Origin of the sequence: Xanthomonas sp. LMG 12461 (assembly GCF_009192935.1) — a bacterium.
Classification (GTDB): Bacteria; Pseudomonadota; Gammaproteobacteria; order Xanthomonadales; family Xanthomonadaceae; genus Xanthomonas_A; species Xanthomonas_A sontii.
In genome coordinates this window covers 1-107314 of the sequence record NZ_NQYT01000043.1, presented here as the reverse complement: position 1 = coordinate 107314, position 107314 = coordinate 1, and the positions used below count along the sequence as shown (strand labels likewise).

General features: G+C 66.8%; 124 protein-coding genes and 4 tRNA genes (1 of these 128 cut by a window edge). 57 read left to right on the top strand and 71 right to left on the bottom strand.

Annotated elements, in window-relative coordinates; all coding sequences use genetic code 11:
• Both CEK68_RS12305 and CEK68_RS12300 read right to left on the bottom strand, forming a co-directional pair.
• Nucleotides 1–1572, bottom strand: partial view of an FMN-binding glutamate synthase family protein gene (locus CEK68_RS12305; protein ID WP_152239543.1) — the 5' portion only. It extends 51 nt beyond the left edge of the window; only the first 1572 of its 1623 coding nucleotides appear in the window; the start codon lies at nucleotides 1570–1572; its stop codon lies beyond the left edge, outside the window.
• 150 nt (nucleotides 1573–1722) lie between these two features.
• Nucleotides 1723–3012, bottom strand: a complete 1290-nt coding sequence (locus CEK68_RS12300; protein ID WP_148828395.1) for a nucleotide sugar dehydrogenase — start codon at nucleotides 3010–3012, stop codon at nucleotides 1723–1725.
• A 364-nt stretch (nucleotides 3013–3376) separates the two neighbouring features.
• Here CEK68_RS12300 and CEK68_RS12295 point away from each other — a divergent pair, with 364 nt between their 5' ends.
• Nucleotides 3377–3700, top strand: a complete 324-nt coding sequence (locus tag CEK68_RS12295; RefSeq protein WP_017911090.1) for a hypothetical protein — start codon at nucleotides 3377–3379, stop codon at nucleotides 3698–3700.
• A gap of 15 nt (nucleotides 3701–3715) precedes the next feature.
• On the top strand, nucleotides 3716–3892 hold the full coding sequence (locus CEK68_RS21015; RefSeq protein ID WP_010341034.1) for a hypothetical protein: 177 nt from the start codon (nucleotides 3716–3718) through the stop codon (nucleotides 3890–3892).
• A gap of 77 nt (nucleotides 3893–3969) precedes the next feature.
• On the opposite strand, the gene CEK68_RS12290 is transcribed toward CEK68_RS21015, so the two are convergent.
• Nucleotides 3970–4950 (bottom strand): LacI family DNA-binding transcriptional regulator, encoded by a 981-nt coding sequence (locus CEK68_RS12290; RefSeq protein WP_017912608.1) that lies wholly within the window; start codon nucleotides 4948–4950, stop codon nucleotides 3970–3972.
• A 161-nt stretch (nucleotides 4951–5111) separates the two neighbouring features.
• Between CEK68_RS12290 and ptsP the strand changes: the two genes are divergently transcribed.
• The 16 genes from ptsP to CEK68_RS12210 all read left to right on the top strand — a co-directional run bounded on the left by ptsP (nucleotide 5112) and on the right by CEK68_RS12210 (nucleotide 22939).
• Nucleotides 5112–7622: a phosphoenolpyruvate--protein phosphotransferase gene (ptsP, locus tag CEK68_RS12285; protein ID WP_152239542.1), complete on the top strand. Its 2511-nt coding sequence runs from the start codon at nucleotides 5112–5114 to the stop codon at nucleotides 7620–7622.
• Nucleotides 7619–8572, top strand: coding sequence for a 1-phosphofructokinase (gene pfkB / locus CEK68_RS12280; protein ID WP_152239541.1), 954 nt, complete (start codon nucleotides 7619–7621; stop codon nucleotides 8570–8572). The genes ptsP and pfkB overlap by 4 nt, the downstream gene beginning before the upstream one ends.
• Nucleotides 8573–8627: 55 nt before the next feature.
• Nucleotides 8628–10352, top strand: a complete 1725-nt coding sequence (locus CEK68_RS12275; protein WP_152239540.1) for a fructose-specific PTS transporter subunit EIIC — start codon at nucleotides 8628–8630, stop codon at nucleotides 10350–10352.
• 92 nt (nucleotides 10353–10444) lie between these two features.
• The gene (locus tag CEK68_RS12270) at nucleotides 10445–11713 is read left to right on the top strand and encodes a carbohydrate porin (protein WP_152239539.1); all 1269 of its coding nucleotides are present in this window, start codon (nucleotides 10445–10447) and stop codon (nucleotides 11711–11713) included.
• A gap of 594 nt (nucleotides 11714–12307) precedes the next feature.
• Entirely contained in the window at nucleotides 12308–13015 is a 708-nt protein-coding gene (locus tag CEK68_RS12265; protein WP_017912289.1) for a response regulator transcription factor, read from the top strand.
• Nucleotides 13012–14436, top strand: a complete 1425-nt coding sequence (locus CEK68_RS12260; RefSeq protein ID WP_152181110.1) for a sensor histidine kinase — start codon at nucleotides 13012–13014, stop codon at nucleotides 14434–14436. Before CEK68_RS12265 ends, CEK68_RS12260 begins: the two co-directional genes overlap by 4 nt.
• A complete protein-coding gene (locus CEK68_RS12255) occupies nucleotides 14433–15863 on the top strand; it encodes an efflux transporter outer membrane subunit (protein ID WP_152181109.1) in 1431 nt (476 codons plus the stop codon). Before CEK68_RS12260 ends, CEK68_RS12255 begins: the two co-directional genes overlap by 4 nt.
• Nucleotides 15863–16996 carry an ABC transporter permease gene (locus CEK68_RS12250; RefSeq protein WP_017910964.1) on the top strand — a complete coding sequence of 378 codons (1134 nt, stop codon included), beginning with the start codon at nucleotides 15863–15865 and terminating at the stop codon, nucleotides 16994–16996. Before CEK68_RS12255 ends, CEK68_RS12250 begins: the two co-directional genes overlap by 1 nt.
• Nucleotides 16993–17757, top strand: a complete 765-nt coding sequence (locus tag CEK68_RS12245; RefSeq protein ID WP_017912707.1) for an ABC transporter ATP-binding protein — start codon at nucleotides 16993–16995, stop codon at nucleotides 17755–17757. Before CEK68_RS12250 ends, CEK68_RS12245 begins: the two co-directional genes overlap by 4 nt.
• Nucleotides 17754–18653: an HlyD family efflux transporter periplasmic adaptor subunit gene (locus tag CEK68_RS12240; protein ID WP_148828404.1), complete on the top strand. Its 900-nt coding sequence runs from the start codon at nucleotides 17754–17756 to the stop codon at nucleotides 18651–18653. The genes CEK68_RS12245 and CEK68_RS12240 overlap by 4 nt, the downstream gene beginning before the upstream one ends.
• Before the next feature lie 92 nt (nucleotides 18654–18745).
• The gene (locus CEK68_RS12235) at nucleotides 18746–19573 is read left to right on the top strand and encodes an alpha/beta fold hydrolase (protein WP_017910935.1); all 828 of its coding nucleotides are present in this window, start codon (nucleotides 18746–18748) and stop codon (nucleotides 19571–19573) included.
• A complete protein-coding gene (locus tag CEK68_RS12230; RefSeq protein WP_017914162.1) occupies nucleotides 19573–19935 on the top strand; it encodes an EamA family transporter in 363 nt (120 codons plus the stop codon). Before CEK68_RS12235 ends, CEK68_RS12230 begins: the two co-directional genes overlap by 1 nt.
• A complete protein-coding gene (locus CEK68_RS12225) occupies nucleotides 19932–20330 on the top strand; it encodes a DMT family transporter (RefSeq protein ID WP_010342594.1) in 399 nt (132 codons plus the stop codon). Before CEK68_RS12230 ends, CEK68_RS12225 begins: the two co-directional genes overlap by 4 nt.
• Nucleotides 20320–21567 (top strand): DegT/DnrJ/EryC1/StrS family aminotransferase, encoded by a 1248-nt coding sequence (locus tag CEK68_RS12220; RefSeq protein ID WP_152239538.1) that lies wholly within the window; start codon nucleotides 20320–20322, stop codon nucleotides 21565–21567. Before CEK68_RS12225 ends, CEK68_RS12220 begins: the two co-directional genes overlap by 11 nt.
• Before the next feature lie 92 nt (nucleotides 21568–21659).
• A complete protein-coding gene (locus CEK68_RS12215) occupies nucleotides 21660–22424 on the top strand; it encodes a hypothetical protein (RefSeq protein WP_226977865.1) in 765 nt (254 codons plus the stop codon).
• A gap of 23 nt (nucleotides 22425–22447) precedes the next feature.
• On the top strand, nucleotides 22448–22939 hold the full coding sequence (locus CEK68_RS12210) for a hypothetical protein (protein WP_152239537.1): 492 nt from the start codon (nucleotides 22448–22450) through the stop codon (nucleotides 22937–22939).
• Between the two features lie 183 nt (nucleotides 22940–23122).
• Here CEK68_RS12210 and CEK68_RS12205 read toward each other — a convergent pair whose 3' ends face one another.
• Together CEK68_RS12205 and CEK68_RS12200 are read right to left on the bottom strand one after the other, a co-directional pair.
• The gene (locus CEK68_RS12205) at nucleotides 23123–24004 is read right to left on the bottom strand and encodes an arginase family protein (protein ID WP_152239536.1); all 882 of its coding nucleotides are present in this window, start codon (nucleotides 24002–24004) and stop codon (nucleotides 23123–23125) included.
• A gap of 1 nt (nucleotide 24005) precedes the next feature.
• On the bottom strand, nucleotides 24006–25073 hold the full coding sequence (locus CEK68_RS12200; RefSeq protein WP_152239535.1) for a GNAT family N-acetyltransferase: 1068 nt from the start codon (nucleotides 25071–25073) through the stop codon (nucleotides 24006–24008).
• A gap of 112 nt (nucleotides 25074–25185) precedes the next feature.
• Here CEK68_RS12200 and CEK68_RS12195 point away from each other — a divergent pair, with 112 nt between their 5' ends.
• Both CEK68_RS12195 and CEK68_RS12190 read left to right on the top strand, forming a co-directional pair.
• Nucleotides 25186–25461 carry an acyl carrier protein gene (locus CEK68_RS12195; RefSeq protein WP_010342598.1) on the top strand — a complete coding sequence of 92 codons (276 nt, stop codon included), beginning with the start codon at nucleotides 25186–25188 and terminating at the stop codon, nucleotides 25459–25461.
• Between the two features lie 6 nt (nucleotides 25462–25467).
• A complete protein-coding gene (locus CEK68_RS12190; RefSeq protein ID WP_152239534.1) occupies nucleotides 25468–26706 on the top strand; it encodes a beta-ketoacyl-[acyl-carrier-protein] synthase family protein in 1239 nt (412 codons plus the stop codon).
• A gap of 65 nt (nucleotides 26707–26771) precedes the next feature.
• Here the strand turns inward: CEK68_RS12190 and CEK68_RS12185 are convergent, their stop codons facing one another.
• From CEK68_RS12185 to CEK68_RS12175, 3 genes are all read right to left on the bottom strand, one after another.
• On the bottom strand, nucleotides 26772–28127 hold the full coding sequence (locus CEK68_RS12185; RefSeq protein WP_198526533.1) for an aminotransferase class III-fold pyridoxal phosphate-dependent enzyme: 1356 nt from the start codon (nucleotides 28125–28127) through the stop codon (nucleotides 26772–26774).
• A gap of 122 nt (nucleotides 28128–28249) precedes the next feature.
• A complete protein-coding gene (locus CEK68_RS12180; RefSeq protein WP_026143941.1) occupies nucleotides 28250–28942 on the bottom strand; it encodes an MtnX-like HAD-IB family phosphatase in 693 nt (230 codons plus the stop codon).
• A gap of 207 nt (nucleotides 28943–29149) precedes the next feature.
• Nucleotides 29150–29815 carry an NAD(P)H-dependent oxidoreductase gene (locus CEK68_RS12175; RefSeq protein WP_152239533.1) on the bottom strand — a complete coding sequence of 222 codons (666 nt, stop codon included), beginning with the start codon at nucleotides 29813–29815 and terminating at the stop codon, nucleotides 29150–29152.
• Between the two features lie 118 nt (nucleotides 29816–29933).
• Between CEK68_RS12175 and CEK68_RS12170 the strand changes: the two genes are divergently transcribed.
• Complete coding sequence (locus tag CEK68_RS12170) at nucleotides 29934–30809, top strand: LysR substrate-binding domain-containing protein (RefSeq protein WP_017908298.1); 876 nt, start codon at nucleotides 29934–29936, stop codon at nucleotides 30807–30809.
• 754 nt (nucleotides 30810–31563) lie between these two features.
• On the opposite strand, the gene CEK68_RS12165 is transcribed toward CEK68_RS12170, so the two are convergent.
• From CEK68_RS12165 to CEK68_RS12060, 22 genes are all read right to left on the bottom strand, one after another.
• Nucleotides 31564–32331, bottom strand: a complete 768-nt coding sequence (locus CEK68_RS12165; RefSeq protein ID WP_152239532.1) for a hypothetical protein — start codon at nucleotides 32329–32331, stop codon at nucleotides 31564–31566.
• Nucleotides 32331–33008, bottom strand: a complete 678-nt coding sequence (locus CEK68_RS12160) for a hypothetical protein (RefSeq protein WP_152239531.1) — start codon at nucleotides 33006–33008, stop codon at nucleotides 32331–32333. Before CEK68_RS12160 ends, CEK68_RS12165 begins: the two co-directional genes overlap by 1 nt.
• Before the next feature lie 2 nt (nucleotides 33009–33010).
• Nucleotides 33011–33757, bottom strand: a complete 747-nt coding sequence (locus tag CEK68_RS12155; RefSeq protein WP_193314190.1) for a hypothetical protein — start codon at nucleotides 33755–33757, stop codon at nucleotides 33011–33013.
• 247 nt (nucleotides 33758–34004) lie between these two features.
• Complete coding sequence (locus tag CEK68_RS12150) at nucleotides 34005–35771, bottom strand: hypothetical protein (RefSeq protein ID WP_152239529.1); 1767 nt, start codon at nucleotides 35769–35771, stop codon at nucleotides 34005–34007.
• Entirely contained in the window at nucleotides 35761–37236 is a 1476-nt protein-coding gene (locus tag CEK68_RS12145; RefSeq protein ID WP_152239528.1) for a hypothetical protein, read from the bottom strand. Before CEK68_RS12145 ends, CEK68_RS12150 begins: the two co-directional genes overlap by 11 nt.
• Nucleotides 37229–37906 carry a hypothetical protein gene (locus tag CEK68_RS12140; RefSeq protein ID WP_152239527.1) on the bottom strand — a complete coding sequence of 226 codons (678 nt, stop codon included), beginning with the start codon at nucleotides 37904–37906 and terminating at the stop codon, nucleotides 37229–37231. Before CEK68_RS12140 ends, CEK68_RS12145 begins: the two co-directional genes overlap by 8 nt.
• Complete coding sequence (locus CEK68_RS12135; RefSeq protein WP_152239526.1) at nucleotides 37888–38367, bottom strand: hypothetical protein; 480 nt, start codon at nucleotides 38365–38367, stop codon at nucleotides 37888–37890. Before CEK68_RS12135 ends, CEK68_RS12140 begins: the two co-directional genes overlap by 19 nt.
• Nucleotides 38368–40155, bottom strand: coding sequence for a glycoside hydrolase TIM-barrel-like domain-containing protein (locus CEK68_RS12130; protein WP_152239525.1), 1788 nt, complete (start codon nucleotides 40153–40155; stop codon nucleotides 38368–38370).
• Nucleotides 40152–41792: a packaged DNA stabilization protein gene (locus tag CEK68_RS12125; RefSeq protein ID WP_152239524.1), complete on the bottom strand. Its 1641-nt coding sequence runs from the start codon at nucleotides 41790–41792 to the stop codon at nucleotides 40152–40154. The genes CEK68_RS12130 and CEK68_RS12125 overlap by 4 nt, the downstream gene beginning before the upstream one ends.
• Nucleotides 41792–42145: a hypothetical protein gene (locus CEK68_RS12120; protein ID WP_152239523.1), complete on the bottom strand. Its 354-nt coding sequence runs from the start codon at nucleotides 42143–42145 to the stop codon at nucleotides 41792–41794. The genes CEK68_RS12125 and CEK68_RS12120 overlap by 1 nt, the downstream gene beginning before the upstream one ends.
• 48 nt (nucleotides 42146–42193) lie before the next feature.
• Nucleotides 42194–43279, bottom strand: coding sequence for a DUF4043 family protein (locus tag CEK68_RS12115; RefSeq protein WP_152239522.1), 1086 nt, complete (start codon nucleotides 43277–43279; stop codon nucleotides 42194–42196).
• 12 nt (nucleotides 43280–43291) lie between these two features.
• Nucleotides 43292–44044 carry a hypothetical protein gene (locus CEK68_RS12110; protein WP_152239521.1) on the bottom strand — a complete coding sequence of 251 codons (753 nt, stop codon included), beginning with the start codon at nucleotides 44042–44044 and terminating at the stop codon, nucleotides 43292–43294.
• 60 nt (nucleotides 44045–44104) lie between these two features.
• Nucleotides 44105–46009, bottom strand: a complete 1905-nt coding sequence (locus tag CEK68_RS12105; protein ID WP_152239520.1) for a hypothetical protein — start codon at nucleotides 46007–46009, stop codon at nucleotides 44105–44107.
• Nucleotides 46009–47304, bottom strand: coding sequence for a phage terminase large subunit (locus CEK68_RS12100; RefSeq protein WP_152239519.1), 1296 nt, complete (start codon nucleotides 47302–47304; stop codon nucleotides 46009–46011). Before CEK68_RS12100 ends, CEK68_RS12105 begins: the two co-directional genes overlap by 1 nt.
• Nucleotides 47301–47693 (bottom strand): hypothetical protein, encoded by a 393-nt coding sequence (locus tag CEK68_RS12095; RefSeq protein WP_152239518.1) that lies wholly within the window; start codon nucleotides 47691–47693, stop codon nucleotides 47301–47303. Before CEK68_RS12095 ends, CEK68_RS12100 begins: the two co-directional genes overlap by 4 nt.
• On the bottom strand, nucleotides 47693–47989 hold the full coding sequence (locus CEK68_RS12090; protein WP_152239517.1) for a hypothetical protein: 297 nt from the start codon (nucleotides 47987–47989) through the stop codon (nucleotides 47693–47695). Before CEK68_RS12090 ends, CEK68_RS12095 begins: the two co-directional genes overlap by 1 nt.
• On the bottom strand, nucleotides 47989–48225 hold the full coding sequence (locus tag CEK68_RS12085) for a hypothetical protein (RefSeq protein WP_152239516.1): 237 nt from the start codon (nucleotides 48223–48225) through the stop codon (nucleotides 47989–47991). The genes CEK68_RS12090 and CEK68_RS12085 overlap by 1 nt, the downstream gene beginning before the upstream one ends.
• On the bottom strand, nucleotides 48222–48764 hold the full coding sequence (locus CEK68_RS12080; protein ID WP_152239515.1) for a hypothetical protein: 543 nt from the start codon (nucleotides 48762–48764) through the stop codon (nucleotides 48222–48224). The genes CEK68_RS12085 and CEK68_RS12080 overlap by 4 nt, the downstream gene beginning before the upstream one ends.
• Nucleotides 48765–48769: 5 nt before the next feature.
• Nucleotides 48770–49030, bottom strand: a complete 261-nt coding sequence (locus CEK68_RS12075) for a hypothetical protein (RefSeq protein ID WP_152239514.1) — start codon at nucleotides 49028–49030, stop codon at nucleotides 48770–48772.
• Nucleotides 49027–49344 carry a hypothetical protein gene (locus tag CEK68_RS12070; protein WP_193314189.1) on the bottom strand — a complete coding sequence of 106 codons (318 nt, stop codon included), beginning with the start codon at nucleotides 49342–49344 and terminating at the stop codon, nucleotides 49027–49029. The genes CEK68_RS12075 and CEK68_RS12070 overlap by 4 nt, the downstream gene beginning before the upstream one ends.
• Complete coding sequence (locus CEK68_RS12065; RefSeq protein WP_152239513.1) at nucleotides 49344–49628, bottom strand: hypothetical protein; 285 nt, start codon at nucleotides 49626–49628, stop codon at nucleotides 49344–49346. The genes CEK68_RS12070 and CEK68_RS12065 overlap by 1 nt, the downstream gene beginning before the upstream one ends.
• Nucleotides 49628–50068, bottom strand: coding sequence for a lysozyme (locus CEK68_RS12060; protein ID WP_152239512.1), 441 nt, complete (start codon nucleotides 50066–50068; stop codon nucleotides 49628–49630). Before CEK68_RS12060 ends, CEK68_RS12065 begins: the two co-directional genes overlap by 1 nt.
• A 557-nt stretch (nucleotides 50069–50625) precedes the next feature.
• Here CEK68_RS12060 and CEK68_RS12055 point away from each other — a divergent pair.
• Together CEK68_RS12055 and CEK68_RS21250 are read left to right on the top strand one after the other, a co-directional pair.
• Nucleotides 50626–50973: a hypothetical protein gene (locus CEK68_RS12055; RefSeq protein ID WP_152239511.1), complete on the top strand. Its 348-nt coding sequence runs from the start codon at nucleotides 50626–50628 to the stop codon at nucleotides 50971–50973.
• 3 nt (nucleotides 50974–50976) lie between these two features.
• The gene (locus CEK68_RS21250; protein ID WP_226977864.1) at nucleotides 50977–51564 is read left to right on the top strand and encodes a hypothetical protein; all 588 of its coding nucleotides are present in this window, start codon (nucleotides 50977–50979) and stop codon (nucleotides 51562–51564) included.
• Here CEK68_RS21250 and CEK68_RS12045 read toward each other — a convergent pair.
• The 16 genes from CEK68_RS12045 to CEK68_RS11990 all read right to left on the bottom strand — a co-directional run bounded on the left by CEK68_RS12045 (nucleotide 51561) and on the right by CEK68_RS11990 (nucleotide 58601).
• Nucleotides 51561–51881, bottom strand: coding sequence for a hypothetical protein (locus tag CEK68_RS12045; RefSeq protein ID WP_226977863.1), 321 nt, complete (start codon nucleotides 51879–51881; stop codon nucleotides 51561–51563). The two genes, CEK68_RS21250 and CEK68_RS12045, sit on opposite strands and share 4 nt — an antisense overlap.
• Nucleotides 51882–51991: 110 nt before the next feature.
• Nucleotides 51992–52399 (bottom strand): hypothetical protein, encoded by a 408-nt coding sequence (locus tag CEK68_RS12040; protein ID WP_193314188.1) that lies wholly within the window; start codon nucleotides 52397–52399, stop codon nucleotides 51992–51994.
• Between the two features lie 192 nt (nucleotides 52400–52591).
• Nucleotides 52592–52876, bottom strand: coding sequence for a hypothetical protein (locus CEK68_RS12035; RefSeq protein WP_152239508.1), 285 nt, complete (start codon nucleotides 52874–52876; stop codon nucleotides 52592–52594).
• Complete coding sequence (locus CEK68_RS21010) at nucleotides 52876–53103, bottom strand: hypothetical protein (RefSeq protein WP_193314187.1); 228 nt, start codon at nucleotides 53101–53103, stop codon at nucleotides 52876–52878. Before CEK68_RS21010 ends, CEK68_RS12035 begins: the two co-directional genes overlap by 1 nt.
• Nucleotides 53100–53282: a hypothetical protein gene (locus tag CEK68_RS12030; protein ID WP_152239507.1), complete on the bottom strand. Its 183-nt coding sequence runs from the start codon at nucleotides 53280–53282 to the stop codon at nucleotides 53100–53102. The genes CEK68_RS21010 and CEK68_RS12030 overlap by 4 nt, the downstream gene beginning before the upstream one ends.
• Nucleotides 53279–53722 carry a recombination protein NinB gene (locus tag CEK68_RS12025; protein WP_226977862.1) on the bottom strand — a complete coding sequence of 148 codons (444 nt, stop codon included), beginning with the start codon at nucleotides 53720–53722 and terminating at the stop codon, nucleotides 53279–53281. The genes CEK68_RS12030 and CEK68_RS12025 overlap by 4 nt, the downstream gene beginning before the upstream one ends.
• Nucleotides 53719–53931, bottom strand: coding sequence for a hypothetical protein (locus CEK68_RS21005; protein ID WP_193314186.1), 213 nt, complete (start codon nucleotides 53929–53931; stop codon nucleotides 53719–53721). The genes CEK68_RS12025 and CEK68_RS21005 overlap by 4 nt, the downstream gene beginning before the upstream one ends.
• Nucleotides 53928–54140 carry a hypothetical protein gene (locus CEK68_RS12020; RefSeq protein WP_152239506.1) on the bottom strand — a complete coding sequence of 71 codons (213 nt, stop codon included), beginning with the start codon at nucleotides 54138–54140 and terminating at the stop codon, nucleotides 53928–53930. Before CEK68_RS12020 ends, CEK68_RS21005 begins: the two co-directional genes overlap by 4 nt.
• Nucleotides 54133–54513 (bottom strand): hypothetical protein, encoded by a 381-nt coding sequence (locus CEK68_RS12015; protein ID WP_152239505.1) that lies wholly within the window; start codon nucleotides 54511–54513, stop codon nucleotides 54133–54135. The genes CEK68_RS12020 and CEK68_RS12015 overlap by 8 nt, the downstream gene beginning before the upstream one ends.
• Before the next feature lie 2 nt (nucleotides 54514–54515).
• Nucleotides 54516–54698 carry a hypothetical protein gene (locus CEK68_RS12010; RefSeq protein WP_152239504.1) on the bottom strand — a complete coding sequence of 61 codons (183 nt, stop codon included), beginning with the start codon at nucleotides 54696–54698 and terminating at the stop codon, nucleotides 54516–54518.
• On the bottom strand, nucleotides 54698–56158 hold the full coding sequence (locus CEK68_RS12005; protein ID WP_226977861.1) for a replicative DNA helicase: 1461 nt from the start codon (nucleotides 56156–56158) through the stop codon (nucleotides 54698–54700). Before CEK68_RS12005 ends, CEK68_RS12010 begins: the two co-directional genes overlap by 1 nt.
• A gap of 202 nt (nucleotides 56159–56360) precedes the next feature.
• Complete coding sequence (locus CEK68_RS12000) at nucleotides 56361–57218, bottom strand: hypothetical protein (RefSeq protein ID WP_152239503.1); 858 nt, start codon at nucleotides 57216–57218, stop codon at nucleotides 56361–56363.
• A 1-nt stretch (nucleotide 57219) separates the two neighbouring features.
• Nucleotides 57220–57396: a hypothetical protein gene (locus tag CEK68_RS21000; protein WP_193314185.1), complete on the bottom strand. Its 177-nt coding sequence runs from the start codon at nucleotides 57394–57396 to the stop codon at nucleotides 57220–57222.
• A 2-nt stretch (nucleotides 57397–57398) separates the two neighbouring features.
• Nucleotides 57399–57521, bottom strand: coding sequence for a hypothetical protein (locus CEK68_RS21400; RefSeq protein WP_255424777.1), 123 nt, complete (start codon nucleotides 57519–57521; stop codon nucleotides 57399–57401).
• Nucleotides 57522–58042: 521 nt separating this feature from the next.
• On the bottom strand, nucleotides 58043–58228 hold the full coding sequence (locus CEK68_RS11995) for a hypothetical protein (RefSeq protein ID WP_152239502.1): 186 nt from the start codon (nucleotides 58226–58228) through the stop codon (nucleotides 58043–58045).
• A 34-nt stretch (nucleotides 58229–58262) separates the two neighbouring features.
• On the bottom strand, nucleotides 58263–58601 hold the full coding sequence (locus CEK68_RS11990; protein ID WP_152239501.1) for a hypothetical protein: 339 nt from the start codon (nucleotides 58599–58601) through the stop codon (nucleotides 58263–58265).
• Between the two features lie 327 nt (nucleotides 58602–58928).
• On the opposite strand from CEK68_RS11990, the gene CEK68_RS11980 reads away from it, so the two are divergent.
• Nucleotides 58929–59615: an XRE family transcriptional regulator gene (locus tag CEK68_RS11980; protein ID WP_193314183.1), complete on the top strand. Its 687-nt coding sequence runs from the start codon at nucleotides 58929–58931 to the stop codon at nucleotides 59613–59615.
• Between the two features lie 270 nt (nucleotides 59616–59885).
• On the opposite strand, the gene CEK68_RS20995 is transcribed toward CEK68_RS11980, so the two are convergent.
• Nucleotides 59886–60191, bottom strand: a complete 306-nt coding sequence (locus CEK68_RS20995; protein WP_193314182.1) for a hypothetical protein — start codon at nucleotides 60189–60191, stop codon at nucleotides 59886–59888.
• A gap of 188 nt (nucleotides 60192–60379) precedes the next feature.
• Here CEK68_RS20995 and CEK68_RS11965 point away from each other — a divergent pair, with 188 nt between their 5' ends.
• The 20 genes from CEK68_RS11965 (at nucleotide 60380) to CEK68_RS21430 (ending at nucleotide 69735) form a co-directional block, all read left to right on the top strand.
• Complete coding sequence (locus CEK68_RS11965) at nucleotides 60380–60757, top strand: hypothetical protein (RefSeq protein ID WP_193314181.1); 378 nt, start codon at nucleotides 60380–60382, stop codon at nucleotides 60755–60757.
• A gap of 193 nt (nucleotides 60758–60950) precedes the next feature.
• Nucleotides 60951–61196, top strand: coding sequence for a hypothetical protein (locus CEK68_RS11960; protein WP_152239497.1), 246 nt, complete (start codon nucleotides 60951–60953; stop codon nucleotides 61194–61196).
• Nucleotides 61193–61423, top strand: coding sequence for a hypothetical protein (locus CEK68_RS11955; RefSeq protein ID WP_152239496.1), 231 nt, complete (start codon nucleotides 61193–61195; stop codon nucleotides 61421–61423). Before CEK68_RS11960 ends, CEK68_RS11955 begins: the two co-directional genes overlap by 4 nt.
• The gene (locus CEK68_RS11950; protein WP_152239495.1) at nucleotides 61420–61740 is read left to right on the top strand and encodes a hypothetical protein; all 321 of its coding nucleotides are present in this window, start codon (nucleotides 61420–61422) and stop codon (nucleotides 61738–61740) included. Before CEK68_RS11955 ends, CEK68_RS11950 begins: the two co-directional genes overlap by 4 nt.
• The gene (locus tag CEK68_RS11945) at nucleotides 61737–61943 is read left to right on the top strand and encodes a hypothetical protein (RefSeq protein ID WP_152239494.1); all 207 of its coding nucleotides are present in this window, start codon (nucleotides 61737–61739) and stop codon (nucleotides 61941–61943) included. The genes CEK68_RS11950 and CEK68_RS11945 overlap by 4 nt, the downstream gene beginning before the upstream one ends.
• Nucleotides 61940–62302 carry a hypothetical protein gene (locus CEK68_RS11940; protein WP_152239493.1) on the top strand — a complete coding sequence of 121 codons (363 nt, stop codon included), beginning with the start codon at nucleotides 61940–61942 and terminating at the stop codon, nucleotides 62300–62302. Before CEK68_RS11945 ends, CEK68_RS11940 begins: the two co-directional genes overlap by 4 nt.
• A complete protein-coding gene (locus tag CEK68_RS11935) occupies nucleotides 62299–62598 on the top strand; it encodes a hypothetical protein (protein WP_152239492.1) in 300 nt (99 codons plus the stop codon). The genes CEK68_RS11940 and CEK68_RS11935 overlap by 4 nt, the downstream gene beginning before the upstream one ends.
• Before the next feature lie 121 nt (nucleotides 62599–62719).
• A complete protein-coding gene (locus tag CEK68_RS11930; protein WP_152239491.1) occupies nucleotides 62720–62989 on the top strand; it encodes a hypothetical protein in 270 nt (89 codons plus the stop codon).
• Complete coding sequence (locus tag CEK68_RS11925) at nucleotides 62982–63167, top strand: hypothetical protein (protein ID WP_152239490.1); 186 nt, start codon at nucleotides 62982–62984, stop codon at nucleotides 63165–63167. Before CEK68_RS11930 ends, CEK68_RS11925 begins: the two co-directional genes overlap by 8 nt.
• On the top strand, nucleotides 63160–63462 hold the full coding sequence (locus CEK68_RS11920) for a hypothetical protein (protein ID WP_152239489.1): 303 nt from the start codon (nucleotides 63160–63162) through the stop codon (nucleotides 63460–63462). The genes CEK68_RS11925 and CEK68_RS11920 overlap by 8 nt, the downstream gene beginning before the upstream one ends.
• Nucleotides 63459–63719, top strand: a complete 261-nt coding sequence (locus CEK68_RS11915) for a hypothetical protein (RefSeq protein ID WP_193314180.1) — start codon at nucleotides 63459–63461, stop codon at nucleotides 63717–63719. The genes CEK68_RS11920 and CEK68_RS11915 overlap by 4 nt, the downstream gene beginning before the upstream one ends.
• A 178-nt stretch (nucleotides 63720–63897) precedes the next feature.
• Nucleotides 63898–64026 carry a hypothetical protein gene (locus CEK68_RS21395; protein ID WP_255424775.1) on the top strand — a complete coding sequence of 43 codons (129 nt, stop codon included), beginning with the start codon at nucleotides 63898–63900 and terminating at the stop codon, nucleotides 64024–64026.
• Complete coding sequence (locus tag CEK68_RS11910; protein ID WP_152239488.1) at nucleotides 64023–64220, top strand: hypothetical protein; 198 nt, start codon at nucleotides 64023–64025, stop codon at nucleotides 64218–64220. The genes CEK68_RS21395 and CEK68_RS11910 overlap by 4 nt, the downstream gene beginning before the upstream one ends.
• Before the next feature lie 580 nt (nucleotides 64221–64800).
• A complete protein-coding gene (locus CEK68_RS11905; RefSeq protein ID WP_226977860.1) occupies nucleotides 64801–65514 on the top strand; it encodes an ERF family protein in 714 nt (237 codons plus the stop codon).
• The gene (locus CEK68_RS11900; RefSeq protein WP_193314179.1) at nucleotides 65511–66140 is read left to right on the top strand and encodes a lambda exonuclease family protein; all 630 of its coding nucleotides are present in this window, start codon (nucleotides 65511–65513) and stop codon (nucleotides 66138–66140) included. Before CEK68_RS11905 ends, CEK68_RS11900 begins: the two co-directional genes overlap by 4 nt.
• The gene (locus tag CEK68_RS11895) at nucleotides 66137–66433 is read left to right on the top strand and encodes a hypothetical protein (RefSeq protein WP_152239485.1); all 297 of its coding nucleotides are present in this window, start codon (nucleotides 66137–66139) and stop codon (nucleotides 66431–66433) included. The genes CEK68_RS11900 and CEK68_RS11895 overlap by 4 nt, the downstream gene beginning before the upstream one ends.
• Before the next feature lie 428 nt (nucleotides 66434–66861).
• A complete protein-coding gene (locus tag CEK68_RS11885; RefSeq protein ID WP_152239483.1) occupies nucleotides 66862–67749 on the top strand; it encodes a hypothetical protein in 888 nt (295 codons plus the stop codon).
• Nucleotides 67746–68093 (top strand): hypothetical protein, encoded by a 348-nt coding sequence (locus CEK68_RS11880; protein WP_152239482.1) that lies wholly within the window; start codon nucleotides 67746–67748, stop codon nucleotides 68091–68093. The genes CEK68_RS11885 and CEK68_RS11880 overlap by 4 nt, the downstream gene beginning before the upstream one ends.
• Nucleotides 68094–68190: 97 nt before the next feature.
• Nucleotides 68191–68631 (top strand): HD domain-containing protein, encoded by a 441-nt coding sequence (locus tag CEK68_RS11875; protein WP_152239481.1) that lies wholly within the window; start codon nucleotides 68191–68193, stop codon nucleotides 68629–68631.
• A gap of 174 nt (nucleotides 68632–68805) precedes the next feature.
• Complete coding sequence (locus CEK68_RS21430; protein WP_152239480.1) at nucleotides 68806–69735, top strand: site-specific integrase; 930 nt, start codon at nucleotides 68806–68808, stop codon at nucleotides 69733–69735.
• Between the two features lie 70 nt (nucleotides 69736–69805).
• On the opposite strand, the gene CEK68_RS11865 is transcribed toward CEK68_RS21430, so the two are convergent.
• The 3 genes from CEK68_RS11865 to CEK68_RS11855 form a co-directional block, all read right to left on the bottom strand.
• A tRNA-Leu gene (locus CEK68_RS11865) sits at nucleotides 69806–69892 on the bottom strand.
• Between the two features lie 187 nt (nucleotides 69893–70079).
• The gene (gene hemN, locus CEK68_RS11860; RefSeq protein ID WP_193314178.1) at nucleotides 70080–71486 is read right to left on the bottom strand and encodes an oxygen-independent coproporphyrinogen III oxidase; all 1407 of its coding nucleotides are present in this window, start codon (nucleotides 71484–71486) and stop codon (nucleotides 70080–70082) included.
• Between the two features lie 44 nt (nucleotides 71487–71530).
• Entirely contained in the window at nucleotides 71531–72061 is a 531-nt protein-coding gene (locus CEK68_RS11855; RefSeq protein WP_152239479.1) for a group III truncated hemoglobin, read from the bottom strand.
• Between the two features lie 142 nt (nucleotides 72062–72203).
• On the opposite strand from CEK68_RS11855, the gene CEK68_RS11850 reads away from it, so the two are divergent.
• The 3 genes from CEK68_RS11850 (at nucleotide 72204) to CEK68_RS11840 (ending at nucleotide 73853) form a co-directional block, all read left to right on the top strand.
• Nucleotides 72204–72509 (top strand): hypothetical protein, encoded by a 306-nt coding sequence (locus tag CEK68_RS11850; RefSeq protein WP_051067605.1) that lies wholly within the window; start codon nucleotides 72204–72206, stop codon nucleotides 72507–72509.
• Nucleotides 72510–72610: 101 nt separating this feature from the next.
• Nucleotides 72611–73642, top strand: a complete 1032-nt coding sequence (locus CEK68_RS11845; RefSeq protein ID WP_152239478.1) for a 4Fe-4S dicluster domain-containing protein — start codon at nucleotides 72611–72613, stop codon at nucleotides 73640–73642.
• Between the two features lie 135 nt (nucleotides 73643–73777).
• Nucleotides 73778–73853 (top strand) — tRNA-Gly (locus CEK68_RS11840).
• A 145-nt stretch (nucleotides 73854–73998) separates the two neighbouring features.
• Here the strand turns inward: CEK68_RS11840 and CEK68_RS11835 are convergent.
• Nucleotides 73999–74445, bottom strand: coding sequence for a DUF4087 domain-containing protein (locus CEK68_RS11835; RefSeq protein ID WP_226977859.1), 447 nt, complete (start codon nucleotides 74443–74445; stop codon nucleotides 73999–74001).
• Between the two features lie 63 nt (nucleotides 74446–74508).
• On the opposite strand from CEK68_RS11835, the gene CEK68_RS20990 reads away from it, so the two are divergent.
• From CEK68_RS20990 to CEK68_RS11820, 4 genes are all read left to right on the top strand, one after another.
• Nucleotides 74509–74652, top strand: coding sequence for a hypothetical protein (locus CEK68_RS20990; RefSeq protein WP_153750824.1), 144 nt, complete (start codon nucleotides 74509–74511; stop codon nucleotides 74650–74652).
• Nucleotides 74653–74803: 151 nt separating this feature from the next.
• A complete protein-coding gene (locus CEK68_RS11830) occupies nucleotides 74804–76474 on the top strand; it encodes a hypothetical protein (protein WP_152239477.1) in 1671 nt (556 codons plus the stop codon).
• 98 nt (nucleotides 76475–76572) lie between these two features.
• A complete protein-coding gene (locus tag CEK68_RS11825) occupies nucleotides 76573–77769 on the top strand; it encodes a DUF3142 domain-containing protein (RefSeq protein WP_152239476.1) in 1197 nt (398 codons plus the stop codon).
• Entirely contained in the window at nucleotides 77756–79969 is a 2214-nt protein-coding gene (locus CEK68_RS11820; protein WP_226977858.1) for a hypothetical protein, read from the top strand. Before CEK68_RS11825 ends, CEK68_RS11820 begins: the two co-directional genes overlap by 14 nt.
• Nucleotides 79970–80391: 422 nt before the next feature.
• Here CEK68_RS11820 and CEK68_RS11815 read toward each other — a convergent pair whose 3' ends face one another.
• Both CEK68_RS11815 and CEK68_RS11810 read right to left on the bottom strand, forming a co-directional pair.
• Entirely contained in the window at nucleotides 80392–80625 is a 234-nt protein-coding gene (locus CEK68_RS11815; RefSeq protein ID WP_223875496.1) for a hypothetical protein, read from the bottom strand.
• Between the two features lie 9 nt (nucleotides 80626–80634).
• Nucleotides 80635–81138, bottom strand: a complete 504-nt coding sequence (locus CEK68_RS11810; protein WP_150408927.1) for an STY0301 family protein — start codon at nucleotides 81136–81138, stop codon at nucleotides 80635–80637.
• Between the two features lie 227 nt (nucleotides 81139–81365).
• Between CEK68_RS11810 and CEK68_RS11805 the strand changes: the two genes are divergently transcribed.
• Together CEK68_RS11805 and CEK68_RS11800 are read left to right on the top strand one after the other, a co-directional pair.
• On the top strand, nucleotides 81366–81761 hold the full coding sequence (locus CEK68_RS11805; protein ID WP_150408926.1) for a DUF2628 domain-containing protein: 396 nt from the start codon (nucleotides 81366–81368) through the stop codon (nucleotides 81759–81761).
• A gap of 159 nt (nucleotides 81762–81920) precedes the next feature.
• Nucleotides 81921–84083: a TonB-dependent siderophore receptor gene (locus tag CEK68_RS11800; RefSeq protein WP_152239475.1), complete on the top strand. Its 2163-nt coding sequence runs from the start codon at nucleotides 81921–81923 to the stop codon at nucleotides 84081–84083.
• A gap of 97 nt (nucleotides 84084–84180) precedes the next feature.
• On the opposite strand, the gene CEK68_RS11795 is transcribed toward CEK68_RS11800, so the two are convergent.
• Nucleotides 84181–85365 (bottom strand): hypothetical protein, encoded by a 1185-nt coding sequence (locus tag CEK68_RS11795; RefSeq protein ID WP_150408925.1) that lies wholly within the window; start codon nucleotides 85363–85365, stop codon nucleotides 84181–84183.
• Nucleotides 85366–85753: 388 nt separating this feature from the next.
• Here CEK68_RS11795 and CEK68_RS11790 point away from each other — a divergent pair.
• From CEK68_RS11790 to CEK68_RS11775, 4 genes are all read left to right on the top strand, one after another.
• Nucleotides 85754–85827, top strand: a tRNA-Cys gene (locus tag CEK68_RS11790).
• Nucleotides 85828–86019: 192 nt separating this feature from the next.
• Entirely contained in the window at nucleotides 86020–87309 is a 1290-nt protein-coding gene (locus tag CEK68_RS11785) for a divalent metal cation transporter (protein WP_051064800.1), read from the top strand.
• Between the two features lie 147 nt (nucleotides 87310–87456).
• Nucleotides 87457–88041, top strand: coding sequence for an SOS response-associated peptidase family protein (locus CEK68_RS11780; RefSeq protein ID WP_017917329.1), 585 nt, complete (start codon nucleotides 87457–87459; stop codon nucleotides 88039–88041).
• A gap of 224 nt (nucleotides 88042–88265) precedes the next feature.
• Nucleotides 88266–89597 carry a sigma-54 dependent transcriptional regulator gene (locus CEK68_RS11775; protein ID WP_052250950.1) on the top strand — a complete coding sequence of 444 codons (1332 nt, stop codon included), beginning with the start codon at nucleotides 88266–88268 and terminating at the stop codon, nucleotides 89595–89597.
• 77 nt (nucleotides 89598–89674) lie between these two features.
• Here CEK68_RS11775 and CEK68_RS11770 read toward each other — a convergent pair whose 3' ends face one another.
• The 17 genes from CEK68_RS11770 to kdsB all read right to left on the bottom strand — a co-directional run bounded on the left by CEK68_RS11770 (nucleotide 89675) and on the right by kdsB (nucleotide 107275).
• On the bottom strand, nucleotides 89675–90454 hold the full coding sequence (locus CEK68_RS11770) for a TIGR04290 family methyltransferase (RefSeq protein ID WP_017912651.1): 780 nt from the start codon (nucleotides 90452–90454) through the stop codon (nucleotides 89675–89677).
• 31 nt (nucleotides 90455–90485) lie between these two features.
• On the bottom strand, nucleotides 90486–90758 hold the full coding sequence (locus CEK68_RS11765; RefSeq protein ID WP_152239474.1) for a hypothetical protein: 273 nt from the start codon (nucleotides 90756–90758) through the stop codon (nucleotides 90486–90488).
• Nucleotides 90745–91860, bottom strand: coding sequence for a glycosyltransferase (locus CEK68_RS11760; RefSeq protein WP_152239473.1), 1116 nt, complete (start codon nucleotides 91858–91860; stop codon nucleotides 90745–90747). Before CEK68_RS11760 ends, CEK68_RS11765 begins: the two co-directional genes overlap by 14 nt.
• On the bottom strand, nucleotides 91860–92951 hold the full coding sequence (locus CEK68_RS11755) for a glycosyltransferase (protein ID WP_193314177.1): 1092 nt from the start codon (nucleotides 92949–92951) through the stop codon (nucleotides 91860–91862). Before CEK68_RS11755 ends, CEK68_RS11760 begins: the two co-directional genes overlap by 1 nt.
• Nucleotides 92944–94068: a glycosyltransferase gene (locus CEK68_RS11750; protein ID WP_152239472.1), complete on the bottom strand. Its 1125-nt coding sequence runs from the start codon at nucleotides 94066–94068 to the stop codon at nucleotides 92944–92946. The genes CEK68_RS11755 and CEK68_RS11750 overlap by 8 nt, the downstream gene beginning before the upstream one ends.
• On the bottom strand, nucleotides 94065–95228 hold the full coding sequence (locus CEK68_RS11745) for a glycosyltransferase family 4 protein (RefSeq protein ID WP_152239471.1): 1164 nt from the start codon (nucleotides 95226–95228) through the stop codon (nucleotides 94065–94067). The genes CEK68_RS11750 and CEK68_RS11745 overlap by 4 nt, the downstream gene beginning before the upstream one ends.
• Nucleotides 95218–96231 (bottom strand): Gfo/Idh/MocA family oxidoreductase, encoded by a 1014-nt coding sequence (locus tag CEK68_RS11740; protein ID WP_152239470.1) that lies wholly within the window; start codon nucleotides 96229–96231, stop codon nucleotides 95218–95220. Before CEK68_RS11740 ends, CEK68_RS11745 begins: the two co-directional genes overlap by 11 nt.
• Nucleotides 96228–97190: a zinc-binding dehydrogenase gene (locus tag CEK68_RS11735; protein ID WP_017917319.1), complete on the bottom strand. Its 963-nt coding sequence runs from the start codon at nucleotides 97188–97190 to the stop codon at nucleotides 96228–96230. Before CEK68_RS11735 ends, CEK68_RS11740 begins: the two co-directional genes overlap by 4 nt.
• On the bottom strand, nucleotides 97187–99307 hold the full coding sequence (locus CEK68_RS11730) for an NAD-dependent epimerase/dehydratase family protein (RefSeq protein WP_152239469.1): 2121 nt from the start codon (nucleotides 99305–99307) through the stop codon (nucleotides 97187–97189). Before CEK68_RS11730 ends, CEK68_RS11735 begins: the two co-directional genes overlap by 4 nt.
• Nucleotides 99304–100461, bottom strand: coding sequence for an NAD-dependent epimerase/dehydratase family protein (locus tag CEK68_RS11725; protein WP_226977857.1), 1158 nt, complete (start codon nucleotides 100459–100461; stop codon nucleotides 99304–99306). The genes CEK68_RS11730 and CEK68_RS11725 overlap by 4 nt, the downstream gene beginning before the upstream one ends.
• The gene (locus CEK68_RS11720) at nucleotides 100448–101455 is read right to left on the bottom strand and encodes a UDP-glucuronic acid decarboxylase family protein (protein ID WP_226977856.1); all 1008 of its coding nucleotides are present in this window, start codon (nucleotides 101453–101455) and stop codon (nucleotides 100448–100450) included. The genes CEK68_RS11725 and CEK68_RS11720 overlap by 14 nt, the downstream gene beginning before the upstream one ends.
• 524 nt (nucleotides 101456–101979) lie before the next feature.
• Nucleotides 101980–102055: transfer RNA gene (locus tag CEK68_RS11715), tRNA-Gly, on the bottom strand.
• A 36-nt stretch (nucleotides 102056–102091) separates the two neighbouring features.
• Nucleotides 102092–102727, bottom strand: a complete 636-nt coding sequence (pgsA, locus tag CEK68_RS11710; RefSeq protein ID WP_017912639.1) for a CDP-diacylglycerol--glycerol-3-phosphate 3-phosphatidyltransferase — start codon at nucleotides 102725–102727, stop codon at nucleotides 102092–102094.
• Nucleotides 102728–102736: 9 nt separating this feature from the next.
• Nucleotides 102737–104596 carry an excinuclease ABC subunit UvrC gene (gene uvrC, locus CEK68_RS11705; RefSeq protein WP_152239467.1) on the bottom strand — a complete coding sequence of 620 codons (1860 nt, stop codon included), beginning with the start codon at nucleotides 104594–104596 and terminating at the stop codon, nucleotides 102737–102739.
• A complete protein-coding gene (locus CEK68_RS11700) occupies nucleotides 104593–106014 on the bottom strand; it encodes a hypothetical protein (RefSeq protein ID WP_152239466.1) in 1422 nt (473 codons plus the stop codon). Before CEK68_RS11700 ends, uvrC begins: the two co-directional genes overlap by 4 nt.
• The gene (locus CEK68_RS11695; RefSeq protein WP_152239465.1) at nucleotides 106011–106499 is read right to left on the bottom strand and encodes a low molecular weight protein-tyrosine-phosphatase; all 489 of its coding nucleotides are present in this window, start codon (nucleotides 106497–106499) and stop codon (nucleotides 106011–106013) included. The genes CEK68_RS11700 and CEK68_RS11695 overlap by 4 nt, the downstream gene beginning before the upstream one ends.
• The gene (kdsB, locus tag CEK68_RS11690) at nucleotides 106496–107275 is read right to left on the bottom strand and encodes a 3-deoxy-manno-octulosonate cytidylyltransferase (protein ID WP_152239464.1); all 780 of its coding nucleotides are present in this window, start codon (nucleotides 107273–107275) and stop codon (nucleotides 106496–106498) included. The genes CEK68_RS11695 and kdsB overlap by 4 nt, the downstream gene beginning before the upstream one ends.
• Nucleotides 107276–107314: the final 39 nt, after the last annotated feature.

Here is a 107314-nt window from a genome sequence, read left to right as displayed (position 1 = left end):
CGAATCGCTGCGCGCGTCGCCCCAGTAATCGTGGAAGACCGCATGGTCGGGCACGGTGCGCAGCAGTTCGCCCGGCTCCAGGTAGCGGTACAGCGAGGCCAGCGAGCGGATCTCCACCTGCGAGATGCGGCGCAGGATGTGCTCGGGCCCCAGTTGCGAAGGATGCGTCAGCCCGGCGGCACTGAGCAGTTCGCGCAGGGCCTTGAGCGTGTTGGCGTGGTAGTGCGCGACCCGGGTGGCCTTGTCGGTGGGGTCCAGGTGCTGCCAGCGGCGCCGGTCCTGGGTGGCGATGCCGGTCGGGCAGCGGTCGCTGTGGCAGCTCAGCGACTGGATGCAGCCCAGCGCGAACATGAAGCCGCGCCCGGCATTGCACCAGTCCGCGCCCAGCGCCAGGGTGCGCGCGATGTCGAAGGCGCTGGTGATCTTGCCGGCAGCGCCGAGCTTGATGCGCTCGCGGATGTCCAGCCCGACCAGGGTGTTGTGCACCAGCAGCAGGGCCTCGTGCATCGGCACGCCGACGTGGTCGATGAACTCCGCCGGCGCCGCGCCGGTGCCGCCCTCGGCGCCGTCGACGACGATGAAATCCGGGTACAGGCCGCTTTCCTGCATCGCCTTGGCGATGGCGAACCACTCCCAGGGGTGGCCGATGGCCAGCTTGAAACCGGTGGGCTTGCCGCCGGACAGTTCGCGCAGCCGCGCCACGAACTGCAGCAGCTCCAGCGGCGTGGAGAACGCCGAATGCCGCGACGGCGACACGCAGTCGCGGCCCATGGCGACGCCGCGGGTGGCGGCGATCTCGGCACTGACCTTGGCCGCCGGCAGCACGCCGCCGTGGCCCGGCTTGGCGCCCTGCGAGAGCTTGATCTCGATCATCTTGACCTGCTCCAGCGTGGCGTTGGCGACGAAGCGCTGCGGGTCGAAGCGCCCCTCCTCGTCGCGGCAGCCGAAGTAGCCCGAGCCGATTTCCCACACCAGGTCGCCGCCGCACTCGCGGTGGTAGGGCGAGATCGAGCCCTCGCCGGTGTCGTGGTAGAAGCCGCCCTGGCGCGCGCCGGCGTTGAGCGCGCGGATGGCGTTGGCCGACAGCGCGCCGAAGCTCATCGCCGAGATGTTGAACACGCTGGCTGCGTACGGCTGCGCGCAGCCGGCGCCGATGGTGACGCGGAAGTCGTGGTCGGCGATCTCGCTGGTGGCCAGCGAATGGTTGATCCATTCGTAGTCCGGCGCGTAGGTGCTGCGCTGGGTGCCGAACGGCACCACGTCCATCACGTTCTTGGCGCGCTGGTAGACCAGGGCGCGCTGCTGCCGCGAGAACGGCGCCTCCTCGATGTCGCTCTGCAGGAAGTACTGGCGCATCTCCGGGCCGACCGATTCCAGGCCGTAGCGGAAATGCGCCAGGATCGGATAATTGCGGCGCAGGGTGCTGCGGGTCTGCAGCAGGTCCACGGTGCCCAGCACCGCCAGCACCGCGAAGACGGCCACGCCCCAGCCCCACAGCGGCCAGATCGCGCACAGGGCGATGGACAGCGCCAGCAGCACGCAGCTGGCGATATAGGCTAGGTAGCGGTGCATCGCGGTCCTCGCAGGCGTCGGAAGCCGGCGAGTGTAGAGGGTGTCGCGGTCATGGCGTTGCAACCGCCATCGGGGCCGCTTGGCGCAGGTACAGCCAGCGCATGCCAATGCACCGGTGACACCAGACGGTACGCGCGCCCGAGAACTGCGCTACAGCCGGTCGTCCACCGCCGCGCGCGGCCACACCGACTTGACGTCGTAGACCACCAGATCGGGTGTGCCGAGCGCGCGGATCTGCGCCGCGTCCAGGTCGCGGTAGGCCGCGTGCGCCACCGCCAGCACCACCGCGTCGTAGCGGCCGGGCACCGGTTCTGGCAGCAGCTCGACGCCGTGCGCCTGCGCCGCCTGCGGATCGGCCCAGGGATCGCAGGCGTCGACGCGGGCGCCGGCCGCGGCCAGCGCCTGCACCAGCTCCAGCGCGCGGCTGTTGCGCAGGTCCGGGCAGTTCTCCTTGAAGGTGACGCCGAGCACCAGCACGGACGCATCGGCCATCGCCACGCCCTTGCCGGCCAGCAGTGCCTGCACCCGCGCGGCGACATGCGCGCCGACCCGGTTGTTGACCTGGCGCGCGGTGTGGATCAGGTCCGGGTGGTAGCCCACGCTCTCGGACTTGTGCAGTAGGTAGTACGGATCCACGCCGATGCAGTGGCCGCCGACCAGGCCGGGCCGGAACGGCAGGAAGTTCCACTTGGTGCCGGCCGCGTCCAGCACGTCCTGGGTATCGATGCCGAGGCGGTCGAAGATGAGGGCGAGTTCGTTGACCAGGGCGATGTTGACGTCGCGCTGGATGTTCTCGACCACCTTGGCCGCCTCGGCCACGCGGATCGACGGCGCGCGCCAGGTGCCGGCGGCGATGATGCCGGCATATAGCGCGTCCACCGCATCGGCGGCGGCCGGGTTCGAGCCGGAGGTGATCTTGCGGATGTCGGCCAGGCGCCGCTGGCGGTCGCCGGGATTGACCCGCTCCGGGCTGTAGCCGCAATGGAAGTCGACGTCGCAGCGCAATCCCGAGCCCTGCTCCAGCAGCGGCACGCAGACTTCCTCGGTGGTGCCCGGGTAGACGGTGGACTCGTAGATCACCAGGTCGCCGCGCTTGAGCACGCCGGCCAGCAACTCGCTGGCCTGGCGCAGCGGCTGCAGGTCGGGCTGCTCGTGCGCGTCGATCGGGGTCGGCACGGTGACGATGTACACGTTGCGGTCGCGCAGCGCCGCCGCGTCGTCGCTGTAGCGCAGGTGCACGCCGGCGCGCAGTTCCTCGGCCTCCAGTTCCAGGGTCTGATCGTGCCCGTCGCGCAGTTGCGCCACGCGCTGCGCATCGATGTCGTAGCCGAGCGTGTCGTGGCGGGCGCCGAACGCCACCGCCAGCGGCAGGCCCACATAACCGAGGCCGATCACGGCGATGCGCGGCGGCGCGGAATCGAGCACGGAAGCAACGGGCATGCCAGTCCTTTGCGGGCACCGGCAGCGGCGGCCGTCGGCGCGTGAGGGGGAAACGGGGTGCCCGCGGACGCGGACCTCGTGCATGGTAAGCCGCTGCAGCGGCGCGGACCAAGTCGATCCGCGGAACGCCGGGGCTGCGCTTGCGTGTCGCGCCTTCACGCGCATCGCGGGCCGCCTTCACAACGCCGTGTGTGAAAGGCGACGTCCAACATCACGCTTTGTGGCCGTGTGAGCGTGCGTCTTGTCATGCACACCACATGAGCACCACCTCACCTTTACGCACCGCGGCCTAGGGTGATGGAGCGGTGGCTGCCAGGGGGGCACCCTCCGCCTCCCTCTTTCCTCTCACTCAAGGAGAACTCGCGTGAGTCACGCTCCGAGCCTGCTCGTGGATGTCGAAGCCGAATTGGCGCATTGGAAGGCGCTGCACGCGGCGGGCAAACTGGGGTCGCAGTCGTTCAGCGAACATGCGCGCCTGATCAAGATGGCCTGCGATGTGTTCCTGCAGTTGCCGCGCGAATCCAACGACGTGCGATTGCAGCGCCTGCGTCAGCGCTACGACGCCGAACACCCCTGGCCGCGCATCGCCTGGAGCGATGCCGAAACCCTGGTCGTCGCCTGCTGGGCACGCCTCGACGGCTCCGAGCAGCACGACCGCCATCCGGATCCGGCGCCCACCCCCGCCTGATCCAGGAGGTTCGTCATGTCCCCGCCCGCCAACCGCGACAACGCCCACGATTCCCAGCAACGCAGCCACACGCCGGACAAGATCCACAACGACGACGCGCAGTGGAAGGATCGCGACCAACCCGATAGCGACCCCAAGCGCGACCACGCCGATCCCGAACACGACTATCCGCGGCCGGACGGCAGCGAGTAAGGACGCCAAGAATCCCGCTGCGGCACACCACGGTCGCCGCAGCGGCACCCCTCCCCAACCGCACCGAACGCCGACGGTCAGCGCAGGCTCGACCCGCGCACGATGCAGCGGCCACTGAGCACCACCTTGCGGGTCGGCTGCGTCGGCGCGTTCATCCGCTCCAGCAGCAGCGACATCGCGGTGCGTCCCATCTCTTCCACCGGCTGTTCGATCACGGTGATGCCGGGTTCGACCAGATCGGTCCAGCTCTCGTTGTCGAACCCGGCCAGCGCCAGATCCTGCGGAATGCGCAGGCCGGCCGCGCGCGCGGCCTTCAGCGCGCCCATCAGCAGCAGGCTGTTGCTGGCCACCAGCGCGTCCGGTCGCGGCGTCTGCGCCAGCCAGGCCTGGACCTCGGCGATCGCCGCCTCCGCGCTCGGTGCCACCTCGCGGTAGTCCGGCGTCAGCCCGTGCCCGCGCATCGCCTCCAGATAGCCGTCGCGACGCTCGGCGGCAGTGCTGCTGGTCTTGCCGAACAGGCCGCCGATGCGGCGCACGCCGCGGCCGACCAGATGATCGACCAGCGCCGCCATCGCCGCGGCGTTGTCCAGCACCACGCTGTCGTGCGTACCGCTCTTGCCGGCGCGGTCCAGCAGCACCACCGGATGATCGAAGGTCAACTTGCCCAGTTGGCTCTGGGTGGTGCGGGTGGGGGCGAAGATCAGCCCGCTGACCCGCTCTTCCTGCATCAGTTGCAGATACAGCGCCTCGCGCTGCGGATCCTCGTCGGTATTGCACAGGATCACGCGCATGCCGGCGCGGTAGGCCACGTCCTCGACTGCGCGAATGGCCGCGGTGAAGAACGGATTGCGGATGTCGGCGACGATCAGGCCGACCACCCCGGAGTGCTGCGAGCGGAGCCGCCGCGCCATCAGGTTGGGACGGTAGCCGGTCTCGCGCACCGCCGCTTCCACCCGTGCCCGCACCTCCTCGCTGACCGGGCCGTGGCCCAGTGCCCGCGACACCGTCGAGGTCGAGACGCCGGCGACGCGCGCCACGTCGTGGATGCTGACGCTCACTGGCAACGTTCCCGCTTCTTTTCCATGTCGACCCCCTGTCGTGTGGCGACACCGGATAGTAGCACCAGGCTTTTACGAAAGAATTGTGCACTGCACATTGACGATTCACTGGGAACGTTCCCACACTGCGCCCACTCGCCGCCCACCCTCAAGGATTCCGCGTGTCCCAGACGCCCGCCTCCCCCCTGGTTTCCAGCGACCTGGTCCGGGTCGATGTCCAGGCCCGCGACAAGGCCGACGCAATCGCCCAGGCGGCGCAGTTGCTGGTCGCCGCCGGCTGCGTGCCGCCGGCCTACGAGGCCAGCATGCTGCGCCGCGAAGCGCTGGCCAACACCTTCCTGGGGCATGGCGTGGCGATCCCGCACTGCACCGGCGAGGACCGCCACCTGGTGCGCCGCGACGGCATCGCGGTGCTGCAGCTGCGCGACGGCGTGGAGTGGAACCCGGGCCAGACCACGCACCTGGTGGTCGCCATCGCCGCCCAGTCCGACACCCACATCACCGTGCTGCGGCGCCTGACCCGGCTGATCCAGGATCCGCCCAAGCTGGAGGCGCTGTTCGCCAGCGACGACCCGCAGGCGATCGTCGCCGCCCTGAGCGAGGATGCGGCCGCCACCGCGCCCGCCGCCCCGGCCAGCGACCTGGCCGAGCGCTTCGACTGGACCGTGCGCTACCCCACCGGGCTGCACGCGCGCCCGGCCACGCGCTGGGTGGAAACCGCGCGCGGCTTCGCCGCCCGCATCCAGGTGCGCGCCGGCGACCAGGTCGGCGACGCCAAGAACCTGGTGTCGCTGCTGCAACTGGGCCTGCACGCCGGCGACACCGTGACCATTTCGGCCGAAGGCCAGGACGCCGCCGCGGCGCTGGCACGGCTGCGCAGCGTGATCGACGGCCTGACCGCGCAGGAGCAGGCCGACGCCGACGCCGCCGCGCAACGTCGCGCCGCGCCGGTCGCCGGCTGGACCCCGCCGCAGGCGCAGCCGGCCATCGTCGGCATCGGCGCCAGCCCCGGCCTGGCGATCGGCGTGGTGCACAAGCTGGCCGGCCACGACGTGGCGGTGGCGGACACGCCGGTGCCGCTGAGCGACGGCGGCGCCCTGCTGCACGACGCCCTGCAGCGCACCCGCACGCAACTGCAGGCCATCGAAGAGGACACCCGGCGCCGCCTCGGCGCCGGCGATGCGGCGATCTTCCGCGCCCAGGCCGAACTGCTCAACGACACCGACCTGATCACCCTGGCCTGCCAACTGATGGTCGAGGGCCACGGTGTCGCCTGGTCCTGGCAGCAGTCGGTCGAACGCCTGGCCAACAAGCTCTCGGCGCTGGGCAATGCGGTACTGGCCGGACGCGCCAGCGACCTGCGCGACGTCGGCCGCCGGGTGCTGGCGCACCTGGATCCGAGCCTGGCCGGCGGCAGCCTGGCGCAATTGCCGGCCGCGCCGTGCATCCTGCTCGCCCACGACCTGTCGCCGTCGGACACCGCCAACCTCGACACCGCGCGCGTGCTCGGCCTGGCCACCGCCGTGGGCGGACCGACCTCGCACACCGCGATCCTCTCGCGCACCCTCGGCCTGCCGGCGCTGGTCGCTGGCGGCGCCGACCTGCTGGACCTGGAGGACGGCGCCACCGTCATCGTCGACGGCAGCAGCGGCCGCCTGTATCTGGCGCCGTCGGAGGCCGACCTGGCCTCGGCCCGCGCCTACATCGAGGAACAGCAGCAACTGCGCGCGCGCGAGGCCGAGCAGCGCAACCAGCCGGCACAGACCGAGGACGGCCATCGCCTGGAGATCGGCGCCAACGTCAACCTGCCCGAGCAGGTCGCCGCGGCACTGGCGCAGGGCGCCGAGAGCGTGGGCCTGATGCGCACCGAATTCCTGTTCCTGGAGCGCGGCAGCACGCCCAGCGAGGACGAGCAGTACGCCACCTACACGGCGATGGCGCAGGCGCTGGACGGCCGCGCGCTGATCGTGCGCGCCCTGGACATCGGCGGCGACAAGCAGGTCGCGCACCTGAACCTGCCGCGCGAGGACAACCCGTTCCTGGGCGTGCGCGGCGCGCGCCTGCTGCTGCGCCGCGCCGACCTGCTGCAACCGCAGCTGCGCGCGCTGTACCGCGCGGCCAAGGACGGCGCGCGCCTGGCGATCATGTTCCCGATGATCACCTCGGCGGCGGAACTGCTGACGCTTCGCGCCGAATGCGAGCGCCTGCGCGCGGAGCTGCAGGCGCCGGAGGTGCCACTGGGCATCATGATCGAAGTGCCGGCCGCGGCGATCCAGGCCGATGCGCTGGCGAAACACGCGGACTTCTTCTCGATCGGCACCAACGACCTGACCCAGTACACCCTGGCCATCGACCGCCAGAACCCGGACCTGGCCGCCGAGGCCGACAGCCTGCACCCGGCGGTGCTGCGCCTGATCCGCACCACCGTCGAGGGCGCCGCGCGCCACGGGCGTTGGGTCGGCGTGTGCGGCGGCCTGGCCGGCGATGCGTTCGGCGCGGCCCTGCTGGCCGGCCTGGGCGTGCACGAGCTGTCGATGACGCCCAACGACATCCCCGCGGTGAAGGCACGCCTGCGCGGCAGCCGCCTGGACGCGCTGCAGGCGCTGGCGCAGCGCGCGCTGGACTGCGAAAGCGCGGCCGAGGTGCGCGCGCTCGACGGAGCCGGCGCATGAGCGTCGATGCCGTCACCGTCACCCTGAATCCGGCGATCGACCTGACCGTGGCGATCGACCGGCTGCAACCGGGCCAGGTGCACCGTGCGCGCAGCGCCCATGCCATCGCCGGCGGCAAGGGCATCAACGTCGCCGCCTGCCTGGCCGATGCCGGCCTGCGCTGCGCCGCGCTCGGCGTGCTCGGCGCCGGCAATGCGCCGGTATTCGAAACCCTGTTCGCCGAACGCGGCATCGACGACCGTTGCCTGCGCGTGCCCGGCGACACCCGCAGCAATCTCAAGCTGGTCGCCGCCGACAGCGGCGCCACCACCGATATCAACCTGCCCGGCCTGGCCCTGGACCAGGCCCAGCTCGATACCGTCGGCGCGCGCCTGACCGAGCTGCTGCGCCCCGGCCTGCCGGTGGTGCTCTGCGGCAGCCTGCCGGCCGGCCTGGCCGAGGACACCTGGCGGCACCTGCAGGCGCAGGCCGCCGCCGCCGGTGCGCGGGTGCTACTGGACACCAGCGGTGCGCCGCTGCACGCCGCCCTGGATGCGCCGCGCGCGCAACTGCCGTTCGCGATCAAGCCCAACCGCCACGAGCTGGAGGAATGGGCCGGCGCACCGCTGGCGAGCACGGCCGAGCTGCTCGGCGCCGCGCGCGCGCTGCTGGCGCGCGGCATCGGCCTGGTCGTGGTGTCGCTGGGCAGCGATGGCGCGCTGTTCGTGCGCGGCGAGCAGGCGCTGCTGGCGCAGCCGCCGCAGCTGACCGGCGGCAGCAGCGTCGGCGCCGGCGACGCGATGGTCGCCGGCCTGGTCGCGGCCTTGCGTGCCGACGCCGACCTGGCCACCTGCGCGCGCCAGGCCACCGCCTTCGCCGTGGCCACCCTGGGCAGCGGCGTCGCCCGCCGGCTGCCGCGCGAGCGCCTGGCCGACCTGGCCACCGCGGTCCGCGTGGAGACCCTGGCATGACTTCCGCCGCGTCGCTGCCGTGCGCCGCGTCCTCTTGCGCTCATCGGGAGCCCGCATGAATCCGATCCTCGTGGTGATCGCCGCCGGCGATCGCAGTACCGAAGCCGTCCTCGCCGCCGAAGCGCTGCGCCATGCCGCCACGCTGCGGGACGCGACGCTGCAGGCCGAGGTGCGCACGCCGCAGGGCGTGATCGCGCCGCTGGACCTGGCCGCCGCCCCCGCCGCCGCGCCGCTGCTGCTGGTCGGCGACGGCGACGTCGATGCCGCCCGCTTCGCCGGCCGCAGCGTGCAGCGCAGCAGCCTGGACGCGGTGCTGGCCGATGCCGGCGCGGTGCTGGCGCCGCTGCTGACCGCGGCCACCGACACCGCCGGCGCGGCCGCTGTCGGCGGCACCGAGGGCGCCGGCAAGCGCATCGTCGCCATCACCTCCTGCCCCACCGGCATCGCCCACACCTTCATGGCCGCCGAGGGCCTGCAGCAGGCGGCCAAGGCGCTGGGCCACCAGATCCGGGTGGAAACCCAGGGCTCGGTCGGCGCGCAGGACGCGCTCAGCGCCGAGGAGATCGCCGCCGCGGACCTGGTGCTGATCGCCGCCGACCGCGAGGTCGATCTGGGCCGCTTCGGCGGCAAGCGCCTGTTCAAGAGCGGCACCAAGCCGGCGATCAACGATGGCCCGGCACTGATCCGCAAGGCCCTGGCCGAGGCCAGCGTGCACGCCGCCGGCACCGGCGGCAGCGCCCCGGCCAAGGCCCAGGGCGGCCGCTCCGCCGGCCCGTACAAGCACCTGATGACCGGCGTGTCGTTCATGCTGCCCTTCGTCACCGCCGGCGGCCTGCTGATCGCGCTGGCGTTCGCGCTCGGCGGCATCTACGCCTTCGACGACGCGCACAAGGGCACGCTGGCCTGGTCGCTGTTCCAGATCGGCGCCAAGGCCGGCTTCACCCTGATGGTGCCCGCCCTGGCCGGCTACATCGCCTACTCCATCGCCGACCGCCCCGGCATCGCCCCCGGCATGATCGGCGGCATGGTCGCGGCCAACCTCGGCGCCGGCTTCATCGGCGGCATCCTGGCCGGCTTCATCGCCGGCTACGGCGTGGCCGCGCTGAACCGGGCGATCAAGCTGCCGCGCACGCTCGAGGGCCTGAAGCCGGTGCTGATCCTGCCGGTGCTGGGCACCCTGCTGGTCGGCCTGGCCATGCTCTACGTGGTCGGCCAGCCGGTGGCCGAACTGCTGGCCTGGCTCACCGAATGGCTGCGCGGCATGCAGGGCAGCAGTGCGGTGCTGCTGGGCCTGCTGCTGGGCGCGATGATGGCCTTCGACATGGGCGGGCCGGTCAACAAGGCCGCCTATGCCTTCTCCACCGGCCTGATCGCCAGCCAGGTGTACACGCCGATGGCCGCGGCGATGGTCGCCGGCATGACCCCGCCGCTGGGCATCGCCCTGGCCACCTGGGTGTTCCGCAGCCGCTTCACCCAGGACGAGCGCGGCAGCAGCGCCGCCACCGGCGTGCTCGGCCTGGCCTTCGTCACCGAAGGCGCGATCCCGTACGCCGCACGCGATCCGCTGCGCACCATCCCCGCGCTGATGCTCGGCTCGGCGCTGGCCGGCGCCATCTCGATGGCCGCCGGCGCCGAGCTGAAGGTGCCGCACGGCGGTGTGTTCGTGCTGCCGATCCCCAACGCGGTCAGCCACCTGGGCATGTACCTGGTGGCGCTGCTCGCCGGCACCGTGGTCACCGCGGTGGCGCTGCGGGTGCTGAAGAAGCCGGTTCTCGCCTGATCCCGTCCATGCGCCGGCGCGTCGCCACGCGATGCCCCTCCCCCCGTCGCCGCTGGCGGCGCGCCGGCCTTTCCCTGCTGAGGAGTTCCGCCATGTCCCGTCCCCTCGTCTCGTCCCTGCCCCTGGCCACCCTGGCGCTGGCGCTCGCCGCACCGCTGGCCCATGCCCAGGACGCCAGCGACGCCTTCAAGCTCAAGCTCGCCTACACCGGCGAAGGCGCGGTGTCGCTGGACGGCGGCAAGCATGAGGGCAGCGCCTACGCCGGGCAGCTGATGTTCGGCACCGACGTTGACCTGCAACGGCTGATGGGCTGGAACGGCGCCACGCTGAAGGTCTACGGCATCAATCGCCATGGCACCAACCTGGCCAACGGCAATATCGGCAACAGCACCTCGGTGCAGGAAATCTACGGCGGCCAGGGCACGCGCCTGGCCAACTTCACCATCGACCAGAAGCTGTTCAACGACCGCCTGGAACTGGAGGCCGGCCGCAGCGTGGCCAACATCCACTTCCTGGGCTCGGAGCTGTGCGGCTACTTCCAGGGCAACTCGGCCTGCGGCAACCCGACCTTCGTGTTCCGCACCAGCAACTTCACCTACTGGCCGGTGTCCAGCTGGGCCGCGCACGCCAAGGCCTGGGTGACCCCGAACGTGTATGTCCACGTCGGCGCCTACGAGGTCAACCCGACCCAGGCCGAACGCGGCCAGCACGGCCTGAACTGGAGCACCAACGACCGCACCGGGGTGATCGTGCCGTATGCGATCGGCTACAGCACCCAGGCCAGCGGCGCGCGCCTGCCGACGATGTACGAGCTCGGCGGCTGGCAGGACAATTCGGACTACCGCGATCCGCTCAACGACCGCAACGGCAATCCGGCGCGGCTGAGCGGGCTGGACTACGCCACCCGCAACGGCCGCTCCGGCGCGTTCTTCCGCTTCGAACAGCAGGTCACCCGCCCCGATCCGGACAGCAATCGCGGGCTGGTGCTGTTCGGCTCGGTGCTCAAGGGCACCTCCGGGCAGTTGATCGAAGACCATTTCCTGGAGTTGGGCCTGGTCCAGCGCGGCACCTTCGCCAGCCGCCCGCAGGACAACATCGCCTTCGTCGTCACCCAGCAGCACTACAGCGACGACGCCCTGGAAGACCTGCGCCTGGCCCGCGCCGCGGCCGGCGGCAGCGGCACCCCGCACCGGTCCCAGACCATGATGGAGCTGAGCTACGGCATCCAGGTGACCCCGCAACTGCGCATCGCCCCGAACCTGCACTACATCGTGCACCCGGACCAGTTCAACGAGCCGGCCCGTACCCGCGACCTGCCCAATGCCTTGGTGGCCGGGTTGCGGCTGGACTGGGCGCTCTGAGGGGCCGGGATTCGGGAGTCGGGATTGGGGATTCGCAAAGGCGGGCGGACTGCGGCCTGAAAGTTTGCGTGCAGACGCGGCGCGCGGTCTGACGCTGACAGCATCAGTGCAGACCGACCCATCCGCGCAGATGCCGACATGATTCACTCTCGATAGCGGCACGTTGAACGCACGAGGCCCCGGCATGCCGGGGCCTCGTGCGTTTTCTTCCCTTCGATTCCGATCGCAGTGGCGCTGCGCCGATCCGTCGGCGCCTGCGGGAGCGAAACGTGGCCGGCGAATCGAGATCCGTTCGATTCCGTGCGAGCCGTCTCCCTGGCGCGGGAGCGGTGACGTTGCCGACCCGTTCATGATGCCGCGGACCCGGGGGCGTGAGGATCGGCGGATGCCGCGGCCGGCTATAGGGTTTTTCCTACCCGGCGGGGTCAGGACCGGCGAGCGCGCAGCGATGTCATGGATGATAATGGTCATCACCGCATCGCAGAATCTGGATACACACTCCATCGAAGCTACATCGACGTATGTGAACGTAGTGACTTCGCCGCCGCCGATTACGACGGTTTTCCCACATCCCCGTTGCAAGCATTTCGCATCATGCGCATCCTGGTCGCCGAAGACGATACGTCCATTGCCGTTGCATTGCGCGACTCGCTCGCCGAGTGCGGCCACGTAGTGGACCATGTCGGCGACGGTGCCGCCGCCGAGCGCGCGCTCGGTAGCGAAAGCTATCAACTGCTGGTACTGGACCTGGGCCTGCCGCGCCGCGACGGTCTACAGGTACTGCAGCGCCTGCGCGCGCGCCGCGACGAGATCCCGGTGCTGGTGGTGACGGCGCGCGATGCCGTGGAAGACCGCATCCACGCGCTCGACCAGGGCGCCGACGACTACCTGATCAAGCCCTTCGAACTGTCCGAGTTCCTCGCCCGCACCCGCGCGCTCCTGCGTCGCAGCAGCAGCGGCGGCGTGCCGGAACTGGTGCTGGGGCAACTGCGCATCAACCTGGCCGGGCGCCGGGTGTGGCTGCAGGACCAGCCGCTGGACCTGACCGCGCGCGAGTTCGCGCTGCTGGAGACCCTGCTGCTGCGCAGCGGTCGCGTGGTCAGCCGCAGCCAGCTGACCGAAGCGCTGTGCGACTGGCAGCACGAAATCACCGACAACGGCCTGGACATCTCCATGCACCGCCTGCGGCGCAAACTGCACGGCGCCGGCGTCGGCATCCGGACCATCCGCGGCCTGGGCTATCTGCTGGAGGAGTCGCGCGCCGCCTCACCGGCCGCCGACCACGCACAGCTGCCGCAGTGAGCGCGACCGCGGCCGCGCAGTCGCCGGCATACCGCCACCCCAGCCTGCGCCAGCGACTGCTGGCGTTCCTGCTGATTCCGACCATGCTGCTGATGCTGGTGGTGTCGGCGCTGTTCTACCTGCTGATGCTCAAGTACACCAATCACGTCCACGACATGGACCTGAAGGAGGACACGCAGGGCCTGGCCAATGCGGTCAACGACCCCGGCGAGCGCATGCCGCTGACCCTGCAGGCGCGGCAACTGCTGGAGTACAGCAGCGACGGCCGGGTGTTCTTCAAGCTCGACAGCCGCCGCCACGGGGTGATCAGCGGCAGCACCCAGCCGATTCCGGCGCATCCGGATCCGGCCGAAGTCGGCCGGGTGATGCTGTACGACGACCGCATGGACAACGGCGTGCCGGTGCGTGTGGCCAGCCTGTTGCTGCCCTCGGCGCTGGAACCGGGCGACTGGCTCACCGTGTCGGTGGCCGAGACCCTGGACGACCGTCACCGCCGCGCCCGCGAGATCCTGGTATTGATGCTGCCGACCGAACTGCTGCTCACCTGCTCGCTGCTGGTGCTGGTCTGGCATGGCGTGCGGGTCGGCCTGCGCATGCTGGAGCCGGCGGTGCGGCGGCTCGACGACAGCCAGCGCGACCTCAGCCCGGTGTCCGGTCCCGACATCCCGGTGGAGATCGTGCCGCTGACCCAGGCCATCGACGGCCTGCTCGGCCGCCTCAAGCACATGATGGCGCTGCAGGAACGCTTCCTCGCCGACGCCGCGCACCAACTGCGCACGCCGCTGGCCGGGCTGAGCATGCACGTGCAGCGCGCCCAGGCCAGCCAGCGCCCGGAAGACACCGCGCAGGCGCTGCAGCACATCCGCCAGCTGACCGACCGCGCCACCCGCACCTCCACCCAGCTGCTGGCGCTGACCCGCACCCAGGCCCCGCGCGAGAGCATCCGCCCGCTGCTGCCGCTGGATCTGGCGCAATGGCTGCCGCAGGCGCTGGCCGAGCGCATCCCCGACGCCCTGCACGCCGGCGTGGACCTGGGCTACGACGGCGGCGACGACGACGCGGCTGCGGCCTGGGTCGCCGCCGACGCCTATGCGCTGCGCGAACTGCTCGACAACCTGCTGGACAACGCGTTCCGCCACGCCGCCGGCCGTGTGGTCACGGTCAGCCTGCGGCGCGATCCGCTGTCCGTGCGCCTGGCCGTGGACGACGCCGGCAGCGGCATCGACGAGGCCCTGCTGCCGCGCCTGGGCGAGCGCTTCTTCCGCGCCCCGGACGCGCCCGAAGGCGGCACCGGCCTGGGCCTGGCGATCGTCGCCAACATCGCCGCCCGCCACCACGCCACGCTGCGCTACCGGCGCTCGGCGCTGGGGGGCCTGCGTGCGGAGCTGGACCTGCCGGCCGGCGCGGAGCCGCAGGCATGAGCCGGAGCCGGATCCGCCCGGCCAGCGTGCTGGCGCTGGCCGCCGCACTGGCCCTGGCCGGCTGCGCCAGCACGCCGTTGCCGGACCTGCCGCAACAATCGCTGCCCGCGCGATGGAGCAGCCCGACGCCGCAGGCCGCGGTCCCGCGCCCACCCGGCACGGCCTGGTGGCAGGACTTCCACGATCCGCAGCTCGACGCGCTGGTCGCGCAGGCGCTGCGCGACGACCTCAACGTCGGCCAGGCACTGGCCAAGCTGCGCGCGGCGCGGCGCCTGGATACCGTGGCCGGCGCATCGCAACGCCCGCAGCTGCGTGCGCGCACCCTCGACCCGATCGACCCCGACGCCAGCGCCTCGTTCCTGGTGGTCGGGCTCGACTCGGAATGGGAGTTGCCGCTGTTCGGCCGCGGCGAGGCGACCCGGCGCATGGCCCGCGGCGATCTGGACAATGCCCAGGCCGACCTGGCGCAGGTACGCGCGGCGACCATCGCCGAGGTGACCCGCAACTGGATCGACCTGCGCCACGCGCAGCAGGCCGAGCGGCTGCAGCAGGATGTCGTCGCCGCCCGCCAGCGCCAGGCGACCCTGCAGGCGACGCTGGTCGACCTGCATCTGGCCACGCCGGCTTCCGCGGCGCAGGCGCAGGCCGCCGCACTGCAGGCGCAAACCGCCCTGGACGAGCCGCGCGATGCCGCCGCCGCAGCCGCGCGGCGCCTGGCGGTGCTGCTGGGCCGCGACACGCCCGACCCGGCATGGAGCACGGCCGCGGCCAGCGCCGCGCCGACGGCGTTGCAGATCGCCGCGGTCGACAGCGTCCCGGCCGACCTGCTGCGCCGGCGCCCGGACATCGCCACGCGCGAAGCCGAGGTGCTGAGCGCGGCCGGCGCGCTGGATCTGGCCCGCGCCGATCAGTACGGCAGCATCGGCCTGGGCGGTTCGATCCGCTGGTCGACCACCCTGCTGAGCCATCGCCGCACCGCCACCCACGGTATCGCCTCGTTCGGCCCGGTGATCGACATTCCGCTGTTCGACTGGGGCATCCGCCATGCCAAGGCCAAGGCGCGCGGCGACCTGCTGGAAGCGGCCACCCTGGCCTACCGCCAGACCGTGCTGGAGGCAGTCAACGAGGTCGAGGACGCGCTGACCGCACTGGAACAGCAGCGGCGCAACGTCGAGACCCAGCAGCAGGTGCTGCAGGCACAGCAGCAGGCCAGCGAGGTCGCGCAGCAGCGCCGGCGGCTGGGCCTGGGCAGCGACCTGGACGTGGCCACGCAGCAGGCCGCGCGCGACCAGGCCGCCCTGGAACTGCTGGAAGCGCAGCGCCAGCGCGACCTGGCCTACGTCGCCCTGCACACCGCACTGGGCAGCGCCACTGCGCCGATCCCCGGCACAGGCGCCGTCAGCAACCACGAAGGCGCGCAACCCTGATGGTCGCGCTGGCCCGCCAGACCCTGCGCTACGAGTGGCGCCGCTTCCTGCCGGTGGTGGTGTCGGTGGGCTTCGCCAGCCTGTTGCTGCTGCTGCAGACCGCGCTGGTGCTGGGCATCTTCGGCAGCGCCAGCGTCTATGTGTCCGGCTCCGATGCCGACCTGTGGCTGGGCTATCCCGGCACGCAGAGCGTGGACCAGGGCCGCGCCATCGATCCGGACGCGGCCGCGCCGCTGTACCTGGACCCGCGGGTGGCGCAGGTCGAGCCGTTCATCTGGTTCGACGGCGACTGGCGCGGCCCCGGCGACACCGGCGCGGTGTCGGTCTACATCTCCGGCATCGACACCCGCGACGGCGGGCTGATGTTCTCCCGTCTGCTCAGCCCCGCCCTGCGCGCGGCGCTGCGCGAACCGGACACCGTGGTGGTGGACCGCGCGGAACTGGACAAGCTCGGCGTCGGCGTCGGCAGCAGCGCGCGCATCAATGGTCATCGCGTGCGGGTGATCGGGGTCGGCCGCGGCCTGCGCGCGCTCGGCGGGGTCAACGTGCTCGCCTCGCTGGACACCGCGCGCGCGCTCAACAGCGACACTGCGCATCCGGACTGGCCGACCTACATGGTGGCCAGGCTGCGCCCCGGCGCCGACCCGCAGGCGGTGGCGCAGGCGATCGACAGCGCGGTCACGCGGCCGCGCGTGGAAGCCTGGAGCGCCGACGATTTCGCCCGCCGCAGCATCCTGTTCTGGATGTTCGACACCGGCGCCGGCTCCGGCGTGCTGTTCCTCGGCGGCATCGTGCTGCTGGTCGGCGTGGCCATCACCAGCCAGACCCTGCTCGGCACCGTGCTCGGCGCCGCGCGCGAGTACGCCACGCTCAACGCGCTGGGCGTGAGCATGCGCAACCTGCGCTGGGTGGTGCTGGAACAGGCCGCCTGGGTCGGTGCGCTGGGCCTGATCGGTGCCAGTGCGCTGGGCGCGGCGCTGGTCGCGCTGGCCCGTGCGCACGACGTGCCGGTGGCGTTCAACGCCAGCGGCTGGGGCCTGTGCGTGTGTGCGGTGATGCTGCTGACCGTGGTCTCGGCCCTGGCCGCGCTGCGCGGGCTGCGCCGCGCCGATCCGGCGTTGCTGCTGCGATGAGCCGCATCGTCGCCCCCGCCGCGCTGCATCCGGCCGCCGCCACCCTCAGCGGCAGCGGACTGTGCAAGAGCTTCGTCTCCGGCAGCCTGCGCACGCCGGTGCTGCGCGACGTGGAACTGCAGGTGTGGCCGGGCGAGCTGACCCTGATCTCCGGCCCGTCGGGCTGCGGCAAGAGCACCCTGCTGTCGATCCTCAGCGGCCTGCAGCGCGCCGACGCCGGCCAGGTGCTGGCGCTGGGCGAGGAACTGGGTGCGCTCGGCGCCACCGCGCTGGAGCAGTTCCGCCTGCGCCACACCGGCTTCATCTTCCAAGGCTTCAACCTGTTCCCGGCGCTGTGCGCGCTGGACCAGGTGCGGCTGCCACTGCAGTACATGGGCCTGGCCCCGGCCGAAGTGCGCAGCCGTGCAGAGGAGGCGCTGGCCGAGGTCGGCATCGCCCACCGCCAGCACCTGCGCCCGGCCGAGCTGTCCGGCGGCGAGAAGCAGCGCGTGGCGATCGCCCGCGCGCTGGCCAAGCACCCGGCACTGCTGTTCGCCGACGAACCCACCAGCGCGCTGGACGCCGGCAACGGCCAGATCGTGATCGACCTGCTGCACCGCATCGCGCGCCGCCACAACACCATGGTGCTGTGCGTGAGCCACGACCCGCGCCTGATCCGCCATGCCGACCGCGTGCTGTCGATGGAGGACGGCCGCATCCTCGACGACCGCCGCGTCAACGCGCCGCCCTCGCCCCTGCCCTCACGGAATCCCGCACCATGAAAGCGTTCGCCGCCGCGCCCCTGCTGAGCCTGCTGCTGGCCGCATGCGCGCCCTCGGACCGCACGCCGGCCCCGGCGCCGGCCGCCACCCCGGCCTACCTGGCGGTGGCGCGCGGCCGCATCGATGTGGAAGGCGGCGTGCTCAAGCTCGGCCTGCCGGTCGCCGCGACCCTGCGCGAGGTGCCGGTGCACGAGGGCGACGCGGTGCAGAAAGGCGCCGTGCTGGTCGCCGGCGACGACCGCGCCGCCGCGGTCGAGCTGGACATCGCCCGTACCCGCGCGCAGGCCGCGGCGACCCACCTGAAACAACTGCAGCAGCGCCTGCAAAGCGCCCAGCAAAAGCAGCGGCGGCTGGCCGAGGCTGCGCGCCTGGGCGCCGGCGACGGGCAGACCGCCGACGATGCCAGCGACGCGGTACAGAGCCTGGCCGACGCGCTGGACACCGCACGCAGCGACGCGGCCCTGGCCGACGCGCAGGTGCGGGCGGCAGAGTTGCAGCGCGCGCAGTACCGGCTGCAGGCGCCGGTCGCCGGCCGCGTCCTGCAGCTGTCGGCCGCGGTCGGCGCGCGCAGCGAGGCCAACGCGCCGCTGCTGACCCTGCTGCCGGACGCGCCGCGCCTGGTCCGCGCCGAATTGAACGAAAGCTATGCCGGCAGCGTCACCCCGGGCATGGCCGCCGAGGTCATCAGCGACGACGGCCGCCAGACCGTGCTCGGCCAGGCGGTGGTGCGTTGGCTGGCGCCGGCCTACGGCCCGACCCAGTTGCACGACGACGCCACGCCCGCCGGCAACGACCGCAGCGTGGCCTGCGTGCTGGCCTTCACCCAGCCCTCGACCCTGCGCCTGGGCCAGCGCGTGCTGGTGCGCTTCCGCAACCCGGCCGCAGCCAAGCATTGAGCTTGCACGCCGCCGCGGCGGCGAAAGGCTGCTGAAACGCGCAGCGGCGACCCTGCACGGATTGCCGAGACTGCGCAGCCGCGCCCATTCACATGATCCAATCTGCCGAGTTCCACTTCGAAGGCGGCCGCAATGGCGTGCTGCTGATCCACGGCCTGACCGGCACGCCCAGCGAAATGCGTCTGCTCGGCAAGAGCCTGAACCGCGAAGGCTTCAGCGTCCATGGCGTGCAGCTGGCCGGCCACTGCGGCGACGAGGACGATCTGCTCGCCACCAACTGGCGCGACTGGTACGCCAGCGTCGAGGCGGCGGCCGCGCGCATGCGCCCACAGGTCGACCGGCTGTTCGTGGCCGGGCTGTCGATGGGCGCGGTGCTGGCGCTGCGCCTGGCGCAGGAGCGTCCGCAGTGGGTGGACGGCGTCGGCGTGCTCGGCGCCACCTTCCGCTACGACGGCTGGAACATCCCCAAGCGCGCGCGGCTGGCGTTCCTGCTGCCCTGGTTCAAGCGCCTGGGCATCGGCAAGCGCCGCATGTTCCTGGAAGAGCCGCCGTACGGCCTGCGCGACGAGCGCATCCGCGCCCAAATCAGCAGCGCGATGCTCGGCGGCGACAGCAGCGCCGCCGGCCTGCCCGGCAACCCCTGGCACGCCCTGGCCGAGATGTACCTGCTCGCGCGCGCGGTGCGCCGCGACCTGCCCAAGGTCGTCGCGCCATGCCTGGTCGCGCACGCGACCGAGGACGACATCGCCGACCTGCGCAATGCGCGGCTGGTGATCGCCAACGTGTCCGGGCCGACGGAGCTGCTGCTGCTGCACGACAGCTATCACATGATCACCCTGGACCGCGAACGGCGCGTGCTCGGCGCGCGCCTGGCGCAGTTCTTCGCCGCCCTGTGCGCGCCGCAGCAGGCCGCCGCCTGATGGCGATGACCGGCTCGGTAGTGGGCATCTGGCTGGCGACGGTGGCGCTCGACACCGCCGGCCAATTGGCCTTCAAGTACGTGGCCAGCCACCCGCAGGGCACCGGCATGGCGCGCTGGCAGCGCATGGCGCGGCAGCCGCAGCTGTGGTTCGGCGTGGCCTGCTACGTGCTCGAATTCCTCGCCTGGACCGCGTTCCTGTCGCTGGTGCCGCTGGGCCGCGGCGTGCTGCTGGGTTCGATCAACATCGTGGCGATCATGCTGGCCGGGCGCTGGCTGTTCGGCGAACGCCTCGGGCGCATGCAGGTGGCCGGCATCTGCCTGGTCAGCGCCGGCGTGGCGGTGGTGGGGCTGGGCTCATGAGCCGGCCGTCGCTGCATCGCTATGCGGTGGGCTTCGCCCTGCTGCTGAGCTTCGACACCCTGGCGCAGATCGGCTTCAAGCTGGCCGGCACGCACGCGTTCCCGCCGCAGGCCGAACTGGCCTGGGTGCTGCGCCTGCTCGGCAGCCCATGGCTGTACGCCGCGTTGCTGGGCTACGTCGGCGCGTTCTTCACCTGGATGAAGCTGCTCGAGCACGCGCCGATCGGCCCGGCGTTCGCCGCCTCGCACCTGGAAGTGGTCAGCGTGATGCTGCTGTCGGCCTGGTGGTTCAACGAACACATCGGCCTGTTGCAGGCGCTGGGCGCGGCGCTGATCGTCGGCGGCATCGTCTGCCTGGCGATCGGCGAGCGCGCGGATCCCGCCGATGCGCACTGAAATCCCACCGACCGCCGGCCTGCCGCTGCAGTGGGGCGACCTGTGGCCAGGCCGGCCGCGCGAACGCCTGGCCAGCGCGCTCGGCCTGCCGCAGGCCCTGCTGACCTGCTCGGGCACCGCCGCGCTGATCGTGGCCCTGCGCACCCTGACCGCGGCCAACCGGCGCCGGCAGGTGCTGGTATCGGCCTATACCTGCCCGCTGGTGGCGCTGGCGGTGGCGCACTGCGGCCTGCAACTGGTGCTGTGCGATCTGCTGCCCGGCTCGCTGGAACTGGACCCGGTGCAGCTGGCGCAGCGCTGCGGCAGCGACACCCTGGCCATCATCGCCACCCATCTGGGCGGGCGTCTGATCGACCTGGCGCCGCTGCGCCGCGCCGCCGAAGGCTGCGGCGCGCTGCTGATCGAAGACGCGGCGCAGGCGCTGGGCGGCGTGCACCCCGACGGCCGCCCGGCCGGCCTGGGCGGCGACATCGGCTTCTGCAGCCTGGCCGCCGGCAAGGGCCTCACGCTGTACGAAGGCGGGCTGCTGATGTCGCGGCATGCGCCGCTGCAGCGCAGCCTGGCCGACACCGCCGCGCGCCTGGGCCAGCGCGACTGGCGCTGGGAACTAAGGCGCAGCCTGGAACTGCTCGGCTACGCCGCGCTGTACCGGCCGCAGCCGCTGCGCTGGGCGTACGGCGCACCGGTGCGCCGCGCACTGCGTCGCGGCGACCGCATCGGCGCGGCCGGCGACCGCTTCGGCACGGCCATCGCCCAGCACGCGGTCGGCGCCTGGCGCGAAAGCGTCGGCGTGCGCGCCAGCGCGCGCTGGCCGGCATTTCTTGCGCAGATCCGCGAGCAGGGCCGGCGCCGCAGCGCACGCCTGGCCAGCGTCCCCGGCCTGAGCGTGATCGCCGATACCGCCGGCGCCCAGGGCAGCTGGCCGATCCTGATGGTGCTGCTGCCCGATGCGGCCGCACGCGAATCGGTGCTGGACGCGCTGTGGCCGCGCGGACTCGGGGTGGCCGTGCCGTTCGTGCACGCCCTGCCCGACTACGACTACCTGGACGGCATCGTCGAGCGCACGCCGATGCCCAACGCCAGCGACTTCGCCGCGCGCTGCCTGAGCATCAGCAACAGCCCCTGGCTGGACGAGGCGCGCTTCGAGACCATCGTCGCCACGCTGCAGGCGGCCTGCGCCGTTTCCTGTCAGAAACTAGCACCCGTGGATATTGCGCTTGCTGGTGTCTGCGGATAATCTACACGGCTAAGAGACGCGTAAAATTATTATAAAAAAACGCGCTGAAGTTAATGTAGACCCCTGAATTTAAAGAATTATCTGGAGCAAAAATGAAAAGGACTATTTGGCTAACCGCCACTGTGGCATTCGCCAGCATTGTTGCAATATTTTTCTTTCAAAAGAAAGAAAACAATGAAAATTCGCTCAGTCAGGCACAGCTTACGAACTCCACTGAATCCAGCGAAAAATCATTAAATCCCGAAATTTCAGCAACTGGAAAAGAAGAAGAAAAAAGCGGGCCATCGAGACCTGCAAAAAAATCCATAAGGCACCCGTTCCCCGAAGTACCGCAAACGCGAAGAGGAATGAGCTTCGAGAACGATCCATTTCTTGCAGAAAGCAAAGCCGAGCAGGCTTGGCTGGATCGCCACGGCTACCCCAATGAAAAACAATGGGAGGCCTATATGACAGCCCCGGAAGCTCTTTTGAAAGAAGCAGCAGACGCCGGAGACATGGCAGCGAAGGCAATATTGGATGCGCGCTTATTGCCAACCGATCAACAGGCGCAGCAACGCCTCATAGACGCAGGCGCAGAAGGAAATCTTTTTGCCCTAAATATGCTTGCCTCCTATCAAGGCGGAGCATCCAATGGAGATCCAGTTGCAGCCTATGCTTTGTCCCGCGTTTTAGAAATGCGAGGAGATACCCGCGCCGGAATCACCAGAGACGCAATGATTACAAAACCATTATCGACCCAACAAAGGACATTAGGAGAGTCGGAAGCATTGCGAATAAATGACGCGATCAACAATATATACAAGTCGAAATATGGGATAGATCCCAAATTAGACAAGCGCCCCATTGGCGCACAGTAAATCCACAAAAAGGAATTAATTTTATGCAAAAGAAATATGGAATTGCACTGCTATCTTTTAGTGGGATCATGGGTGTAGCACTGGCATGTTCCGAGCTCCCCATACCCCCATTGCCACCGATTTCGGTAACGCTAGGCGACCTACCAAAGTTCAGCGACTACTCCAACCCAGCAAATGCCGCCTTTATGTCGAAACTCGATGCATCTGCATCAAAAGTTCTCGGCGAAGGCACATGGGTAAACAACTCCTACAAAGGCTATGTCGCCTACACATTCAAAATGCTGATGTACTCAGGGCGAAATATTGTCTACATTGAAAAGCCGTGTGGCAAAACCGCAAAGGAAGTGGCCAAGGAGCTGCAAGATCAAGCTTCGAATAATAGTGGCGGTGGTGGCGGCGGCGGCAATGTAGGCAGTGGTAGCGGTGGCGGCATCCTAATTGGAGGCGGCTGCTATGGAAGCTGCGGGGGAAAAATGCCAGTTGTCGACGTAGGCCCCCCAGAGCAAACAAGTTAATCCACCCAGAGGTTTGGCATGCAAAACGGCTTCATAGCAAAGCACATCGAATTGACATGTCGGGGCCGACGAATATGTCGCCCCGGCGTTTTGGCAACCCTCTTATACAGCAGCGCCTTTTGATAGGCGCTTCGAGCAGATTCGAACCACCTTGATCCAAAGCAGCGCGCGCACCTCAATCAATCATTTAGATACGCTGGCCGCGTCCAGCGCCGCCAGCAGCCGCAGGTTCAAGGCGTGCTGCTGCGCCTGCCAGGCCGCCAGATCCGCCGGCGAGGGTTCGGGTTGCGCATCCAGCGCCGCCAGTTTTCGCTTCCACCATTGCGGGTAATGGGCCAGCGAGACCTCGCCGGTGATGTCGCTGCCGCACACCTGCCCGCGCAGCGCCTCGATCGCCTGCAGCAACTGCGGCACGCGCAACTGGCCCTGATCCCAGTTGGTGCGCACGTCCTGCGGATCCAGCACGTCCTTGTCCAGCGACAGGTAGGTCGGCATCGGCGTGCGCCGCAGGTGCTCGACGAAGGCGTCGCTCAGCTCGCTCACGCTGTCGAAGCCGCGCACCGCCCGGCCCAGGCCCAATCGCCGCGCCCACCCCACGTCCACGCCGCTGCACCAGTAGCGCAACTTGCCGCGGTACAGCGGCAACAGATGGTTTTCCCAGGCATGGCCAGGGCCGACGTCGCCGGAGGTGATGCCGGCCACCTCGACCTGCACCACCTGCGGCAGCGCGGCGATGCGTCGTACCCAGGAACCGCAGTGCACGCCGAACGGGAAGCGCATGTTGTCCGGATGGTTGTCGAACACCACCACCCGCAACGGCGCCTGCGCACGCTGCGCCAGGCGCACGATCAACGGCAGGCTCAGGTGATGGAAATCGCCGCTGCCCAGCAGCACGGTGCCGTACTGCGCTGGCAGCGCCTGCTCCAGCGCCGCGCCGAAGCGGCGCAGCCGCGCCATCGAGCAGGCGAAGCGCAGACCATCGCACCAGTCGCGCAATGGCAGGCGCACGGCGTCGGGCACTGCGCCCAGCGAGGCGTCGAGATCGAGCAGGACCGGGGTACGCATCTCAGTCCTCCTCGGCAGTATCGGCCGCCGGCCCGACGTCGTCGGATTCGAACAGCGGCCGCAGCCGCCGCAGCACGGCGCGCAGCAGCGGATTGCGCAGGTACACCGCATGCCAGGTGTAGGTGAAGCTGGCGCCGAGCTGGGCCTTCACCTCCGGATCGGTCCAGCCGGCGACGTAGGCGGTGAGGCCGTGGCGGCAGGCATAGTCGAGGTTCTCGATCCAACTCAGCGCGTACAGGTTGTGGTCGCGCGCATCCGGGTAGTGCAGCCCGATGTACTTGTCGAGCAGCCGGCCCTCGTGCACGTAGCACAGGTTCCAGCCGATGATGCGGCCCTGGTGCCGGTACACGAATACCTGCCCGCCCGAGTCGGCGTCGGTCAGCAGCGCGTCGAAGAACGGCTCGGTGAGCAGGTCGAAATGGATCTCGCTCTGCGCGTACACCTCCTGGTACAGCGCATAGCAGTGCGCGCGCAGCGCCGGGTCGGCGAAGGCCGGGCCGGTCGGCAGCACCTCGATCTCCAGATCGGCACGCGAGCGCAGCTTGCGGCGGATGTTGCGCCGGCGCCCGCGCGAAAGCCGCGCCAGGTATTCGTCCGTGGAGGCGAAGTCGATCGGCACCCAGGCCAGCGCCTGCCCGCGCAGCAGCACGTAGCCGTTGCGCTCGCAGGCGTCCAGGAACGCCTGCGCCCAGGCGTTGTCGGCCTCATCCAGCAACGGCGAACGCTGCGGCACGTCCTTGACGATCATCAGCGCGCGGCGCCGGCCCAGTTGCGCGCGCCACTGCCGCGGCAACTGCGCCGGGTCGGCCGCGCGCGGCAGCCAGGCGTACTCGCTGACGGTGCTGCCGACGAAGCTGGTGCGCGGCCGCAGCAGGCGCTGCCACAGGCGCTGCAGCGGCAGCCGCGCCACCTTCGCGCGCAGCTCGGGTTCGGCGGTGGTGAGCAGGTCGAAATCGGCCTCGAAGGCCGGCACCCCGTGCTCCAGGGGCTGGATCAGGAAACCGGACGGCGGGTGCTGCAGGAACTGCCGCTGCAAGGCCTGCGGCTCGAGTTGGTTGACGAAAGGCATCTGCAAGATTGATCGTCTAGCGTGGAGAATGGATGCTGCGGCCCAGGCCGCAGCGTGCGATCCACCGGCGGCGGGCGCCGCACGGTGGCCCTTCATTTCGCGGAGCACTGCCATGACCCCGTCCATCGAGTCGCAAATCCACAGCATCGTCGCCAAGCATGGCGAGATCGACCCGGCGCGCCTGACCCCGGATGCCAAGCTGCAGGACCTGGGCGTGGATTCGCTCGAGGCCATCGAAATCCTGTTCGACATCGAAGAACACTTCGACATCACCTTCCCGCAGCGCGACCCGAACCTGGACGACGGTTCGCTCGGCAAGCTGGTGCAGGCGGTCGAGGACGCGCTGGCGGCCAAGGCGGCGGCCGGCGCGGCGCAACCGGCGCACTGACGCGCCATGGGCGCCTCCCCGCACGCGCGGCGCGTCGTGGTCACCGGCATGGGCGCGGTCAGCGCGCTCGGCCTGGGCGCCGAGGCGCTGTGGAGCGCGATGCGCGAGGGCCGCAGCGGCATCGCCGCCCTGCCCTCGCCCGATCCGCTCAGCACGTTGAAGATGCGCGTGGCCGCGACCCTGCAAGGGTTCGCTCCGGATGCCACGCAGACCGGCGGCATCGCCCCCGGCCAGCTCGACCGCATGACCCAGATGGCGCTGGTCGCCGCCCGCGAGGCGATCGCCCAGGCCGGGCTGCCGCACGGCGATGCCGCGCTCGGCGCGCGCTGCGCGGTAGTGGTCGGCACCGGCGTCGGCGCCGAACTCAGCCGCGACGAACAATCGCGCCGGCTGTACCGCGACCAGGCCGAACGCCTGCATCCGCTGACCATCGTGCGCAGCATGGCCAACGCGCCGGCCAGCCAGATCAGCATCGCCTTCGGCCTGCGCGGCCCGGCCTTCGCCGTCTCCAGCGCCTGCGCCTCGGCGAATCACGCCTTCGCCCAGGCCGCGCTGATGGTCCGCCATGGCCTGGCCGACGTAGCCATCGCCGGCGGCAGCGAAGCCTGCCTGAGCCTGGCGCTGATCCGCGCCTGGGAAGCGATGCGGGTGGTCAGCGACGACACCTGCCGGCCGTTCTGCGCGCAGCGCAGCGGCCTGGTGCTGGGCGAAGGCGCCGGGATGTTCGTGCTGGAAAGCGCCGAGCACGCGGCCGCCCGCGGCGCGCTGCCGCTGGCGGAGCTGGCGGGATTCGGCATGAGTTCCGATGCCGGCGACATCGTCGCGCCCAGCGTCGACGGCGCCGCCACGGCGATGCGCCTGGCGCTGCAGGATGCCGGCCTGGCGCCGGAACAGATCGACTACATCAACGCCCACGGCACCGGCACGCAGGCCAACGACCGTTGCGAGACCAGGGCGCTGCGTCAGGTGTTCGGTGCGCACGCCGAGGCGCTGGCGGTCAGCTCGACCAAGGCGGTGCACGGCCACGCGCTCGGTGCGGCCGGCGCGCTGGAACTGGTGGCGGCGATCGGCGCGCTGCGCGAGCAGGTGGTCCCGCCCACGGCCAACTTCCTCGATGCCGATCCCGAATGCGATCTGGACTACGTGCCCAACCAGGCGCGCGCCCGCAACGTGCAGGCGGTGCTGAGCAATTCCTTCGCCTTCGGCGGACTCAATGCGGTGATCGCGCTGCGCGCGGCGGGCTGAAGCGCCCGCCGCCACAAACAACGGCGGGAGGCAACGCGAACCGCGCGCGTCGTCTCCCGCCCGGCTCATGCGACCTGCTTGGCGCGGGTCAGCAACTGGTCCAGCAAGGACAGGCCCAGGTCGATCTCTTCGTGGCTGATGTGCAGCGACGGCGCCAGCGTGATCACGTTCTTGTAGTAACCGCCCACGTCCAGAATCAGGCCGATGCGCTTGCCGTTGTGGCGCAGTTCGCCTTCCAGGCCCATGTCGACCATGGTGTCGAGCAGCTTGCGGTTCGGCGTGAAGCCGTCCGCCTGGCAGATTTCCGCACGCAGGGCCAGGCCCAGGCCGTCGACGTCGCCGATTTCCGGGTGACGCTTCTGCAGGTCGCGCAGGCCGTCCAGGAAGTGCGCGCCCTTGGCCATCACCATCGACTCGTAGTCGGTCTCGGCCAGCATGCGCATGGTCTCCAGGCCGACCGCGGTGCCCAGCGGGTTGGAGGCGAAGGTGGAGTGGGTCGAACCCGGCGGGAACACGGTCGGGTTGATCAGTTCCTCGCGCGCCCAGATGCCGGCCAGCGGGTTCAGGCCGTTGGTCAGCGCCTTGCCGAACACCAGCACGTCCGGGGTCACGCCGAAATGCTCGATCGCCCACAGCTTGCCGGTGCGGAAGAAGCCCATCTGAATTTCGTCCACCACCATCAGGATGCCGTACTTGTCCAGCACCCGCTTCAGGCCGGTGAAGAAGTTCGGCGGCGGGATCACGTAGCCGCCGGTGCCCTGGATCGGCTCGACGTAGAACGCCGCGTACTCGCACTGCCCGGCCTTGGGATCCCACACGCCGTTGTACTCGGTCTCGAACAGGCGCTCGAACTTGGCCACGCACTGCTCGCCGTACTCTTCCTTGGACATGCCCTTGGGGCCGCGGAAGTGGTACGGGAATTCGATGAACTGGGCGCGGTCGAAATGACCGAAGCGGCGGCGGTAGCGGTACGACGAGGTGATCGCCGAGGCGCCGAGGGTACGGCCGTGGTAGCCGCCTTCAAAGGCGAACACCAGGCTCTTGCCGGCGCTGGCGTTGCGCACCAGCTTCAGCGAGTCTTCCACCGACTGCGCGCCGCCAACGTTGAAGTGCACGCGGCCCTTGCGGCCCCACTTGCGCTCGGCGTCGACCGCGATGGTCTTGGCCAGCTCGATCTTGGTCGGGTGCAGGTACTGGCTGGCGACCTGCGGCAGGGTCTCGATCTGGCGGGTCAGCGCCTGGTTCAGGCGCGGATTGGCGTAGCCGAAGTTGACCGCCGAGTACCACATCTGCAGGTCCAGGTACGGCACCTCTTCGGTGTCGTACAGGTAGCTGCCGTCGCAGCGGCCGAAGATGCGCGGCGGCTCGCTGTAATGCACGGTGTCGCCGTAGGAGCAGTACTGGGACTCGTCGGCCAGCATCTGCGCATCGCTCAGCGCGCGCTGGTGGTCGGCACCGGTGCGCAGCAGCGCCTCCGGATCGGGCGCGGCATCGCCATGCAGCGGTGCGAGCGAGGAAAGCGAAACATTCCGGTTCATCGGGATCAGGCTCGTTGGGTGACGGGAAGCGGGAAGGACACGGTGGTGGTCGCCGGCACCGCTAGGTCGGGCAGCAGGGCGATGGCGTCGTCGAAACCGGTGATCGCGCAATGGGCGATCCCGTTGGCGCGGCAATGGCGCAGCAGCCCGTCCTTGGCGAACACCAGGTCGGCCTTGCCGGCCAGGCAGAAATCGGAACGACCGTCGCCGATCAGCAAGGTGGCGCGCTCGGGCGGCTGCTGCGCCATGACCGCGCACTTGCAGGTGCCGCTGGGGCAGTCCGGGCGCGCATGCGGCGAGGCCATGCGCCATTCGCCCGCGTCGGTGCGCAGCAGGCGGTTGGCGATGATCGGCAGATGGTGCAGGCCGTGGCGGGCGAGGATCCGGGCGATGCCGTAGTCCAGGCCGTCGCTGACGATGCTCAGCGGGATGCCAAGGCGTTCGGCCAGCGCCACGAAGCGCACGAAGGCCGGGTCGATCCGCACCGCATCCAGCACCCGGTGCAACGCATCGACGTCGCCGTCGAGCAGCGCGACCTGCTTGCTCATGCACTCGCGGGCCCCGATCCGACCCGCGACCCAGTCGTCCTCCAGTTCCTGCCAACCGGGGCGCCCGAGGTGCTCGAGCAGGCTGTCGGTCACGTCCTGCAGGGACACGGTACCGTCAAAATCGCAAAGGATGTTCCATTGGGCGCGCAAGGTGGCTCTCCGGCTGATGGGTGCAGAGCCTAGGCACGCTGTCTTTCGCACTCCTTTCGGCGAGGTGAAAGAAAGCGGAGCGTTCACATTGGGCGTGGTAGGCCGGGCCCCGGCTCGTCCCCAACACGCCCAAGTCTGGGATGCGGTGCATGCAAGCGAAGCGTGGTCTCAGCCGAAGTGACACCCCGCTCCCCGCCCGAAGAGCGTTCACACCTGCGCGAGTGCCGCGACAAGGACGTCTACTTCCGCCTCGGCCTGCCGGATCGAATCGGCCAGCCGCTGGTCCGCGAACTCGTCGTACTCGATAGCGACACAACACACATCGGTGATACCGATGTAGGCGAAGGCAGTTCGGATCGAGGACTCCACATGGTTGCGGTCGGCGAGGCGATGTTCGTAGCCGTAATCGCCTCGCGAAGACAGAAGCACCAGGCGCTTGCCGGCATCGGCAAGCAACGGCCAGTACGGCGCACCGACGCGATTGCGGTCGAACCCAAACGTGCGCCCTACCCGCACGATGTTGTCGATATAGGCCTTGAACTGCGCCGGTGGCCCGAAGTTGTACATAGGCACGCCGGCGACGATGAGATCGGCCCGCAGGAGTTCGTCCACCAGGGCGTCGCTGGTGCGCAGGACGTCATGCATCCATGGCACGCGCGCCGATTCCGGCGTGAACGCCGCATGGATCCAGGGACCGGAGATCGGCGGTGGTGGTTCCTGACCGACATCACGATAGATCACCTGCGTGTCCGGATGGGCGGACACCCACCGCCTGGCGAAGCGCTCCGTCAACCTCCGCGTATGCGAGCCGTAGGGCGTGGTGTCCGAGCAGCCAGGGCGGGCGCTGGCATCGATGTGCAGAAGGGTGGTCATGATCGTGGACGTTCCGGCAGGGATGAAATGGCTGAAGTGCCCGGGGAGTCTCCGTGCGCCATGCAACCGCGGCAAACGATGAATCCTCATGCGATGGATGACATGCGATCATCCATCCATGGCCCTCCGACTCCCTCCCCTCAGCGCCCTGCGAGCCTTCGAAGCGGCCGCACGGCTGCGCAGCTTCAAGAAGGCCGCTGAGGAACTGTGCGTGACCCCCACAGCGATCAGCCACCGGATTCGGGTATTGGAAAACGAGCTCGGCCACCCACTGTTCCTGCGCAAGGTCCGTGCGGTGGAGCTGACGGCGGATGGTCATGCCTTGTTGGGCGGGGTCGGCGGCGGGTTTCAGATGATCGCCACGGCGATCGAACAGGTGCGGCGGCCGCGCCGGCCATCGGTGACGCTGTCGACGACCCCGGCCTTCGCCAGCAAATGGCTGGTTCCCCGTCTCTCCGCGTTCCAGGCCGCCCACCCGGACATCGACCTGCATGTGCATGCGTCCGACACTCCCGTCGATCTGTATGCCGGCATCGCCGACTTGGCGATTCGTTACGGACACGGCCACCATCCGGAGGCCATCGCGCGATTACTTCGGGCGGATCGCTTCGCACCGGTCGCCAGTCCGTCGCTGCTGAAGACGCTTGGCAAGGACGCATCCCGCTGGCCACGGATCCATTTCGACTGGCACCGGCCACTGCCTGTGGACCTGACATGGAGCGCCTGGGCGCGCCAGGCTGGCCACGATCCAGTGAACTTGGCCTCAGGCACCCGTTACTCGGAAGAAAGCCATGCCATCCAGGCGACCGTCGCGGGTCAGGGCGTAGCGCTGCTGAGCCTGCTACTGGTCGAAGAAGAACTGCGCATGGGGTTGCTATGCCTGGTCAGCGAGCCGATGCTCGAAGGAATGGCCTATTACGTGCTCACGCCTATCGGACGCCCCGCGCAGGAGGCGACATCACGCGTGCAAGACTGGTTAGCAAGTGTCGACTGAGCAAGCGGATGGCAGGCGTGCGCATCCGAACCAACCTCTGCCACTCCGACAGGCGCGACGGCCTGATCGATTCTGAAGCGCTGATGGTGCCCGGAGCCGGAATCGAACCGGCATGGGGTCGCCCCCGGCGGATTTTAAGTCTGCTGGTGCATCTTGACAATCAATGCAATCAAAGACTTATGATGACACTGGAAGCCACATTTGGCGCATCCACTGCACAAATCCTGCACAAGCTCAGCGCTTACCATTGCCCCCTCCAGGCAGACCCTTTCGCGCCGCGACCCAGCGCATCACCCACCGCATGCCCTGCTCCCGGCTGGCCGCAGTACCGTAGTGGGTCCGGTCGCCCCAGTAGATCCAGATGCGCCACTTGCCGTCAGGCTGAAGCTTGACCCCCGCCACCCCATTGCTGTTGTGCCGCAGCAGGGCGACGTCTGGGTGGATCAGCCACTTGTAGGACTCGGGGAGCACGCAAGGTCATGTAAAACACATGAAGATTTTACAGATGCTACGCTAGGTCGTCGCACTGGCCGAGACGGCCGGCTGAAGCGGTCATGGTGCCGCTGGATGTAGCCGGCCTGGCGCTGCTCAGGCGCCCGCGGGTTGAGCGGCCTCTGGCCCCGCGTCCGGTGACGATAGAGTCTCATGGGCGCCGGAGGTGCGGTATCGGGGCGCTCCCTACCTTCGTGTCAGCAAATTCCTACGGCAGTCGGCCGGCGCCGCGCCTGGCGACTGCCGCATGGACCGGTGTTCGTTACCTCGGGGCCACGAAGCCGAAAACCTGGATGTCGAGGCCCACACTGCCGGACATCGCGGCTTTGCGCTGATAAGACAGGCTGGTCGCGTTTGCTGGCAGCGGCATCGCCACGGTGAATGTCGTCCGTTCGCTCACCGAGGTGAACTGCGCGTTGCCGCCATTGCCAAGGAAGAACCACGCACCGGAATCGAAATTCTGGACCCGAAGGATGCACGAAGTCGCCGTCGCAGGAACCAATGCGGCCAGGCTGATCGATGTCTGGGAATCGGATTGCCCGTTGCTGAGCGCAGACTGCTGCGATGCGTAGTAGCAGGTCTCGCCGGCCATCCAAAACTGCACGACGTTGCCCGAGCCATCGGTCCGCACGCTCCCGATGTACCTACGCGTGTTGTCACCGCTCTTGGCCCGTGCCAGCCCGTAGAAAGGGGATGCAGGTGCGGTCGTCACGATCTCGATGTCGGGCGAAGAGCCGTTGAGGTAGCCGTAGACGTGATACCAGGTGTTGGCCGTGAGCGTCAGGCCTGACTTCGTGATCGGCGCTGGAAACGCGAGGACGTAGCCCAGGCTCGGGATATAGCACGCCCCGGAGCTGACGCTGATCGACGTAGCGCTGACCCACGTCATGCCGAGACCTGATCTGGAAATATAGTCGGTGAAGATCGGCGGCAGATAGATCGGCGAGTGGTAGTCGCCAGCCGCGTATTCCGCCAGCGCCGTGGCCACGCCGCTGCTCTTGACCGCTTTCAGTGGGATTTGCTCAGCCATCAGGGAAGCACCGCGATGTTGGAGGCAGCGCCGCTCGCGAGGAGGAACGGCAGCTTGCGGTCCGTTGTGAGGGGTATCGGCGAGGAGCCGGTTTGCAGAATGAAGGGAAACGACAGGCCAACTGCGGCACGCGCGCGTGAATCTGTGAAGTAGCGATTGGTGCCGCCTTCGGCGAGGTCATCTGTCGTGGCAGAGCTAGTGCCTGATACACGGCCCTTGGCGTCCCTAGCGATCTTGACCAGCGCGCCGCCGCCGCTGTTGGGAAGGTCGGCTAGGCCGAATGTCGTAACTCCATCCGACCCGACAGCCTTGGTCAGGTCGCTAGTGACGGCAAGCCCATCGGACAGCGCCCACCAGCCTCGCGAGCCATCGGGGGCGGTGCCGTAGTACCACGTGTTGCCTGGCGTGTCGGTGTCGCCCTCAAGGCTGATCTGGACAATGCCGGGCGGCCTGCCTTGGGTCACGATGGAGCCGATGCCCTGGATCGAGCCGCCACCTACGCCGCCGTCTTCCAGTGCCGTGACGCGCGCAGCCAGGTCGTCTAGCTGCTGCTGCTGAGCCGGCGTCAGCCCATCGCTATTGCGTAGCGCCTGGAAGTAGCTGTACCACTCCCGAGTCGGGCTACCTCTGGTGTCTATGAGGGCTGATTGTGCCTTTGGGAGCGCTGCGGTCGGCATTGTTACGCCTTACGTCCGAATGCAATCCAGTCGAACGGGACCGCGTTTATGAAGGAGGCATTAGACTGGCCGAAGTCGTCAGAGTCGAACTGCACAGTGAATCCCGTGGAGCTCTTGACCGTGATCGCCGGAACACCAATTTGGCCGCCAGACGTGTGGTTGGCATTACGCGGGATGACATCGACGAAGAAGGGCGCCGAGTCAAATGCCGTGGTGAAACTGACGCTGGAGGACGTTTGGCGATTCCCGGAAAACGGGGCGCTTGCACTGCCGTACTGGATCAGCAGCGTACCGATCTTGTCCGAGCTTGTGCTGTTGACGATCGGCAAAGATGGGATGGTCGGCAGTGAAGTAAGTGTGTACCCACCGCCATTCGCAACAGGCACCTTGCCATCCGAACCCGTAGGATCAGGCAACATCGGGAAGTTTTGCCAAATCAGATTGGTAAAGTCGTGCGTCAAAAACCCGGCTGTAGTCAGCGGCGGGATCGTCACGCCAGCGCCTTGCCCGGAGTCGAAGTCCCTGGTCCAGATGGAAGTGCCATCAGCGTCCTTGAGGACCACCGTGTAGGCGCCATCGCACCAGATGTTCACGTTCGCACGGCCCGAGCTATCAAGCTGAACAGGGTTAGTGTTCGCGATGGTCAGATCCGAGTCGGACCAGGTGCCTTTCGGCGTCGTCGTCCCCTGGGCGTAGAACGTGAGGCTGCCGCCTGCCGCTGGCTCAATGCCTAGCTGGTCGAAAAACACGGGCGCCGGGTTGTAGAATCGGTATCCTGACATCGGTTACTCCAACAAAAAAGCCCCGGACGGGGCCGGGGCTGGTATGGATTGGGTGCATGCAATCGGCGTTTTTGTGGGCCTAGCCGCTGGCCCAACGCTCGGGAAATACTGGAAGAAGCTTGAGGAATACGATCAGAAGCGGATCGATCAGGCTTACGCTGAAGCCGATGCCAAGAAGGCATTGAAGGCTCAGCGCAAGAAGACGCACTACACCTCAGCGTCCGTTGTTGGGCCGCTTCGTATCGGTCACGATGGGGGCGGTAGTGGCGATAGCTCCCGGAGCAGCGAGGCGAGCTAGCTGGTTCAACAAGACCGAATTGGCAACCGGGGTAGCCATCAGAGATGCCAAGGCGTTGCTGTTGAGGGCGCGCCCTGCAGTAAGGCCAAGCGCTCCGCCTGCGGCGTAACTTGGCCAGTTCACAGGGTTGAAAAGTCCGCCCGCCAGCATGTTCTCAGCAGTGCCAGATGAGCTTGGTGCTTTCATGGCTTGCCCGATGCGTGCAAGAGTCCCTAGTTCACCGCCTCGGCCAGCGGCCATCGCGGCCTTGCCTGACTTGTCAGCAGTCACTCTGCCCATCAGTTGGGCCGGAGAAATGGTTCCGTCCGCAGACTTCGCCACCAGCGGCTCAACCGTCTTCAGGCTTCGGTACTGGCTACGAGCCTGTGTCCAGGCATCCTTGAGAGCGGCGGGGATCGACTCGTCCATCGCCTCGCGCAACGTGTCCCTCACCTGCCCGATGTAGGCTGCCTTCTCACCGCCGTTCGCCATGATCTTGCCCAACTGGCTGTCCAGCGACTTGTAGGCCGGGCCTGGCAATACACCGTCTTGCGTCTGCCGTAGGAAGCGGTCAATCACGCTGTTGACGGCGCGAATAGTGCCATCCTCTGCAACCTCCGATGCCTCTTTCTGGATCGCCCCAAGCCCCTCAAGAAGACGATCCGACACGTTCAGCGTGCTGCGTGCCGACAACTCGTCGAACTGCTGGCCGATGCGCGACTTCGCGGCGGCGAACACGTCCGGCGTGATCTTGGGCGCGTTCTCGCCAAAAGTCTTCGACACGGCAGTATTGAACTGCTCGAGCTGCTTCTCCCATGTCCGGGTTGCTCCGGTGAACGGGATGTTCTTCAGCATGTTCTCGGCGCGCTTCAGAAACTGGCTGTTGCTGAGCTGAGCCGGCGTCAGTTCGATCCCGCGCTGCCGCGCTGCGTTGTACAGCGCCATGATCTCTGGCGTCACCCTCGAACCCAGAAGTCTCAGCCCCTGGCCTACGACCTCGCCGCCAGCACCAAAGGCACCGCCCAGGGCAGCATTACCAAGTCGCCCCGCCTGTGAGTCTGCGGCACCTACATAGCCGGAAGCCGCGCCGAGGCCAGTACTTGCCGCAACCCTTGTGGCCATTTTCGGGAGCGCCGCAATCTTGCTCCCGGGCACAGCCAACGCAAGGCCCTCGGCGGCGATGTCCCCAAGGTTTGTGGCCGTATCGCCAGCTAGGACTTGATTGAGACCCTTGGCCCCTTCGTCCATAGCCTGCGTACTGGTGCCAGTAAGCTGTCCGATGCCGCGCAGATTACGGTCCACTGCCCGCCCCGCGCCAACAAGGCCCTTCAGCGCCGGATTTCGGCTCTGATAGTCGGCCTGCCGCTCCTGCAGCGTGTTGCCTTGGATCGGCGCCGGCCCTTCGAAAAAGCCAAGAACCTTGCTGAAAGCGCTGTCCTTGTAGGGGCGCGGCACATCGTTTGCAGTGCTGCTGACAGTTGAGGTGACTCCGGAGAAATCAGGCTTGGACGCCTGTGGCGCGTCATCCCACACGACCTGCGAGAGGTCGATCGGCGCCTGCGCGGCGGCTGCGGCCTGCTGGGCGCGCAGCTGGCTCTCGCTCATGCCGCCGGTGATGTCGATCTCCAGCGGCTGCTGACCGCCGGCCTGCTGCGGCGCGTCGTCCCACTTCACCTGCGCCAACAGCGCCGGATCAATTGCCATAGTCGGTGGTCCCGTCGCTGTACTGGACGACCTTGCGGCCATCGGGAAGGGTGCCGGTGCGCACGATGGTGCGGCCGCCGCTGGCGCCGGCCTGCTGCGCGCCGCCGGCGTACTTCTGGTTGAGCTGGCGGATCGTCTTCAGCGCGGCCATGCGCGTTGCCACCGGGATAGCAGGGTTGGCCAGGTCGCCGGCCATCTGCTGGTAAAGCTGCACGTCTCGGTCAGACTGCGGACCCTGCATGCGTGGCATCTTCGAGGTGAGCTGACCCGCGATGGTCTGCAACTGGGCAGTTGCCTGCGCGCCTGGAGTCGAAACGCCAAACATCGCCGCAGCAGTGTCGCCAAGGTTGCCTGCACGCCCACCCGTAGCGCCAGGCAGTAGCTTCTCGGCCTGATCCAGCAAGGACAGCGTATCGCGGGCGTCTCGTGCGCGCGTCTGCTGCTGCTGCTGCACTTCGGCCTGCTGCTTAGCCTGAGCTTGAGCCTGCGCGGTTCCGCCGGCCTGCTGGATAGCCGCATTTGTCTTGACGTTCTCCATGGCGGGCAAGTACTGCAGTTGCACGGCCTGCTTAGCTGCCTCAGTGGCAGCGGCCTGCTGCTCCTGCGGACGCCCAGCGAACGGGTTGTTCGCCATGTTCTCAGAGCCACGTGCCGCAGCCAACTGAAGCACTGAGTCAATCGCGCTCTGAGGAAGATTCGCAGCCTGCATTGCAGAGACTGTGTTTGCCACTTCTTGCTGCGTCTCTGGCGGTAGGCCATCGATGTTGATTTTGACTGCAGAAGCACCCTGACCCGCCACCGCGGGCTTGGCGAATGTGCCATAGCTGGTGCCACTGCCAACGATCTGCGAGCCGATACCGCGAGGATCAGTGGCAACCAGAACATCCTGCCCGTTGATGGTCATCTTCTGGTAGCCGATCGCTGCGGACGACTGGCGTGCTTCCTGTCCCAGCGCTATCTTCGCCGCGCTCTGATACTCGGGCGTGCCAGGCTGCAGGCCTGCTGCCGCTGCCTTCATCTGGAACTCGCGGAAGCCTGTCGGTGTGCCTGCCTTCAGGTCCGGATCGAGGTAGGAAGTCTGCGCCAGAAACCCTTGGATGCCTGCCATCTCCTGCTGCGGATCAAGATCCAACGGATACGAGCTGCCAGGCTTGAGCGTGTCCATGAACGGCTTGATGGTCTGGCGCGCAGCCATGATCTGCTGCTGGTTGCCGGACTGCAGGGCCGACTGTAGGAACTTCGCTGCGCCGCGCGCACGACGGGCGATCTCATCGCCGCCGGCCTGATACTGCTGGGCCGCCTGCGGGTTGATCGCAGCGGCCTGAGCATATGCCTGCGGGTCGCCGGAGACAATTTGCGGAGCAAGCTGGGTTAGCTGGTTCTGCTGGCGCTGCTGTCGTTGCTGCTGCGTGATCTCGTTTCCCGCCTGGTAGCCACCCAGGAAATCAGCCAGTGCATTAGCCATAGGTGCGCCCCGCGAAGTTGTAGAGGTTGTTCCCGAAGTTGTAGGAGCTACCCTGGCCCGTGTTGGACTGCATGTTGTAGAGCGAACTCAGGCTGTTGCCGCCGCCATAGCTGCTCTGGCGGGCATTGCTTCCGTAGCTTCCGAGCAGGTTTGAACCGACCCCGGAAAGCAGACCGACCAACGCATTGCTGTTGGATGCGTTGTTCTGCGCCGTGGCAGCGGTCTGGTTGGCGTAGTTGTTGTTGACGCCAGTCAATGCACTAGCTGCGCTCTGACCAAGTCCAGCGAGCCCAGCAATCTTGTTGTAGTAGTTGTTGTACTGCTGGGATGCCAAGCCCTGGGAATACTTCAACACATCAGCAGTTTGACCGCCCGAATAGAGAGAGCCACGAGCAGCAGCGCTGCGGTCTAACGCCTGCAGACCCTGCTGCTGCGTCCACTGGTAGTCGGGCGACTCGTTGAAGCTGCTGTAGTTGCCGGAGTTGAGCTGGGCAAGCTGATTCAGTGCGCCTGTACCTGCGTCCATGTAGGGCTGCAGGTTGCGAGTATTCGCCAGATACGCCTGGTCATACGCGCCTTGCGAACTGCTGTTCGCCTTCTTGTTGTTCTTGCTCGAAATATATCCGCCAACGGCAGTAACCGCGGCCCCTGCTACTGCGCCCCAAGACATGCGGTCTCTCCTGCGTTGAGTGCCGGGGCCTCCGGCTCGATGAACTTGGCCTCGATGGCATCAACATCCGTGAGCTTGGTTGGATGAACGTTGAGCCAGATGACATCGGTGTGCGCGAATCCGGCCTTTTTGCAGCCGGCCGGCGATGTGAAAATTGCCGGCGCAACTAGGCGCTGCATGCCGGCTGGGGTGGTGACGGTGATCTCGCCCTGCACAAGCACGTTGAGCGTCGAAAAGCGGTGCACCTTGCCGGTCAACACCGTCCCCGCAGGGATGTGCATTGCCCGGCCATAGACGCCATCAGCAAAGTGGTGTTCGACTGGGCATTCCTGGGCTGGAAGCGTACGTATCGCGTCTTCCAGAGAGCGCAACTCATCGCGTGTTGGCTGCTTTCCTTGCGCGCACGCTACCGCCTGCCCAGGCTCGTTCAGAGCGGGCAGAAAATCTGCTAGTTCGATCATTTAGCCGCCTGTCGGCTCGATGTAGGCCACTGCGCCGTAGAGGTCGCGCTTCACGGGAGAGGCGATGCGGATGCGGAAGAGCCAGTTACGGCCCGATCCGAAGCGATTTATGCGGATGCGGCGCTGGTACTGGCCCAACTCACCCATGGAGTATTCGCGCCAGTTCGACCAATTGTTGCCGCCGTCTTTGCTGTAGCAGACCTGCACTTTCCGATCCATAGCTTTCGGCTCGATCCAGTCGCGCCCCTGCAGCCAGTGGCCGCGCGGGTAGTTGCCATAGTCTCCCCACTCGCTCTCGAGCAATGGAAACTGCGGATACGGGCGTGCGTCCCACGTCCAAGCGATCATGTTGTCCGCCGAGATCATGTCGCCGCCGTTGTCGCGCCAGTAGCCGATCGTCGCCTCGTAATAGCTCGCCTGGGCTCGGTCGTCACGAGCGCCAGTGCTGAAGTACGGCAGCGAGGATTCCGAGGACTTCGGGTCGAAAAAAACGTTCGGCTGGTTTGGCCCACGATCAATTGCCGGGCAACCGTACTCCGTGAACCACAGTGGCTTCATTCGCGGCTGCCATGCGGTCGGCGTGGTCTCTACGCCAGAGGCGCGCGGCACATGCGCGTTCTGCCACCAGTTGCGGATGTCCTTCTGCCGGTACACCCACGGCTTGTTGTAAGCGCCATCGGTGATTGCTGCTTTGACGTTGTTCGTGCGGTCTACGTAATACCAATCGTAGAGTTCACCGCCCTCGATGTTGGACTGCAGGTAGGCGATGTCATAGGCAAGCGCCGGATCGTCGCTCGGCCTGATGTTGGCAATCGGAAAGTAGTTGTCGATGCCCACGAAGTCGATGTTCGGGTCCGACCACAGGGGATCCAGATGGAAGTTCAGCGTTCCATCCGAATATTGCCGGGTGTGGTACTCAGTCCAGTCCGCGGCGTAGGACACCAGTACCTGCGGCATCGCCGCTTTGACATCGGCGGCTAAGGTGCGCAGTTGGGCTACAGCGGGATAGGACGTAGCGCTGGAACGAACCTGCGTCACGCCCACCATTTCGGTCCCGATGATGAACACGTCCCCAGCTTGGAAAAATGGTGCACACAGCCCAATGTAGTGCCGAACAAAGCGGTTAAAGCCCCATTCGCGCTCGAAGAATGAATTGACCTGCGTTGCAGCTGTACCCGTCCCATCTGGGCTACCGGACTGTCCGGGCGCCGGGTAGCAGGTAACTCGACCGCGCCACGGATTGATAGGCTGACTGCTGCCGCCGTAGGGGTTTGGCAGGGTGTTGCCCGATGGGATATCCATGAGAACGAACGGATAAAAAACGATCCGCTTGCCCTTGGACTTGATGTAGCGGATTACCTCGACTACGGAGTCGTCAGATGGCGTGGAGCCGTAGACGCTGTAGCCACCTGCCGAGTCGTTGATGAAGGTAACCAGTGTGGCCGTAGAGGCCGTGACGCCGTCTACCATCCAGTTGGATGGCGACCAGGACACACTCGCCACGTCACTGGGCGCAAGCGCGATACGCGGCTTGATCTGGCAGTTCCCAACACGCAGGTCGTCGCCGAACCATGAAATCACCAAGCTGACGGTGTGGCAATCAGGCAGCGATGCGAAAAGCTGCTCCAGCGCCACCACAACATCCGTCTTGGTCGGGCTGGCGTGCAGGTTTTCCACAACGTTTGGCTTGCCGATCACCGAGCGCGTATGCGGCACGGTCGAATAAGCAAAACTGCCAGTGGATGGGATTAGCGTAATTCCAGTGATGCCCAGCCCGACCTGGCTCACGGCGTGTATCCCGAGGTGTCGACTTCAATGAACCAAGCAGAGCTGTTGGCTACGCCGGATTGGAGACCCTTTATTGATATGGTGATGCCAGCACCAAGCGAAAGGGTTCGCTCGATAGGGCTAGGTTGAAATGATGTGGTTGGTGTAGGCGAAGTGTTTGAGATTACTTCGGCGCTCCCTCCTGACTGGATATCTAGGTTAACCGTCGCGCCATCGTCGGCAAGAGAGAAAATCGACCGAATCCGCACTCCCAAAGTGCCGGATCCAGTCATACTTAAGATCCAGCCGGTTCCGCCACCCGCGATGTTGCCATAGCGATTAGTTCCGATCACGGAAGAATCGATCGTGCTGTTATTGGCGTGCGGATCAGGTGTGAATACGTAATTGACATTGCTCTGTTGTAGTGGCTGCCACACAGGCTCAGGGCTGGGGTCGATCGACTCGGGGGCCACAGTCATCTCCGTCCCCATGCCCATCAGCAGCTCAAGGTAGTTGACGTTGATCCGGTTCTGGTTGTTGTGGACGACGCCGGAGACACGCTCGGAGACAAGCGGCTGATCGCCTTCCAGCATATAGCCCCAGTCCAATATCCAAAGGCGACCGTCTTGGAAGTCGCCACCAATCCACTGATTGTTCCATCGCGTCAGTGTGTTGAGGCGCCAGCGATTTAGGCCATACGACTCACGACGGTGCCAAAGCTTCGTGACAACGTCATAGCCCCACGTCTGGCCGTCCGGGAAGGTCAGGTAGTAGACCTTGTGCTTGCCGTCCTCCCACTTGTAGGCGAAGGCTTGCGACCAGTTGTTGTCCTTGATCGCGCTCTGGATGGCGCCAGTGGAGATCGGGATGGCGTTGTAGTTATCCAGCCGATACACGACACCATCATCACCAAGCCACATGATGCTGTTATCTAGCTTGACGACGGTCTGGCCGCCTGCACAACCGCGCTCTATTAGAATGCGCTTGTTTTGGAAGTTGCCCAGGCCGTCATCAGTAACGACATTTGAGAAAAACTCTATCGTGGACTGGTTGAAAACCACCACTTCAAACTGACTTACCGCCAGGGTGACAATCTTGTCCGGCGATGCCTCTGATTCGTTGCGGTCAAATGAGCTATATGACAAAGCGTCCGCAAGGTCGCTGTAAAACCAAAACCGTCCGAACGGCTCGACCTGCAAAAGGTAGCTATCCAAGTAGCCCACAGCCTTGGCGCCCGGATATGCGTCATCCGAGATAACCGAGAACGTGCTGGTCGCCGTGTTGAACACGTAGCCGCTGGACTGGCCGTTGGCGATCAGCAACTGATTCCCGTTCGTGACCTGGTTGTAGGCCATCGAGACGCGGCCAACACCGGGGATCGTGCCGCGCAGGGTGCTAGTCCCGTCAGCTTTGACCTGGCGCAGTTCATTGCCAGCGACGACGAACAGCGAACCCTCGACGTTGATGGCGCCACGTACAGGCTTGGGGCCAAGCTTCGTGAACTGACGCAGCCCCGGCGGGGATGCCAGCTTGAACTGCGTCCGCGTGCCAGGGACTTCGGCAAGCTCAGGCAGCCAGTTCACAGTGTCCTGCGCGCTCCACGGCAGGCTCGCGTCCTTGTAGAAGCCGCCCAGCAGGTCGATCGGCTGCAGATCCATCAGAAGTAGGTCGCCTTCACCGGCTCATCCGAGGCGGTCTTTTCGCGCAGCTTCCACAGGCGCCCATAGGCTCCCTGAGCGCGGTTCTCTAGCAACTCAGCGCGAGACATAACACCGTATTGGGTCACCAGCTCGCGCGCGACGATGTAGGTGATCGGCCCCATGTACTTTGCGGGTATCGGCGCTTCCACCTGAAACGGGATCAGACCTTCATCATTCAGCTCTTCGAGAACCGTCTGGATTCTCTCGCCGACGCATGCCGCGTCCTCTGCCTCCGGCGCCTCGTTGGGGTCAAGCACGCCCAGCTCCAGCAGCACGTCGCGCACCAACTTCTCGCGGCTATACGTCGCCATCATTCACCCCAAAGAAGACGGGGGCCGAAGCCCCCGCCATGTCTGCCATTAGGCGTCAGCCGGAGCCGAAACCCAGCCGGTCACCATGCCCCAGTCCTTGGCACCGGTCGTGCCCTGGCCCCACAGGATCTTTTCGATACCGCGAAGCTCCATGAAGCCGACGCCGTACTGGAAGCCATAGTCGTCTTCCTTGCGCAGAGCGGTCTTGGTGGTCTGCGCCCAGGCAACAGCCAGAGCCTGTGCACCGCACATGTAGACCGGAGCAACCGGGATCGGGGTGGACGCGGTGTTGTTGAACACCGGCAGTTCCGGGATCTCGCGGATCACCACGCCATCCCAGTACAGCGAGGTGGTGCCGGTGAACAGCGGGTTGGCGAGGCTGCGCTCCCGGGCTTCCTGGTGAACCGTCGACAGGTTGTTCTTCAGGTCGCGGTAGGCACGGGTGCCAGCGAACAACACGAAGGTTTCCTCATCCTCACCGTAGATGTGCGGACGGATGCCGTCACCGTTCACCGTCTCAGCATCCTGAGCGATTCGCTTCAGCAGCGAAACGACATCCTTGGTCAGCGTCATGCCGGCGGTGATGTTGTTCAGCGCGGTGGCGTGGGTTGCGCTGTAGTTGGCGACAGCATTGCCGAACAGCACCCGGTCCACGTTGGCCGCATTCCATGCGTTCTTCTGCGCGGCGGTGGCGGTGGCATAGGGAGTCCCCTGCACCGAGCCGAGCGCACGGATGATGTCGTTGCGCATGTAGCGCATTGCCAGATCCTTCAGCGCCTGCTTGCCTGCGTCGCGGATGTCGAAGGCGGAAGCCTGCTCTTCCTCGACGTTCACCACCGTGGCGTCACGGACCACGCCGATCTTGATGGCGTGGCCGTCGTTCGGCAGTGCCTTCTCATTGCCCACCAGGGTGGTGCTGCCGGTGTTGTAGCCAGCATCGGCATCCAGCGCGCCGACCAGGTTGATGGTGATGGTGTCACCCTTCTTCTTGGTCAGGTTGTTCTTGATCTGGATGATGCTGTTCTCGTCCATGCCCATGTACCGCTTGAAGCGGTTGGCGCGGACGTACTCCTTGAAGAACTCGTCGTCCCACTGCTTTGCGCGGACAGCCGCGCTGACGGTCGTATTTGCCATGTGTTAGTGCTCTCAGAAGATTTGTTTGAAGACGTCGCCCGCCTTGGGCTGAAATTCACCCTTGGCGTTGCGTGCTTGGGTCAGATCAGGCGGAATCGCGTCGGCGGCCTGTTGCTTGGCTGCAGCTTTCTCTTTCAATTCAGCCTCCCACTTCGCCCGCAGTTCGGCCTCGATCTGCGCCCGGTAGGCTTCCGGATCCTGCATCTGCTCCATCTGCTGGATCTGGCGGCCAAGCCGGTACGCCTCACGGGCCGGGTTGGGCGACTGGAAAACTTTCTGAGCCAGCGCAGGGTTGTCCTGCGCTCGCTGCACGAGCGCCTGGATGACTTCGTCGTAGTCCGCGTGCTGCTCGCGCAGATCAGCCTCCATCGCAGCGTAGAACTGCTGCTGGATGCGCTGAGTTGCGCTTTGCACCTCGGTCTGGACGTAGGCAGCCGGGTCGTCGAAGAACTCGGGGCGCCTTGCCTGCTCCTGCTGCTGGCGCAGCTCGGCCAGTTGGCGCTCCAGCTCATCGGCTCGTCGCTGAGCCTCTTGCCGCTTCTCGCGTTCCGCTTTCAACCCTGCGAGCGTGCCCTGCTCTTCCTTCGACTTATCCGGGGCCGGCGGCGCCTCGGCGGTTTCTACGCCCGTGTCTGCGGCCTGCTCAGTGGTGGCTTGCTCCGGTTGCTCGGTAGCCTGCTCAACCTCTTGAGTCTCAACTGCAGCTTCTTGCACAGGGGCGCTCGCCCCCGTGATGTCATCGAGGAAATCAGTCACATCTGCCATGGGTTGCTCCACATCGACCGTTCGCCGTCGTCGCGCATCGACCGAACCGCCGTCGTCGCGTTACTGCATGACCGTGGGCGCCGCCGTCTCGACGGTTGCGCGCGCACGGTCTGTCTCAGCCTCAAACCGATCGGTCTGAGCCTTGAATTGCTCTGTTTCGAGCTTTGCCGCATCCAATGATTGGTCGGCAAGCTGTTGATCCTTGTCCTGCAACTGCTTCTGCATCTCTTGCAGTTGCTCTTGCATCTGCTGAAGCTGCTGCTGGATCTGTGGAGGCACCTGCTGCTGAAGCTTCTCGATGATCTGATCCTTGTTCCGCAGACTCGACGCTTGGATGATCATTTCTGTCGGGATCGAGGTCGGGTCAGCCTTCTTCAGCTCGACCAACTGCTGGAACTGCTCACCCTGGATCGTCACGGTGTCTGGGCCGTCCTCGACGAGGATGTCCACGTCGATGTCGGCCACGCTGTTCTCATGCCGCACAACAGCGTTGGGATTGGTCTGCGCCATCGCCATGAGATAGGCCGGGGGAGTCTGCCCCTCGCTCTGGTAGCGCTGCAGTTCTTCAGCCACGGTCACCGGCTTATTCAGCCCGACCCACCGCAGCGAATCCTCATCATCGGTGACGCGAATCCACTTCTCTTCCGTCCAGTACTGGCGAATTCGGTTCCACGCAGCACGGTAGACGCGCCAAGACCACATCTTGAGCGCGTCGAAGGGGACAGCCATTTCCTGCAAGCCGGCCTGCTGCAGCGCCTGTACAGCGCGGCCAGAAGGTGCCTTGACGTCACCCTCAAGCGCAGGATTCACACCGCTGGCATCAATCTCTGCCTTTGATTCCTGCAGGAGTTGGAACTCACCAGCGAGCGCGGCCTGGTTGTCCACGATCTCAAAGCGCGTGTTCGGGCGTACCTTGATGTAGCCGTCAGGCTTCGCCAACTCGCGCCTAGCAACCGCGACGTTCTCGACCGAGCCATCTTCCGCGATGATGGTCCGCATGCTCAGGCGATGCAGCGCCTTGGACCGGCGCTTGTTGATCTCGTCCTGTGGCGAGAGCATCTGCTTGACGGTGCCGTAGCGCCGATTGTCGCGGTCCACGAATGCCGACGTGGCGACGATGTCGCACTCAGGCTGACCCCATTCGTCCTTGTAGGGCGATGGCTGCGGGTCACGAAGCCAGCCACCTTTGCACATGGTGCCGGTGTACCAGACACCGCCCTGCTTCCAGCGGTGCTGCATGATGCGCACGCGGCGATTGCGCTGATCGGCCCACGTGATGCGCGGGCGGTCGTCGTAGGTGTCGCTGCCGCTCTGCTCGCTGCTGTAGGCGCCCAAGATCACTTGGTCTGAGCCAGGGAACTCGACCAGAACGTCCTCTTCGTCCATCCACAGCACGACGCCCATGAACGCTGCATCGCTGAAGTCGCGCTTACGGCTGTGCACGTCGCGGTAGAACCGATCCCAGGGGACGGGCGTCAGCGATACATCCAACATGCCGTTCGGACGCTTCTTGACGCCAACGACTGCGGCGCCACAGCCCTCAACAAATAGGTTCTCTGCTACCTCCGAACGGATAGTGTCAAAGTCGTTCTGCTCCGCTACGAAGCGGAGAGCATCGGTCGCTGAGTCAGCATCCCCATCATGGCGCGGGGTACGCGGGTACGCCTTCGGATCGGTCCGGCTGCTCTTCTCGAAGCCAATCAGCGAATCAATCTTGGGCTTGATGCGGTTGGAGATGACGATCGGCTGGCCGCGTTTCTTGAGCGTCTCTTCCTCTTCGGCAGTGAGCTGCTCGCCGTCGTAGTAGTCGCGGCACTTCTCGGCCATCTCTCGCTCGTCACGGCCGTTGTCGTCCCAGTCGCGGAACTGACGCAGGCACTTCTCCAGCATGGCCTCTTTGTCGATTCCCGGGCGCGCGGAAGCTTGGCCGGCGTCTTCGCCAGCCAAGTTCATGTCGTCAGCCATCAAGCTACCTTCCAGTCCGGAACGTCGTCTTCGTCTTCATCGTCGGCGCTGTAGTCGCGCCCCTTGCGGCTCTTGCGCTCCTGAGCCTCAGGCCCGGATGCGTTCGCCATCGTGTCTAGGCCGCGGCCGATCAGGCTGCAGACATCCACTGCATCGTCCTGCCGTCCGTCCTCGCCGTTGAAGGCGCAGAGCTGATTCAGCAAGCGCACTGCCCACGGCAGGCGCGGCAGGTACACGGCCCCAGCAGATGCACGAGCCGCGAAGCCCAGCGCACGCTCAGCCTTGGTGCCAGCAGATGCTAGCGGCACGCGGTTGACAAATACCTGTGTCTCGCGCATTCGCTTGGTGATGGCCGAGTCCACAGCCCGGAGGATCACGCCCTTTTCCTCAAACGCGGCAAGTGGCTTGTACTTGGACGCAAGCTCAATCCAGGCATCGATCCACTCGGCCGGGTCTTTCTGGCCGTACCACCAGTCCACCGCGTACAGGTCGCCGCTAGAGGACAGACCCCAAACGCCATGCTCGGTCCAATCGCCGTCGTCTGGCGTGACCGCATAGTCGCTCGCCATGTACAGATTGAGGCGGGACGGAAGCACGTCGTAGAACCTGAACCAGTCGCGCTTGAACATCAGGCCGGCCAGCGACCTGCATGCCCCTTCCCATACGTGCGCGTAGAGGTCCGAGTTGAACTTCTGGAGCTTCAGCCGCTCCTTGTTCAGTTCCTCGGGGAACCAGGGGTTATCCCGCCAGTTGATGTCGATGACCAGCGTGTCCGGGTCATCCAGCCCGGCCAACTGGTGGACGTAGTCCTCTTCTTGGTACGGGTTGTACGTCCACCACAACTCAGAGCCACGCTTGCGGATCGTCGGGATCAGTACCTCGGCCGATCGCTCACTGACGCTGTGCGCCTCTTCGATCCATGCCCCATCGAAGCCCTCATAGGACTTGATCGAGTCGGCCGTATGCTCCTTCAAGCCGGCAAAGGCGAACTCACTGCTACTCGCCGATGTCCCCGGCTGCCCCTTGATGGCGTCCCGCTGGACGTCGTAGTAGTAGCCCAAGTTAAGCGACTGGATCTGGTCAGCCAGCAGCCGGTGCGAAGACTCCTTGATCGACTTCTGCGTCTCTCGGCAGCAGAGCCAGCGCGTTGGCTGGAGGATGCCCCGAGTCGCCAGCATGCGGGCCACAGACCAAGACTTTGCCGAACCACGTCCACCACGGGCCACCTTGTGGCGACGCCGCTCAGTCCAGAAGGGGAGCATCTTGGCCGGGATCTCCAGGCCAAGCTCGCTCATTCGGACTGCGGCTCCACGCCAGTGACGACAACCTTTGTCACTACGTCTACAGCGATCGGGCCACCACCTGGGGCAGACAGCTCGACACCCTTGCGTTCCTGATAGTCATCAGGGAACCGGGCAGCCATCGAACGCGACCACAGGGAGGCGTTGAACTTATCCGCCGTCAATCCGCACTGCCCTTGGCTTTCCCACCAGTACTGCGACCATTGCCGCGCCCGCGTAAAGGCGTCTGAAAATTCCGGGTAAGTCTCTTCCCACACGTACAGAGTCGACTTCACAACGTCCAACTCACACGCCATTTGGACGATCGATTTGCCCTGCTTGCCAAGTTCGATGACCTTCTGGCAGTACTCAGGCCGATAGTCAGTTGGCCGCCCAGCAGGCATCACACGATCTCCAGCGTGCCGTCATGGGTCACCCCGTAGGCAGCACTCACAATGGTCAGTTGGTAAAGCCCCGGGCCGTACTTGTTACCCAAGGTCGTTGGAACGGTGAAGGTAATCAGCCCCGCTGCAGCTCCTGTCGCCGGGATCACCTGAAGGTCAACGCTCTTGGCTGGCGGTCTGATGTGAGCCTGCACCGTATCCCCAGCGAGGTTCAGCGGCCCTTGATCATCACGTGCCCACAGCACTTGCGGGGCATCGGCCACCATGTAGCCGCGTAGCTGGATCGGCAGGGCCATCAGTCCTCCAGCCTTGGACGCTGCAGCTTTGCCATCCCACATCCAAGCAGGTAATGGGTCACGGGACCATCTGCTTGGCCGAAGCCAAAAACCTCTAGGTCTTCGGCACCAAGCACAACTGCGGCCTCTACAACATCACCATAGACGCCGTCTTCAATCGAGTCAGCCAGCCGACGCAGCATTTCTGGGATGTTCTGCAACTGAGCGCTTGGCAGCACATGCAGGGAGGCGCTCACTGCACAGCTCCACACGAATCAGCCAGCTTGCGGGTAGCCATCAGTTCGGCTTGGAGCCAGGCGACTTGATTGTCGGCATCTTCTCCGACCCGAATAACTCTTGCCACAGCGTCTGGCGATACAGGGGCGATTGCATCATTGCCTGCGACAGCGGATCCAGCTTGACCTTTGCCGGGGGCGGACATGCACGCGGCCCACTCGCTGCGCAGCCGGACATTGCCAGCGCGCAGATCAGCCACAAGGGTAGTCTGGTGTTCTTCAGCGCTCTTGCGGCCATCTGCGTAGTTCCTCGCTGCCTCGGCGGACTTGCTTTCGTATTCCTGGCGTGCGCGTTCAGCGCTTTCCGCTACCTGCTGGGTGAGCGCGACCATCTTTGCCTTGTAGGCGTCGAATTGACCCCGCACCTCTGCCGTCTTCGCCTCTTGGCTAGACTTGCCGTGCTGGCAGCCGCCGATGAACAGCGTGCCAGCAACAGCCACGTACAGCCCAACCCGGATCAGCGCCAGGTATGGGCGGATCGGGTCAGGCAGCAAGGACATGAGAATCAGCGGTCCAAGCGCTGCTTGATCCAGCTAGCGGCCAAGCCGACTGCAGCACTCCCCCACAGTACAGCCTTGAGCTTCGCCGGCATTTCGCCGAGGGCCATGATCTGGCTGTAGAGATCAGGAAGTCCGGCGACGAAGGCCCACACGTAGGTCGTGTACTTCTTCAGCATCACGCGCGGGGGCTCAAGGCCCTGCGGCAACAGTGAGACCTTGGCCGGCGGTTTCTTGGGCGGCGTCAAAATAGGGGTTGGGCTGCTCATTCTTTCTGGCGCTCCTTATTGCGCTCCAATTCCTCGTCAATCTTCTCGGCAAACTTCGGGGCGACGACGTACACAGCAGCCCGATATGCCTCTGCCTGCCTTACAGATACCCGAGCATCACTTGCTACCCAGCCAATCCACACCATGCCGGCGATTACGCCACTGACTGCCGCGCCAATGGCGACCCCATGCCAAATGCTGCCGGCGCCCTCGACTCGGAGAGTGTTCACGTTACTTGCGGGGTTGCCGCGGCGCTTGAGCGCTTCCTGGATCTCGTCCAGCGTCCGCTCCATACTGTTGAGCTGCTGGTCCATCAGCCTTTGGCCTCGCGGGCATCCATCCTCAGTACCATATCCCGCACCTCCGTTAGCGTTGAAGCAATCGCCTCGATGCGGCGGGACTGCTCTTTAAAGTCTTCCCGGCTGGGCATCTCTGCTACCACCTTGATTTCCAAGGTGGCGACACGCTTCTCAAGCTCCCGGTGCCGGATCTCGGCCTTCTCCATCTCCTTGTCGGCCCTGGCGGATATCCGCTGGACGTAGAAGATGACTAGGCCGGCGACCAGGGGCGCTAGCAATGCCCACCAGTTGATTTCCATCAGGGCGTCTCGAACACCTTGCGCTCATCGGCGCGGCGGTTGATTAGCCCCTGCATGACCTTGCCATTAGCCATCCGCCAGACGGCGAATTGCTTGGCGGCCCCATCGATGTCGCCAGCGTTGAACAGGCGCAGCAGCGTGGATTTTCCGAAATTGCCCAGTCCGATGTTGTACGCCAGGGAAGCCATAGCGCCCAACTGGTTGTCGGTCGGCTTGCGCTTCAGGAGCGCACTCACGCCGGTCACAAACTTGGCGACATCCTGCTCCAGGCGCTGATCTGCCTGGGTTTGGGTCCACACCGTACCCTTGGTGATGCCTGGGCCAGTTGCGCCCCAGCCAATCGTCCACGGCGCGCCACCCGTCGCCGGGTCCGGATACGCGGCCAGCTGGCACCCCTCCCACTTGCGCACAAGCGAGGCGGCAACGGCTATGGCGGGCATGCTGACTCCAATAGGCGCCCGCCCCGCAGCCAGCTAGACGCAAGGGTTGATCTGGATCAGGGAAGCGGGCATAGAAAAGGTGAGGACCGGTCGCCAGGGGATAACGGCCGGTCCTCTGTGGAACATCTTTCGATTACGTTCAGTGCGGGACTCTCGTGCCCGCAGGCGCCAGCCTCGCTATCGCTGGACTTATCTCCGCGTTTTGCCCGGAGCCGCATCTCCCAGGTAGAGCCTAGGTTCCTAGGAGCAACCACCCGATCAAGTCGGATGCGCCCTGGTGCGGTGGCCGGAGCTGATCCCGGCTTGCCCGATACTCACCGGGTACGTGTGCGTTGCGCATCAGCCTGCGCATTCACCGCAAAAGCAAAACCCCCGGCTTTCGCCAGGGGCTCCTATGACATCGTGCCTGAAATCTAACTTTCCGGGGGCCCCCTGTCAATAGGGTTGTTGTCTACAAATCCCTCCACTCTGCCTATTGACTGATCCTAAATTTAGGATCATTATTCCCCCGTGGGAAGGCCACTGGGGCCGCCCGATCAGGCTAAAGGGCCAAAACCATGAACATCATCATATCTCTCATTGAATTCAACCCTCGTCGCGACAACTTCGTCACCGTCAACGGTTTTGACGTCCATCTGTCGGGCGCAAATCTCACCGGCTCCGAAAAGCAAATCGCTTGGGCCGAAAAAATCATCATCAACGCCGCTCGCGCGATCGCCGATGGCCGTTTCTGTAAGCTGCCCAGCCTGCCCACCATTGAGCAAGCGGAAAAAGAAATCGCCACGATCAATGCATTTTTCGCCCAGCACATGAGTAAGCTCGCCGGGACCAAGGCTGCAGACTGGATCGACCTGCGCGACCACGGGTGGGAAGCTTTTTCTGTCATGCTGCAGAAGGCGACCTAAATCATGGACTCTAACAATTACAAATCCAACGAAACCGTAACTCTACTGCTGGCCGACACGGATCTCGTCAAAGGCATGCTGCAGAATTTGGGCTGCACTACTTACCGCTACGCTTGCACTGTGTTTGCAGCGCTGCGAGCTCGCGCGGAGCCAAGTAGCGCCGCAGAGCCATACAATGTGCACCCCGATGCAATCCGGTACGTGCTTGCGATGACCCCGCCGCTGGCCGAATCTGAGCCAGCCCCCGAGCCGATTGATAATCAATACGGATACAAGTACCGGATCGGGAAAGTCACTCTCTACGCTGCATGGGACATTTTGGACCGCAGCGCAAAGCATCGGATCTTAGGCGGCTATGGCTGGCTAGCGCCAGGGGTAGCTAGACTGATTTGGTCCGGTTATACGCTTTATGGAGATCGATGGCAGTCTGACCTTGCACGAGCGCTGGAAATCAACGACCGCCGGGTGCGCGCTTGGCTGCAGGGCGAGCGGTCTATCCCAGACGGCATCTGGACTGACATTTCCGCCCTGCTCCGTCAGCGCCACCAAGGAGGCATTGCGTTGCTACGAGAGATGGACGCGGGCAACTAAGCGGCCCGCGCCATCCCTGCCAGCACGCCGTAGACCCGATCCTCGCCGCGCTTGGCTAGCTCTAGATACGCCTTGACGTGCATGCAGCGCTCTCCAGAATTAGCCAGCAGCATCTGAGCGGTCTCGTACCGCTCAACCTTGCGCCGGCCCATGCCGCAGTAGTAGGCCCGCAGGACGCAGGCCATCGGCAGGTTTGATCGGGCGATTTCGGCCACGATGTCCTCGATCCGCTGGGCGCGAAGATCGATTTCCAGCGGCTTGTAGCCCACATTTGGCGGGGGCATCTCTCCACGGTGCTCAATCAGGATCTGCAGCATGTTTTTCGAGACATGACCCAAGTACTCATACTCACTGTGCAGCGCAAACTCACGCCCCCAGTGCTCTAGCTCTGCGCGGACATACAGCCCGAATGTGTCAACTTGTCCGCTCATTGGCTGGATTCCCCTGTGATCTTGATAACGACCTGGCCGCCCTTGCGCGGCTCGGACTGTACGAATGGATGAGAGATAAACCGCTTGTCATCGATCCCGAGCACATCGGCCAAACCGTCCCTGTACGCCTTGCACCGGCTGAGCATGTTGTCGTCGTCAACTGATCGGCGGGTGGGCGGATAGAAGTCCAGCCAGAGATGCAGTCGGCCAGGGGGCAGGATCATCTGGTGCCAGCCGGCGGCGCGGGCGAGTAGCTGGGCATCGGCCCTTGCTGCCTTGGCCGCCTTGGCCTTACGCGCCCAGTGAACGCGTCCATTCGGCGAGAGGTCTTTGCTGGGCCATGGAAGGGTCAGCTCAAGCATGTTGCGCCCTCCACCCGCCGCGAGCCTTACGCTTAGGCTCATGGACGTAGCAGTAGCGGATGGCCTTGCCCGTCCCCTGCATTGCCAGCATGCCCAACTCGGCAGCGTTGCGAAGCGCCCAGGCGTAAGGCTGTCGCTCCTTCCAGCCTTTCTTACCTAGCGCGTCCAGCACGTCGGACGAAAAATGCCACCCCGGATTTTGCCTTAGCCACTCTCGGCACTCGGATGCGCGGCTCATGCCGCCTTCCTTCCGCCGCACAGGCGCGCGATCGTGACGGCCAGTGCATCCGTCTCGTCCATCTTCATGATGGTCCACATGCGGCGCTGCCCATGCAGACCGTTGAAACTGCCTTGGTGGCAGTCTTTGCACAACGCCACGGCTGTGTAGTGCTGGCCCTGTTTGATGTGGTGGGCATCGCTAGGACCAGGCGCATCGCACACACTGCAGGGGAGAAGCTTGACCGCCTCCAGGTGCGTGCGCTCGGCTGACGTCAGCGGCTTTGCGTTCTTCGAGCGCATTAGGCTTCCTCCGAGTAATGCCGGCTCAGAGCATCTTCTAGTGCGCGGTACAGGCATGTAGCGGCCTCGTAGCTCAGGCTCAGCTTCTGAGTGAAAGGCCCATTAACCGCCGTGATGATCACCCCCAAGTCGCCACTGGCAACGATGATGCCCCTGTCCTGGTCTACTTGATACGCATCGCGCGGCGAGTCCTTGGTGCAACGGATAGTATTCGCGATAACGATCACGCCGCCTTCTCCTTCTTGACCTTGTGCAATCGCTTGTTGAGAAGTTCCATTTCTTTCTCCCAGTCGGCATATGCCTCTGCTGGCGTATCTCCGTAGCCCACAACCGTGCGCGGCGGTGGGTCTGGGTAGTACATGCAAACCCAGTGCAGGCCGTAGTCAAACCAGATAAGAGGCTTCAAGCAGCAGCCCTCCTGTTATCGCTGAAGTGCGGATCGGACCACTGCACACCACGCTCAGCGCCGAATGCGGCCATCAGCTCCTGTAGGTCGCACATCTCGGCGACGGTCATACGGGACGTGCGGCTGCCGAGCATAACGAACCCACCATCGATGCCCTGGGCGACGCGCTGGTGCTTGGTGAGCGCTGCCGTGAGGATGTCTTTCCATTCCTCAGGGGAAAGCCGCTGCAGCTTCCCGTCCACAGGCCATTCGACCTGCTGGGATATGTCGGTCAGGAGCGCCCACATGCGGGCATTGGCCTCGACCGATCGACGCGGGATAAGCTCCTTGACCTCTACGCGGGCAGCCTTCCCCCGCGCGAGGAACTGCCGCGCAAACTCCCACGCAGCAGCCATGCGCTCGCGGGCGTTGCCTTCGGGCCTTAGCACAAAGTAGGTCATCGCCGACTCTCCCAGCGCAAAGTTTTCCTGCGGAGATAAGCACCAAAGACATTGCGGTAGACAGAATTCTTACTAGGCGGGCGGCTTACCCATCGAAATGCGGGGCAGTTCCTGCGGTCCTGCTTGATGATGGCCTTCAGCCGATCCTTCGCCAGCATCGCCGAAGTGATGCCGACGTACTCGACCATGACAGTCATGCGGACGCTCATCCCTGTCCCTCCCGCTCTGCGCTCTCCAATATCTCGGCGGTTTCGATGAACTCGATGGCCTCGACATCGTGATCCAGCTCCGCGCCGAATTTAATTTCCCATTGCGGCACCATCTCGATCTCGCCTGGAGTCGCAGTCCAGTAATACTCTGAAAACACGATAGTGATGCCGCGGCGCTTGGCTGCGCGCAGAATGTCTCGCTTAGCCATTGAGCACCTCCCGCTCTGTGGCCATGGCGGCGTCAATGGCGGCGTCAAGGCGCTTACCCATCTTGACCTCCGCATATCTCGCATGATCTAAGATCGCCGACTCAACGCAGCCGTCTTTTGTGCAGTCCCTGATCCACCGATACCGCTCCGCGTCCCTCTGCGCATCGTGCAGCAGTGCCTTGAGCCGGCCGGCTTCCTCGGCCCAGCGGGTGGCTTCTTCGCGGAACTCTTGCTTCTCGGCGCGGAATTGGTCGCGCTCTGCTATCAAGGCAAGCATGTCGTTTGCACCAGCAGTGAAGTAATCCGCCTGATCGGCATCCGCATCCACAGCAAGCTGCGTGAATTCCTTAACCCACATTTCTAGCTTGTCCATCCTCACTCTCCCCTGCTGTAGCTCTTGACGTTGTTGAGCGCGTACCACTCGCGCAGTGTGTGTAGCTGGTCTGACCTGGTGCCGCCGTCCTGGCTAATAGACCCGTCCGCGTGCCGCTGCGTCGGCTGGGGCTGGTAGTTCGGGTTGGTTGCCTTCCAGTCGGGGCGCTCAGTTTTCTTGTCCATCAGAAGTCATCCCGTGGCTTGCGCTGCTTGAAGAAGGAACCGGCTTGTTTCTCGGCCACCTGTGGAACTGGTAGCGGACCTTCCCAGTCATCCAGCCGCATCTGATCGAAGCGGTTGCGGAGGTGGATGCGGGCGCCAGCCTTGATGTTTCGGCCCTTGGCGAAGTGCAGTTCAACGACTCCCTGCAGATGCGTCGTCTGCTCCGGCGTGTCGTAGTAGTCCTCTCGGTGCAGGAAGGCGATCACGTCGCCCTTCTGCTCCAGCTCGCCCGACTCACGTAGGTCTGCCAGGTTGGGGCGGCGCTCGGTGCGGCTTGTCAGATTGCGGTTGAGCTGTGCCAGGGCCACGACCGGGATGCCCCATTCCTTCGCCAAGTCCTTAGCCGTCTGGACAATCGCTCCATATTCGAAGCGGGCCATCTTCGGGTCTATCTTGAAGTCATGGATGTGGTCGATCACGATCACGTCCAGCGGCGTGCGCTGGTGCATGCGACGCGCCCGAGCCTCGAACTGCCGCTTACTGATTGACGGCGTGTCATCGATGTAGAGCGGCGCCTGCTTCAGATCGCGGATCGCAGGCACCATGCGCATCATGTAACCGTCGTCCTCGGCCTCCGTTGGCGTAGTCACGAACGAGTGCGGCACCCGCGCTAGAGCAGCGACGTTGCGGTCGTGGCATTCGTGCCGGCTCATCTCCAGCGAGAACAAGCCGACGGTCTTGCCGCGCAGGGCCAGGAACATCGCGAGGTTGAGACCCCACACGCTCTTGCCCATGCTGGGGCGCGCCGCGAGGATGTACAGCGTGGACGGCTGCAATCCGTTGGTCGCTTCGTTGAAGCCGGCCCACGGGGTAGGCAGGCCGGTCATCTTCGTGCCGCCGTGGTACTTGGCAGTGAATCGCTCGTACCAGCTCGACATGGAGTCGCCGGCCAGTTGCAGGCCGCCACGCTGGGCAGGCTGCAGGTCTGCGAGGCGTTGCCCGGCGTCAGTCAGCAGATCCGAAAGCCCACGCCCATCGCGGCTGTATCCGGCATTGACCATCTCGGTTCCGGCGTCGATCAGACCGCGGCGCCCGGCATGTTCCACAACGATTTCGGCGTAAGCGGCAATGTTGGCGGCCGATGGCGTAGTGCTGGCAAGCTCGATCAGGTAGGCGCCTTCGCCGACCATCTCCAGCTTGCCCTGCGATTCGAACCACTCGCCCAGGGTCACCGCGTCGAACGGGCGGCCCTTCTCGGCCAGCTCGCGGATCGCGCGGAAAATGGCCTGGTGGTCGCGGCGGTAGAACTGGCCTTCTGCCAGCACGTCAGACACCAATGGCCACGCTTCCGGGGACAGCATCAGCCCACCCAGCACGGCCTGCTCGGCATCGTTGCTGTGCGGCGGCACACGGACCGACTCAACCTCATGCGAGCCGTAAAGCGCAGCCATGCGCTCGACTTCTTGGCGGACGGCGCTCATGCGCTACCGCCTACGCGAGCGAGAGCAGCACGCAGCCTATCAATTTCGTCCTGATCCATCCCCTCATCAGAGGCCGCGGGTCCGCATGCTTCAATCAGTTCTGCTATGGCGGCGCGAGCTTCGCGCATCTCATCTCTGTCGGAACGAAGCGTTTGCGTAAGCGCGGCTTCGTCCATTACCGAAAGTACGTCGATAGGCGCGTTCATGCTGCCACCTGCCGGTCGTACAGGCGGAGCATCGTCTTCTCGGCCGTCAGAGTCTCGAAGTCAGGCACGAAGTTCTCGTGACCCGCTCCGCCGCGCATCCGCCCCGAGTAGAAATCATCATGGGCCACCAGGTCGAAGTAGGCCGCCCAAAACTCAGGGGTCACCAGCGGGGAGCCGGTCGATTCCTTGCAAATTTCCCGAGCTACCCGCAGGCAGCGCCGGACCTGCTGCTGTCGCTTCTCGCGGCCGACGTTCTCCGAGACGTTGGGCAGATTCCCGCCGTTGCGCTTGGTCAGCGAGGATGCGTTGTAGGCCCTCAGCGCCTCTCGGGTGACCTGCGCCAGTCGCTGCGCAAGCTCGTCGCCGGCCGCGTCACTCGGCGCAGCCGATGACGAGAGCTTTTGATCTTCTTCTTTCTCTTTCTCTTTCTCTAGGTAACGCTCATTACCACTTTCGGTAACGCTCGATGCGTTACCTGTTTCGCTAGATTCGCTCGATGGCGCGTTAGCGTACTTGAAGTTTGCGACGCGCTTAGCTGTCTGTGCGCGTTTCTTGGCGCTGGCACCGTTGTGATCAGTGAAGTTGGCGATGGTGATGCCGCCGTCAGCAGAGACGCTTATCCAGCCAAGTTCCTTTAGCGCTTCGGCAAACCCAGCGACACCGGTCTTACGATCAATCTGGCGCAGCGACAGACCCGGCAGATAGCCGTCCTCGGTGTGCTGGTCAGCCATGGCCCACAGCCAGTAAAGGGCGCCGATCACGGCCGCCTCACTGCTATCTGTGGCATCCACAATGGCGGCCACACGCGGGTCGTCCCACAGGTTGCTGCGCATCTTGATCCAGTCCGCGGCCATCTCAGGCAACCTCACCCAGCGGCAACTGCGGCGACGGGTCACGCAGGCGCTCAGCGCGTGCCATTTCCTCCGCGCGAAGCCGTGCGTACTCGCGCATCTCGTCCAGCGTCATCGGCTCGCTGCGCTCCGCCAGTTCGCGGCAGCGCTGCATGTGGGATAGGGTCTGTTCGCGGGTCATGGTCACTTCCTCACCGGGCGGCCACGCATCGGCACGATCTGCTCGGAGCGCAGGCGTTCGTCGCGGCGGAACTGGCCGGGCATGTGCGCCCTCCAGGGGTGCGGCTTCTTGTGCTTGGTCTTCATGCAACGACTCCGCTGCGCAGGCGGCCCATCAACTGCTCGTAGCTCTCGCCGCAGGGCTGCTGCCCTTCGGGGAGGATCGGGGCCAGTTGGCTTGCTTGTGGGGTAAATCTGAGGCCATCGACAGGGTCGTATGGACACCCCCAAATATCTGGCGCCACGACGAAGTCCCCAAAGATCCCGCTATTGGTACGGAAACTCCCGCAGGCAACAATTCGCCCTTCCTGTCCGTTCAATTCCCTACAGGTTCTGGACCACATGATCCTCACCCTCTGACCGACGAAAAACTTAGTCATCTTGGTTCCCCTTATCGGCCTTCTTCAGGGCCTCGAAATTCAAGATTGATGCCGTGTTGCCTGGCAGCTTGTAGAGGCGGTCAAGCTCTGCCGTTGCCGCGTGTTGGACGGCCTCCGCTACAGAAGCGAGGCCGTGTACCTGTGCGTAGCGCTCAAACCGCGCTCGCTCTGCGTTCGTGAGCCTAATTTCGGTATCCATCAGTCCTCATCAGGGCCTGTAATGCCCCTTCAAGCCGCATCGGCATCGCGCTTACCCTTCTCCATCGCAGCGAGGCCAGCGAGCGCAAGGTCATGAACAAAGGTCGCAGGCTGTCGCCCATTGAACTTTGCTAATGCCTGGATCAGCTCGTAAGTCGTGTCGTTGAAGCGCGTCTTGATGACGTTGTCGCGAATGTGTGTGGGGTCGGCGTACATGGGGGTTTCTATGGCGGTAGTTGAAAAAATGGGTTCAAACGTCGTGCAGATCGTTCGGCATCGCTCGCGCGTCTTCGCTGCCCAGTGGGTCGGCGAGAGGCTGGTTGTTTGGGTGCTGCGACGTGGGTAGGCACTCGCTCGGCGCCGTCAGTGCGAGAACGCGTTCAAGATGCCGGCGATCCTGTTCAAGGCGCTTCGCAGTTACTGCAAGCCTGGTGAGCGCTTCTTTTTGCATCCAGCTATGAGCTTCTTCCCACGTCGGGAAGTACGGCTTGTAGGAAGCTTGCCGAACGGCCCATTTGTCCACCTTTCGCCTGCGAATAGCGGCGAGACCAATCGTCGGGAACCATGCGTAGGGAAGTTTCGCGCTCATCTCTCACGCCCTCTTGCGCTTGGGGGCGGGGGCTGGTTGGGCTGGCCCGAAGATCACCTCGTCTCGCCCAATGTTCAGCGACTGAGCAAGCTTGGTTACGACATCCAAGCGGCGCGGGATGGTCCCGCTCTCGTACTTAGAAATGTCGGCCTGCGAACAGCCACACCGGGCAGCAAGCTCTGCCTGGGTGAGGCCGGCACGTGCGCGCGCGGCGCGGAGATGGTGGGTAGTGTCCATGGACACGATATTGCTCTGAAGAATAATGACTGTCAAGCATATTCTTCAGGCAGCCTTACCCAGGGCATTCCTATCGGGAATAATTGCGGAATGGATAGAAGAGAAGCCTTCGGGCAAGCCATCCGCCAGCTACGCAAGGCGGCCGAACTGAATCAGGAGCAGCTTGCTGAACGGCTGGAGGATGTACCTGGATTGAAGCAGGCAGACATCTCAAAGATCGAGAACGGCCGCCACAAGTCGCCGGACATGCACATAGCGCCTCTTGCAGACGCACTGGGCGTTTCCACGGCTGAAATTGCGGGGCTAGTGGAGCAGATCCTGAATGGGGAGGAGGGACGACTTCAACAGCGACATGTGGCCGCTGAAGCGCCATCTGTGGTGCCTCTGATAGGCTGGGTCCGTGCTGGCATGTGGGACCAGGTTGAGAACCCTTTCGACCCAGACGTGGCGCAGGGCGCTGTGCCTACTAATACTAAGGTCAGCCCCCGTAGCTACGCCCTGCAGGTCAAAGGCGATTCGATGACGAACCCGGCTGGCTGGCCCACCTTCCCGGAGGGGACAACCATCATCGTAGACCCGCGCAGGACTGCGGAGTCTGGAGACCTGGTGATCGCCCAAGTAGATGAAGATCAGCAGGCGACGTTCAAGAGGCTTGTCCGTGACGCTGGAGCCACCTATCTAGTGCCGCTAAACCCGCGATATCCGACGCTCACCGTTGACCAGCCAGTGCGCATCTGCGGGGTAGTGGTGACCGTGGCAGAGCGGCCAGTCAACTAGAGGCGGCAAGCTCCATGGCTTGCCGCATCTAATTATCTGCCCCAACTGTAGCCATGAGCGCCGCAGTTGCGCTCCAGTGAACTCATTGCCTCTTGAGCCGTGAACTGCCCGGATCGATATCCATCTATGTTGGCCTGAACGATTGCCCGACAGTTCTTGGGTAGGCCTGTGTCGCCGTAAGTGTCGCGGCTATTGGGATCGCAAAAGTTCGAGCAGCCGGCTAGCCCCGCCGCGGCCAAGCATGCCGCTGCCAGGATCTTCATATGGCTTCTATTGCTCATCGAAGCCGTACGGGTCTTGCTGCTGAGCCGCTGGCTGGCTAGGAGCGTACACAGGCTGCTGAGGCTGGTAGTAGCCGCCAGAGTTTGGATACGGGTTCACAGTACCCTGCCGGCCTGTGTAAGGGTTCACGTTGCCCTGAGTCGAATAGTTGTCCAGCTTGGTGTTGTTGGGCGCGCTGCGATAGTGCGGCTGCACATACGTGCCGTTTGATCTGTAGTAGCCCTTCACGTGTGTCTGTGCCAGCGCCGATCCTGCAGTGAGCGCAAGCGCCAAACCTAAGACAATCGTCTTCATCTCCCATCCCCTTCATAAGCCGTCATTGGCTACTAGATGCTAGCAACGGCGAGCCCCGCACGCGCAGACAAATAGCGACGCGGGCGACCGTCTGTCGGGGAGGCAAAAAATATTTCTAGATATGCACTTGACGAATATTCGTCAGGCGCATATAGTTCTCCCATCGCCCACGGGCAGGGGAGAACGAGATGGCCGCAGCACTCAACTACGCGCGCATGCCGGGTCCAGGCGACCTGTGGCAGCCGCTGGAGGACAGCTCTCTGGCCGACGAGCATGCAGACGAGCTTTCCATTGGGCTGCACCGTAGCGGCTCTGTATTCGCTGAGGCGCTGGGCGAGCTGAGCGACGAGCAATGCACGCTGATCGCCGGCCATCTGGCCGACGGCAACGACGCTGGCGCCGCCGAGATCCTCCGCACGCTGGTTAGAGACTACATCGAAAGCGAGATCGCCCGGCGCAGCGACGAGGTTGGCGCATCGCGACTGGAAGCCGTGCAGCGCATGCTCACGGTCTACGAAGTCAAGCCGCGCACCGCGCCGGCCCAGCCGTGGAGGACTGCGGCATGAACACAGTCACACACGAGCATGTCGCCGACTGGTGCGCCGCGCGTCCCCGTGCGAAGGACGGACTTTCGGACTGCAAAACCTGCCCGATTCACAGTGCATGCGCGCAATTTACTGGTCCGCTAACTCAGGATTCTCTCAACGCTCACAACCAAAAAGTTGTCGATGCGTTCGTGGCTCACTTTGGAGGTGTCGCATGACCGCCCCTTTCGCTGTGGATGTGCTGGCGGTGATGAAGCGCGCCCTGATTATGGGGCTACCGCTTAGCAGAGTTGACGACATGGCAGCCGCCACCGCCGCCGTGGCCGAGCTGATCGACAAAGCCGCAGAAGCGGAAAAGGTCATTCGCAATGCCGTAGCCGCTGATGAAATCCACATCGCTTATGAGGATTACGCCGACGATTTGCGCGCCGCCCTTGATCGCTGCGGAGGTGCGCAATGAGCTGGCCCTACTGGCTCGTCGGCGTGGTGATCGTGCTGCTGCTGTGTCTGGCGTTTCGGCGAAAAGTTGTGGCTGATTATGTTGATAACTTCTTTCTACAAGAAGATGCCATTAAATTTTCCATTCTGATGGATAAGCGCAACTGCGACTGCTTCATTTCTTACAAGCCGATGAGCAGCAGGTCGTGGCAGGTCCGCTGCTACCGCCGGAAGGAGAGGAGCGAATGAGCAAGATCGAATATTCGGACGCAGATAAGAAGCGAATCCGCGGGATGGTCAAGGCGTTCTCAGGGGCGCGTGGTTTTTTGGACCCAAGATACGGTGTCTGCCATGCGCTGTACAAATGGTATGTATGCGGAGAAGGCAGAGTAGAGGCGTATCAAGACTCAATTGAACTCATGCAACGAAGCTTGGGCTGGGATAACTATCTTGAAGGATTTGTTGGCTATGGGAATGGGCACCCAGCTTCTAACCCGCACGCCGTGGACTGGCGCAAAGCATGGCTGGACAAGTTAATCAAAGACTGCAAGGAAGCTATCAAATGAGCGTCGTGATGTTCCCGGTGCAGGACTCGTTCGACAAGTACCAGGTGTCGCACGTGCACAGGCTGGCGGTTGAGATGGGCCTGGACCCTCGGCAAGCAGTGCGCGACTTCCTCACCGCAGAGAACCCCAAACAGCAGCGCGCAGAGATGGCAGAGCAAGCCCGGCGCGCTCGGATGCAGCAGAACATCGGAGAGATGGCATGAGTACGGATAAGTTGATGCGCGAAGGACTGTTCCACAAGCACATGGCTACCAAGGATAGTGAATTCTTTGCACTGATCGATGCAACTGGCGGCTGGCCGGTCGGATACAAGTTCGTGGGGTTTGAGCATACGACTGAGAGGGCGGCAGGCTACTGCAACTCCCCTCATAACAATGGGTGGTGGACAGTCATAGCAAGCGCGGATGACTACTACTTGTGGAAACTCAGTCCTGAAGCTCTGCAAAAGATCGCAAATGCCGTTGTATCCGAGATCAGGCTGACGAAGGTCGATGCAAATAACATCTCGGTGAAGAACTTCAGGGGCTACAAGTCCGCCCTCTCCGGTGGAGTTAAGGCATGAAAACGACCGCAGAGATGATCGCCGTGATGCAGGCGTTTGAGCGCGGGGAGGATATCCAGTGCATCCGCCTGGGCATCGTGGACGATTGGGTCAAGTGCACAACTCCGCCATACAAGTGGAACTGGGTCGGTTACGACTACCGCATCAAGCCCCGCGAGCCGAGGGTGATTTGGGTGAATGAGTACACCGGGAACGGCGATATCAAGTTCTACGGGCATGCAGACGAGGCTAGTGCACGTGGCGCTGCCGGCCATGTGGCTCGCGTCGCCATCAAATACATCGAGGTGATCGAATGACCAGCTACGAGCAAGCCCGAGTGTCATACGAGTCGTACCTGCGGCGCACTGACCTGTTTTGCTTCTTGTCTGGCGTGTGCGTTGGAGTGCTGGGGACTATTTTTGTCATGGTGGTGCTGTGATGGCCCGGGAGCTGGCGCACGACGCAATCGCCAACTTGGATACTCCGCCGGATTGGTTGAAAGAAATGGTTAATCCGGAAGCCAATGTTGTTCCAAACGTGGAAATGGTGGCGTTGAAGGATCTTCGTAAGTTTCGCGACCTCATCGGATTTGCGCTCTGGCAAGCAATCCAGCTACCAGAGACGGACCCGCGCCGAGACTACATCAGACAGGCAAACGAACTGGTATTGATGATTGATAGCCAAAAGCAGGACTCCGTCAATGAATGACCTAATGCGCCATCTAGATCAGAACTTCGCCCGCGAGTTCCGCGCAATCCCGAAGCCCGACGGCCTGATGAGCATCGACTGCACGGGGATCATGAAGGGCAACGCCGACCTTGAGTTGTCGGATATCGAACGAATTGAAGGCATCTGCGCGATGCCCAAGGAGATTGGATATGAGTGAGACGAAGTGGACGCCTGGGCCGTGGCTGGTCAATACAGCGGGCGTTGGCAGTAGCTACGGCGGCATCGAGGTTACCGAGTTCTACGTCTACAACCCCAAGGTTGTGAAGAACGTGGCGATTGCCGCCGACATTGTTGATCCGAAGACAGGACAACCAAGCGAAGCCAACGCCCGCCTCATCTCTGCGGCGCCGGAGCTTTACGAGGCGCTTAGCCGACTGGAGCAGTACGGCCACACCGATGCAACATGGGACTTCGCTATGCGCGCAATGGCCAAAGCCCGAGGTGAGCAATGAAGCTGCATGTCCTGTTCGCTCAGCGCAAGGAGAGGTATCCGGGGGAATACGCGCCTGAAGCTCTGCACTGCATTGATGAGTACGCCGCTGAAGAAAACCCCTCGTTTCTGCTTGAGATTAAGTCAGACTCTCTAGCTTCGGACGAGTTTTCGGCAGTAGAGATCATCACCCTGGATTTCAACGGCGCCAAGGTTCATTCAATCCTGAACCCCACGCACGAAGTGATCGCCGCATCTATTGGAGGAGAGCAGCCATGAGTAAGCCGTCGTGGGACACGGCCCCGGAGTGGGCGAATTGGCTGGCGATGGATGGGAACGGTGAATGGTACTGGTACGAATCAAAACCCGAATGGAGATTCAATATATGGCGGTCGGAGGATGCCTCTTGCGGAGCGGGGTATACGACTACCGCAATCGACAGCTTGGAGCAGCGCCCATGATCGTCACCCGCTCAATCCACGTCCCGACTGCAGCCGAACGCCTCGCAGCATGGGCATACCGCTACAAGCTGCTGCATGGGCCGCAGTTCAACCGTCAATTCACTTTCAAGGCAGGCAAGCAATGAGCAATTCCGGTTCGTCCTCATCGTCTGGCGGCATCGGCTTCGTGGGCCTGCTGACCATCGTTTTCATCGTGCTGAAGCTGACCGGCTACATCGCGTGGTCTTGGTGGTGGGTGCTTTCTCCGGTTTGGATTTCATCGTTGATCGCAATCCTGATTGTCCTTGGCGCAATTCTCATCGTGGCCGCACGACGATAGATCGTCCGCGAACTGCGCGCGCCTCCTTGGGCTGGCCGGAAGCCTGACGCAGTACCGGCACTTTTCCGGCTGCGGCCTCGCCCTGGATCAGGGGACATGTAACAGAGGCCGCAGCCGGAAGAGTTTACGGATGGGCGCCGAAGCCGCCGCCACAGCGAGATCAATTTATGGTGAAGAAGGTAACCACTACCTGCAATTGGTGCTTCAGATCATTTGAAGCGCTCCTCAAAGAGGTCAACAGAGGGAGAGGAAAGTTCTGCGGGATTTCTTGCGCAAATGCATTCAAGTCTTCATCAAGAAAAAATCCAAATTCCCGAAAAGAGTGGATAGAGAAAAATAAGAACACAGAATGGTACGTAGCTCAGCGGAAAGCACACCATGCAGTTGAGCAGGCACTCAGGACAGGAAGGTTAGCCAAGAGAGACTGTGAGCGGTGCGGAAGTGACATAAGAGTGCATGCCCACCACGATGACTATTCAAAGCCTTTAGCAGTTGAGTGGCTTTGTGTTTCATGCCACAGGAAACATCATGGAGGAAGCGTGCGCGCATCTTGCAATCTACAAGCCACAAGGAGAACGACGTGAATGCAGTAGTCGCAACGAAGCAGGAATCTCAGATGCCGGCAGTAGCGGAAGGTTCCGCGATTCTGGCCGTCATCTCTCGCGCCGCGTCTGACCCGAACACCGACGTGGACAAGATGGAGCGCCTGATGAGCATGTACGAGCGCATCGAGTCCAAGCGCGCTATGGCGGCGTATCAGGCTGACTTGGCCGAGATGCAGGAAGCGCTTCCCTCCGTGGGCGAGCGCGGCAACGCGGCCAACCGCTACACCTATGCCCTGTGGGAGGACATCAATGCGGCGATCAAGCCTGTGCTGAAGCGCTACGGGTTCGCCCTGTCGTTCCGGACCGACTGCCAGAAGGACGCCATCAGCGTGACCGGCGTGCTGACCCACCGTGATGGTCACCGGGAAGAAACCACGATCAGCCTGCCGGCAGACAGCAGCGGCAACAAGAACGCCGTGCAGGCTGTGGCGTCGTCGGTCTCCTACGGCAAGCGATACACTGCTGGGGCCCTGCTGAACCTGACCAGCCACGGCGAGGACGACGATGCTTTCGCTGCTTCCACCGGCTACGACATCACCGCTTGGGCCGATTCCATCAAGGACGCCAAGGACAAGACCGAACTCGACCGCATTGGCAACGAGCTGAAGTCGAAGACCGGCATCCCCGCGCAAGCCCTACGCCAGATCCGCGCCCTGTGGGCTGCCAAGGCCAAGGAGTTCGCAAAGTGAAGGCAAACGAAGCTCAGGATTCGCAGGAATGGCTGCTGGCCCGATCCGGCAAGTTCACGGCTTCGCGTGCGGCAGATTTGATGGCACGCACGAAGTCCGGCCCGGCCGCAGCGCGGTCCAATCTGATCGCAACGCTGGTGGCCGAGCGCATCACCGGGCAGCCCGTCGAGGGCTGCCGGAACGCAGCGATGGAACGCGGCATCGAGCTGGAGGCCGAAGCACGCGACGCATACAGCTTCCATGCCGGAGTAGCCGTGGAGGAAGTCGGCTTCATCGTCTGCCCATGGCTTCCAAACACTGGATGCTCTCCGGATGGCCTGGTCGGCGACGAAGGGCTGGTCGAGATCAAGTGTCCGTCTGCAATGGGCAAGCACTTGGATGCACTGCTCTACAACGGCCACGCGACCGAATACCTGTGGCAGATCCGGCACCAGTTGATGGTCACAGACCGCCAATGGGTGGACATCGTCAGCTACGACCCTCGCTGGCCCGAACATCTGCAATTGGCGGTGCGCCGTGTCTACCGCGACCAAGCCGCGATAGATGAACTGGCCGCAGAGATCCGCAAAGCCGACGCCGAGGTGGAAGCCCGAATCGCTCAACTACAAGAGAAGGCCGCAGCATGACCGACAAGAAATTTATCACTGGCCTCATTGTGAAGCCGAAACACGAGCGCGCCCCGGGGTACGTCATCTGCAAGCTGTCGATCAAGCGCGAGGAACTAATCGCTTGGTTGCAGGAGCAGGATGGCGAGTGGGTCAACGCGGACATCAAGGAGTCCCAGGGCGGCAAGCTCTACGCCCAGGTTGACGAGTGGAAGCCGGATAGGCAGCAGCAGCCCGAGCGCAGGCCGCAGCAGAGGTCACAACCTAAGCCGGCTTCCGACGAATTCGATGATGACAACATCCCTTTTGACTAAGAGGGACACGCCATGACTACCAAAGAAATTTGGCGCGTGGTTCCTTCAGTTCCAGAGCTTCTCGCATCGAGTGAAGGGCGAATTATGGTTATTCCTTATCGCAAGCCACTAGCGCGTGGGAGTGGATGTCGTCCGTATGGAGGAACACCAATGCGTGGCGCATGGGATGGAGTCAGATACATCTACCAATTCCGAGGACGAAATTACAAGGTCGCTCGTTTGGTTTGCGAAGCATTTAAAGGTCTGCCAACAGAAGAGCGCAATGTCTGCATGCACCTTGACGAAAACGCAAGGAACAACCGCCCCGATAACTTGGAGTGGGGCACACAGAAAGAAAATCTCAACGCGCCAGGGTTCTTGCGGTATTGCCGCAGCCGCCTAGGCGACAGAAGCCCATTCATAATTGGAAAGCGCAAAAGGACCGAAGCATGACCCCGACCATCACCCCCGAGGCGCTCGAGCGTGCTGTACAAGCCTACGCTCGAGCACAGGATATGGACCACAACCACTACGATGCGCTGCATTCCGCGCTTACAGCCGCCCTACCCGAGCAGGCATCATCTACTGCTGCTGTCTTTCCAGATGCCTGGGCAAACCCAGTCAATCCGGATGACGTGGTAAGTGCGAGCAAGCTTGATTCGCTCCGCAATCACAATGGGGCGCCAGGCAAGAAACTCGCGGAGCGATATACGAAGGCGCTGTATGCAGCGCAGCCGCAGGCCGCTGGCGTGCAAGTTGATTGCGGCGGGTGCGCTCCTACGGTCCTGGTGGATGCGCAGCCGCAGGCCGAGCAGCAGGGCGCCTGGGGTGCGTTGGCTGCGTTCGTTCGAGTGGCTGCGCGGCGCAAGGCAGAGCTTGGCGAGCTGTCTCCCGAAATGGATAAGTGCCTGCGGGATGGAGTGGAGGCCCTCGCCGCCCGCCAGCCGGTTGACCCGGCGTGGTCCTTGCACGACCGCGTGGAGTTCGCGCTTCGCGATGCAGGCTTCGACCTTAGCGAGGCATCGCGCATTGCTGCCGCAGCGGACAACGCCCGCCAGCCGGTGGGGGAGCCGATTGGCACCGTGCACAACGGGAATCTTGTCTGGCTGCCGGACGCGCATGCACCGAATGGTTCGTGGCTCTACACCACCCCGCCCGCGGCCGTGGACCTTAGCTTCCTACGGTTGCATTGCGCTGGACGCATAAAGGAAGCCGATAGGGATAGATTGTCAGCCGGCCATGGAGGTGATGAGCGCGGTCAAGCGCTGGCAAACGCCAAGCGAAAAGCATACGAAGATGTGCTGGGGCTGATCGACGGCAAGGCGGCACGGTCGTGAGCGGGGTCGAACAGCGGGCGCAGGAGTTGCTGGACGCGCACTGCCCCATCGACTACAACCGCGCCCTCACTGGCGCGAATGTAGCAATCTTCAAACGGGCCGCCCTGGATGCAATCGCCGCCGCCCTCGCCTCGCAGCCCCAGGCGCCCGCAGCTGCTGTGCCTGACGGGTTCGTGCTAGTGCCGCGGGAGCCGACCGACGACATGCTGGATAAGGCGAACGGCGAAAAGGTCGGCGGCCATTGCTACTACTGCAGCCAGGAGTATGCGAGCTACGGCGATGCGAGTCGCGTATGGGCCGCCATGCTCGCCGCCGCGCCGGCGCCGGGGGTGGATCGTGGCTGAGCGCCCCTGCCTCGGCCCGAACTGCCAGGGCCACCCGCACAGCCCGGAGTGCCGCGCGGAGTATGCACGTAGCTTGGGATCGAATGGGAGTAAGGTGATGAACATCGTTGAGCGCGCTAAGGATCTAGCGCATCGGGCGCATGCCGGGCAGGTGGACAAAGCCGGTCGGCCCTACATAGAGCATGTGGCGCGGGTTGCTGCAGCAGTGAGCGATGACCCCGAGGCCGAGGCTGTGGCTTGGCTGCATGACGTGCTGGAGGACTGCCCAGGCTATGGAGAAGAGTTCTGGTGCAACTTCCCTGCTTGGTGTACTGCGGCGGCAGAGAAATGCAGTCGATTGCCCAGACTTCGGGATGCCGATTATTACGGTCGCATACTTAGGAACCAACTGGCCCTGCGCGTCAAGCTAGCCGACATCGCCGACAACAGCGATGAGGCAAGACTAGCCCTGCTGGACGAGAAGACTGCAGCCCGGCTCCGGCGGAAGTACGCCAAGGCGCGGAAGATGCTGAAGGGAGGGGATGATGGGCGCGGCTGAGCGGCTTCTCACTCTCCCCGAGGCGGCTAGGCGCTGCGAGTGCAGCGTCAGGACGCTACGCCGGGCCATCGATGCCGGCGAGTTGGTCGTAACGCGGGTTGGCTCCAGCGCCCGCTCCGACCGCATCCACCCTACTGATCTAGCCCTGTTTTGGGCAAGCAAGCGGATACAGCAATGCCCGTCACCAAGCGTTCAAACGGACACTATCAGGTCACTGTCTGCTTCGGTGGACGAACGCATCGAAAGACTTCTCGGCACTGGAACTACGCGGCCGCGAAAGAGTACGAACGCAAGTGGCTCGCGTCAGTCAAGGACGTTGCGGCTGGTCGCCAGCAAGAGCGGTTGATTCCGGAAGGGATTGAGAAGTACCTGACTGAGGTGTTGCCGCGCCTCAGCTCTGAGGAAAAGGCGAAGTCGCATGTTCGCCGCTTACTACCCTACGTGCGCAACCGGAAGATGACGGAGATTGCCCAGGTGTGGGCAGAGATCCAGGCTGTGGAGATAAAGAAGTCCCCGGCTACCGTAAATCACAAGGGGCGCATCCTGCGGCAGATAAGCCGGCTGGCGTGGAAGTCTTGGGGGTGGATCGATCGGCCTGCCGCCATCACGCTCCTACCGGAGCGGCCTCGCGAGACATTCCTGACCGTCGCACAGGTTGAGGCCCTAGCTCAGGCATGCACTGATCAGGCAGCCGCTGAATACGTGCTTCTGGCGGCCTATACCGGCATCCGGCGGGGGCATCTGCTGCGGCTGACAAAGCATGAGGTCAAGGATGGATTCATCCGGCTTGATCGCAGCAGCAAGACGCGGACGCTGCAGATGGTCCCGTTGCATCCGAAGGTCGAGAAGATCGCGGGGCGTCTACCACTGGCGATCACTGAGCACGAGCTGCGCAAGCAGTGGATGGCAGCGCGAGAGGCTTGCGGGCTAGAGCACGTCCGTTGGCACGATCTGCGCCACACCTGTGCATCTTGGCTTGTTCAAGCGGGCGTACCACTGCACACAGTTTCTGAATTGCTCGGCCACTCGTCCATGACGATGACGCGTCGATATGCCCACCTGGCACCCCAGCACCTCGCCGATGCGATCGCCAAGCTGGCATAGACTGCACAAAAACTGCACAGCGACATGAGTGTTGAAATGCCTTGGAAACGCTGAAAGCCTTATGGCTCAATGGTGCCCGGAGCCGGAATCGAACCGGCATGGGGTCGCCCCCGGCGGATTTTAAGTCCGATGCGTCTACCAGTTTCGCCATCCGGGCCTGGTGGCGCGTAGCGTGCCTGATCGCGCGGCGCTTGTGAACCGCGGGCCATGCCGATCCGCCATGCGCTCGAGAACGAGAGGCCACATGCCAACATCGGCAGCCCTAAGTACCGCCACCGAAAAGTCCCCGATACCGCCGCCACGGCGGCACCGGGGATGCCAACGGCAAGCCTGATTCGCGGCGCTCAGATCGCGCGCGAGTAGCGCGCCGGCTGGTCGGGCTGGCGCAGGTAGCGGTCGAAGCACATGGCGATCAGGCGCAGCAGCGGGCGGCCGCGGGCGGTGGCCTGGACCACGCCGTCGCGGTAGTCGGCCAGACCGTCCGCGCACAGCGGCGCCAGTGCGCGCAGTTCCTCGCGGAAGTAGCTGGCGAAGTCGATACCGTGGCGCTGCGCCACCGCTGCCGCGTCCACCCGCCCCTGGCACATCAGCTGCTGGATCAGCTCGGCGCGCAGGGCGTCGTCGGCACTGAGCTGCAGGCCGCGCAGCACCGGGCTGTCGCCGGCGTCCACGGCCGCTTCCCAGGCCGGCAGGTCGCGCTGGTTCTGGCTGTAGCTGGCGCCGATGCGGCTGATCGCGCTGACCCCCAGGCCCAGCAGGTCGGTGTCGGCGTGGGTGGTGTAGCCCATGAAGTTGCGGTGCAGGCTGCCCTGCCGCTGCGCGCGCGCCAGGTCTTCCTGCGGCAGCGCGAAGTGGTCCATGCCGATGTACTGGTAGCCGGCCGCCGAGAGCCTGCTGACCGCCAGCCCGAGCAACGCCAGCTTCTGTTCGGCGTCGGGCAGATCGGCGTCGGCGATACGCCGTTGTGCCTTGAACAGCTGCGGCATGTGCGCGTAGCCGTAGACCGCCAGGCGGTCCGGGCGCGCCGCGATCACCGTCTCCAGGGTCTGTTCGAACCCGGCGAGGGTCTGCCGCGGCAGGCCGTAGATCAGGTCGACGTTGACCGAGCGCATGCCGTGCACGCGGCAGGCGCGCAGGATGTCCAGGGTCTCGTGCACGCCCTGGCGCCGGTTGATCGCCTGCTGCACCAGCGGGTCGAAATCCTGGATGCCCAGGCTGGTGCGATTGAAGCCCAGTTCGGCCAATGCGGCGATGTCCTGCGGCGTCACCGTGCGTGGGTCCAGTTCGATGGACATCTCGCGGTCCGGCGCCTGGCTGAAGCGGAACAGCCCGCGCAGGCCCTGCACCAGTTCGCCCAGCAACTCGGGAGCGAGGAAGTTGGGGGTACCGCCGCCCAGGTGCAGTTGCACCACCTCGCGCTCGCCCTCGAAACACGCGGCCATCATCGCGGCCTCGCGCAGCAGCCGCTGCACATAGGTGCGGCCGCGCTGCGGGTCGCGGGTGATCACCCGATGGCAGCCGCAATAGAAGCAGGGATTGCGGCAGAACGGCACGTGCACGTACAGCGACAGCGGCCGCCGCGGATCGCTGGCCTGGACCGCGGCGAACAACTGCGCCGGGCCGAAACCGGTCTGGAAATGCGGCGCGGTCGGGTATGAGGTGTAGCGCGGGCCGGGACGGTCGTAGCGGCGCAGCAGGTCGGCGTCGAAGGTCCAGGCGGCGGAGGGATCGGGCGCGGTCAGGATGTCCATGCCCCGAGCATGCGCGGCGCCCGGCACGGCCGCCTTGACCTGGATCAATCCGCGCACGCAGCCGGCGGCAGCGGCGATGCCGGCTCGAACGGGCGCCAGCTCATCTGGTGGCGGCGCCAGAACGTCTCGGCGATGCGCTGGGCGATGTCGTCGGCCAGCAGCCGCATCGGCGTGTTGGGCAGCTCGGCGGTCGTGGCGCGGAACAGGCCCAGCCAGCGCTGGAACAACAGTGCGCTGAGTTCGCGCATGGCCATGTGCCGCGGCATCGGCGCGCCGCGGAAGCGGCGGGTGCCGCGCAGCATCGCCGACCAGAAATCGCACAGCTGCTGCTGGTGCGCGTCCCAGTCCTCGATGTGCGCGGCGAACACCGCCGACAGATCGGCGTCGGCGCGCACGCGGCGGTAGAACGTCTCCACCAGCGCCCGCACCTCGGCCTCGCTGCACAGGTCCGGCCCCGGCAAGGGCATGCCCTCGATCTGGTCCTGCATGGTCCGCTCCACGTCGCTCGACGCCGACAGTCTCCACGCCGCCACCGCGGCGGCCTTGATCAGGATCAATGTCGGCATGGCCGGCACTGCCTAGTCTGCCGCTGCGGCATGCGCCGACGCCGGTGTCGACGGGGGATCGGCGGCCAGGCGGCTGGCAGGCGCGGCGACGTGTGTGGCGCTGCCCCCTTGGCGCATGCCGCATCCTCCTTTCGCGATGGAATCCACCGTCATGGCCTCTCCCGACGATCCGCTGCTCGACCCGCTCGATCCCGGTACGCCACGCCCGCTGGTGCAGCGGCTGGGGGTGATCCTGTGGCCGAGCTTCCTGGTGGCCGGCGCGATGAGCGTGCTGTTCTTCGCCCTGGTCGATCCGCTGGCGCTGCGCGACATCACCTTCCCCGGCCGCCAGCTGAGCCGCGAGCTGGGCTATACGGTGGGCTTCTTCATGTTCTGGCTGGCGACGCTGGCCTCGAGCCTGCTGACCGGCTTCCTGTTGCGTCCGGCGCCGCACGGCGACGCCGCGCCGCTGTCCTGAGCCGGCTGCCGATGCCTCGCCCGATCCACTTGCATGTCGTCACCTCGCCCGCAGCCACGGCAGGACCGGCGCCGCCACATCGGTACACGCAGTTCCGACGCGTGGTGCTGTGGCTGCTGTTCGCCGCCTTCTACCTGCTGCCGTGGCTGCGCTGGCAGGGCCGGCAGGCGCTGCTGCTGGATCTGCCGGCACGGCGCTTCGACGTGTTCGGCTGGACCCTGTGGCCGCACGACGTCGGCTGGCTGCTGCTGGCGCTGGGCGCCGCCGCGGCCTCGCTGGCGGTGCTCACCACTCTGGCCGGGCGCCCGTGGTGCGGCTTCGCCTGTCCGCAGACGGTGTGGAGCCATGCCTTCGCCTGGATCGAACGGCGCTTCGCCGACTGGCCGGCCGCGGCACGGCACCTGCTGTGGGCGACCGTGGCGCTGTGGACCGGGGTCAGCTTCGTCGGCTACTTCGTGCCGATCGCCGACCTGGTCGCGCGCCTGCATCCGTTCGCCTGGAGCGGTGGGGAGACGTTCTGGGTACTGTTCTATGCACTGGCCACCTGGGGCAACGCCGGCTTCCTGCGCAGCCAGGTCTGCCGCTACCTGTGCCCGTACGCGCGCCTGCAACCGCTGCTGTGCGACCGCGACACGCCGCTGGTCGGCTACGACGCGATGCGCGGCGAACCGCGCGGCGCCCGCGCCTGTGGCACTGGCAGCATCGCCCAGCGCGGGCGGCGCCTGCTCGACCCCGTCACCGCCCGCGACTATGCCGTGCGCGCCAGCATCGCCCAGCTCGCCGGCCAGGGCGGCAGCCGCGGCGAGGCCCTGGCCGCGTATGCCGGCACCCTGCCCAAGTTCAGCGCCGAACAACTCGGCGACTGCGTGGCCTGCGACGCCTGCGTGCAGGCCTGCCCGGCCGGCATCGATCCGCGCAATGGTGCGCATTACGCCTGCACCGCCTGCGGCGCGTGCGTCGAGGCCTGCGACCGCAGCATGGATCGCCACGGTTTCGCCCGCGGCCTGTTGCGTCTGGCCGGTGCCAATGCCATCGATCGCCAGCCGCGGCACTGGTGGCGCCGGCCGCGGCTGCTGGGCGGCGCCGCCACGCTGCTGGCGGCGTTGCTGGCGTGGTGGTGGCTGGCGGCGTGAGCCGGGCCGAGTCGACCGTGGCGACTCATAGGGCGCGGCGGAACCGCTGCCGCCCCCTGGGGCAGCGACGGACATTTTTTTGCAACGAAGGGCTAGCGCACCTGCTGGCAGGCGTGTAGAATGCGCGGCTCCCAAGCGGGAATAGCTCAGTTGGTAGAGCGCAACCTTGCCAAGGTTGAGGTCGCGAGTTCGAGTCTCGTTTCCCGCTCCAAATAGCGTCACTTGCTTTCTACGATGCAAGTGAACCACCGAAAAAAGGAGCCAAGGCTCCTTTTTTCGTTTTCGCGGTCTGCGGACTCGACAGCGACGCTGCCCGAATCAGCGCCGATCCGCCAATCCGCCGCGCAGCGAACCTCTCACTTCAGCGGATTCTCCGGCTCCCTGCCCCGCAGTGCCTTGTCCTGCCGGCAGGTCTTCAAGGGCTGGGCCGTCGCCGACTCGATCGCGGTCACCTCGCGGGTGTCGTCGCGCGCATGCACCTTCAGGCAGGCGCAGCCGTAGCCGGCGCTGCCCGTCCCGGTCGCCACCCAGCGCGCCTGGGAGAACGTCGGCCATGTGCCCTCGGCCTGGTGCCCGCCCTGCTGGCCGACCGTCCACTCGCCGTCCTTGTCCACGAGCGTGGCGTTGCCTGGCGAGGGATTGTCGAACCAGCCGCAACGCGTGACGGCACCGGCAGGCGGCGTGGCATCGGCGACAGCGCACAGGCCGGTCATGGCAACCAGGGCCGCACCGAATACGCTGGCGAAACGCAAAACAGGTCGCGATGGATTCATGACATCAGGATCGAGGGACGAGACCGGCATCATCGCAAATCGGCGTCCGCCGGCGCTGCCGGGAGGCCCAGCAGGCGGCAAGGCGCAGCGCCGATGCCGCCTCTCCTGTTCGATGCGCTGCCGCCGCGCGATCGCAGTGCCGTCGTGTGTCCGTTCTACGCCCTGTCCTGGTTCGATACCGTCGGCTGCCAGCGGTTCGTGCTGTACAACCGGCGCTTCTGGGCGGCGGCGCCGTAGCGGCGACGCAGCGTCGCCGGCGCCGGGCGCACCGCGGTCGCGGTAGGGAAAACCGCAGCTGGCTCGTCTATCTACCGCAACGTCGCCCTGCGGGAGACGCTGCCGCGCGCTGCTGCCGGGTCCCGCACCGTCTTTCCAGAGCATCCGCTGCATGCAGACCCTGATCCAACGCGGCATGGCCGCCCTTCGCCAGAACGACGTCGACGGCCTGTACAGACTGTGGTCCAGCACGACCGTGCTCAACCATCTGCAGGAGGCCGACCTCGATGTGCTGATGCAGCGCTGCGACGCCCGGATCCAGGCAGCGCCGGGCGACCCGGCGCCATGGCGGCTGAAGTGCCTGATCTACCTCGACCGCAGCGCGCACTTCACCAGCGACCGCCGGCAGGCGCTGCGCACCGTCGCCGAGTGGGCCGGACGCGCGATCGGCCTGGACCCGCACGACGCCGAGGCGCACCGCCTGCTCGGCAGCGCGCACTACTGGCTGGACGAACCCGCATCGGCGATCAGCGCCTACCGCAACGCCCACGCGCTGCAGCCGCAGGTGGACCTGCAGGTCCGCCTGTTCGAGATGGAATCGCTGCCTGCCGGGCAGTCGCCGCAGCTGCTGCAGTTGGACTTCCGCGACGGCAACGCCTGCCACTACTACAGCGCCGGCGTCTCCATCGGCAAATGGAAACACGCCGGGATGGAGCCGGCCGATGCCGGCTACGTCGACGCGGTGCAATTCGCCCTTTACGAGCACGGCACCACGCTGTTCCGGCAAGCCCTGGAACTGGGCGAGGCCGCCACCTGCAATACCGACCCCCATACCTTCGTGATGTGCTGCAACAATCTCGGCCTGCTGTACCTGGACCGGGGCCTGTACGCGCAGGCGCAGGCCATCCTCGAAGAAGGGCTGCGCCACAGCCAGTTCCAGTTCCTGTACCAGAACCTGCGCGAGGCCTATCGCCAGCAGGGCATGCGCGCCGAGGCCGCGGATCTGGCGCTGACCCTGATGATGGACTACGAACTGGACACGCCGCTGTTCCTGGATTGCGCGCAGGCGGCATGCAGCCATCTCAACCGTGTCGGCCGCCATGCCGACGTGCTGGAGATCGCCGATGCGGCGCAGGAAGAGTTCGAGGCACTGCCCGACGACGCCCAGGCCGATCCGGAACTGCTGCGGATGTATGCGCTGGTGCAGGCGCACCACCGTCTCACCGCGGCGCGGGCGCTGGGCCGGCTGCAGCCGGAGCATGTGGATACCGCCCTGTCGCAGGCGGCAGCGGAGACGAATCCGCACGACCTGGACACGCTGTTCGTGCACGCCAGCGCACTGGGCGAGGCGCGCGACTACCCGGCCGCGGTCGATGCCTACGCCTCTCTGATCGCCGAGGCCACGCAGCAGCAGGACCTGCAGGCGCTCAGGCGCGCGCGGCACGGACGCGGCTACCTGCTGCTGTACCATCTGCCCGACGCCAAGGCCGCACTGCAGGACTTCCTCGCCGTGCAGCGCGACGGCACGGACGACTTCTACACGCACTACTACCAGGCCAACTGCCATTACGTGCTCAAGGACTACCGCAGCGCACTGCCGGCCTGCGACGCGGCACGCGCCCTGCTCAACGACGCCGTGGTGCAGGCGGACCCCGGCTCGGCGGCGCAGCTGTACATGATGGAAGCCAATTGCCATATGAACCTCGGTGCCTATCCCGCGTCGGTCGCCGCCTTCAAGCGCTCGCTGGCGCTGCACGAACGTGCGGACGTGCGCGAGAGCTACGAGCTGGCCCGGCAACTGGCCGCCAAGCCGAAAAAGCGGCTGTTTGGGCTGTTTTCGTGATCGCCAGCGCATGAGCCACGCTTCGCACACTGCTCGCGCGAAGGTGCGGTGGCAACGCTGCGGCCGCGTGTGGCCGCGCGTGTCCTGACCCGGCCGTCGTGTCGCTGCGCTGCGCGCTGCTCGGGCTGAGTCTGCTGCTTGGTGGCTGTGCGGCATCGGCCCCGACGCCGCTGCAACACCAGGTCTACGTCTGGCAGCGGCAATGGAGTGGCGCGCACGCGGTGGCGCTGGCACAGACCCGCGCGGACTTCTCGACGTTGCGCGTACTCGCGCTGCAGGCGCATCCGCGCGCCGGCTGGGGCCGCGCCGCGGTGGATCTGCGGCAGCTCGCCGCCGATGGCCGCCCGGTGATCGCGGTGGTGCGGCTGGACGGGCAACTGCCGCAACTGGACGCGACGCGCATCGACGCCGAGGTGCTGCAGGTGGTGCGCACTTGGCGCACCGCCGGCGTGGCGCTGCGCGGCGTGGAGATCGACCACGACTGCGCCACCGCGCGCCTGCCCGCCTATGCCGCCCTGCTGCGGCAACTGCGCGGCGCGCTGCCGGCCGACCTGGCGCTGAGCATCACCGCCCTGCCCGCCTGGTTGGACAGCCCCGCGCTGACGTCGCTACTGCGCACGGTCGACAGCTCGGTGCTGCAGGTGCATGCGGTGAACGCACCGACGACCGGCCTGTTCGATCCGGCGCGGGCGCGACGCTGGGCCGACCGTTACGCCCAGCGCAGCGCCACGCCGTTCTGGCTGGCCCTGCCCGCCTACGGCGTGGCCCTGGTCGACGGCACCGACGCCGACACCGCACCGCTGATCGAAAGCGAGGTGCCGCTGGCGGCGAGCGGCGCACGCCACGAACTGCGCGTGTCGCCGCAGCAGCTCGCCGCCTTCGTCGATGCGCTGCGCGCCCGTCGCCCGCCGCACCTGGCCGGCATCGTCTGGTTCCGCCTGCCGCTGCCGGGCGACCGCCGCGCCTGGCCGCTGGCGACGCTGCAGGCGGTGGTGCACGGACGTCCGCTGCAGGCGGCCGTGCAGGTGCAGACCAGCGGCACCGGCCCGGTCTACGACCTGACGCTCGCGAACGATGGCACGACCGCCGCCACGCCGCCGCAGCGCGTGGTTCTGCGCGGCAGCGCCTGCGAAGCCGGCGACGCACTCGGCGATTACCGGCTGCAATGGCCGGCACCGTCGCCCCGCTTCGAACGCACTCGCGCATCCCAACCCCTGGCCGCCGGAGAACGCCGTGCGCTCGGCTGGGTCCGCTGCCGCCGCCTGCACACAGGTGCCATCGATGTCCTGCCGTGATCCCCGACCCGCGGCCACGCCTGCCGCCGCGCTGATGCTGCTCCTGCTGCCGCTGGGCGGCGCCCGCGCCTGCGGCCCGGAGTTCCCGTACCGCCTGCTCGACGATCGTGCCGGCGCGCTCGCGCAATTGCCCGAAGGCAGCTTCGCTCGCGAAGTGCAGCGCCTGGGCGCACCGATCGACGGCCTCGGCCGCGCCGGCACGGCGACCCTGCCGCGCTACTGGGACGCCAGCGCGCAGTTCCCGCAGCAGCGCGACGACGTCGAACGCAGGCAAGTGGGCACCGCGCGGTTCGCGCGGATCGAACAACTGCGCGCGCTGGACGACGCGCAGCAGGCCGAGCGCGACGGCGCCGACCTGCCACCGGAACTGCGCCTGTACACCGCCGGCGCGGTGGCGTTCGCGCAGGGCCGCTATCCGTCGGCCGCGGACTACTTTCGCCAGGTGCTGGCGCTGCCCGAGGCACAGCGCCGGGCGCGCAGCACGTGGGCCGCCTATTCGCTGGGACGCAGCCTGGCGCTGGCCGCCAACGGCGCGCTGGCCGGCGATGCCGTGGCGCAGCGGCAGGCGTACCGGCAGCAGGCGCGGCAGGCCTTCCAGCAGACCCGCACGTTGCGCCTGGCCGGATTCGACGATCCGCTGGAGCTGGGCATCGCCAGCCTCGGCGAGGAGGCGCGTCTGCTGCTCGCCAGCGGCGACTGGAACGGCGCGATCGGCCTGTACGCGGTGCAGGCGGCACAGGGCTCGGACACCGGCATGAGTTCGCTCAAGCAGGTGGCCGCCGATCTCGCCCGCCGCAGCGATGCCGAACTGGCGCCGCTGTTGCAAGGGCAGGCGGTGCGGCGGCTGTTGATCGCCCGGCTGCTCAGCGACAGCCACGCCTTCGATGCCGACTCCGGCAGCGTGCTGTCCTCGGCGCGCTTCCTGAACCTGCTGCAGGACGCAGCGGGCGATCCGATGGAAGACGCCGATCGCCTGGCCGCGCTGGCCTATCGCCAGGGCGATTACCCCAGCACCGCGCGCCTGCTCGCACACGCCGGCGACAGCGGCCTGGCCTGGTGGCTGCGCGCCAAGATGGCACTGCGCGACGGCGACGCCGCGCGCGCCGCACAGGCCTACGCGCAGGCATCCCGGCGCTTCCCGCCGAACGAGGACTGGGGCACGCGCCGCAATGGCGACTGGAGCAACGAGACGGTCAAACCGCAGTGCCGCATCGAGGGCGAAGCGGCGATCCTGGCGCTGCAACGCGGCAGCTACGTGGAGGCGTTCGCACAGCTGTACCGCAGCGGCGACCTCTACTGGGAAGACGCCGCCGCGGTCGCCGAGCGCGTCCTCACCGTGCAGGAACTGCAGGACTACGTGGATCGCCACGTGCCCGCCACGCCGCCGGCCGCCGCGAACGCGGCGCCGGAGTATTGGGAACGGACGCCGGCCCTGAAACTGCGTGAACTGCTGGCGCGCCGGCTGATGCGCGACGGCCGCTACGACGATGCGCTGCCCTACTTCGCCCAGCCCGAATTGCGCGAGGCGGCGCGCCGTTATCGCGATGCGCGGCGGCAAGGCACATCGGCCTGGACCGGCATCGGCCGCGCCGAGGGCAATTACCGGGCCGCCCTGATCGCGCGTCGCCAGGGCATGGAACTGCTGGGCTACGAACTGGGGCCGGACAACCGGGTCTACGCCGGCAACTATGCCGAAGCCACGGCGCATGCGCAGCTGCGCCCCGGCGGCCTGATCGCCGCCGCCGAAGCGCAGCGCTGGAACGCCACCGCCGCGCAGCCTTACCGCCGCTACCACTACCGCTGGATCGCCGCCGCCCTGGCCGATCGCGCCGCCGACGACCTGCCCGCACGCAGCCAGGCCTACGCCGCCGTGCTATGCCAGGCGACCGACTGGCTGATCACCCTCGACCCCGCGCAGGCGCGTCGGTCCTACCAGCGCTATGTCGCGCACGGCGCACTCAATCCGGTGCCCGGCAAGGCCTATGTGTTCGGCGTGGACGCCTGCGAGACGCCGGATTTCGAGGGCGCGCGGCGGCGCCTGTGGATCGAGCGCGGCCAGGCCGTACGCCAGTTCGTGCACACGCAACGGCTCGCCCTGGGCGCGGCCGGCCTGGCGCTGCTGGCCGCGGCAGCCTGGCTGGTGCGCCGGCGCATGCAGCGCAAGGCGCGGACAGTCGCAGCGCAAACGCCGCAGGACTGAGCCTGCGGCGCGGGTCGGCCGCGATCCGCGCACGAGCGCACTGCTTGCCACCACCGGCGAAACCGTCAGGCCTGCACTGCGCCGCTCCGACCAATTCCCAATCCCGACTCCCCAATCCCGAAGGTAGGGATCGCCGCCCCCGCTCGTCTCTTCAACAGGACTTTCCTGTTTACCGCTGGAATCGCGTCGACGCACGCGGCGCCGGCCGCTCTGCCGTCCTGGACGACCGTTCTCCCAATGCAGCACCGCACCACGCGCGACAAGGACGTCACCGCTCGCGGCACGCGCCGCGTGGCGTTCGCGTGCCTGCGTCAGTTGCGCACACACGCGACCTGGAGCCTGCGCTCAGTTCCAGCAGTACCAAGCCAGGCAGGCGGTCACCATCGCCGCCAGACAGCACAGGCGCACGCTGCGGCGGCGGCTCAGCAGCGCGTGCCCCCCCCCTGCAACAGCAGCAGCGCGGCCAGGACGCACAGGCCGACCAGCCGCCCGTTGCCACTGTCCTGGAAGTTGGCCGAGGACAACTGCGGATCGGTACCGTCCACCCATGCGTACGGGCCACCGGACACGGCATACAGCAGCAGCATGCCCAACGCGTAGCCGCCCCAGGACAGCACCTGCGCGGCGATCGCCACGGCCTTGCGCGCGCCTGCCATCGCGCGGCCTCACTCGCACACGAACAGGGTGCCGGCGGCCGGCCCGGTGCCGCTGGCACGCAGCGGCCTCGCCTCGCAACGCGCGACGTCGCCGACGTGCCGCGACACCTGCACCAGGCCATCGGGCCCATAGCCACACACCAGGTAGAGACCGTGCGGGTCGGGCGCATCGAAGCGCCAGATCGACACGCCCGCATCACCCGGGCGGCGCGTGTCCTCGTTGCTCGGCACCAGCGCCGCCATTTCGCGCGGCGGCCCGGAATAGACGCCACTGGAGAACAGCCGCAGCGACGGCGCGGCGGCGAATGCGACGCGGGCGTCGGCCGGCAGGTCGGGACTCTGCAATGGCGCTTCGGCCACCGGCAGGTCGGGACTCTGCAATGGCGCTTCGGCCACGCGCAGGCGCTCGGGACACTGCAGCGTCTGCCTGGCTGCGGCCGGCACCGCGAACAGCGTGGCGACCAGCAGCGGCAGCGCGCGGCGTGCCGTAGCGGAAATGTCCTTCAGAACCATCGCGAGCTCCTGGTCGACTGCGGCATCAAGACCGGCCAGGGCTTCCCTCCTGGCCTACCACTCCCGGCGCTCCCCGCAAACACGGCGAGCCAGCTCGGCGGAGCGCGCGTACGGTGCCCACGCCATCGCCAAAGGTCAACGCGCCACCACCAGGCCCGACCGGCGCGGTCGCGCGCGTCGACGCTCCCGCATTCCCCCACCCCAACCACCCGAAGAAGAGAACCCCGATGCACAGCACGACCCACGACTACAGCCAGTACAGCCCGAAATGGCAGTTCCGCTTCACCTTCTACGACACCTACGGCGAACCCAAGTCGGCAAGCTTCAAGGAGGCGATGAAGGCGCTGCCGTTCAAGGAGAAGCTGCGCCTCAACATGAACTGGTTCGCCTTCTTCTTCGGCTTCATCTACCTGTTCGTGATCGGGCTGTGGCGCAAGGCGCTGATGCTGCTCGCCATCTCGCTGTGCTGCGGCATCGTGCTGACCTTCCTGCCGGACGCGGCCACCCGGGCCTTCGGCATCGCCTACTCGCTCCTGGTCGGCATGACCGCAAACTACGCCTACTATCTGGACAGGGTGAAGGGCAGCACCAGTTGGAACCCGTTCGAAGGCATCCGCTGGTAACCGCCCGCTCGCGCAACGCCCAGCACACGCAGTGTCCGCCGCCGCAACGGCGGCGGACCCATCATTCCCTCGCCACCCAGGCCCGCGCCCAGGCAGCCCTTCCCTCCGCCTGTGCGACCCGTTCGTCGCGCACAGGCATCGCAACGAAGGAGCCGCCTGATGTCGCCCCTGTTCTACCGCCCGGCGTTCGCGCGCCGCACCCGCCGCGTCGCACCGCTGGCCGCCGCCATCGCCGTCCTCGCCACGGCCAGCCCGCACGCCGCGCATGCGCAAGACGCCGCCACCCTGCCCACCGTGCGCGTCAGCGAGCGCAGCGATCCCGGCACGCGCAGCAGCACCGCCACCAAGACCGACACCAGCCTGCTGGAAACGCCGCAGTCGCTGTCGGTGATCGACGATGCGCGCATGCAGGCCCAGGGCGCACAGACGCTCAAGGACGCGCTGAGCTACACCCCCGGGGTGATCCCCACGCGCTACGGCACCGACTCGCGCTACGACTGGATCTCGTTGCGCGGCTTCGACGCCTATGCGCCCGGCTTCTACCTGGATGGCATGCCGCTGCGCAACAACGGCAACTGGGGCATCTGGCCGATCGAGCGCTATGGCGCCGAGCGCATCGAGGTGCTGCGCGGCCCTGCCTCGGTGCTGTACGGGCAGAGTGGCCCGGGCGGGCTGGTCAACGCGATCAGCAAGCGGCCCACCGCCGAACCACTGCACGAACTGCAAGTGCAGCTCGGCGATCACCAGCGCCGCCAGCTCGCCGGCGACCTGTCCGGACCGCTCAACGAGGACGGCACCGTCCTGTACCGCCTCACCGCCCTAGCACGCGAAGCCGAGCTGGCGGCCGGCGGCATGCGCGACGACCGCCGCTTCCTGGCCCCGGCGCTGACCTGGGCACCCAGCGGCGCCACCCGCCTCACCCTGCTCTCGCAGTTCGGCCGCACCCGCGCCGGCGTGTACCTGCGCATGCGACCTGCGGTGGGATCGCTGGTACCGACCGTGATCGGCACCTATCTCCCCAGCCGCCTGTTCGAAAGCGACCCGGTCTACAACCGTTTCGACCTGGACACGGCGATGCTCGCCGCGCTGTTCGAACACCGCGTCAACGAGGTGCTGCGCCTGCGCCAGAACGCCCGCTACGGCCGCCTGAAGGTGGACTACCGCAGCGTGCAGGGACGCGGCTTCGTCATCGACGATCCCGCCGATCCACTGGACCCGGCCAACTTCGCCCGACTGCGCCGCACCGCCTCGGACAGCAAGGAATCGGTGCACGCGCTGAACCTCGACAACCAGCTCGAGCTGCGCCTGCACATCGGCGCCATGCAGCACACGCTGCTGTTCGGCCTGGACTACCAACGCACGCGCATCGACCAGGTCAGCCACAGCGGCGGCACCACCACGCCGCTGGACATCCGCCATCCGGTCTACGGCGATCCGGTCCAGATGCCGGCGCCGTGGTACGACGGCATCGCCACGGTGAGCCAGACCGGCCTGTACGTGCAGGACCAGGTGCGCTGGCGCGAGCGTTGGCTGCTGACCGTCGGCGCGCGTTACGACCGCGCCGACAGCCGGATCGACAGCCGCCTGGACGGCAGCCGCAGCGACATCGTCGAACGCAAGGCCAGCAAGCGCGCCGGCCTCACCTACGTGGCCGCGAACGGCTGGGCGCCGTACCTGAGCTACAGCGAATCCTTCGTGCCGACCGCCACGCGCGACCCGCTGAGCGGCCGCGCGTTCCGCCCTGAAAGCGGGCGACAGTACGAAGCCGGGCTGCGCTTCCAGCCCGACGGCGGCGCCCAGTCGTACAGCGCCGCCGTGTTCGACCTGCGCCGGCGCAACTACCTGACCTACGACCCGGACTACGTCCCGCGCCAGACCGGCGAGACCCTGGTCCGCGGCCTGGAACTGGAGGCGACGCTGCACCCGCTGCCGCGTTTGCAACTGATCGGCTCCTACAGCTACACGCCGACGGTGCACGTCACCGCCAGCAGCAATCCAGGTGAACTGGGCAAGCCGCTGTCGGCGGTCTCGCGCCATGCCGCCGCGCTGTGGGGCGACTACCGCTTCGACAGCGGCATCCGCGTCGGCCTGGGCGCGCGCTACACCGGCGCCAATCGCGGCGACCTGGACGCCGCGCGCGCCGAGGTGCCGGCACTCACCCTGTTCGACGCACTGCTCGGCTACGACCGCGACCGCTGGAGCCTGGCCTTGAACGTGCACAACCTCGCCGACAGGACCTACCTCAGCAACTGCGACGCCTACGGCAACTGCTACTACGGCGAGCAGCGTCGCGTGACGGCCACGGCGACGTATCGTTGGTGAGGCGGCGCGGGCGCGACGGCGGCCTGTGCTCCATCGCGCCCGCAACCTCGGCAAGGCGATGCGCAGGCTGCCTCTCGACACGATGCGGTGGCGAGGCTCACTCACCCACATTCGTTGCCTTGAAGCCGGCGCGCCCGCAGGCGGCGTCGTAGGCGTAGTCGCCCGCGGCGAGCAGGTGGCGACCGCTGTTGAGATGGGCCGGTGGCGTCTTCAGCGGCCCGCGCCACTGCACGCTGTCCGGCGTCGCCGCCTTGCCGTCGCCGACCGCGAAGGCATAGCCGAATACCGGCTGGCCCTTCGCGTCGACGACGTCGAGCCGCAGTTGGGTCGCGTCCGGCACCACGCGCGTGGGATGGCCGACGAGGTCCGTGGTGTGTTGCAGACTTTCTGGCGTGGCGGGCGGGACCACCGGGTTGAGCATCATGTAGGACACGCCGGTGTCGGGCAGCAGCTTGCCGCAGACGCGATAGTCGCTGCCGCTGCCCGGGAAACTGGCGCAAGCGGTGGGCGCCTGCCAGTCGCTGGGCGCGCCCGCCGTGGCCGCGCCACGCTGCAGCGGCACCATGGCGAACCCCTGCAATGCCGCCTGGCTGACGCCCAGGGTGATGCCCTTGGCGCTGACGATGTAGCCGGGGCTCATGTGCTGCGCACGCATCTGCACCAGGTTGAGGAACGGATTGCGCGCGGCGTCGACGCCGCGGTCGTAGCCCACCCCCATCATGCCGAAGCCCGGCGCAATGGTGCTGCAGTTGCGCAGCACCTGCGTGCTGCTGCTCAGCGCGGGGCTGCCATCGTAGCCGGCGCAGGTGGCGGGCACCTGCGCCAGCGGCTTGGGTGGCTGGGCCACGCTGGCGACATCGCAGGTGCACTGCGCGGCCAGCACGGTGATGCGATCCACGCGCGCCGCAGCGCTCTTGCCGTCGGCGGAAACGCCGAGCCGCATCGGCACGTCCACGTACTTGCCGGGATGGTACTTGCTGTCGCTCGAGTAGAAGATGTGTCCAGGCGTGTTGGACGCGTCCCAGGCGCTGCGCAGCGCGTCGCTCAGCGGCACCACCACGCCGGTGGAGCCGGTATCCACCTCCAGCACCTGACTGCCGCTGCTGCGGCCATCGGCATCGCTGCCGAGCTGCACGCGCACCTGATAGGCGAATTTCGGCGTGGCCTTGGAGACCAGCGGCAGGTTCACGGTCTGCGTCTGCAGCGCGCAGGTCTGCGCGGCGGCGGTGGCGCTCGCGGCCAGGCAAAGCACGGTGCCGCTCCAGCGTGTCCATCGGTTCATGGCGATGTCTCGGTTGGGTGTGGCGTCATGCTAGAGCGCGGCAGCACGGCGATCGTGCGCGAATCGGCGCGAGGCGGCGCTTGTCTACTGCCACCGGCATGGCGCTGTGGTCGGCATTCCAGTCGCGGCGCGGCGCGACGTGCGCATGCAAGGCCCTGCATCCAGCGGCTCGGCAATGCCTGCGCCCCGCGCAGTGCAGGGTTGCCAAGCCGTGGTGCTTGGTACACAATGCAGTCCGTTGCGCGCCGGGCTGATTCAAAAACATCTTTTGAATCAACGCGTTGGACGAGAGCCGCAAGGCAGCGTCCGATTCCCGCGCCAGGGCCCCGGCAGCGGGGCTTTGTTTTTGTCGGGCGCCCAGGGCGTTGCGGCAAGACGTCAGTCCACCGGCCTGGTGGCAGAGTGGTTATGCAGCGGACTGCAAATCCGCGTACGCCGGTTCAATTCCGACCCAGGCCTCCATCTTGTTTCGACGCCACGGGCCGCTTGCTGCGGCCCGTTTGCGTTGGTGGCTTGCGGTGCGATCGCCTGCCCCACGCAGGCGCCGCGATCGCGCTGCACCTGCCCGCCTTCACTTCGCGTACGCAGTACCGCCGACGCCGCATTTAGACCGGCCTGCATAGGGTCGATGTTCCGCCCGACCTGCCGATCGCGATGACCCCACCCGCCGCGCATGCCGAGCCCGCGCCTACCCGGCGGCGCGTGCTGTTCCGTCTGCTGGGGTCCGGCGTGGTCACCGGCGCCGCCGACGACGATCCGTCCGCCATCGGCACCTACGCCAGCGCCGGCGCGCGCTACGGCTTCGCGTTCCTGTGGATCGCGCCGGTGCTGTTGCCGATGATGTACCTGGTGGTCTACCTGTCGGCGAAGCTGGGGCGGGTGACCGGCAAGGGGCTGTTCGCGATCATCCGCGACCGCTATCCGCGCTGGGTGCTGTACCCGGCCGTCGGGTTCGCCTTCGCCGGCAACGTGATCGAAGCGGCGGCCAATCTCGGCGGCATCGGCGCGGCGCTGAACCTGCTGATCCCGCTGCCGGTGCCGGCGATCGTGGTCGCAGCGGCGCTGGCGATCTTCCTGCTGCAATTCTTCGGGTCCTACCGCCTGCTGAAACGGATCTTCCGCTGGCTGGCGCTGGCGCTGTTCGCCTACGTGGCCGCTGCGCTGCTGGCGCGCCCCGACCTGCGCCAGGTGTTGCGCGGCACCTTCGTGCCGTACGCCGAGTTCAGCCGGGAGTATCTGTCGATGATCGTCGCCTGCATCGGCACCTCGCTGTCGGCCTATATCTTCACCTGGCAGTCCAACCAGGAAGTGGAAGAACAGATCGCCGCCGGACGGCGCAGCGTGGCCGCGCGCCAGGGCGCCAGCGCCGGCGAACTGCGCCGCACCCGTCGCGACGTCCTGGTGGGCATGCTGTTCTCCAACATCATCCTGTACTTCATCCTGCTCTCCACCGCCGCCACCCTGCACCGCTCCGGCCAGACCGAGATCGCCACGGCGGCACAGGCCGCGGCCGCGCTGGAGCCGTTGGCCGGGCCCGCGGCCAAGTGGCTGTTCGCGCTGGGCGTGGTCGGGGTGGGCTTCCTGGCGGTCCCGGTGATGACCACCGGCGCTGCCTACGACCTGGTGCAGGGCATCGGCCACAAGGGCAGCCTGCACGCACAGCCGCGCGAGGCGAAGCTGTTCTACGCCACCATCGCGCTGGTCACGGCGATCGCGGTGGGGCTGAACTTCCTCGGCGTCAACCCGATGAAGGCGCTGGTGCTGTCTGGCATCGTGCAAGGCATGACGGTCCCGCCGTTGCTGTTGCTGATGATGCGGATGAGCAACGACCGCACGCTGATGCGCGGCCGCGTCAACAGCCGCCTCACCAACGCGCTCGGCTGGATCACCGTGACGGTGACCTTCGCCGCCGGCGCCTGCCTGCTGGTCACGCTGCTGCGGTAGGCGCGCAAAAGCTGCGCGACTGAAAAACTTTCGCTGGCGCGCGCCGCTGGCTGCGCGGCGCAGGGCGCAACGACGCACTGGGAGGGAAGAAGAAGATGCTGGCACGCGTCCTGCGTTCCCAAGGCATCCGCTTTCGGCCGCACCGCGATGATCCTCAGCTTTCTGCAATCCCGCCTGCCCGCCTGGCCGGTGCAGGATCCCGTCACCGCCGGACGTACCAGCGAGATCGCTGCCGGCCAGCAAGCGCAGATCCTGGTGCTGTGGGGCGGCGAAGTGCGCAACGAGCGCGCCCTGTTCGGGCGCCGCGATGCGCCGCAGGATCCGCTGATCACCAGCGAACGTCGCGAACGCGCCTGGCAGGGCGCGCAGACCGCGGTGTGGGAAACGCAGCGCTGCCTGGTGCCGATCGCCGGCTTCCGCAGCGCCGACGCCGCGCGTGGCGGCCCCTGGATCTGCGAAGACCCGGGTCCGCTGTTCGCCGCCGGGTTGCGCAGCAGCATGCAGACCCAGGAGGGCTTTCATCTCTCCTGCTTCTCACTGCTCACCGAGGCACCTGCAGTGCCCGCACTGCCGGACGAAGTGCCGGTCCTGATCGGCGCCGACGACGTCATCGAATGGCTGTACCTGGATGGGCAGGACGCATTGCGGCGACTGGATGTCGCGCAGCAGCGGCGCTTCGTCAGCGTCGATGCCCTGCTGCGCGGTCCGTTGCCACCCGAGCGCATGCATTGAGCGCAGCCGCGCGCGGTCGGGAATGTGCCGGATGCCGCAGGCAGGATGCGGCGTCGCGCACAGGCGGTGCTGCAGAGCTGCTCCATGGACGCGCGCGTTGCACACATTGCTGAAGCGACCCGAATCCGCTTCAGCATGATGAGGGCTCGAATCAGGACGTTTTCGCCTTGCGCTCACACATGCGGAGGACGATGGAATGACCTGATTCGCGGAGTACAACCCGCATGACCAAACCCCTGCTTGCGATCGTGGATGGCAACAGTTCGTTGTCGGACCATGTGTCCACCTTCTCTCAGCGCCGCGGCCTGGCGCTGACCCGCCTGCCCTCGCTCGAACACGCGCGGCACTGGCTGCAGCAACAACGCGCCGACCTGCTGCTGCTCGACGGCGACGCCGAGCGCGGCGCGGCGATGGACCTGATCAACGGCCTGGCCGGCCGCTCGGACGCGCGCGTGGTGCTGCTGGCCACCGAGGCGCAGATGCCGAAATGGCGCGGGCTGGCCGGCGACAGCGTGGAGCTGCTGCAGCGGCCGCTGCCGTGGACGCAGTTCGACGGTCTGCTCGATCAGATCCTGTGCCGCCTGCCGCCGCGGCGCGGGATGGCACGCTTCGGCCTGGTCGGCGAATGCGCGGCGATCGCGCGCGTGCAGCGCGACATCGCCCGCGTCGCGCCGTTGGACATCTCGGTGTTGGTCGCCGGCGAAACCGGCACCGGCAAGGAACTGCTGGCCAAGGCCATCCACGAGGCCAGCGGCCGCAGCGGGCGCCTGGTCGCGGTGAACTGCGGCGCGATTCCGCCGGAACTGCTCGCCAGCCAGCTGTTCGGCCACGAGCGCGGCAGCTTCACCGGCGCCAACCAGCGCCACGCCGGCTATTTCGAACAGGCGCAGGGCGGCACGCTGTTCCTGGACGAGATCGGCGAGATGGCGCCGGAACTGCAGGTGTACCTGCTGCGTTGCCTGGAAACCGGCGCGATCACCCGCGTCGGCAGCGACGCGGAAGTCCGCCTCGACGTGCGCATCGTCGCCGCCACCCACCGCGACCTGCTGGGCGAGGCCAGCACCTTGCGCCGCGACCTGTATTACCGGCTGTCGCAGTACGTCATCGAGTTGCCGCCGCTGCGCGAGCGCGGCGACGACGTGCACCTGATCGCCGACACGCTGCTGGACACGCTCAATCGTCGCTATGGGACCAGCAAGCAGTTCGACACGTTCTCGCGGACCGTGCTGGGACGGCACCGTTGGCCGGGCAACGTGCGCGAACTCTCCAGCGCAGTGACGCGCGGCTATTACCGTGCCGACGGCGAGGTGGTGACCATCGAGCCGCTGCTGCACGGCGAGGTGCCCATGGCGCAAGACGTGCCTTGCCACTGCGGCAACACCGGCGACGCGGTGACGTTCCGCGTGGGCACGCCGCTGAAGCAGATCGAACAGGAGATGCTGGTGCGCACCCTGCGCATCACCGGCGGCGACAAGTCCGCGGCGGCGCGCAGCCTGGGCATCAGCGTGCGTACCATCTACAACCTGATGTCGCGCGGCGACCGTGACGTCAACTGAGCGCGGCAGGGCGCGCCGTCGCGGCGCGCCCTGCCGGGCGATCTGCAGCCACGGCGGTCAGTGCGCGGCCGGGCGGATCAGTCCAGGCCGCAGGCCGCGCGCAGTTCCTCTTCGATCGGTGCGACCTGGCCGGGCGGCCGCTGCTGCGGCCGGCATAGGTAGGTTTCCTCGGCGATGCGCGCGTCCACCGCGAACCCCGCGCTGCGCAGCATGGCTTCCACGCCGGCATGGTTCGGTGCCCACCAGTTGGTGGGATCGTCGGCCAGGCGATGCTCGATGAAGGCCATCTTCGGCCAGCCGGGCTCGCACATGCGCCCGCGCTCTAGCATGCCGATGTCGCGCGGCGCCGGATAGACCTCCTCGCCGGGCATGGTCATGGTCTGCAACACCAGCATGCGGCGACACAGGCGACGCACGATGTCCAGGGCCAGCAGCGGATGCCGCAGGTGGTACAGCACGCCCATCATCCACACCAGGTCGTACTGCTCGGCTTCGCGCGCCAGCGCATACAGCTGCATCTGCCGGAAACGCACGTGGCGCTCCAGCCCGAACTGCGCCGCTGCCCATTGCGCCTGCCGCAGGTAGTGCGGATTCATGTCGATCGCCACCACCTCGGCGCCGCGCCTGGCCAGCTCGAAGCTGTAGAAGCCGGCGTTGCAGCCGATGTCCAGCACCCGCCAACCGCGAAGATCGGCCGGGACATGCGGCGCGATCTGCCGCCACTTGCAGGCCGGGAAATCGCCGTACGGATGCGTCGGCAGGGTCTGCCGGCCATCGGGCAGGTGCAGGTTGTGGAACCACGGCCCCAGCGCCTGCATCGGATCGACCGGGTCGAGGGACGGAACGGCGGATTGCATGGCGGTCTCCCGGGAAGGCGCCGAGCGCGGCTCAGCGGTTGACGAACTTGAAGAAGCGGCTCTGGCTGCCGTCGCTGGTCTTCTCCTGATACAGGAAGGCCAGCTCTTCTTCTTCGAACTTGTCGAAGAAGTCGTCCCAGCTGATTTCTTCCAGCGCCGCATCGTCGCGGAACAGGATGCGCAGCACGCCGGCATCCTCGTCGGCTTCGGTGCTGCGCACGCTGGCCGGACGGCCGCCGCGCGCCTCGGCCCAGCGGCGGATCTCGTCGTGATCGGTGGTGGTCTTGGCGTCATGCGAGGGCATGCGAGGATCTCCTGGCGGAGGTGGATGGCGCCGCGTCGGCGACGCGGTCGAGGGCATCGTGCAGGGCCTGCGCGCGATGCGCGGCGGTGTGTTCGGCGAGCACGCGGCGGCGCCCCGCCTCGCCGATCGCCATGCGCTGCGCTTCCGGCAGCTCGCGGAGCCAGCCCAGTACGTCGGTCGCACGCCGTGCGATCAGGATTTCCCTGCCAGGCGCGAACAGCGTTTCCAGGCCTTCCCAGGGATCGGAGATGATCGGCGTGGCGCAGGCCGCCGCTTCGAACAGGCGCACGCTGGGCGACCAGCCGGCCAGCACCATGTCGGCACGGGTCAGATTGAGGGTGAAGCGCTGCTGGTTGTAGAAGTCCATATGCTGCGCCGGCGGCAGGTGCGCGCAGCGCTGCACGTTGTCCGGCCAGACGATGTGCGGCGGATACAGCGGACCGGCGATCACGAAGCGGCCCTGCGGCCAGGCCAGCGCCGGCTGCAGCAACAGCCGCTCCAGCGGCGGCTGGCGGTCGTCGCTGTAGGTGCCCATGTAGCCCAGGTCGTAACGATGCGCCTGCGGCTGCGGCCGGTATTGCTCCGGATCGAACGCGCAGTACAGCGGCACCGCGCGCGGCGCGCCGTAGACGCGTTCCAAGCGTTGCAGGGTCGGGCCGCCGGTGAAGGACAGATACAGGTCATAGTGCGGAATCAGCGCCGGCGACAGGTAGGCGCAGTCGCCGCGCTGCAGCGCCGTCAGGGTCACCGGGGTGTCGATGTCGTAGAACGCAACCACGCCGCGCGCGGTCTGCTGCACCCACGTGCCCACGGCGATGCCGTTGGGCACGTAGGAACCCACGATCACCAGGTCCGCCGCGGCGATCGCGGCGGCGTGCCGATCCTGCAGTTCCTCGAGGCTGGCATACAGCACCGGCGCGCACGGCAACTGCGCCGGCGGATCCTGGTGCTCGGCGTACCAAGGCACGTCGCGCTCCAGGAACAGCACGCGGTCGCCGCGCGCCTGCAGCGCGGCGATCAGTCCGCGGTAGGTGGTGGCATGGCCGTTGCCCCAGGACGAGCGCAGGCTCAGGCCGAGGATGACGATATCGCGCGCGGCCATCACGCCGCCTCCCGCTGCCGCGCGTCCAGCAAGGCTTCCACCTCGCGCGCACGGTGCTTGTAGGTGTGGTCGCGCAACAGGCGTTGCCGTGCCCGCGCGCCAATCGCCTGCGCCTGCGCGGCGTCGATGCGTTGCAGGTAATGCGCCACCTGCTCGCTGTCGTGCGCGACCAGCACCTCGCGCTGCGGTTCGAGGAACGCCTCGATCCCTTCCCAGGCATCGACGATCAGGCAGGCGCCGGCGCCGGCCGCCTCGAACACCCGCGTCGGCGGCGACCAGCCGAAGCGCGCCATGCTGTCGCGGTTGACGTTGAGCACCATGCGCACGCTGCAGTTGAAGGCGTTGTGGTCGCGCGTGGACACGTGGCCGAGCGTGCGCACGTTGTCCGGCAGGTCTGCGTCCCAACCGCTGCCGCCGAGCAGGAATCTCGCGTCAGGCAGGCGCCGCGCCGGTTCCAGGAAGAACTGCCGCACCCGCGCCTCGCGGTCCGGCAGGCGGTTGCCGAGGAAGCCCAGGTCGGCGGCAAAATCCCGCTGCGCCGGCGACGGATGGTGGCTCGAGGGGTCCAGCGCGTTGTAGATCGGCACGCATTCGGCCGCGCCCAGTGCGCGATAGGCGGAGACCACGCGCGGCCCGCCGCCGTAGGTCAGCACCAGGTCGTAGCGCGGGATCTGCGCGCGGAACGGATCGCCCGCATCGGCCTGCACCCGCTCCAGCGTCGCCGGCGCGTCCACGTCCCAGAACAGCACCTGGGTGCGCGGCGAGCGCAGGCCCAGCACTTCGCGCTCCAGGAACGCATCGAACATGCCGACGCCGCTGGCCTTGACCACCACGTCGGCGCCGCGCGCCTGCTCCAGCGCGCGCGCCGCATCGGCCTCGGCGGCCCCGGGATACACGGTGACCTGCGCCCACTCCGGATCGTCGATGTCGCGGTGCTGCTGGCGCCCGAACGCATCGGGCTCGAAGAAGTGGATGCGGTGGCCGCGCTGCGCCAGTGCATGCAACAGGCCCCGGTAGTAGGTGGCCGCCCCGTTCCAATACGAGGACACCACGCTGGAACCGAAGAAGGCGATCTGCAACGGGCTAGGCATGACTGAGGCTCCGGTGGTCGTGGTGCGCGGCGGGCGCGTCGAGTTCGGCGAGGACCGCCAGCAGTTCGTCGACGCGGTGCGCGCAACTGTGGCGGGTGCGGATGGTGTGCAGACCTTGCATGCGCAGCGCCGCGGCCAGCTCGGCGTCGTGCAGCACGTCGTGCAGGTGGCGCTGCATCTGCTCACCGTCGCGCGCCACCAGGTAGTCGCGGCCGGGCGCGAACAACTGTTCGGCGTCCTCCCACGGCGCGCACACCAGCGGAATGCCGCAGGCCAGCGCCTCGAACACGCGGATCGTGGGAATGCCGGGCAAGGCGCGCACGTAGGGCCGCCGCGGCACGTGCACGGTGACGCGGAAATGCGCGAACGCCTGCGGCGCGCGATGGTTGGGCAGCCAGCCCGCATAATCGATGCCGGCCGCGGCCAGCGCCTGCAAGGCCTGCGGCGGATAGCGCACGCCATGGATGCGCGCGCGCAGGCGCAGGCGCCGCACCGGCTGGATCAGGAAGGTGTCCAGTTCCTGCGCGCGCTCGTCGTCGCCCCAGTTGCCGATCCACAGCAGGTCGCCCTGCTGCGCCTGCCCGAGCTGCGGCTGGAACACGCGCAGATCCGCCGCCTCGTGCCAGGTCCACACGCGCGCGCTCCAGCCATGGCGCAGATACTGCTGGCGCACCGCTTCGCCGAAGGCGAGTACGCCGTCGTAGTCGGACAGGTCGAACTGCGCCATCTCGTCGGGGGCGCTGACCGAGCGGTGGTGGGTGTCATGGAACAACACGCGACATCCGGCAGGCGCCTCGCGGCAGATCCGCGCGATCAGCGCCGGCGCGTTCCATTCGTGTACCAGCACCACGTCGGCACCGTCCAGCACCTGCGCCAGATCCAGCGTGGCCAGGTCGTAGCGCGTGCTGCGCAGCTGCGGAAAGGCATCGGCGAAGGCCTGCAAAGGCGCTTCGCCCTCCTCCGCCTGCAGTTGCGCACGGCTCCAGCTGTCGTGCGGCTCGTACACCGCCACCGCGTGCCCGCGCGCCTGCAGTTCGGCGACGATGCCGCGCAGGAAATGCGCATTGCCGTGGTTCCAGTCCGACACCAGCGAGTGATAGAACAGCACGAATTTCATGCACCGACTCCGATCGAGGAAAGCAAGGGGACCGGCGGGCCGGCGCGTCCGGCAACGCGGGGCGTGCCGCGATGCGCGATCAGCGCCCGATAGCGCTGGCGATAGGCCACGGCCATGGCGGTGGCGGTGTAGTGCCGCGCCTGCGCAACCGCGCGCCGGGCCATGCGCTGACGCAGCAGCGGATCGCCGATCAGGCGCTGCAACTGCGCCGTCAGCGCCCGTGCGTCGTCCGGCGCGACGTACAGCGCCGCATCGCCCCAGACCTCGCGCAGGCTGGGGATGTCGCCCAGTACCAGGGCGCAGCCGGCCTGCGCCGCTTCCAGCGCCGACAGCCCGAACGGTTCGTAGCGCGCCGGCAGCGCATACACGCTGGCGCGGGCCATCCAGCGGCGCAGACGCGACGGCGGCAGCTGGCCCAGTCGCAGCGCCGACGCAATCGCTGCGGTGCCGCCGTCCGGATGCGCCGCTTCGCCGGCAATGCGCAGCGCCCAGGGCAGCTGCGGCGCCACCGCGGCCAGCGTCCGCAGATTCTTCGCCTCGTCCCACAGCCGTCCTGCCGCCAGCACCAGGGGCTGCTTGGCGCTGGCCGGCACCGGCCGCGACAGCGGCGCGGTGCCATTGGCAATCACGCTGCACGGCACGTCCAGCGGATACTGCGCGCGCAGTGCCGCCAGCATCGCCTGGGTCGGCGCGACCACGTGATCGGCCGCCGCCAGGCCCGCGGCGACCGTGGCGCGGTAGTGATCCCACTCCGGCGGCAGCGCCTCGCCGCGCACCGCCTGCCACCAGGAGCCGACGCAGGAATGGGCGGTCATCAGCACCGGCGCAGGCCACACCAGGGCGCCGTGCGCATAGTCGTTCAGATGCACAACGTCCGGACGCACCTGCGCCGCCAGTGCCTGCAGCCAGCGCCCGGCCGAGGACACATCGGCCCAGGGATCGTCCATCCACAGCAGCCGGTAGCCGCTGGCATGCAGGCGCAGTCCCTGGATCGCCGCGGCCTCGCGCCACTGCGCCGGCGTGGGGGTCGCGCCCATCGTCGCCAGTTCCACGCGATCGCCCTGCGCGGTCAGCACCCGGCACAGGCTCAGCGCGTACTGCCACACGCCGCCGACGGTGTCGGCGGTCATCAGGATCCGCAGCGGGCGCTCAGCGTCCATAGAGCGCATCCACGGTGCGGGCGACCTCGAGCAGATGCAGCGCCGCCGGGTCGAAGCCGGGGTCGGTGGCCAGGCGCTCGGCCCAGTCCAGCAAGGCGCGCCCGCCCCAGGCGTCCGGTGGAGAAGCCAGGCGCTCGCACCGCGTGCCGTCGAAGCGGTCCACGGTGAAGTCGAAGAACGAGCCGTCGACATTGCGCAGTGCCGCGCCGCCACCGGTGCCGTACACGTTGGCCTGGATCACCGCGTCGCAACCGGCCGGCAGCCGCCACGAGCAGGCCATGCGCACGCTGGCGCCGTTGTCCATGCGCCACTGTGCGCTGGCGTAGTCCTCCACCTGCCGCACCGGCCGGGTCAGCGGCCGGCCTTGCGCGTAGAGCGCCGCCTGCAGCTCGTGATGGCCGCCGCTGCCGGTCAGCCACATCGCCAGATCCAGCAGATGGATGCCCAGGTCCATCACGCAGCCGCCGCCGGAACGGGCGATGTCGTAGAACCAGTCCTTGTCCGGGCCGTAGGCGTTGTGGAACAGCAGGTCGATCGCGAACACCTCGCCCAATGCGCCCTGCGCGATCTGCTCGCGCAGCGTCGCCATGCCCTTGGCGAAGCGGTAGCTGAAATCCACCGCGAGCAGGCGGTCGTGGCGTTGCGCCAGCGCCAGCACCTGCTCGGCTTCGGCGGCGGTGCGGGTCAGCGGCTTCTGGCAGAACACCGCCAGGCCGCGCTGCAAGGCCGCGGCGGCCTGCGCCGCGTGCGCGCCACTGGGCGTGGCGATGACTAGGCCGTCCAGGTCCTCGCGCGCCAGCAGCGCCTCCAGGTCGGGCAGCAGGTCGGCGGCCGGTGCGTCTTGGCGTGCGGCGTGCAGCGCCGTCGCGCTGGCATCGGCGATCGCCACCACCTCGCCGAGCCCGCTGTCGGCCAGGGCGCGCATGCGCGCGCGGCCGATCCAGCCGACCCCGAGGAAGCCCAGCCGTGGCGCGCGCCAGCGCGGTTGCGCGTACGCGTTCATGCCAGCACCACGGCTTTGAGGAACCCATCCGGGCGCGCGTCCATTGCCGCGAATGCCTGCGGCAACTGGTCCAGCGCGTAGCGATGGGTCAACAGCGGGAACGGATCCAGACGCCCGTCGGCGACCGCCTCCACCGCCTCCTGCAAGCCGCGCAACGCCACCCGCGGATCGCGTTCGTGCGCGTTGACCACGTCCAGGCCGCGCCAGTTCCACTGCTGCATGTCGACCTGGCGCGGGCCGTCCTGGTGGTAGCCGGCGATGACCAGGCGCCCGCCCTCGCCGCACAGCGCGCTGGCGATATCCAGGGTGACCTGCTCGCCTGCGGCCTCGATCACCCGCAGGCAGCCGCTGCCGCCGGTGAGTTCGTGCACCGCACCGATCGCCGCGTAGCGATCCTCGGTGGCCAGCGTGGCGCTGGCGCCGCACTGGCGCGCGACCTGCAGGGCGTAGTCGCGCCGCGACAGCGCGATCACCTGCGCACCCAGGCCGGTGGCCAACTGGATCAACAGCGCGCCGATGAAGCCCACTCCGACCACCGCCACGGTCTGGCCGGGGCGGATGTCGCTGCGGCGCAGGATGTTCATCGCACAGGCCAGCGGCTCGCCAGGCAGGTCGCGGCCGTCCAGCGCCGGCGGCAACCGCACCAGCGCATCGGTCTCGGCCAGGTCGTACTCGGCGTAGGCCCGGCCGGACAATAGCGCGACTCGGTCGCCCGGCGCCCAGCCCTGCACCTCGGCACCGACCGCGTCGATCTCGCCCCAGCCTTCGTGGCCCGGCGCACCGGGTTCGAACGGATAGGCGAACCAGGGCCGGCCGGCCCACACCGGCAGATTGGACGCGCACACGCCGCAGCCCTGCAGGCGCACCCGCACCTGCTGCGGGGCGGGTTCGGGACGCGACTGGCGCTGCGTGACGATGCGGCCCGGGCCTTCGAACACGGCGGCATGCATGCTGTTCATGCGGCGTGGATCCTCCGTTGCGGTGGGGAAACAGGTGCGGCGCGCTCGGCCTGCGTGTGCAGCCAGCGGTGCAGCCGGGCGATGCCGGCCTCGGCGCCGACGCAAGGTGACCAGCCGGTGGCCGCGGCGAAGGCGCGGGTGTCGGAGACGTAATAACGCTGGTCGCCGACCCGCGGCGCCGCGTGCGCCAGTTCCAGGCGATGGCCGACCAGCGACTCGATCCGGCGCAGCACCTCGCGCAGGCTGGCGGCGTTGGCGGGGCCGCCGCCCATGTTGAACGCCCGCCCGGACAGCCGCGGCATCTGCGCCTGGCATTGCAGGAACGCCTCGACCAGGTCGTCCACGAACAACAGATCGCGGACCTGGCGGCCATCGCCGTATACGGTGATCGGCTGCCCCTGCAGCGTGCGGATCAGGAAATGCGCGACCCAGCCCTGGTCTTCGTTGCCGCATTGGTGCGGGCCGTAGATGCAGCTCATCCGCAGCACCACCGCCTGCAGGCCGAAGCTGCGCGCATAGTCCAGCACGTACTGGTCGGCACCGCCCTTGGAGCAGCCGTAGGGGCTGTGGAAATCCAGCGCGCGGCGCTCGTCGATGCCGCGCGCGCGCAGCAGCGGATCGCTCGGCTGGTAGCGCTGCGCGTCGGCTTCCAGAGCGACGTCGTCCAGCGCGCCATAGACCTTGTTGGTGGAGGTGAACAGCAGCGGCGGCGGGCGCCGCGCGCCGCGGATCGCCTCGAGCACGTTGAAGGTGCCGCGCAGGTTGACCTCGAAGTCGTGCGACGGATCCTCCAGGCTGGAGGTCACCGCCACCTGCGCGGCCAGGTGGAACACCTGCGCCGCCTGCGCCACTGCATCGCCGAGCAGATGCCGATCGCGCACGTCGCCCACTTCCACCTGCAGACGCTCGCCGGGATAGTGGCGACGCAGCCACTGCAGGTTGTGCTCCACGCCCGGGCGCGACAGGTTGTCGTAGACGATGACCCGGCGTCCGCTGTCGAGCAGGCGCGCGGCCAGATTGGTGCCGATGAAGCCGGCGCCGCCGGTGATCAGCACCGCATCCTGCCCACGCGACCGCGGCAGGGTGTGGATCGGCGCGTGCGCGTCGGCGCGTGGCGCGACCGTCGGCGCCGGCGCGAGGTCCGGGCGCGGCGCGCGCGACAGGTTGGCGCCGTGCTCGTGGTGCAGCGACGCCAGCGCCTGGATGCCGTCGTAGCCCTGCTCGGCCCACAGCCGGTACAGCAGCTTGGCGCGGCCGCGCTCGTCGCGCAGGCCGAAGTGATAGTGGCGCTCGTCCTCGTGGAAACCGTCCTGGTGGCTGATGCTGCCGTGCAGGTCGCGCGCGGCATACCAGTACAGCCGCTCCACCGGCGCATCCAGGGTCTCGCGCAACTGCCGTACCTGCTCGATCTCGTCATGCCGCCAGGTCGAATACCCGGTCTCGCTGAGCCAGACCTGCGGCTGCAGACCGTGCGCGGCCAGCACCGCGCGGACGTCGCCGAGCACCTCCGCCCACGGCCGGCGGCGGAAATCCCAGGTGCCGGGAAAGCCGTGCACGCCGACCGCGTCGATGTGCGCCAGCGCCCCACGCTGCGCCATCAGCGCCAGCCAGTTCGGATCGGTCGGGCACATGCCGCCGAGCAGGGTCTTCTTGCCCAACTGGTGCGCCCAGTGCGCGGCCTGGCCGATCATCTCGGCGAAGCGCTGCCAGTCGTGGTCCAGGTGCCAGTCCCAGTCGTTGAGGTTGTTCGGCTCGTTCCACAGTTCGATCCACTCGAAGCCGGCGCCGAAGCGACCCACCACCTGGTCGATGAAATCGGCGAAGGCCTTGCTGTCGCGCGGCGGCGACGCCGTGCGCGGCTCCAGCCCCAGCGATGGCGGGGTGTAGCAGAAGCACGGCAGCACCTCGCAGTGGGCGCTCAGCAGCGGCATCAGCCAGGCGTACCAGCGCTCGCCTTCGGCGGTGTGCCAGTCGGCCCAGGAGAACTGGGTGCGCAGCCGGCGCACGCCGAGCTCGCGCATGTCGCGCAACAGCGCATGCACCGCATCCTCGTCGCCGATGCGCAACCATTCGATCAGGCCGATCTCGGCCAGCCGTTCGCGTGCCTGTGCGCTCATCCCTGCAACCCCCGCCGCGCCAGCTCGGCATTGGCCGCCTCCACGCCGTCGGCGGCGGTCTGCTCGCGCAGCCACTCCACCAGTTCTTCCAGGCCCTGCTGCAGGTCCACCTGCGGCGCATAGCCGATGCGTTCGCGGGCCAGCGCGATATCGGCGAAGCAGTGGCGGATGTCGCCGACCCGGTAGTTGCCGGAGACCTGCGGCGGCAGATCGTCGATGCCCATCGCCGCGGCGATGCGCTGCCCCACTTCGTTGATGCTGACCGCCTGGCCGCTGCCGACGTTGAGCGCCAGGCCGGCGGCGCTTTCGCATTCGTAGGCCAGGCGGCAGGCGCGCGCGACGTCGCTGACATGGACGAAATCGCGGCGTTGCGCACCGTCCTCGAAGATCACCGGCGGTTTGCGGTTGAGCAACCGCGCCGCGAAGATCGCCAGCACACCGGTGTAGGGATTGGACAGCGCCTGGCGCGTGCCGTAGATGTTGAAGAAGCGCAACGCGGTGGTCGGGATCGCATACGCCTGGCCGACGATCAGGCACAGGCGTTCCTGGTCCAGCTTGGACAGCGCGTACACCGAGGAAGGTTCGGCCGGCTTGCGTTCGTCGGTCGGCACCGGCTGCAGCGGGCGCCCGTCCACGCTCGGCTCCCACTGCGCGGGGCGCAGTTGCGCCAGCGGGCGCTCGCGCACCGGCACCGGCGTGCCGTCGGCATCGACGTAGGCGCCCTCGCCGTAGATGCTCATGCTCGACGCCACCACCAGCCGCTGCACCGGCCGCTCCACCAGCGCTTCCAGCAGCACCGCGGTGCCGAGATTGTTGGTATGGGTGTAGTGCGCGATCTGGTACATGCTCTGGCCGACGCCGACTGCCGCGGCGAGGTGAAACACCCCGTCCACATCGCGCAGCGCAAGCCGTACCGCCACCGGATCGCAGACGTCGCCGACCATCAGCTCCACGTCCTCCGCGAGATACGCCGGTCGCGCGGCCTGCATGCCGTGCACCTGCGCGCACAGGTTGTCCAGCACCCGCACCCGGTAGCCGTGGGCAAGCAGTTCGTCGGCCAGATGCGAGCCGACGAAGCCGGCGCCACCGGTGATCAGCACGCGCTTGCCGGCCTGCGCGCGGCTGGCGCTGCTCCTGAGTTCATGCACAGTCACGTTCCACCTCCAGGTCCGGGATGTCGTGCAGATGCGCCTGGAACCAGGCGATGGTGCTGCGCAGGCCCTCGTCCAGCGCCACCCGCGGTTCCCAGCCGAGCTCGCGCCGCGCCAGGCCGATGTCCGGACAACGCCGGGTCGGATCGTCCTTGGGGATGGGCCGGCGCACGATGCGCGAGGACGAGCCGGTCAGCGCGAGGATGCGCTGCGCCAGTTCGGCCACGGTGATCTCGTGCGGGTTGCCGAGGTTGACCGGACCGGTCCAGCCACGCGGGCTGCGCATCAGTTGCACGATGCCCTCGACCAGATCGGAGACGTAGCAGAACGAGCGGGTCTGGCTGCCGTCGCCGTACAGGGTCAGCGGTTGCCCGCGCAGCGCCTGCACGATCAGGTTGGACACCACCCGGCCGTCGTCGTTGCGCATGCGCGGCCCGTAGGTGTTGAAGATGCGCCCGACCTTGATGTCGGTGGCATACAGGCGGTGATAGTCGAAGAACGCCGCTTCGGCGCAGCGCTTGCCCTCGTCGTAGCAGGCGCGCGGGCCGATCGGGCTGACCGCGCCGCGATAGTCCTCGCGCTGCGGATGCACTTCCGGCTCGCCGTAGACCTCGCTGGTGGAGGCCTGGAAGATGGTCGCGCCATTGCTGCGCGCCACCTCCAACAGGTTGATCGCACCTTCCAGGCAGGTCTGCAGGGTATGCAGCGGACGCGCTTGGTAATGCACCGGCGAAGCGCAGCAGGCCAGGTTGAACACCCAGTCGACCTTGGCCTGATACGGCTGCACTACGTCGTGGGCGACGAAGCGGAAACGCGGACGCGCCAGCAGGTGCGCGATGTTGTCCAGCGAACCGGTCAGCAGGTTGTCCAGCACGGTGACGTCGTAACCGTCGTCCAGCAGACGCTCGCACAGATGCGCGCCGACGAAGCCGGCACCGCCGGCGACCAACGCGCGCGTTGGCGCTTGGGTGGTAGGGGAAGGAATTGCGCCATCCATCATCGACTCCTCGCAGAGGCCGGGCGTCATCGCCTGGCGTGGGAGACTCAGCGCAAATCGCGTGCCAAGTACCGGCGAAACCGCAGCGCAATGCGGCGGACGGCGTCGCTGCGCGCGATGCCGCGGACGTTTCGGCGACGGCCTGTCCCGTTCTGTGACCGACGCGTACGCAATGCGTGCATGCGCGCGTGGGCGTGACGTGAAGTCAGCCGCGCGCCTGCAAGGCGCGAAGGAAAAAATTGCCGGGCTGGGGCCGCGTCAGCGCGTAACCTGCGCCAGCGGCGCGGCCCATGCTGCAACGGTCGCGAATGCTCGGCCAACGGGGCCGCAGTGAGGGAGGCGGGACGTTCTCGCCTCCGCGCGGCTGGCACGACAATAGGGACGGCGCATCCGCACCGGCGATGCGCCATGCCCCGGGTCAGGCGAGCGCCGTGGCTTCGGCCGGCATGCGGGCATGAAAAAAGGGCCGAAGCCCTTTTTCGGACATCCTGTGCATCTGCACTGGATGTCGGTACTGCTGAATGTGGAGCGGGAAACGAGACTCGAACTCGCGACCTCAACCTTGGCAAGGTTGCGCTCTACCAACTGAGCTATTCCCGCTTGAGGCCGCGAATTCTACCGGGACCACGCAGCCTGTCAACCGTTGCCTTCGATTTTTTTCGCGTTCTTTTCCGCCATCGCCGCGCGCTCGTCGTCGCGCAGGCTCGGCCAGGCCGCATGCAGGTACTGGATGCCCGACAACAGGGTCAGGATCGACGCGATCGCCAGGGTCCAGTCGCCGACGTGGAAGATGAACAAGCCCATCCACACGCTCTCCGGCGGCGAGCCGTCGGGCATCACCGAGTACAGCAGGCACAGCAGCGCCACCATCTGCGCGGTGGTCTTGATCTTGCCGATCATCGCCACGCGCACCTTGGCGCGCTGGCCGATCTCGGCCATCCATTCGCGCAGCGCCGACACCGCGATCTCGCGGCCGACGATCACCGCCGCCCAGAACGCCATCCACGGCGTCGGGTGGCCCTGCACGATCAGGAACAGCGCCACCGCCACCATCAGCTTGTCGGCCACCGGATCCAGGAACGCACCGAACGCGGAGTACTGGTGGTAGCGCCGCGCCACCCAGCCGTCCAGCCAGTCGGTGAACGCGGCCAGGCCGAAGATCGCCGCCGAGGCGAAGTTGGTCCAGGTGTACGGCAGATAGAACACCAGCACCAGCACGGGGATCATCACGATCCGCAGCAGCGTGAGCCAGGTGGGGATGGTCAACTTCATTGCGCTGCTCTACTCGCCTGCCGGATCGGGTACCGGCAGCCCGTGCAGGTTAGCGTAGATTCGTGCAGCCAGTGCGTCATTGATCCCTTCCACCCGCGCGATCTCGGCCTCGCCGGCGGACTTGAGCCCGGCCAGTCCGCCGAAGTGCTTGAGCAGGCTGGCGCGGCGGCGCGGGCCGATGCCGGGGATATCCTCCAGCTTGCTGGTCATGCGCGCCTTCTGGCGGCGCCCGCGGTGGCCGGTGATGGCGAAGCGGTGGGCTTCGTCGCGCACCTGCTGGATGAACTGCAGCGCCGGCGAAGCGGCGCCCGGGCGCAGTTCGCGCCCGTCCGGCATCACCAGGGTCTCGTGGCCGGCGCGGCGCTCGGCGCCCTTGGCCACGCCGATCAGCAACACCCCGTCCACGCCCAGGTCGGCCAGCGCACCGGTGGCCTGCGCCAGCTGTCCGGCGCCGCCGTCGATCAGCAACACGTCCGGCAGCACCACGTCGCCCTTGCCCTCGCCTTCGGCGGCGCGACGGAAGCGGCGCTCGATCGCCTGGCGCATCGCCGCGTAGTCGTCGCCCGGCTCGATGCCGCTGATGTTGTAGCGCCGGTACTGGCTGCGCACCGGGCCGCTGGCGTCGAACACCACGCACGAGGCCACCGTGGCCTCGCCCATGGTGTGGCTGATGTCGAAGCACTCCACCCGCTTGACCGGCTCGGCCAGGCCGAGCATCTCGCGCAGCGCCTCGCTGCGCGCGTGCTGGGCGTTGCGGCTGGTCAGTTCGGTGACCAGGGTGGCCTGGGCGTTGCGGCTGGCCAGCTCCAGGTAGCCGGCGCGCTCGCCGCGCACGTTCCACTTCAACTGCACCTTGCGCTCGGCGGCCGAGCTCAGCGCCGCCTCGATCAGCTCGGCGTCGGGAATCTCGCGGTCCAGCAGCACCTCGCGCGGCGGCGCATGCTCGACGTAGTACTGCGACACGAACGCGCCCAGCACCTCGGCGGCACTGTCCTCGCCGTTGGTCTTGGGGAAGAACGCGCGGGTGCCGAGGTTGCGGCCGTCGCGGAACGCCAGCAGCAGCACGCAGGCGTTGGCGCCCTGGGTGGCGCAGGCCAGCACGTCGAGATCGGCGGCACGGCCGTCCACGTACTGCCGGCTCTGCATGCTGCGCAGCGAGCCCAGCAGATCGCGCAGGCGCGCGGCGCGTTCGAACTCCAGACGTTCGCTGGCGACCTGCATCGCCTGCACCAATTCCTCGCCGAGCTGGTCGCTGCGCCCTTCCAGGAACAGCGTGGAGCGGCGCACCGCCTCGGCGTACTCGTCGGCCGCCACCAACGCCACGCACGGCGCGCTGCAACGGCCGATCTGGTACTGCAAACACGGCCGCGAGCGGTTGCGGAACACGCTGTCCTCGCAGCTGCGCAGCTTGAATAGCTTGTGCATCAGGTTCAGCGTCTCGCGCACCGCGGTGACGCCGGGATACGGCCCGAAATAGCGCCCGGGCACCGCGCGCGGGCCACGGTGCAGGGTGATCCGTGGCCACTCCTCGCGGGTCAGCAGCACGTAGGGATAGCTCTTGTCGTCGCGCAGCGACACGTTGTAGCGCGGCGACAGCGACTTGATCAGCTGGTTTTCCAGCAGCAGCGCCTCGCCCTCGCTGCGGGTGACGGTGACGTCCATGCGCGCCACCTGCGCCAGCATGGCCATCGTCCGCGCATTCTTCGGCGAGCCGCTGAAGTAGCTGGACACGCGCTTGCGCAGTGCGCCGGCCTTGCCGACGTAGAGCAAGGTGTCGTCGGCGGCGTACATGCGGTAGACGCCGGGCGCGGTACTGAGGTTGGCGGCAAAGGCCTTGCCGTCGAACGCGGGCAATGCGGGGGTGCTCATTCGCCGATCGCGATGTCGTGCAGTTCGCCGCTGGCGATGTCGTAGCGCAGCACCGCATGCGCATCGGTCTCGGCGATCCACACCGTGCCGGCGCTCACCGCCAACCCGCCCGGGCCATGCAGGCGCCGCGGCAACACCGCGGTGGACAGTTCGCCGCCGCCCAGGCGCAGGCTGCGCAGACTGCCGTTGCCGCTGTCGGCGATCCACAGCAGCGGCGCGTCCGGGCTCAGCGCGATCGCCTGCGGGAACTGCAGGCGGGCACGGCTGCGCGGTCCGTCCTCGTTGCCGAAATCCCACGGCCCCTGGCCGCCGAGCAGGGTCTGCACCAGGTCGCCGCGCAACTGCATCGAGCGCACCGCCGAGCCCAGCGCATCGCACACGTACAGCACCTGCTGCACCGCGGCCAGGCTGCACGGCTGCGCGAACGCGGCCAGGTGGCCGCTGCCGTCGCGCAGCTCCAGCGCGCCGGCACCGGCGCGCCAGCGCAGGCTGCGGCTGCCCAGGTCGTAGCTCCAGATGCGGTTGTCGCCGGCCATCGCCAGGTGCACCTGGTTGTCGGCGATCACCACGTCCTGCGGATGGTTCAGCGGCGCCAGCAGCGGTTGCTCCACCGGGCCTTCGACCGGCTCGCCGGCGCGGCCGTTGCCGCACAGCGTGTCGACCTGGCCGGTGAGCAGGTTGATCCGGCGCAGCGCATGGTTGCCGGTATCGGCCACGTACAGCACGCCGCGCTCCAGCGCCAGCCCGCGCGGGCGGTGGAACGCCGCCTCGCCGATCGCGCCGTCGATGAAGTCGGCGGTGCCGATGCCGAACTGGCGCAGCACGCGGCCGCTGGTGCTGCATTCGAGGATGCGGTGATGGCCGCTGTCGGCGACGTACAGGCGATCCTCGGCCACCGCCAGGCCTGTCGGGAAGCGCAGCGGCAGGCGCGGCTCCGGCTGGGTCTCGCGGGCGTCGCGCAGGTCCTCGTCCAGCGGCAGCGGCTGCCCGGCGCAGAGCGCGTGCAGCGCCTTGTCCAGTTCCGCGCCGCCGATGCCGACCAGGCGCTCGCGTTCGACACCGCCGGCGTCGATCAGCACCAGGGTCGGCCAGGCCTGGATGTCGAAGCGCTGCCAGGCGGCCCAATCGGCATCGAGCAAGACCGGCGCGGACACGCCCTGGCTGCGCAGCAGCTTCAGCGCCCGCTGCGGCTCGCGCTCGCTGTCGAAGCGCGGCACTTGCACCACGATCACCTGCAGGCGTCCGGGATTGCGCGCCTGCCACTGGCCGAGTTCGGCCAGACGCTGCGCGCACCACACCGAGGCGGCATTGACGAAGGCCAGCACCAGCGCCCGCCCCTGCAGATCGCGCAGGCGGATCGGCTCGGCGTTGAGCCAGGCGCCGGACGCGGGGAGTTCCAGGGCGGCGATGGAATTCATCGGCCGATTATGCCGGAGCCGAGGTCGACGGACAGTCGCGCCACGCTGCTGGCGGCGGCTTCGTCTACCAGTTGCCAGACCTGCTCGAACTGGGCGCTGCCACCGGTGTACGGATCCGGGATCTCGCGGTGGCCGTGCACCCCGGCCCACGGCAGCCACAGCGCCACGCGCTCGTGCGCCGCCGCCGGAGCGCGCTGACGCACGTCGCGCAGGTTGGCCGTGTCGGCGCACAGGATCCAGTCGAACTCGGCAAAGTCGCGGTCGCGCAGTTGCCGGGCGCGCAGGCCGGCGATGTCCACGTCATGGGCGGCGGCGCAGGCGACCGCGCGCCGGTCCGGCGGCTCGCCGCGGTGCCAGTCGCCGGTGCCGGCCGAGTCGACCTCCACCACACTCGCCAGCGGCGAGCGCTGCAGGTGGTGGCGCAGCGCGCCCTCGGCCATCGGCGAACGGCAGATGTTGCCCAGGCACACCAGCAGCAGCTTCATGCCTGCCCCTGCAGGTAGGCCTCGGCGCGCGCCAGGTCCTCGGGCGTGTCCACGCCCGGCGGGAACGGCGCAGGCGACAACGCCACCGCGATGCGGAACCCGGCTTCCAGCACCCGCAACTGCTCCAGCGACTCGATCCGCTCCAGCGTGCCCGGCGGCATCGCCGCGAACCTGCGCAGGAAGCCGGCGCGATAGGCGTAGATACCGATATGCCGCAGCCACGGGCCGGGCAGCGGCAACTGCGTCTGCGAGGCGGCGAAGGCGTCGCGGTGCCAGGGGATCGGTGCGCGGCTGAAGTACAGCGCATCGCCGGCGGCGCTGCGCACCAGCTTGACCACGTTGGGGTCGAACAGGTGCTCGGCCGCGTCCACCGGGGTGCCGAGGGTCGCCATCTCGGCGCCGCTGTCGGCCAGGGTCCGGGCCACCGCGACGATGCCGGCCACCGGCGCGAACGGCTCGTCGCCCTGCAGGTTGACCACCAGGGTCGCATCGTCCCAGCCGGCGATGTCGGCGCACTCGGCCAGGCGGTCGGTGCCGGAGGCGTGGTCGGCAGAGGTATTGGCCACATGCACGCCGTCCAGGTCGGCCACGGCGGCGGCGATGCGCGCATCGTCGGCGGCCACCCACACCTGCGTGGCACCGGCAGCGAGCGCGCGCCGCGCCACGTGGCAGATCAGCGGCTCGCCGCCGAGCGCACGCAAGGGCTTGCCCGGCAGCCGCGAGGCGGCGTAGCGGGCCGGGATGGCGACGACGAACGGCGGGACGGCGGCGCTCATGCCGCCACCGCGCTGGCGGCTGGAACGTCGATGGCGGCG

Excerpts from the sequence above, each read along its gene's own strand:
- CEK68_RS20995 (WP_193314182.1), bottom strand. The coding sequence starts at position 60,191 with ATGAAGACGATTGTCTTAGGTTTGGCGCTTGCGCTCACTGCAGGATCG.
- uvrC (WP_152239467.1), bottom strand. The coding sequence starts at position 104,596 with ATGAGCACCCCCGCATTGCCCGCGTTCGACGGCAAGGCCTTTGCCGCC.
- CEK68_RS12210 (WP_152239537.1), top strand. The coding sequence starts at position 22,448 with ATGCAAAAGAAATATGGAATTGCACTGCTATCTTTTAGTGGGATCATG.
- CEK68_RS11910 (WP_152239488.1), top strand. The coding sequence starts at position 64,023 with ATGAGCAATTCCGGTTCGTCCTCATCGTCTGGCGGCATCGGCTTCGTG.
- CEK68_RS12035 (WP_152239508.1), bottom strand. The coding sequence starts at position 52,876 with ATGCGCTCGAAGAACGCAAAGCCGCTGACGTCAGCCGAGCGCACGCAC.
- CEK68_RS12215 (WP_226977865.1), top strand. The coding sequence starts at position 21,660 with ATGAAAAGGACTATTTGGCTAACCGCCACTGTGGCATTCGCCAGCATT.
- CEK68_RS12025 (WP_226977862.1), bottom strand. The coding sequence starts at position 53,722 with ATGACCTACTTTGTGCTAAGGCCCGAAGGCAACGCCCGCGAGCGCATG.
- CEK68_RS12265 (WP_017912289.1), top strand. The coding sequence starts at position 12,308 with ATGCGCATCCTGGTCGCCGAAGACGATACGTCCATTGCCGTTGCATTG.
- CEK68_RS12195 (WP_010342598.1), top strand. The coding sequence starts at position 25,186 with ATGACCCCGTCCATCGAGTCGCAAATCCACAGCATCGTCGCCAAGCAT.
- CEK68_RS12055 (WP_152239511.1), top strand. The coding sequence starts at position 50,626 with ATGAACATCATCATATCTCTCATTGAATTCAACCCTCGTCGCGACAAC.
- CEK68_RS11805 (WP_150408926.1), top strand. The coding sequence starts at position 81,366 with ATGCACAGCACGACCCACGACTACAGCCAGTACAGCCCGAAATGGCAG.
- CEK68_RS12015 (WP_152239505.1), bottom strand. The coding sequence starts at position 54,513 with ATGGACAAGCTAGAAATGTGGGTTAAGGAATTCACGCAGCTTGCTGTG.
- CEK68_RS12020 (WP_152239506.1), bottom strand. The coding sequence starts at position 54,140 with ATGGCTAAGCGAGACATTCTGCGCGCAGCCAAGCGCCGCGGCATCACT.
- CEK68_RS11945 (WP_152239494.1), top strand. The coding sequence starts at position 61,737 with ATGAGCGTCGTGATGTTCCCGGTGCAGGACTCGTTCGACAAGTACCAG.
- CEK68_RS12065 (WP_152239513.1), bottom strand. The coding sequence starts at position 49,628 with ATGGAAATCAACTGGTGGGCATTGCTAGCGCCCCTGGTCGCCGGCCTA.
- CEK68_RS12120 (WP_152239523.1), bottom strand. The coding sequence starts at position 42,145 with ATGGCGACGTATAGCCGCGAGAAGTTGGTGCGCGACGTGCTGCTGGAG.
- CEK68_RS12005 (WP_226977861.1), bottom strand. The coding sequence starts at position 56,158 with ATGAGCGCCGTCCGCCAAGAAGTCGAGCGCATGGCTGCGCTTTACGGC.
- CEK68_RS12220 (WP_152239538.1), top strand. The coding sequence starts at position 20,320 with ATGCGCACTGAAATCCCACCGACCGCCGGCCTGCCGCTGCAGTGGGGC.
- CEK68_RS11940 (WP_152239493.1), top strand. The coding sequence starts at position 61,940 with ATGAGTACGGATAAGTTGATGCGCGAAGGACTGTTCCACAAGCACATG.
- pgsA (WP_017912639.1), bottom strand. The coding sequence starts at position 102,727 with ATGAAGTTGACCATCCCCACCTGGCTCACGCTGCTGCGGATCGTGATG.
- CEK68_RS12190 (WP_152239534.1), top strand. The coding sequence starts at position 25,468 with ATGGGCGCCTCCCCGCACGCGCGGCGCGTCGTGGTCACCGGCATGGGC.
- CEK68_RS11820 (WP_226977858.1), top strand. The coding sequence starts at position 77,756 with ATGTCCTGCCGTGATCCCCGACCCGCGGCCACGCCTGCCGCCGCGCTG.
- CEK68_RS20990 (WP_153750824.1), top strand. The coding sequence starts at position 74,509 with ATGCCGCCTCTCCTGTTCGATGCGCTGCCGCCGCGCGATCGCAGTGCC.
- CEK68_RS11760 (WP_152239473.1), bottom strand. The coding sequence starts at position 91,860 with ATGGCCGCGCGCGATATCGTCATCCTCGGCCTGAGCCTGCGCTCGTCC.
- CEK68_RS12225 (WP_010342594.1), top strand. The coding sequence starts at position 19,932 with ATGAGCCGGCCGTCGCTGCATCGCTATGCGGTGGGCTTCGCCCTGCTG.
- pfkB (WP_152239541.1), top strand. The coding sequence starts at position 7,619 with ATGAGCGTCGATGCCGTCACCGTCACCCTGAATCCGGCGATCGACCTG.
- CEK68_RS12140 (WP_152239527.1), bottom strand. The coding sequence starts at position 37,906 with ATGTCTTGGGGCGCAGTAGCAGGGGCCGCGGTTACTGCCGTTGGCGGA.
- CEK68_RS12010 (WP_152239504.1), bottom strand. The coding sequence starts at position 54,698 with ATGGACAAGAAAACTGAGCGCCCCGACTGGAAGGCAACCAACCCGAAC.
- CEK68_RS12235 (WP_017910935.1), top strand. The coding sequence starts at position 18,746 with ATGATCCAATCTGCCGAGTTCCACTTCGAAGGCGGCCGCAATGGCGTG.
- CEK68_RS11915 (WP_193314180.1), top strand. The coding sequence starts at position 63,459 with ATGAAGCTGCATGTCCTGTTCGCTCAGCGCAAGGAGAGGTATCCGGGG.
- CEK68_RS11935 (WP_152239492.1), top strand. The coding sequence starts at position 62,299 with ATGAAAACGACCGCAGAGATGATCGCCGTGATGCAGGCGTTTGAGCGC.
- CEK68_RS11735 (WP_017917319.1), bottom strand. The coding sequence starts at position 97,190 with ATGAACAGCATGCATGCCGCCGTGTTCGAAGGCCCGGGCCGCATCGTC.
- CEK68_RS21000 (WP_193314185.1), bottom strand. The coding sequence starts at position 57,396 with ATGACCCGCGAACAGACCCTATCCCACATGCAGCGCTGCCGCGAACTG.
- CEK68_RS12200 (WP_152239535.1), bottom strand. The coding sequence starts at position 25,073 with ATGCCTTTCGTCAACCAACTCGAGCCGCAGGCCTTGCAGCGGCAGTTC.
- CEK68_RS11810 (WP_150408927.1), bottom strand. The coding sequence starts at position 81,138 with ATGGTTCTGAAGGACATTTCCGCTACGGCACGCCGCGCGCTGCCGCTG.
- CEK68_RS11995 (WP_152239502.1), bottom strand. The coding sequence starts at position 58,228 with ATGTACGCCGACCCCACACACATTCGCGACAACGTCATCAAGACGCGC.
- CEK68_RS11875 (WP_152239481.1), top strand. The coding sequence starts at position 68,191 with ATGAACATCGTTGAGCGCGCTAAGGATCTAGCGCATCGGGCGCATGCC.
- CEK68_RS11700 (WP_152239466.1), bottom strand. The coding sequence starts at position 106,014 with ATGAATTCCATCGCCGCCCTGGAACTCCCCGCGTCCGGCGCCTGGCTC.
- CEK68_RS11740 (WP_152239470.1), bottom strand. The coding sequence starts at position 96,231 with ATGAACGCGTACGCGCAACCGCGCTGGCGCGCGCCACGGCTGGGCTTC.
- CEK68_RS12185 (WP_198526533.1), bottom strand. The coding sequence starts at position 28,127 with ATGCTGGCCGACGAGTCCCAGTACTGCTCCTACGGCGACACCGTGCAT.
- CEK68_RS12000 (WP_152239503.1), bottom strand. The coding sequence starts at position 57,218 with ATGGCCGCGGACTGGATCAAGATGCGCAGCAACCTGTGGGACGACCCG.
- CEK68_RS11895 (WP_152239485.1), top strand. The coding sequence starts at position 66,137 with ATGACCGACAAGAAATTTATCACTGGCCTCATTGTGAAGCCGAAACAC.
- CEK68_RS12170 (WP_017908298.1), top strand. The coding sequence starts at position 29,934 with ATGGCCCTCCGACTCCCTCCCCTCAGCGCCCTGCGAGCCTTCGAAGCG.
- CEK68_RS11785 (WP_051064800.1), top strand. The coding sequence starts at position 86,020 with ATGACCCCACCCGCCGCGCATGCCGAGCCCGCGCCTACCCGGCGGCGC.
- CEK68_RS12090 (WP_152239517.1), bottom strand. The coding sequence starts at position 47,989 with ATGGCCCTGCCGATCCAGCTACGCGGCTACATGGTGGCCGATGCCCCG.
- CEK68_RS11800 (WP_152239475.1), top strand. The coding sequence starts at position 81,921 with ATGTCGCCCCTGTTCTACCGCCCGGCGTTCGCGCGCCGCACCCGCCGC.
- CEK68_RS12160 (WP_152239531.1), bottom strand. The coding sequence starts at position 33,008 with ATGCCGACCGCAGCGCTCCCAAAGGCACAATCAGCCCTCATAGACACC.
- CEK68_RS12125 (WP_152239524.1), bottom strand. The coding sequence starts at position 41,792 with ATGGATCTGCAGCCGATCGACCTGCTGGGCGGCTTCTACAAGGACGCG.
- CEK68_RS11885 (WP_152239483.1), top strand. The coding sequence starts at position 66,862 with ATGACCCCGACCATCACCCCCGAGGCGCTCGAGCGTGCTGTACAAGCC.
- CEK68_RS11780 (WP_017917329.1), top strand. The coding sequence starts at position 87,457 with ATGATCCTCAGCTTTCTGCAATCCCGCCTGCCCGCCTGGCCGGTGCAG.
- CEK68_RS12080 (WP_152239515.1), bottom strand. The coding sequence starts at position 48,764 with ATGTCCTTGCTGCCTGACCCGATCCGCCCATACCTGGCGCTGATCCGG.
- CEK68_RS12060 (WP_152239512.1), bottom strand. The coding sequence starts at position 50,068 with ATGCCCGCCATAGCCGTTGCCGCCTCGCTTGTGCGCAAGTGGGAGGGG.
- CEK68_RS11815 (WP_223875496.1), bottom strand. The coding sequence starts at position 80,625 with ATGGCAGGCGCGCGCAAGGCCGTGGCGATCGCCGCGCAGGTGCTGTCC.
- CEK68_RS12150 (WP_152239529.1), bottom strand. The coding sequence starts at position 35,771 with ATGGCAATTGATCCGGCGCTGTTGGCGCAGGTGAAGTGGGACGACGCG.
- CEK68_RS12045 (WP_226977863.1), bottom strand. The coding sequence starts at position 51,881 with ATGCTGCAGATCCTGATTGAGCACCGTGGAGAGATGCCCCCGCCAAAT.
- CEK68_RS11930 (WP_152239491.1), top strand. The coding sequence starts at position 62,720 with ATGGCCCGGGAGCTGGCGCACGACGCAATCGCCAACTTGGATACTCCG.
- CEK68_RS11965 (WP_193314181.1), top strand. The coding sequence starts at position 60,380 with ATGGCCGCAGCACTCAACTACGCGCGCATGCCGGGTCCAGGCGACCTG.
- CEK68_RS12100 (WP_152239519.1), bottom strand. The coding sequence starts at position 47,304 with ATGAGCGAGCTTGGCCTGGAGATCCCGGCCAAGATGCTCCCCTTCTGG.
- CEK68_RS12240 (WP_148828404.1), top strand. The coding sequence starts at position 17,754 with ATGAAAGCGTTCGCCGCCGCGCCCCTGCTGAGCCTGCTGCTGGCCGCA.
- CEK68_RS12270 (WP_152239539.1), top strand. The coding sequence starts at position 10,445 with ATGTCCCGTCCCCTCGTCTCGTCCCTGCCCCTGGCCACCCTGGCGCTG.
- CEK68_RS21005 (WP_193314186.1), bottom strand. The coding sequence starts at position 53,931 with ATGAGCGTCCGCATGACTGTCATGGTCGAGTACGTCGGCATCACTTCG.
- CEK68_RS11830 (WP_152239477.1), top strand. The coding sequence starts at position 74,804 with ATGCAGACCCTGATCCAACGCGGCATGGCCGCCCTTCGCCAGAACGAC.
- CEK68_RS21250 (WP_226977864.1), top strand. The coding sequence starts at position 50,977 with ATGGACTCTAACAATTACAAATCCAACGAAACCGTAACTCTACTGCTG.
- CEK68_RS12135 (WP_152239526.1), bottom strand. The coding sequence starts at position 38,367 with ATGATCGAACTAGCAGATTTTCTGCCCGCTCTGAACGAGCCTGGGCAG.
- CEK68_RS11720 (WP_226977856.1), bottom strand. The coding sequence starts at position 101,455 with ATGGATGGCGCAATTCCTTCCCCTACCACCCAAGCGCCAACGCGCGCG.
- CEK68_RS11730 (WP_152239469.1), bottom strand. The coding sequence starts at position 99,307 with ATGAGCGCACAGGCACGCGAACGGCTGGCCGAGATCGGCCTGATCGAA.
- CEK68_RS12230 (WP_017914162.1), top strand. The coding sequence starts at position 19,573 with ATGGCGATGACCGGCTCGGTAGTGGGCATCTGGCTGGCGACGGTGGCG.
- CEK68_RS12275 (WP_152239540.1), top strand. The coding sequence starts at position 8,628 with ATGAATCCGATCCTCGTGGTGATCGCCGCCGGCGATCGCAGTACCGAA.
- CEK68_RS11745 (WP_152239471.1), bottom strand. The coding sequence starts at position 95,228 with ATGGACGCTGAGCGCCCGCTGCGGATCCTGATGACCGCCGACACCGTC.
- CEK68_RS11755 (WP_193314177.1), bottom strand. The coding sequence starts at position 92,951 with ATGCCTAGCCCGTTGCAGATCGCCTTCTTCGGTTCCAGCGTGGTGTCC.
- CEK68_RS11960 (WP_152239497.1), top strand. The coding sequence starts at position 60,951 with ATGACCGCCCCTTTCGCTGTGGATGTGCTGGCGGTGATGAAGCGCGCC.
- CEK68_RS21430 (WP_152239480.1), top strand. The coding sequence starts at position 68,806 with ATGCCCGTCACCAAGCGTTCAAACGGACACTATCAGGTCACTGTCTGC.
- CEK68_RS11695 (WP_152239465.1), bottom strand. The coding sequence starts at position 106,499 with ATGAAGCTGCTGCTGGTGTGCCTGGGCAACATCTGCCGTTCGCCGATG.
- CEK68_RS12115 (WP_152239522.1), bottom strand. The coding sequence starts at position 43,279 with ATGGCAAATACGACCGTCAGCGCGGCTGTCCGCGCAAAGCAGTGGGAC.
- kdsB (WP_152239464.1), bottom strand. The coding sequence starts at position 107,275 with ATGAGCGCCGCCGTCCCGCCGTTCGTCGTCGCCATCCCGGCCCGCTAC.
- CEK68_RS12250 (WP_017910964.1), top strand. The coding sequence starts at position 15,863 with ATGGTCGCGCTGGCCCGCCAGACCCTGCGCTACGAGTGGCGCCGCTTC.
- CEK68_RS12145 (WP_152239528.1), bottom strand. The coding sequence starts at position 37,236 with ATGGCTAATGCACTGGCTGATTTCCTGGGTGGCTACCAGGCGGGAAAC.
- CEK68_RS11795 (WP_150408925.1), bottom strand. The coding sequence starts at position 85,365 with ATGAACCGATGGACACGCTGGAGCGGCACCGTGCTTTGCCTGGCCGCG.
- CEK68_RS21395 (WP_255424775.1), top strand. The coding sequence starts at position 63,898 with ATGATCGTCACCCGCTCAATCCACGTCCCGACTGCAGCCGAACGCCTC.
- CEK68_RS12300 (WP_148828395.1), bottom strand. The coding sequence starts at position 3,012 with ATGCCCGTTGCTTCCGTGCTCGATTCCGCGCCGCCGCGCATCGCCGTG.
- CEK68_RS11955 (WP_152239496.1), top strand. The coding sequence starts at position 61,193 with ATGAGCTGGCCCTACTGGCTCGTCGGCGTGGTGATCGTGCTGCTGCTG.
- CEK68_RS21015 (WP_010341034.1), top strand. The coding sequence starts at position 3,716 with ATGTCCCCGCCCGCCAACCGCGACAACGCCCACGATTCCCAGCAACGC.
- CEK68_RS12110 (WP_152239521.1), bottom strand. The coding sequence starts at position 44,044 with ATGGCAGATGTGACTGATTTCCTCGATGACATCACGGGGGCGAGCGCC.
- CEK68_RS11850 (WP_051067605.1), top strand. The coding sequence starts at position 72,204 with ATGGCCTCTCCCGACGATCCGCTGCTCGACCCGCTCGATCCCGGTACG.
- CEK68_RS11750 (WP_152239472.1), bottom strand. The coding sequence starts at position 94,068 with ATGAAATTCGTGCTGTTCTATCACTCGCTGGTGTCGGACTGGAACCAC.
- CEK68_RS12075 (WP_152239514.1), bottom strand. The coding sequence starts at position 49,030 with ATGAGCAGCCCAACCCCTATTTTGACGCCGCCCAAGAAACCGCCGGCC.
- CEK68_RS11920 (WP_152239489.1), top strand. The coding sequence starts at position 63,160 with ATGAGTGAGACGAAGTGGACGCCTGGGCCGTGGCTGGTCAATACAGCG.
- CEK68_RS12070 (WP_193314189.1), bottom strand. The coding sequence starts at position 49,344 with ATGGACCAGCAGCTCAACAGTATGGAGCGGACGCTGGACGAGATCCAG.
- CEK68_RS12255 (WP_152181109.1), top strand. The coding sequence starts at position 14,433 with ATGAGCCGGAGCCGGATCCGCCCGGCCAGCGTGCTGGCGCTGGCCGCC.
- CEK68_RS12095 (WP_152239518.1), bottom strand. The coding sequence starts at position 47,693 with ATGCCTGCTGGGCGGCCAACTGACTATCGGCCTGAGTACTGCCAGAAG.
- CEK68_RS11765 (WP_152239474.1), bottom strand. The coding sequence starts at position 90,758 with ATGCCCTCGCATGACGCCAAGACCACCACCGATCACGACGAGATCCGC.
- CEK68_RS12175 (WP_152239533.1), bottom strand. The coding sequence starts at position 29,815 with ATGACCACCCTTCTGCACATCGATGCCAGCGCCCGCCCTGGCTGCTCG.
- CEK68_RS11835 (WP_226977859.1), bottom strand. The coding sequence starts at position 74,445 with ATGCCGGTCTCGTCCCTCGATCCTGATGTCATGAATCCATCGCGACCT.
- CEK68_RS12040 (WP_193314188.1), bottom strand. The coding sequence starts at position 52,399 with ATGAGCCTAAGCGTAAGGCTCGCGGCGGGTGGAGGGCGCAACATGCTT.
- CEK68_RS21400 (WP_255424777.1), bottom strand. The coding sequence starts at position 57,521 with ATGAAGACCAAGCACAAGAAGCCGCACCCCTGGAGGGCGCACATGCCC.
- CEK68_RS11990 (WP_152239501.1), bottom strand. The coding sequence starts at position 58,601 with ATGAGCGCGAAACTTCCCTACGCATGGTTCCCGACGATTGGTCTCGCC.
- CEK68_RS12205 (WP_152239536.1), bottom strand. The coding sequence starts at position 24,004 with ATGCGTACCCCGGTCCTGCTCGATCTCGACGCCTCGCTGGGCGCAGTG.
- CEK68_RS11770 (WP_017912651.1), bottom strand. The coding sequence starts at position 90,454 with ATGCAATCCGCCGTTCCGTCCCTCGACCCGGTCGATCCGATGCAGGCG.
- hemN (WP_193314178.1), bottom strand. The coding sequence starts at position 71,486 with ATGGACATCCTGACCGCGCCCGATCCCTCCGCCGCCTGGACCTTCGAC.
- CEK68_RS11980 (WP_193314183.1), top strand. The coding sequence starts at position 58,929 with ATGGATAGAAGAGAAGCCTTCGGGCAAGCCATCCGCCAGCTACGCAAG.
- CEK68_RS11775 (WP_052250950.1), top strand. The coding sequence starts at position 88,266 with ATGACCAAACCCCTGCTTGCGATCGTGGATGGCAACAGTTCGTTGTCG.
- CEK68_RS11925 (WP_152239490.1), top strand. The coding sequence starts at position 62,982 with ATGAATGACCTAATGCGCCATCTAGATCAGAACTTCGCCCGCGAGTTC.
- CEK68_RS12245 (WP_017912707.1), top strand. The coding sequence starts at position 16,993 with ATGAGCCGCATCGTCGCCCCCGCCGCGCTGCATCCGGCCGCCGCCACC.
- CEK68_RS12165 (WP_152239532.1), bottom strand. The coding sequence starts at position 32,331 with ATGGCTGAGCAAATCCCACTGAAAGCGGTCAAGAGCAGCGGCGTGGCC.
- CEK68_RS12105 (WP_152239520.1), bottom strand. The coding sequence starts at position 46,009 with ATGGCTGACGACATGAACTTGGCTGGCGAAGACGCCGGCCAAGCTTCC.
- CEK68_RS11950 (WP_152239495.1), top strand. The coding sequence starts at position 61,420 with ATGAGCAAGATCGAATATTCGGACGCAGATAAGAAGCGAATCCGCGGG.